The sequence below is a fragment of the Mesorhizobium huakuii genome, from assembly GCF_030160235.1.
GTDB classification, from domain to species: Bacteria; Pseudomonadota; Alphaproteobacteria; order Rhizobiales; family Rhizobiaceae; genus Mesorhizobium; species Mesorhizobium huakuii.
Window position 1 is genome coordinate 1 of sequence record NZ_BSNY01000071.1, and the last position, 111,446, is coordinate 111,446.

Genomic DNA, 111,446 nt, shown 5'->3' on the forward strand with positions numbered 1-111,446 from the left:
TCGGAATGACTGGCCGGCTTCAAATCGGAATCGATGGCCGGCTTCGTCGGAATACGCAATGCGCCCTCAGATCCCCGTAGTAAGCGGTCAAGAAGGCCCTTGAATCGATCGGTTCGATCTTCGCGCCGATCTTATGGCCGATGGTCTCGGCAACGGCCTTCATCGCAAAATAATCGTCGCGGCGCAGCACCTCTTCCAGCTTGTGCAATTCGGCGATGCCATAGGCGTCGAGCTGCGCCGGGCTGAAATGGAAGCGCTTGGCGACCGGGTCCTTTCGCTGCGAAAGGTCCTCGACCAGCTTGAATTTCGGCGTCTCCACCACCCAGGTTCCGGCAAGCAGGTCGCCAATGCGTAGCCTGTCGCGGTTGAACAATAGAAACAGCGAAAACAGCAGCGCCCACACCAGGCCGAAAATCGTCGACAGCGTGTCGGCGACGCCGGCGCCGCCGCGCGCGGCGATGATCGACAGCGGCAGGAAAACCTCGATCTCGCGCATCAGGTTGCGCGCGATGACTTGGTCGATGGTGAGGCCCGCGCCGCTGCGCGAGGCGACCCGCACGCCGACCATCCGCTTGCCGGGTGTCGCGGCCCGCCGCCCCGCCTCGAAGGCGATGAAATAGACGTTGCGCAGCAGGAAGATGAAGATGATCCAGACGATGAAGAGCGGCTCTGCCTCCTTCACGCCAAGGCCTCCGAGGCCGAAGATGACGACGAGGGTGACCGCGACAGCGGCAGCGACGATGATCACCACATCGAGCAGGAAGGCCGAAGCCCGGGTACCGGCGTCCGCCAGCTTGACCCTGAGATCGACACCCTCCGGCGTGATCAGCGGCCTTATCAGCTCGGCAGGGTTCCTAGCCGTGGCCATGCCGCACCATCCGGAACAGGTAGAAATAGGCGATCCATAACGCCAGCATGCCGCCGCCGATGGCGTAGCGCGTCGCATCGCTGGTGATCGTCTGCCGGCCGATGCCTTCGAGCAGCCCGGCAAACAGAAGCATCACCATGACGCCGACCATCGCGGTCGCCGTCACCCGCCCGGCCTGGGCGGCGGCGGCCATCCGGGTCAGTTCGCCGGGAAAGGCGATGCGCGTGCCAATGCGCATGCCTGCCGCACCAGCCAATGTGATGGCGAACAGCTCCGTCGTGCCATGGATGGAGAGCCAGCCGCCGAGCTCGAAACCCAGCCCCTTGGCCGCATAGACCTGGAACAGCGCGCCCAGCATGCAGCCGTTCATCAGGATGATCAGCACGCTCGGCACCGCGAAGGCGAAGCCGAGAGCAAAGGCCAGGATCGCCACCTGCGTGTTGTGGGTGAACAGATAAGCGGCGAAGCCGGACAGGAAGTGGCTGCTGCCGCCATCGTAGAGCACGCTGCGCAGCACCTCGGCAGATGAATCCGGGTTGCGCCCGCCGGCAAGGCTGGGCGCGATGATGGCGTCGAACCAGCGTTTGTCCGACGCCACCAGCCAATAGCCGGCAATGGCGCCGACGACAGTCAGTGTGACCGACACCCAGGTCTCGCGCCACAGATCGCGGATTGCCCCCGGCCAGTCGCGCAGGAAGAAATCGCCGACGCGCTGCCTCAAGCCTCGTCGCGCGCCATAGAGATAGAAGTAGCCACGCAGGCTGAGCGCCTCCAGATAGGCGATCAGCGCGCTGTCGAGCGACGTCGCGCGGGCCACCGAGAGCGAGGACAGCGCCGAACGGTAGAGCAGGGGCAGTGCCAGCAGCTCGTCTTCCGAAAGCGCGCGCGGCGCGCGTTTTTCGGCGCGCGCCAGCAGCGCCTCGAACGCTTTCCAGTCGGTCTCGCGCTCCTGGCGGAAACTTGCCAGCGACTGGCGTACGGCATCGGTGCCGGCGGGCAGCGTCATAGGAGGTTCTCCTCCTTGAGCTGGATATAGCGCTCGACCAGCGCCGGGCCGAGGCGCTGGTGGTCGGCCTCGATCACATGCGCACCGAGCAGCCGCAACCGCCCGATCACCACTTGCCGCTCCCGAAGCAGGCCGCCCGCGGTGACCGCGCGGGCCACATCCTCGGGCATCGTGGGCTGCATGTCGGCCAGCGTCTCCAGTTCGACATCCTTCATCAGCATGAACAGCACCAGATGCCGCTCGGTCAGCCGGCCGACAGTGCGCAGCATCAGTTCGGCGCTGATCGGGTCGACGAAATCGGTGAAGACGATGACCAGCGAGCGACGGTCGAGCTTGGCCGCCAACGTCGTCAGCGCCAGGGTGAAATTGGTCTCTTCGCTGGAATAGTCGATCTCGGCCGCGCGCTTCTGGATCATCGTGAAACTCGGTGAGCCACGCACCGCGCCGCTCGACACGCGAGGCATGGCATCGAAGGAGAACAGGCTGACAAGGTCGCCGCCCTTGAGCGCAATGAAGGCCGACAACAGCGCTGCCGTTACCGCCCGGTCGACTTTCGGCACGCCGTCGACCGGCTCGCACATCAGCCGGCCGCTGTCGATCGCCAGCACGATGTTGTTGTTCTCCTCGACCCTGAACTCGCGCGCCAGAAGCTTGCCGTGGCGGGCGCTGCGCTTCCAGTCGATCATCCGCCGGCCCATGCCTGGCTGGTAGTCCTTCAGCGCTTCGAACTCGCGGCCCTGGCCGGCCCGCCTCTGTGCATGGCCGTCGGCGAGCGCGGAGCGCTGCAGCAAGGTGATCGCCTCGTCGCGCGCGCTGCTGACGTCGGGCAGCACCGCCACCTTGCGGTCCATCGGCAGGACGACCTGGTTCCAGGTCAACCCGAACGGGCCGTTCCAGCGCAACCAGATCCGGTCGAAACTGGCAATACCGCGCCTGAGCGCCGTGAATTCGAGGTCGAGCGTGCCGCCGTTCGACGGCAACGCGCCGCCTGTGCGGCTGACCGGCTCCACACGCTGATCGTGGCCGACACGCGCTTGCAGCCTGCGCGCCCGCTGGCCGAGGCTGGCCGCGACATGCACGGTAAAGTGCCCGCCGACGCCGACCTGCGGCGGCGCCGAGAGACTGGCGCTGAGCGAGGCGCGCCCACGCCCGGCCGCCGCGTCGACCGCGAGAAATGCAAGCAGCGCGCAGATCCACAGCAGGCCCAGATACCAGACATGCGGCAGCGCAAGCGCGATCAGGAAGGCAGGGATTGCCCCGGCCGCCGCTGCCCACACCGCTCTGCCGGTCGGATAGATCAACGCGGCGCCTCCGTCTGGTCGACGAGGTCGGAAACGATCTGCTCCACCAGCCGCCCATCGATCTGCGCCGCCGGCGACAGGATGACACGGTGGCGCAGCGCCGGAACCGCCAGCGCCTTGACGTCGTCGGGGATGACATAGGCGCGGCCGTCGAGTGCCGCCCTGGCGCGTGCCGCGCGCGCCAGCATGGCGCCCGCCCGCGGACTGGCGCCGACCTCGAGGTCCGGGCTTTCGCGCGTGCGGCGCACCAGGGCCGCGATATAGCCGACGACATCGTCGACCAGCGTCACGTCGCCAACCGTGGCAAGGGCTGCTTCCAGCGTCTTGCGGTCGGTCTGCGCCTTGATGCCGTATTGCGCTATATCGTGCGAGGCGGTGCCACCGCCATGATGGACGATGATGGCGCGTTCCTCCTTGAGATCGGGATAGCTCACCCGGTGCTTGAACAGGAAGCGGTCGAGCTGTGCCTCGGGCAGGGGGTAGACACCCTGGTGCTCGATCGGGTTCTGCGTCGCGACCACCATGAAGTTCTGGCTGAGCGCATGCGTGGTGCCGTCGAAAGTGACGGCGTGTTCCTGCATGGCTTCAAGAAGGGCGGCCTGCGTCTTCGGCGGCGTGCGGTTGATCTCATCGGCAAGCAAAAGGTCGCAGAAGATCGGCCCGCGCGTCAGCGTGAACTGCCCGCTCTGGAAATTGTAGATGTTGGAGCCGACGATATCGCCAGGCATCAGGTCGGGGGTGAACTGGATACGGCCATAGGCGACGCCAAGTGCTTGCGCGAAGCATCTCGCGGTCATGGTCTTGGCGGTTCCCGGCGGGCCTTCCAGCAATATATGGCCGCCGGCGAACAATGCCGTCAGCATCAGATCGACCGTGTCGCGCTGCCCAGTGATCGCTTTCGCCACTTCTTCCCTGATCGCGTCCGCCAGGGCCTTCACATCATCGACGTTCACCGAGCCTCCTTGTCGTCCAGTCATGCAGCTCCTGGGCTGCTTCATGCATTTGCGCCAGGTTCCCAGCTTCGCTCGCGGCCTTGAAGCGACGGCTGAAGCCCTGCGTTTCGCCTCGGTCGCGGGAATCGAGCCAGCGGTCGAGTGCTTCGCCCGGCAAGCCTTGCGGCGCGCCGAGCAATGCGCCGGCACGCGCGCGCATCAGCGCCGCGTAACGGTCACCAAGCTCCCCGAGCCGTCCGGCGCGTTTCAGGAGCATCGCCGTGGTGTCGACCAGCGCCCGCTTGCCGAAGGCAATCGCCCGGGCCTCGGTGCGCGGCGGCCCGAACCTGCCGAGCCCATGCAGGAAGGCAAGGGCGGCCGCCGCCAGCACCGACAGCGTCAGTGCCAGGAAGGGCGGCTCGACCAGGAGCTTGGCGAGATCGTATTTCTGCCCGATGCCATGCAGCGTCAGGTCGAACATCACCGCACCCTTGGCCGGTTCGAGCATGGCGATCATGTCGAGGGCCGCCGCCGCCTTTTGCGGATCCTTCAGCGCCGCGTTGTTGATCAGATCGGGATCGGTCAGGATGTAGAACGGCTCGTCGTCGAGCTCGGTGAGAACGGCCTTGCCCTTGCCCGCAGCGATCAAGGGGTGGTCGTCCGCCACCCATTGCAGCTCTTCCGGCGCGGCGACCGTGCGGCCTGCGACGTCGATCTGCCCGACCGAACCCTTGCCTTCGCCGAGCTTGGCCTTGGCGATGCGGCCGAGCCAGTCGTTGACGACCGTATCGGGCAGCCGTTCGATCTTCGTCTCCCAGCCCTCATGGTCCTGCATGGGAAAGGTGAACCATTTGGGCAGTACGAACAGCGTGGCCTGGCCCGAGCGAAGCTTGACGATTCTTGCCAGCGCGGCCGGGTCGCTGTTTGGCGCGATGGTGACGATCAGCAGGAATTCGGACGCCAGGCCCGAGCTGAGAGCCTCCTCGCTGCGGGCCATGGGTGGCGCCTGGCCATTGGCGAGCTTCAGCCATTCGACGAGCCCGGCATAGCCGGAGCCACCCTTGGAGAGGGGTGTGCCGCCGCCTTCCGGCTGGCGAAAGTCCGGCGCGTAGGTCGACAGCAGGAAAAATCCCGCCGCGGCCAGCAAGCTGGCAAAAATGCCCCAGAACAGGGTTTTCCGGCTGAACGGCTCCTGCGCGGCCTCCGCCGCCGTCGCACTCATGTCCAGGCATCCCGGAAAGCGAAGCGCTCATAGGCGCCGCGCGCCTGCCGCCACCCCTCGGGACCGACCGGCCGGCGGGCGAACAGCGCCGCCTCGACGATGCGCGCGATCTCGCTGAAGGCACTGCGTGCCCGCGCCGGCAGCGATGTGGCGCTGGCGATGTCACGCGAGGTCAGCGACGGGCGCAGGAAGTCGGGCAGCCGCCCGGCAATGTCGGCGACGCTGCGGCGAAGCAGAAGATGCACCGCCTCGTCATAGTCGCCGCGCGCGGCGAGCGCGTCGGCCTCGGACAGCAGTATCTGCGCGGCGCCGGTATCCGGGCGCCATGCCTCGTCCGCCTCTGCCTGCTTGCGGGCGCGCCGCCACGGCAGGCGCCATGCCACGCCCTTGGCTTCGAGTGCGACGAGAAGCGCGATGACCGCGACGCCGGCGATCACCGCGCCCCAGAACAGGTAGATCATGTAGGGGCCGATCTTCGCCAATATTTCCAGAAAAGGCCTCAGCCATTCCGGCGGCTCGGGCTGCACCAGCGTCGGCAGGTCAAACTGGATGGAACCGTCCGCAAGCAACTGCTTGTGTATCTTTGCCAGCCATTCGGCGTCCTGCGGCTGTGCGACTGTCACCCGCTCGCCCCTCTGCACCTGCGGTTCGACCTCGACACTGGCAATACCCCTCGACAATTGCAAGTCCACTGGACGAAGCCTTTCAATCTTGGCAGATTTACTTTCGAGGTTAGCCGTTTGGATGTGGCGGCGGCTCTGGGGGAATATCATGACCACTGCGACACTGGGACAGCCCGGCCGGTTCGAGATCGGCAGGGTGTTCAACACCACCTTTGCCGTCATCGGCCGCAACATCGGGCTTTGCCTTGGCCTTGCCGCGCTGTTCGCCGGCGTGCCGACATTGCTTGTCCGGTTGTGGACCCAGCCGCAGATCGACGCGATGCTGCATGGCGATCCCGGCGCGATGGCGGATCCCCATGCAATGTTTCGCAATTCCTCCCTCAGCTTTGTCGCCGGGCTGGTTTCCTTCGTTTTCACGCTGCTGCTTCAGTCCTCATTGGTCCGGGCGACCATCGAGGACCTGAATGGCAGGCGGCCCTCCTTCGGCGACTGCATTCAGATTGCGGTCCGCTTCCTGCTGCCGACTCTGGCGATCGGCTTGCTGGTCGCCCTTGGCGCCGGCCTTGCCATGCTGGCCCTGATCGTGCCCGGCATCATCTTGTGGCTCGGATGGTCGATGTCGGTGCCGGTCCTGATCCAGGAGCGGCGGGGCGTGTTCGGTTCGATGTCGCGCAGCCGTGCCCTGACCAAGGGCAACCGCTGGTCGCTGTTTGGCCTGTTTCTCATCCTGATGATCATCGCGATGGTCATCCAGTGGGGGGTATTGCTGGTCTTCTTCCTGTTTGGCGGCATTCTGGCTCAGCTGGGCGCCGCGCTGGTGCAGACCGTGGTCTCCATGGTGCTGTCGATCGCCGCCGCTGTCAGCTATGTCGAGCTGCGCCAGGTCAAGGAAGGCGCAAGCATCGACGAACTGGCGAAGATATTCTCATAGCGGATGGCGCAGTTCGTCTGAGGGCGACCGCCCACTTCAACGACAGCATCAGGGATCTGATTGCAGGCTCGTCCGGCACAGGCGCGACGAACTGGATCAGGGCGGCGAGGCTTGAGGGTTGAGGATAGGCCTGCCGGGGCCGACCCCAATTATGGCAGCTTCATCAAAATGGATGGCGACTTTCGTCCGCGCCTGTGGTGGCATCCGGCCCAGGTGGAGAGCGGCCCCCGGAGCAACAGGTGTTTTCATCTTCCGGTGAGTGGGCCAATTCCCTCATTGAGCGGGCCTCTCTATAGGCCGACCGGGGAGAGTCTATATGCAAGATCCCGTTGAGAGGAACAAAAGACCACCTCGTGCCCAACCGGCCGAGGATGAGCGCCTGGCGCGGCTCGAGAAAACAGCCAGGCTCAAGCGGCTTCGGTCTTACGCATCATGGCTTGCGCCTGACGCATGCGCCCAATTTCATGATGAGATCGACTGCTCCGCGCTCATTGAGGAAAGCCGTTCATTGAGCCTGGCATGATCGGCTGATGCCGTTTTTCCTCACCTGATCAAGAATTGCGCGAAGCGTATTTCAGCGATCAATCGGGAGCTGTCCGCGCTGCGGCCATAAAGACCCAGTCTGTGCGGCGGCTCGGGCTCCCATCTCCTGAAGGTTGGGTTCGGATAGAAACATCCTCAGATCGGAATCTCAGTGACAGCAGCCGCGCTGCACGCTCGTCCGGCACAGGCATGACGAACTGATCGCCACATCCGCCTTGGCCAGCGCCACAGCGAGCTTGGCCTGCAGGGCCGGCAGCTCTTCGCTCTCACCGCGCCGCCGCAAACATTCGACCAGCCCGTGCAAGGCCCAGACATTGTCCGGGTGCCGGGCGCAGCGCTGCACCTTGCCGCTTAGACCGAGATCGTCGCGATAGACCTGCTCGGCCTCTTGCGCATGGCCCTGGTCGAGAAGCAGTGCCGCCAGCGCATGACGCGGCGGGTGCATCCACGCCCATGGCTCGGTGTAGGAGAGGTTGTCGTCCAGCTCGACCGCTTGCCGCAAATAGGCGTAGGCCTCCTCGTGCCAGCCCTGATGATAGGCAAGCTCGCCGTCGAGCAAGGCACCACCGACGGCAAGCGAGGCGCGGGTCGGGTTACTGAGGAAACGCCGCTCGGCCGGAATGCTCGCCACATGCCGATGGAACCGGTCGCGCTCGCGCTCGGCCTCGGCGAATTGCCTCAGTGTCGCATGTGCGACACCCTTGGCGTAGTGTTGCATGGCCGCCGTCAGCACATAGAGGCCGGGCTCTTCGACCGCAGGTTCGTCGATGATCTCCTGCCAGCGGCCGAAGCGCACCTGCACATGCGATTTCATCGCATGATAGCCTTCCACCGTTTGCGTCAGCTTGGGCCGGTCCTGGATGGCGACCACGTCTCGCGTCACCAGGCTGCGCACCTTGTCGGCGGCCCACAGTGCCGGCTTGTACTGGCCAAGGAACATGCAGGTGAACATCATCAGATGCAGATCGTGGCAGCAGCCGAGCAGGTAATAGGTCGGCTCATCGGCATAGGCGAGATAGAGGTCATTGGCGAGGACAGCCTTTTCGCTGGCGATCTTCGCCTTCTCATAGTCGCCGCACAGCACATGGATATGCCCCGGCATATGGTTCATGTGCCCGGCATCCGGGCACATTTCGCCAAGCAGATCGGCTGAGCGCATGCCGCGTTCCGGCATGGTGGACATTTCCAGGAGATGGATGTGCAGGTGCAGGATCGCCGGATGTTGCGCGATCCCGCCCTCGTCGGCGAGCCGGATAGATCGCTCGCAGACATCAAGGGCCTCAAGCACGTCCGAATTCGGCGCCGGCTCACCCGTCTTGAGGTTCCACAGACGCCGCACCGTGCGCATCATCAGCGCCTCGACCAGCAACGCCATCACATCATGGTCGTCGGGAAAATCCTGGTACACCCGCCGCATCGCGGCGGCATAGGCACCGTCCCATCGTTCGAATTCCTGCGGGCTCACCTTGTGCGGCTTCTGAAAGCGAGAGGCCAGCGCCTCGATCAACCGCCGTTCGACCTCGCTGGCGCCAGCCGCATGCGCGCGCCAGCTGGACATGCTCGTAGCAGCGCTTCGTCGCGCTGTTGGCCTCCGCCTCGCCATGCTCCTTCCAGGTCAGATTGTAGAAAGGTCCAGCGGCATAGGCGATGCCCCAATGCACGAAAGCACAGCCCGGATCCGTCTCCAGCGCCTTCTCGAAACACTTGATGCCTTCTTCGTGGTTGAAGCCGTAGCACCAGTTGAGCCCGATATCGAACCAGCGCTGGGTCTCAGTCGAGCCGGTGGAGATGGGGCGGCGGTAGGTGCCGAGGTTGAAGCGGTCCATGGGTTCTCATTCAAGATTGAGCGGTTGTTTCAGATACTACCGCCACCGTCAGTTGGTCCCTTAACTCGTGCTTCCTTTTGCCAGCCAGCCAGCTCCGGCAGGTCGTCAAGCCAGCTTTTCTCGCTCATCAAGGCATCGCTGGCCTGCGGTGCCGCCTCCGTGGCGTTTTGAATCAGCCAGTCCACCCACTTCCGATAGGCAACCGGATCCAGCTGAGGCGGCAGCACCTTGGCCTTGCCGAGCATGCGTTTGCGGAAACTGGTTTGCCTGCGCAGTTTGGTCGTCGTGAACTTGATGACCTTGCCTTGGTAGTCAACCGTCCAGCGGTCGCCGCCAAGACTGACAAGCCTGTCGATGGTGAAACCGGCATCGACCGGCCTATCCCGCCAAGGAAGCTCGATGGCGTTCTTCCTCAACGCGATGGCCCATCGCCTGTAGTCGCCCCCGGCCCGTTGCGGCGGCAGCACACCGGCCTGTTCGAGCATCTTTCTTCGGAAGGTCGGCTGCTTCTTGAGCTGGCCGGTTGTGAACTCGACGCGATGCCCACGAAACTCGACATGCCAGCGGACCCTTCCGTTGCCGACATACTTCACCAGCCTGTCGATGAGGAATTCGTCATCGGCAAGCGTCACGCAGCCTTGGCTGATGCTTTCGAGAATGAACTCGGTGTCAGTGACCATTACTCGGCCTCGTGGAGGAAACTTCTACGGAGCTTAGCCATTGGAACGCATCTGCGGCCAATCTTTTTTACCCTGCAAATCTCACCTGCTTCGGCCGCCTCGATGCCTCTCATCCTGACAAGAATGTGCAGACCGTCGTGTTACGGTCTGATGGTGTCACGTCATCGATCGGATTGCGATCGAAGCAAATAGGAGAGTTCGCCACGTCCAGGATCAACCGCCGCGCCCTGCTTTTCCACTCCGGCAGCGCGGTCGTCGCCTCGACGGCCGCGGCAACGGCACTCGGCACAGCGCCGCCGGGCCGGAACCAGGAACCGTCCGATGGACTGCGAGAGCTGATTGAGGCGCACAGGACGGCATACGCGGCATTCGGCGAAGCGCTGCATGACATAGGCGGCGACTCCGACAGAGCCAGCCGGGAGGAGGAGAGGGCGCTGCTCGCCATCTGCGGCCATGCCGCGGTCGAGGAATGCGATCGCCTGGCCAAGGCCCGATATCTCCTGGAGATAGATGCGCGCGGCGAACTCGACCTTCCGGAGCATATGCAGGCTGTTCTTCGATCGACGATGTGGAAGCGATGAGGCGACCGACGCCCAGCCACGACAATGTCACCGCACTGCAGTGCGTGGTGGTCGCGGGCTACATAGTCATGTCGCGGCAACAGCCTCGCGGCCCGACGCGAACCTTTTGGCCAGCAGGTTTGCAGCCTGCCTACGCCGGCTTGGCGTATTGCTCGGCGCTCATGACCTCGATGCAGACGAAGCGTTCGTTTCCTTCCACCCAGGCGTCGTGGCCGGGCGGGATCGTATAGGACGTACCCTTCGTGAAGGTTTTCTGAGTTCCGTCATTCATCTTGATGGTGATGGTTCCGGAAACGACATAGCCGACATGCGATACCTGACAGCTATCCGTCTTGACGACCGGCTTCACGCATTCGGACCATTTCCAGCCCGGCTCCATATTGAGCCGCCCGAGCGTAAAGCCTGGAAGCCGCACCACCTCGACCCGTGTCTTGGCGGGCGAGCGAACCTCATCCGGTTTGTCGTGAGATTTGGATTCAAATTTGGTGACATTCATTCCACCATCGGCCATGGCATCCTCCCATACGCGACGCGGAGCCCAATGCTGGCACTTTTCCAGTATATTAGCAATTGCTTTTATATCTTGCGAAAACCGATCACAGCCGCGATCACCACGTAAGCGGGTGACCTGGAATGGTCTGCATCAAGACGTAAAATTCTGTGTAAGCGGTTGATTCAAATGATGAATAGAGAGTGGCTGGGGAACCTGGATTCGAACCAGGACTAACGGAGTCAGAGTCCCCACTGTAGCTTTGATAATAAAGCTGATTTTCCCCGACTACGGGAAAACGGCCACATGCAAAATCAAAGGCTTATCGGCGAATTGCCGACCGGACCAACTGGCCTTTGTCACCAGTCGAGCGCCGCGATTGAGGTCGCGGCAGCATGGTATCGGGCGAACTCGGCCACTTGCGATCATCCGATCATACCGACCATCCGCTCGCGCTTTGGCTTGACGCCATTGCAAGCAATCGCCGCGCTGCGAGAGGCCGCTCGGTGAGTATCGATGTCATGACCAAGGTGATCCAGCGGGCGCCCGTCAGCGGCAGCAAGTTCACCTGCATGCTCGTCATGGCCAATTGGTGCAACGATGACGGTGACAGTCTATACCCTTCCATCGATCTGCTCGCTGAAGCCATGCGCGTCAGCCGATCGCAGGCAAAACGCATTCTCCGCTCGCTCATGCCGGCAGGACCGGCCGACGACGCGGCCGGCGATTGGTGGTTTCGGGTCATTGGGAACGACAAGGGCGGCGCTCCTGGCATGACCAGGCGCTATGAGATGAACGTGGCTCGGTTGGACACATTTCCGAAGCTGCCGGAATTCCAAAAAGCTGACGAGCGGCGTCAGAAAAAGGGCCTGACGGGGCGCACCCATGCGCCCCGTGCCACACGTTCGACGGGGCGCGCCCATGCGCCCCCTGTCACAGATGAGACGGGGCGCACCGATGCGCCCCCACGGGGCGCACCGATGCGCCCCGACTCGTTAGATCAACCATCAGATGAGAGAGAGCGCGCGATGGATCACTTCGATCAAGCACTGAAGCGTTGGCCTGTTGTCGATAGCCCCAAGTCCGCGCGTAAAGCATGGGATGCGCTGTCGATCGACGACCGCCTGGAGGCTGCGGGCGAGATCGACAGGTTCGTCGCGATCAACCGGTCGGCCGGCCGAAAGCTGGTCTGCTCCTTCGAACGGTATCTCTCCGAGAGGATGTGGAAAGCGCTGCCTGAACGGGCGAAGCCGGTGCAGCTGAGGCCAGCGGCGCCAGGCAAACCGGCGGGACCATCACCGTTTGAGCGCAAGACGGGGTGGCGACCGCCGTCGTCGGGGGTAGGGGGTTTAAAGCCCTAGGGCAGGATGGGGCCTCCAACCGCTTGGGGCTCATTCGCAGGTTTTTTTTCTTGTTTTTCATTTTCCAGGGGAAGTGTGGCTAGGTATCCGGACATGGCTATTGATAAAGCTTTGAAAAGATTAATGAAAAGGCATAGCATGCTTACGCAACCGGGCTCGCGGGACCATTTATTGACAACGGTCCCCCGGCGCCTGGTTACGATGAACTGCGCCATCTGCGACAGGCCCTTCGAGGCCGTCCAAGCTGGGAGGCGGAAGCCGTCAACGCGATGCAGCGAGGCATGCCGACAGGAGGGTCGCCGCCGATATACTGCGGCCTACAATGCCGCGGCCAAGGCGGAGCTGTTCGCACTGAGAGCGCGGGCGGCTGCGGGCGACCTCGAGCGCTTCGGTATCGGTCGCGACGGACGCGCCATCAAGGCCGAGGCCGAAGCCGATTCCGATGACTGACGGCAGCCGCCCCCCGCGTTCTGCCCCGACTTCAACGGCGAGCTGGGTCGCGTCGGTCGGGTGTCGCTACAAGCTTGAGACCAGCGACGTGGAGCGCCTGGTGCAGCTCGCGTTCGAAGCGGCGCCCCGATACCAACGCCGGCTGACCGCCAGAGAGGCACGAGACCAAGCCATCCGGGAATGCGTCGCCATCCACTTTGCAGCGCTTTCAAGCCGATCCGAGCAGGCCAAAGCGATGGCCAGGGAGATGCGACGTTACTCGTCGGTACGCGCGACCCAGCCGCCAGGCTCGCTCGGCGGCGACATCGTCGGCATTCTCGAAATGGACACCGGAAAGCCACTCGGAAAGCGGGCACTGATGACCATTTTGGCCCAGAATGCTTGATGTTCAGCGTGCAAAAATCTCTTAAGGAAACTTCACGCCGGATGACCGACCTTGCCCTCGAACAGATTTCGCGGGAGTCGTCACATGGTCAATCTTCGAGAGCTCATCCAGTCGCTGACGGGCAAAAAGCCGGCCGACACGATTTCTGAAATCCAGCGGCTTCAGGCGCTCGCCGCGGATATGGACCGCGAAGTTGCGGATTCGGAAACAGAACTCGCCCAGATCGCCGCCCGTCGCCAGCAACTCCTCTTGGATGATGCCGACGAAGCGTTGGCGGATGATGAGGCTCGCACCGGCGTCTTGCGCCGCAACATCGAACGCGCCGGCCTCGGGCGCCAACGCATCGCGGAAGAGTTGGTCGAAGCGAAGAAGGCCCATCGGGCCGCGCGTGTCACTGCCTTCAGGGCCGAACGCGATGACATCGTGCGTCGGCTCGATGGCGCGATGACGGCTGCCGTCGCTGTCAACGACCAGGCGCGGGCCTGGTATGATCGCGTCGAAGCCGAGCTTGGCCATCACGCCATCGGCAGCGAGTTCGGCGGCGCCATCGCCTTCCCATTTTTCGCCGGCGAGTTCGTCGATGCCTTCCGCCGCAATCTGAGCCAGATGGCCGGTCCGCGCCCCGTCGAGCCGCCGGCGGCTGCGGCCGTCAAGCAGCCGGCATCGCCGAAGTTCGCCTCTCGTCCTGGCCCCGGGGGCGTCGTCAGGCCCGCCGCGAAACCTCGCCCGGCACTGCCCAAGAAGCCGCCGGCAGGGCATTCGCGCGTCCAGGTGCTTCGCGCCGGCTACGAGAGCCCGTCAGGCGAGCAACTGCGTGCCGGCGACCAGGTCGACCTTCCTGAAGAAGTGGCACAGGCTGCGGCCCAGGCCGGCGCCGTCGAGCTTTGCGAGGTGGAGGCATGAGCGACGGGCGGCGCGGACCAATCACCAGCGAGGACAGCTTCCACTTCGGAAGTGGCTATTACCTCGGCTACCTCCAAGACACGATTTCGGACAGTTACACCTACGTCCATAAACTTGATCGGAAATGTGACGTGTTCGGCGATCGGCCGGTTCCGGGCGAGCAATGGGGCCGCATCAATCTCAACAGCTGCGGACGGTATGGCAAGACATGGTTCGACGCGAGCGACACCATGGGTATCGGCGTCTCAGACATTTGCACCCTTCCCGGTAATGTTGCCCGCGCGCTTGTGGGGACAAACATCCGTTCCATCAATCTCGACCATTTCGGCACATCCGACTTGATCATAACTCTGATTGAATGGGTGGATCCGCCTGCGCCGCCTGCGCCGCCGGACCCGCTGCATACGATTGGCACCGCCGGCGCCAGCACCGCGATTCGCATCGAGATCGGCGCACCGATCAATCCGGTCCTCACCGTCGGTGTCACGTTGACCGAAGACTATTCGCCGATCGGCGGGGCCTTTCCTCGCCCGGTCGCGACACCGGCACACGGGACAATCCCCAGCGGAACCACTGTGCAGTTTTTCGGGCCAGAAGCTGCGGCGCTCGTCGCAGCCAGCGCCGCCACTCTCGCTTGAAGGAAACGGACCGATGATCACGAAAGACTTCATGGGTAGCGGGCTGCAAACGCTCGCCGACAAGCGCCAGGTCCAGGTCATCTGCTCGAGCGGTGGCATCGATCGCGCTGGCGAGGTCGTCGACCAAGCCGGCATCGATGTCTCGGCCTTCATGGCGAACCCGATCATCCTCTGGAATCACAACCCGAACGTGCCGATCGCCCGCGCCATCGACATCGGCGTCATGGGGGGCAAGCTGCGCGCCACCTGTCAGTTTCCCGCCGTCGGCGTATCTGCCAAGGCGGATGAAATCTTGGGCCTCGTCCAGTCGGGCGTGATTAATTGCGTGTCGATCGGCTTTAACCCTGTGGAAAAGGTCGCAATGCCCGGCGCCAGTCCGAAAAACGGCCCGTTCCGCTACCTGAAATCCCAACTCTGGGAGTTTTCGTTCGTATCGGTGCCGGCCAATGGTGATGCACTAATCACCGGCCGTTCCGCGCCTCTTGCCGATATTGCGGCCGATCGAGCCGCGCGCATGCGGGCGGTTGAGGTTATGCGGCTTGCCGCCGAGCCGATCGACCAGGCTCAGGAGGCCCGCCACCGCCAAATCGAGGTGCTCGCCCTCGTTCATGGTCCCGATCTTGAAGCTCGGGCGGACCGCATGCGCGCGGTCCGCGCGCTGGTGAAGTAAGGTCACTCAAATGGCGGAATCGACAGCGCCCATGAACGCCTATGACCTCGGCAGGCGCGCCGGCACGATGCTTGCGGAGGCCGCCGCAGGCTGCAAGGTCTCGGCCGCCTACGAAGCCGAGTTTTCGGCATACGTCGAGGCCGTCGCGGCGAAAGCCATGAAAAAGGCCGCTGACGACCTGGCCAGCGAGGGGGCGAGCGCGTTCGAAATCGACATTTTCCAGCGCTCGGCCCAGCATTCATTTCGGCAAGGATTGGCTGCGGTAGGCGGATCTGCCGAATCGTCAGGAGCGACACATTGACCGCCGCCCGCGCGGATTGCTTGCCGCAGCGCATGGAGCACTCCAACAATGACTTTTCCGTTTCCATGTATGACGGGGTTCAGCGGTGCCAGCGCGCTTTCTATCGGCGGCACGCCTGTAACGTCGGCAACCCAGAACAGCGCCTATATCGGCTTCACCGCATCGGCCAGCGGCGGAACACCGAGCTACACCTATTCGCTCGTCGGTAGCTGGCCGACAGGGATCTCCATCAACTCATCGAGCGGTGTGGTTTCCGGTACTCCGACAGTTTCCGGCACCTTCGCCAGCCTTTCGGTGCGGGTCACCGATGGTGCCAGTGCCACCGCTGATCTGGCGTCGTTCACGCTTACTGTGGCGCCTTCAGCGGCGATCAGACAGGCGATGGCACCCGCAGTCTACGTCAACAGCAACGGCCCGCGTCAATCGATGACGCCTGGCGGTTTCATCAATGAGGCATAGGCCTAGCAAGAAGGGACCACGAATATGATGCTCGTCAATCCGTTTGTATTTTCAACGCCGCCAACGCCGCCGCCAGCGCTCAAGCAGGCCCAGGTAGTGCCCTCGGTCTACGTAAACAGTAACGGCCCTCGGCAATCGATATTGCCCGGCATTTTCATCTGTGAGGCTTAATCCATGACCGCACGCTATGTCAGATCCGGCGCCACAGGCTCCGCCAATGGCACCAGTTGGGCGAATGCCTACACAAAGCTCGCGACGGCCTTCGCTGCTGGTGCCGCCGGCGACACCTACTATATCTCGGAAGACCATGCGGAATCGACCGCTGGCACCGTAGCTCCGGACTCGAAAGGGACCTTGTCGAACCCGACGATTGTTCTTTGCGTCGACCACAACGGTTCGGTGCCGCCCGTTGCCGCCGACCTCCGCGCGACGGGGCAAGTCAGCGCCACTGGTGTTTCGAACGTCATACAGTTGAACGGGTCGACCTCGTATTGGGGCCTCATCTTCGGCGTGGACAACGACTCCTCAATCTCCCTGTCCAAGAATGTCACCGTCCATCAGAAATTCACTAACTGCTCTATCCGCCTTGCCGGAGCGGGCTCCAACGGGGGGATCAGCCCCGGCAATGGCTCTTCGGCTCCAGCGAGCCTGGTTGAGTTCATAAACACGACGTTTTCGTTCGGCAGCGTGTCGCATAAAATCAACGTGGATTGCGACATCGTGTGGCGTGACACGCCCTCCGCGCTGCTGGGCACTATCCCGACCGTACTGTTCCAATTCTCAACGGGTGTCGGGAGTAAATTGCGCTGCCAGGGCGTCGATTTCAGCGCAGCTGGCTCAGGCAAGACCCTCATCGGCAACACTTCGGCAAGCGCTACGGCATGCACTGCTGAGTTCATCGACTGCAAGATCAATGCGGCGGCCACGCTCGCAGCCGTGCCACAGTCGCCTGGGCAGTTGGAAATCGATGCCGTGCGCACGGGTTCGTCAGGGCTGAATTACAACCAGTATCGTGGCCGCTACGCCGGGTCGCTAATCGAGGAGACGACGATCGTCCGCACCGGTGGGGCCTCGAACGGCACGACGCCGATGTCATGGAAGATCGTTACCACAGCCAATGCGAACTGGCATTTCCCCTTCGAAGCGCCGCCGATCGCCATCTGGAACGACACGACCGGGTCGGCAGTAACGGCAACGGTTGAATGCCGCGCGGCCGCAATCCCGAATGACGATGAGCTCTGGCTCGATGTCGAATACCTTGGCGACGCCTCATCGCCGCAAGGCTCGTTTATCAGCGACACTAAGGCGACACCCTTGACGGCCACGGCGGCACAAACATCCAGTTCGGAATCGTGGGGCGGTTCGACCGCTTCGTTCAAGCTGGACGTCACCTTCACGCCGCAGCAAAAGGGCTGGATCCTGGCACGGGTGAAGGCGGGCAAGGCGTCATCGACCTTCTATGTCGACCCGAAGGTGACCATGAGCTAGCGGGCGGTGAGGGTATCCTAGTGCTTCGAGGCCTTCCCGCGCCCTACGCGCGAGGTTGCCTTGTCCACTAGATCGCGCCCAACGGCCAAGACTGCATCAGCATCCATGGGAACCTCTAGGCCTATGTTTCCAAGAACGAAAAGCGCCTTCTGGGTTTCAGGCGACCAACCGATGCGAACTCGAACCGGCGGCAAGTCTTTTCCGCCATAGCCCCGAATTACATGGAGGCCGGATTCCATACCGCTCGCCTTCCGTTTTCCGTCCATTTCTTGCGACATAAACCCAATCGCAAAGAGTAAATCTGCGAGAAGATTCTCGGTAAAAACCAATGGAAATGCCTGGCCTTTTTTGTCCTCGAAATCCAGCTTGACGGTCTGGCCGTCGTCACTGCTCACAGGTCGGATTGACTTGACTTGACAGGTGCCATTCGCATCTAGAGCGACACCTTCTGGAACTTTTCGCGCCATAATTCTCGATCCTCAACTATTTGCCAATTGGAAGCCCCCAATACTGAGCTGATGCAAGTCTTTTTTCACAGGAAACGGCCGCGGTTCGATGGACCATGGTCGCCAAGCCTACAAACGTCCACCTGGTTGCCGGCCAGTACAAAAACACCGGCTACAACTACAACATTCCTGACACTGGCGACACGCTGTCAATCGGCAGTCTGTTGGCCGTCGTGCTGGCGCTGGCTTGGCCCTTCTAGGAGTTGTCCCCCCCCTGGCTGCCGTCGCTGCCTGTACATCCGAGGTCAGCGACGGCATAGCAACGGCCCACTGGGCCGCCTCACCGGCGGACATTTGGGGTCAACCAATTACGTCGACGCCGGCTGCCGCAAACATACACCCAAGGCTATCGGAATGGCATCATTCAATTGGCGGGGCATGTGCAATTCATGCGCTTGGCTGTAAAAGATGGGCGGTTGCTTCGACGGCACAGGGACAGACAGAGGCCTGCGCGGGCCGACTCTGTTCTTCCGTATACGATGGTCAGGCAGCAATCCTATCGGTCTTCGGCCGAACACTCATAAATATGAACAGCTTTGGATTTTGCACTGTTCCGTTCAAGCGATAGATCGAGGCAGTCACTGCCCGATTATGAAGCCAATATCCCACGGTTTCAGCCTGGAGGCGGTTGACGTATCCGACGCACCTCTCTGAGAAGCAAACGCGAATTGCTGCGGGGTCAAATCGATTATCTGGCTCAGGCGATAGGCTCACTGGGTAGTCCGGCGCCATATCGAGCGTGGCCCCGGCGAGCAGGTGCCGAGTTCCGGCAACTTCCATTACCAAGTCTGCCTTGGCGGTGCTTCTGTCTAGGGGATCAACGATCGAAAAACCATCGCTGGGCAGCTTTGCTCCCGTGTACGCGAGCAAGGCAAAATCAGAAGGATTGGCGTCGGGTGCAAGGCCATACAATTGAAGAAAGGCGCCGAAGTCGGGGCGGCTGCGCGGCGGCAACCGTCGCATAAGCGTAGGAAGCACCTCCGATCGATGGATGGGCCTCTGCATGCCAAAAGCCGGGTATCCCAAAAATCCCAAGGCGATCAGGTCATCTTTGCTTCTGCCATTGAGTGTCCGGAACTCTGGATCTGACGTCACATATCTGAACGTGCATTCCGGGCCCGCAATGTCGATGACCCCGACGGCCCAGCGCTGCCGATCGCCCAGGTGATCTGGTGCTTGCCATGCGAGCAAGAGTTGCTTCGGCTCGGCGAGGTATTTGATGGACCGTGACATTTAGTACCCGACCACTTCTTCGAGCATCGCTTTTCGCGCCTTGATCAGGGAGTAGACAAAATCGACGCGTGCTGTGCTGAACGGAACGCCGACATCGAACAGCGAACAATCGTGGAGAATCTTTGCTATCTCCAGCATTTGGAATCGAACCACATTTGCGGCTTCGGCGCCAGCGTCGGGAGCGTGCGCCATCATCTTTTTGCAAAGGGTGATGTGGCTCGTGGGTTTGTCCGATTGCATATCCCAGCCGAGATGGTGACGGCCTTTCTCGATGTACGTGCGAAGCTTCACTCCTGAAAATGCGGGAAACGCATGATCATTTAGCTCGTATCCCAAGCTCGTGGCGTTGTCGAAAAGGGGCGCCAATTCATAGGTTGGCTGTCCATCAGCTCGGCGGCGCACGAGAAATCCCCAATTTTCCGTGTGCCGATCGGTATTACCGATAAGGGCGTCGAAAATCACTGCCTTCATCCACCAGGCCATGATCCCTGCTGCGCTGCCGCCCAACACGAAGCGGCAAATCCTTGCATTCTCTCGGATGTTGTGAGGTCTCCCGCTTTTGAGCCCACGGTGAAACCCGGAAATCATATCGGACCCGTGCACGAGGCGTGCTGGAGCGACCTCGCCGGGATAGCCATAGAAAAATTCAACAAGGGCCCCGCATTCACCGGTACGCGAATCCACCGCCAGAAAACACGGTGGCACCGGAAGGCCGAGCAAGCTGCCCAAGCGATACGCGATGAACTCCGACCACATCTGTCGGGATCGCCACCCGTAAGCCGTTTTGAATAGGTAGGGGTGGTTGGGGATCAACAGAGGGGTCTGCGCATCGTCCGGCGCGATAACCATTTGCTTTGGTTTAGTGCCGCCTGGGAAAATTCCGAAGCTTTCATCACGTCGCCAGTTAGCGATGTCGACTGCGGCTAATTGAGCCGGAACGGCGCGAGACAACCAAGTGGTTGTGGTGCCGGGGACTTCTTTGCTCAAGTGTCGGGAATCCTGATTTTTTCCACGTAGGGGTGGCACGACAAGGCAGCACTGTGCAAGCCGCCTCCCTTTTCGAAGAGCACAAGACCAGGTTAGCTCTGGAAGCGCATTCTCTGACCTTCAGGCGTCGCTTATCAGCGCAGCAACTGGTCGATGATTCCATCGGCCATCCCACCACCAGCGCGAATAGCCTGTGGGCCTATAGAATCGCCAAAGTTAGGCTTTCGTCCATTTTGTTCGGCTTGGAAAAGTGCAGATTCCACGGCTTCAAGAACTTGAACGACAGCTAAAATATCGTCATAGCTGAGAGAAGCAAAAATCCTTGATCGCTCTTCAGGTGGATGTGCTTGTGAGTGGGCAATAACCCTGTCCCTCATCGTTCTGCATTTACCCCAGAGGTCTTTAGCCTTCATAAGCTCCTCTGCAATGACTTCAATATCTTTCTCATCGAGCTCTTGTGCGTCCTTCATATACTTTTCTAGCCACTCAGAATGATTCGAGCTATTTGACTTCTTTCTCGCTGAAACAGCGTCGTTACTGAAATGAGCCAAACCAGCTTTCAAATCCTTGATCAAGCGGTCAACGCTATGAGCCTCTTTGTGCGTGTCGAAAATTCGCCCGAGGCCGACGATTACGGTGTTTAGCGCTAGGAACTCGTAGTCGTTCCAGAAATGGCCGTTTCTTGCGATTTGCTCCAAGACCTTTGGCTCGGCAGATGCACGCTCTTTTATCCTTAGCAAACAGCCCAACGTTCGGCCTATCAGGTCCGTGTCTCGACGAAATGAATGCAAGCTGTCTTCGAGAGCCATGACTGCGTTGATTCCCCCTTCCTCCCATGATTGATCCGAGGACGGGACGACCGCAAGCCTTCCCCGGGAAGCGTGGTTTTCCCGCTGTTTCAGTGCTATTCCCGTGAAACATTCAATAAATGTTCCAAACGAGAACATTTTCCCCGGGAAGGGGAATTGACGATGTCGGTGAACAAGAGCAGCGTCGCCGTGGGCTTGAGAACCCGGATCGCGATAGGCAAAACCAACGATTGGCGTCGTGGGTCTTGCTGAGGCGCTAGAAGCCTTGGCGGGCTTCGATGCGCGTGCAACGCCTTGGCGGGCGTTCGAACTGGCTGATATTGGCCGGGTGCGAACGCTATGTCCAGAGCGCAAGCTTAAAATCGTTCGGCCTGTCTCGCGACAGGTTCTCAACCCCGGCTTCGGCGCCGCCCGCCGAGATGGGATCAAAATTCCAGATAGGAACTTTGATCCGCCGGCCTTGAGAAGCCGGTTCTAGTCGCGAGGAAATCTTCACATGTCGTTGACCAAGAATTCAGCCGCCTGCGGTGCAGTTGCCGCTTATGCCCGTGATCCACAACGCCCTGGCCTCGTCGAGCGCCTCCTGATGCCCTGGAATGGGCGCGAGGAGGAGGTACCGATGCAAACAGGAGAGAGTTTCATGAACCAGCACGTGAATCGCCGCGCGGTAGTATCTGCGGCTTCGGCAATCGTGGCCGCGGCGGCGACGACGGCGGATGCCGAAACCGTCGCTGATATCCATTGGAATGGGATTGCTTCGGACGGGGATATCCTATGTCTTTTCGAAGAATGGCGCAGTGCGTACGAGGCTGCAACCGATGCCGGCGATGACGAACCTCGCACTTTGATCGGCTAAAATTGATCGAAAGGAATATTGCGAATCTTCCGGCGACCACCGTTGCCGGATTGAGCGCAAAGCTACTTGCGGTCACCAACTACGGCGAGTTCGATCTTGCCGAGGAATGGCTATTGCCGATCCTTACCGACGCTGATCGCCTCGCTGGTATATTTCCACCAGCTCCTCTTCTGGGATGGCGCGAAACTCTCGAAAATTTCACGGTGAACCGACTGTGACCATGTCAGCGGCCGCCGAGCCGGATCGCGCGCAAGGCACTTGCAGGTGGCGCTAATATGAGGAATATAATCCTCTGTTGCGGCGACCCCTCAAGCAGAGATCGCCATGCCCCACAAAACGCTTGCCGAAACCCTGGCCGCTCGTGAAACCGTCTACGTCAACTGCGCGCACCCGATGTGCGGCCGTTCGAAAGAGCTTGATATCCCTGCGACTGATCAGCCGGCTTGGTCCGGACCACGGCTCGATGCATGAGGACCTGGTCGGACTCTTCGGCTGCTCGGAATGCAAAGCCGCCGGCCGCGACCGCCGGCCTGTGTTCTTCACCTGCATCCCGGACTATGAAGGCCAAAATCGGCAGCGGAATCGCGACTGGAAAGCGACTTTCGAGCGCGGCAATGTTTCACGGGAAGAGCACTGAAACACAACCAGCCCGGCGAATGCTCAGATTTCTGTCCGAAGCCCGTCGGGGCTGGGCGGCGACATATCATTCTCGGGTAAAAAATCCGCCAGATCTTCGGGGTTGAAGTGGTAACGGTGATGTCCGTACAGCTTCTTTCGCTTATTCGAAGCCGGATCGAAATAGTGAAAGAGGAGTTTCGTCATCGAGTCGATGTTCCGAGATTTTGGCTTTTCAAATGGGAAATCAAGTTTAAAGGTGTAGTGGGCCTCGGGGTCTAGCTTGACTGAATCTCCGACGCGAAAGCTCATGTGTAGTGTCGAATCGCCGCCGGGTGAGATCATCAATTTGGCGTTGTCATTGACATAGCGGTAGACGTGCCGAACACTTAAACCGGGAAACGTCGCCGTACAGCCCTGCAAGGTAATCGGATATTTTCGCCGGTTCCAAAATTCGATCTTCATCGAAAGCACTAAGAACTTATCCGGATCCTCGTTCTTGTGGGTGCCTATCCCCCAACTGGTGACTAGGTAGATCGGTGCCGCACCGTAGGCGTTCCTGTAGGCAATTAGAGAACCGGCTGCTGCGATCACCGAGCCAATGACCAGGCCGGCGATGCTGATTGCGAGCTGTATCGACCAAAGCGGGACGCCAAACAGATCGATGATGGGCGGCGCGTTGATCGGCATCATTTCGCTTTCCGCAGCCGCACGCCTGGCCCTTCGCCATTCTCGGCGACGAAGATGACGCCGGCAGCCTCAAGGGCGGCGCGGATGTCGGCGAGGGTGCGATCGTAGGGCGTCCGGTTGCCGCGCTCGAAATCGGCCAGCGTCTTCGTCGCCACCTTGCTTGCTGCGGAAAGTTGAGCTTGTGACCAGTCCAAAAGTGCCCTGGCAGCCCGACATTGTGCCGGCGACAATTCCATTTAGAAGACACCTTACCGAAAATCGGTTGACTTTTGAAGCGTAACGTTACACAAAATCGGTTATCGCATAACGCGACGAAGGGAGCAAGAGCATGCCGAACACCTCTGTTCGGGCAGCCGCCGAAGGCTTGCCCGCTAATACCGAAATTCACATGTCCGAAACCATACCTGCAGCCACCATTGCCGCCACCGTCGGTTCTGCCCGCAATTCACAGCGCCCTAGCCTCGTCGAGCGGCTGCTGATGCCCTTTGCTGGGCGCGCGGAGGAGGCCACGATGCAAGAAGGATTGAGTTTCATGAACCAGACGGTCAATCGACGCGCCATCATGGCGGCGGCACCGACGGGCGTTGCGGGCATTGTCGCCGCCGGCATGGTTGGCGGAGCGGCCGAGGCCTTTGCCGCGCCGGCACAGGAGAACCCTGAACTGCTCCGCCTCGCCAGCGAGCTCGAGGCGGAATTGACCGCATTGCTCGAAGCGACCGTCGCCGCCCGCGAGATTGAAGCGGAATGGTCGCCGCTTTGGCCGCTGGCACCCGACGAAATCACTTTGCCGCGTGCCAACGACAACCCGGAACGCGATATTCGCGGCAGGGGATTTATCCGCAAGGGCGCGGACGAACCGTGCGGCCTTCGCGACATCGACAATATCGAGTCGCTGCTTGCCTTCTCCAAGAGGGGAGGTCTGCATGCGCGCACCAAGTCGTCGCCTCAAAGGCGAGAGCGGATGACGGCCCAGGTCAACATGTGGCGTGCGGCCCTGAAGATGGCCAAGGCATACTATGCCGAGATTGCGCGGATCCGGGACGTGTCTGCGATCGCCCTGGCCGAAGAAAAGATAACGCTCTGTCGAAAGCGTATCGACGCTGTGGTCGGCGCCATCATGGTCGAGGAGCCGTGGACCATGGACGGGCTGGCCATCAAGGCCAAGGCCATCAAAGGTTTTGGCGCAGGACTTGGTGTGGTCGCATCGCATGCTGGAAAAACGTTCCTTGTCCAGAACGCGCTTGCCGACTCCATCCTGCGCCTGGCCGACGTTTCACGGGGAACCGACGCTGTAACAGCCTGATTATGGTGGCTAATTTAGCCACCATAACCTTCGAACTGGGGAAATTCCCCAGTTCGCTGGTGGGGAAATTCCCCACCGTGTCGGAGGTGCGGAATTTCCGCACCGCGCCCGATTAATTGCGGAATTTCCGCAGTTCCGGGTCAGCAAATTTGCGTACCCAACTATCGGTCCGTTAGGTTTTTAGATTTGACATCGCGCCGATTCTCGGCGTAGTTTCTTAAATCCTAGAGGGCTTTTAGCATGCCAACGATCGGCGAGTTCAACGCGCGCTTTGCGGAAATCATCGAAATCCCCGAAGGCGCAATCATGAAAACGCAGCGCACGCTGCGTGACGCAGGATTGCTGACGACCGGGGCCAGGGGGGTGAACGCCCCGGATTTCGTTCCGCTCGATGCCGCGAGGATGCTGATTGCCGTTCTCGTCACCGACAGGCCCTCGCTTGCGCCGTCAGCCGTACGGGCCTTTGGGACCCTCAAAATATCGTTCCAGAATTGGCATCAGACAGAAGATTCTGAGCACAGCGCGTTGATCGAAAAGTTGAAGGCCGCCGAGACCTTCGAAGCAATGCTAGCGGCACTTATCGGATCGATCGCCGGCATGTCTCCAGACTTGCGGTCTCGATACACCCGGTCTGTTCAGGTCGCCTGCACCACCAGCGACATGAATGCGCGGCTGGAATGCCCGGCAGTGCAATCTTTCTTTTCGACAATTGGCCCTTGGCTGGATGTTTTAGGCGAGACGGACCCGAAGCGCCGCGCCGAAAAGGTCAAAGCGGTCGAGGACGAGCTACACCGCGCAAGCCGGCGCGCCTCCACCATCAATCCCAACGTCGGACGGATAACAACCAAACGGATGGTCAAAGGCGATGTGATCGCCGAAATCAGTGAACTTTTCCAAACCGCGCCGGCGGAAGCGGTGGGGTTGAGAAGGGCGGGTTGATCAAAATGGCCGGAACACCCGTTTCATTCAAAATCGCCGACGTGGCACGTGCCATCAAAGGCGCGCGTAAGGGCGGCATGGAGCCGGGCAGGGCTGAAATCGATCCGGCAACCGGCAAGATCGTGATCGTCGCGGCCGCCAAGGTCAGCGACCCCGAGAACGATGTCGACAAATGGATGAGGAATCATGCGCGTTCGTCTTAAGGGGCTGAACAGGCGCACGAAGACGCTCGCCGACGGCAGCGCCGTTACCTACTATTGGGCGTGGAAGGGCGGTCCGCGCCTGCCTGGTAAGCCGGGCGATCCGGAATTCATCGCTGCTTACAACGCCGCCGTAGCTCGCAAGATCAAACCACGCCAGGGCATGCTGCTGTCCGTCCTGAACGCATTTCAAGCGAGTTCGGATTGGGATGACTTGGCGCCGCGAACACAGGCCGACTACGCCAAGCTGATCAAAGTCATCGAAAAGAAGTTCGGCGAATTTCCGCTGTCCGGCATGAGCGATCGCCGCACGCGCGGGATCTTCATGGAATGGCGCGACGAGCGCGCCAAGGCTTCTCGCCGGCAGGCCGATTACGGCTGGCAGGTGCTCGCCCGCATACTGTCCTGGGCGCACGGTCGCGGTCTTGTGTCAGCCAATCCCTGCGAGAAGGGCGGGCGCCTCTATCGCGGCACGCGAGCTGCAAATGTCTGGACTGTCGCCGACGAGGCGGCATTCTATGCCGGCGCACCGCGGCATCTGCACTTACCGCTCACGCTTGCCTTATGGACCGGTCAGCGCCAGGGCGACCTGTTGCGCCTGACCTGGCAGCAGTATGACGGCAAGGTTATTCGCCTGCAGCAGTCGAAGACGGGGACGCGCGTCGTCATTCCAGTCGGCGCGCCGCTCAAAGCCGCGCTCGACGCCATGCGCGGCAAAGTCGGCCAGATCCTGCTAAACAGCGACGGCGTGCCTTGGACGGCTGATGGCTTTCGATCATCCTGGCGCAAGGCCTGCGCAGCTGCTGGCGTCGTCGACGTGACCTTCAATGACATTCGCGGAACGGCTGTGACGCGGCTGGCGATCGCCGGCGCGACCGTGCCGGAGATTGCGACGATCACCGGTCACAGCCTGCGCGACGTCAACGCGATCCTCGATTCCAACTATCTCAACCGCGATCCGGCGCTTGGGGAAAGCGCCATCCGCAAGCTCGAAACGGGAACGAAAATTCCCGACCGCGCGTCCGACTGACACGAAATGTTCTAACGATGAAACCGGAAAACCGCTTTAAAATCAATTGGCTGGGGAACCTGGATTCGAACCAGGACTAACGGAGTCAGAGTCCGTGGGTCTACCGTTAACCTATTCCCCAGCAGGCGTGGTCATGAACCGCGCGGGCCGAACGGCTGAGCCGCTTGAGCGCTGCCTTGTAGCCGCCAGCGGAAAATAGTCAAGCCTGCTCTGTGGTTCAATCGACACGTTTTGACAGCTGGTTTCATACGCCGGGGTTCAGGTGCGGGCGGGCGCGGGCACAATATCCGATCCGCCCTTCAGCTCTCCGTCCGGCTGAATTGCGAACGCTCGAAGAACAGCACCACGCCCAGGCCCAGAATCAGCGGGATGATCAGGTAAAACAGCCGGAACACCAGCAGCGCTGCCAGCACGCCGACCGGCTCCATGTCGGAAAGCCCGGCCAGGAACACCACCTCGAACACGCCCAGCCCACCCGGCGCATGCGAGATCTGGGCGACCGAGAAGGAGACGAGGAAGACACCGAGAATGACGAAATAGCCCGGATTGTGCGCCTCGGGCAGCGCGAAGAAGATGATCGCCGCGGCGGCAAGCAGTTCGATCGGGCCGATCAGCAACTGCCTGGCGACGATCGGCAGTGCCGGATAGTGCAGCTGGAAGCTGGCGATCTTCAGCGGGCGCAGATGCAGCGCGCTGCCGAATATGTAGGCGGCGACGAGAACCAGCATCACGATGCCTGCCGCTTCCGACAGGCCATGATGGGCAATACCCGAAAAGCGATCGATGATCTGAGATTCGAACACCAGCACAAGGCCGGAGGCAAGAATCGTCGACAGCACGAAGGTGATCCAGCAGATCGCCACCAGCACGCCGACATCCTGGCCGGTCAGGCCCCTGGTGCCATAGGCGCGGTAGCGGATGACGGCACCGGAGAAAACCGAGCCGCCGATATTGTGCGACAGCGCGTAGGTGGTGAAGGAGCACAGGGTCACGAACAGCCACGACACGCGCTTGCCGATATGCAGCAGTGCGATGTGGTCGTAGCCGGCGAGCGCTGCATAGGCGATGACGGAACTCAGCGCCGCCAGCACCCAGCCACGGGTTGGGATGGCGGCGAGCCCGTCCCAGACATCGTCGAGCGAAATACCCCGCAGTTCATGCCAGAGCAGCAGCAGCGAGAAGATCACCGCGGCGATGCCGACGACCGGCCAGAAATAGCGTTTCCAGTTCATTGCCTGACTGCCATGCGCTGCGTGCCCGCTTCCTTTTCGTTGGATGGTGGGAGGCCGGCTGCCCGGTGACTTCCATTTATTTCAGAAATGCCTCATTGAAGCCGGCTATTCAACCGTGAACACTTGTCGCGCCGGCCGCCGACAGGATCCGCCGGCGGCGAAAGCGGCGCAAACGGCAGGCGATAAGGCATCGGCTCCGACGCGACTTGTCTCCGCCGCGTCCGCGCTACCAATCCAGCCTTGCGGGTACATTACGTCACTCCGCGAAAAGGCGGTTCGCTCCCAGCCGGCAAAATTCGGCGTGCGGCTCTTGGTGATCGGCCACGGCACTGTTAGTCTGGCAGCAACTTGAAACATGCCAAAGCGCCTGCTGCGTCCTTCACCGGTTCGCGCGGCGCCGGAAGGAACGACAGTGGAAGACCGCGACACCGGCGCAGGCGCGTCGGAGGTGGGCGCGTCCAGCGCTTCCCCAGGGCCATCGGGCTCGGGGACAGCCGGTTGGCAGCAACGCCGCCCGACGGAGCCGCGCTCCGCCGAAGGGCAGGCGGGCGACGCGACCCATCACCAGAAGGGCAAGCCCAAGAAGCGGCGCAAGCGAAGGCGCGGGCGCAAGGTTTTTGCGCGTGACCAGGCGCACCCGCAGGGCAATAGATCGCCGGTGCCAGGCCAGGCCGCCGTTCCGGCTTTGGAAGCGAAGCAGCCGACGGCGCCGGCAATTTCCCCCACCGCTACAGCGCCGCGCCCAGAACAGGGCACGCGCCGGCCGCCGGTGCACGAGCTACCGGTCTTCGCGGCCCTTGACCTCGGTACGAACAATTGCCGGCTGCTGGTCGCCGTTCCCACGCGGCATGGCCAGTTCCGCGTCATCGACGCCTTCTCGCGCATCGTCAGACTTGGCGAGGGGCTCACCGCCAATGGTCGCCTCGGCCAGCCGGCGATGGACCGCGCCGTCGAGGCGCTGAAGATCTGCGGCGACAAATTACGCAGCCGCAAGATCAGGAAGGCCAGGCTGATCGCCACCGAAGCCTGCCGCTCTGCGGAGAACGGCGTCGAATTCCTCGAACGCGTCGAGCGCGAGGCCGGCCTGAAGCTCGAGATCATCGACCGCCAGACCGAGGCGCGGCTGGCGGTGTCCGGCTGCGGCTCGCTGGTCGAGCGCGACACGCAGGGCGTCGTTCTGTTCGACATCGGCGGCGGTTCTTCCGAAATCGCGTTGATCGACCTCACCGGCCGCCGTTCGCCACGGCTCGCAAACCACATCGTCTCGTGGACGTCGCTGCCGGTCGGCGTCGTCTCACTGGCCGAGCGCTTTGGTGGCCGCACCGTGACGCGCGAGATTTTCAACGCCATGGTCGACGACGTCGCCGGCCGTCTGGCGAGTTTCGACGGCCGCGACCGGCTGAGCCACCTCAAGGCCAGCCCGAATTTTCATCTGCTGGGCACGTCCGGCACGGTGACGACGCTGGCCGGCGTCCACCTCGATCTCGAGCGTTACGACCGGCGTCGGGTCGACGGGCTGTGGATGGACCGCGACAGCGTCGACCGCATGGTGGAGCGACTGGTCGGCTGGGATTTCCAGCAGCGCTGCGCCAACCCGTGCATCGGCGCCGACCGCGCCGATCTTGTGCTGGCCGGCTGTGCTATCCTCGAAGCGATCCGCGCGGTCTGGCCCTCGGAGCGGCTGCGCGTCGCCGACCGTGGCCTGCGCGAAGGCATATTGAGCGAGCTGATGGCCGATGACGGCGTCTGGCGCAACGATGGGCGTGGCCGTTAATGACGAAGAAACCGGAAAACCCAGGATCGGCCGGCATTCGCGTGCTGAAGACGCGGATCAAGAAGAAAAGCGGCCTGAAGGAATCGTCGCGCCGCTGGCTGCAACGCCACATCAACGATCCCTATGTCCAGCGCTCGAAGGCTGACGGCTATCGTTCGCGTGCGGCCTACAAGCTGATCGAGATCGACGACAAGCACCATTTGCTGAAGCCCGGCATGAAGGTGATCGATCTCGGCGCCGCCCCCGGCGGCTGGTGCCAGGTCGCGGCCGCGCGCACGAAATCGACGGCGCAAGATCCGCATGTCGTCGGCATCGATTACCTGGAAATGGACGCCGTGCCCGGCGCGCCGGTGCTGTTGATGGATTTCCTCGATCCGGATGCACCGCGAAAGCTCGCCGAGGCGCTGGGTGGGGACCCGGATGTCGTGCTGTCCGATATGGCCGCACCAACCACCGGCCACAAGCGGACCGACCATATCCGCACCATGCATCTGTGCGAGGTAGCGGCGGATTTCGCGCTGTCGGTCCTGAAGCCGGGAGGGCATTTCCTCGCTAAAACCTTCCAGGGCGGCGCCGAAAACGAACTGCTCTCCATGCTCAAGAAGAATTTCCGTTCAGTCCATCACGTCAAGCCGCCGGCTTCGCGCGATGAATCGGTCGAGCTTTATCTCCTGGCAAAAGACTTCAAGGGGCGAGAATCCGGTCCGGCCTCAGGCGGATCGGAACGTCCAGTGGACGTTCCGAAGGGCTCGAGCGCCCGGAGCCATAGCGAAGGGCCGGGGGACGCTGAAGTCTAAATCGGCCTTACTCGCCCGGCGACCTCGCCGGTTCCAGCGTCTTGGGCGTCGTCAGCCGGCCATGGCCGGAGACGGCGTTGCCGGCATCGGGCGCCAGCCGCATGAACGACAGTGATGCCGCCGCCGATACCGCCGCCACGATGAAGAAGGCGATGTGGAAATCGCCCAGCGTCAGCGGGCCACCATGGATCGAGGTCGAGACTTCCAGGATGCCGCCGGCGAGCGCCACGCCGAGCGCGATGGACAATTGCTGGAACACCGCCGTGATCGGCGTTGCCTTGCTGGTGTCCTCGGCCGAGACCTCAGCATAGGAGAGCGCGTTGACGCCGGTGAAGAACATCGAGCGGATGAAGCCGCCGACCAGCAATATGGCCAGCATCAGCACATAGGGCGTTTCGGGGGTGAAGAGGCCGTAGATGGCAATCGACGCTGCGGCGACCAGCGAGCCGATGATCAACACGCGGCGAAAGCCGGCAACGCGAAAAATCAGCGCGGTGGCAAATTTCATGCCGATGGCGCCGACCGCCGAGACGAAGGTGATCATGCCCGACTGGAACGGCGTCAGCCCGAAGCCGATCTGGAACATCAGCGGCAGCAGGAACGGCACCGCCCCGATGCCGATGCGAAACAGCGAGCCGCCAAGCACCGACGAACGGAACACCTGGTTGCGGAACAGTTCGAGCGCCAGCAGCGGATTTTTGGCGCGCCTCGCGTGCACCAGGTAGAGCGCGCCAGACAGCAGCCCGACCCCCACGGTGATGAAGCCGGTCGCCGGCGGCAGATAGGGCAGGCTGACCACCGACAGGCCGAACACCACGCCGGATGCCGCCACACCGCTCAGCACGAAGCCGATGAAATCGAGCGGCGGCGTCTCCATCGATTCGGTTTCCGGCAGGAAGCGCGTCGCCAGCCAGATGCCGACCAGGCCGATCGGCACATTGATCAGGAAGATCCAGTGCCAGGTGAAATAGGTGGTGATGAAGCCGCCGATCGGCGGGCCGACCAGCGGCCCGACCAGTGCGGGAACGGTCAGCCAGGACATGGCGGCGACCAGGTCGCTCTTGGGCGTGGCACGCACCAGCACCAGGCGCCCGACCGGCGTCATCATGGCGCCGCCAATGCCTTGCAGGAAGCGCGAAACCACGAAGGCCGGCAGCGAACCGGACAAGGCGCAGGCGACCGAGCCGACGATGAACACCGCGATCGCGGCGCGAAAAACGGTCTTGGCGCCGAAGCGGTCGGCCATCCAGCCGCTGATTGGAATGAAGATTGCCAGCGACACCAGATAGGCCGTCAGCGCCAGCTTGAGCGCGATCGGGCTGGTGTGGATGTCGATGGCGATCGCCGGCAGCGATGTCGCAATGACGGTCGAATCCATGTTTTCCATGAAAAGAGCGACCGCCAGGATCAGCGGAATGGTGCGGTTCACGAGCGTGGCCGTTTCAAATCTTCTTTTCGGCCGGGAGCGAGCCGATACAGGGGGCGGTTATCATGGCCGGCCACCGATGTCGTGTTAATTTGCTGTCACTTTTGTGCGACCGCAACCACGGGTGGCACAATCAAATGGTCGAAGACGCTGTTGTGCAATGCAACGATCGGCTTTTCATCCGCGTCGCGACGTGTTACCAGCCAGCGCCAATCCTGAAAGGGAAGATGAGAGTCGGCGCTGTCCATCCTGGTCCAGCGCTTTTTCCGCATTCTAAAGGGCTGGCCATGGCAAAAATCATCGAAACGTCCACAGGCGCACTGGCGCTGACCTTTGACGACGTGCTTTTGCAGCCGGGTCACTCCGAGGTCATGCCTGGCGAAACCGATGTCCGCACCCGCATCGCCGGCGACATCGATCTCAATGTGCCGATTCTCTCCGCCGCGATGGACACCGTCACCGAGGCGCGTCTTGCCATCGCCATGGCCCAGGCCGGCGGCATCGGCGTCATCCACCGCAATTTCTCGCCGGCCGAACAGGCCGAGCAGGTGCGGCAGGTGAAGAAATTCGAATCCGGCATGGTGGTCAATCCGGTCACGATCGGTCCCGACGCCACGCTCGCCGACGCGCTGTCGCTGATGCGCACCTATTCGATCTCGGGCATTCCGGTGGTCGAGAATGGCGGCACCGGCGGCCACAAGACCGGCCGGCTGGTCGGCATCCTGACCAACCGTGACGTGCGCTTTGCCTCCGACCCGGCGCAGAAGGTCTATGAGTTGATGACCCGTGAGAACCTGATCACGGTCAAGGAAAATGTCGACCAGGACGAGGCCAAGCGGCTTCTGCACCAGCACCGCATCGAAAAGCTTGTCGTCGTCGACAAGCAGGGCAATTGCGTCGGGCTGATCACCGTCAAGGACATCGAGAAGTCGCAGCTCAACCCGCACGCCAGCAAGGATGCGCAGGGACGACTGCGCGCTGCGGCCGCCACCAGCGTCGGCGACGACGGCTTCGAGCGCGCCGAGCGCCTGATCGAGGCCGGCGTCGACCTTCTGGTCATCGATACCGCGCACGGCCACTCGCAGCGCGTGCTCGACGCTGTCACGCGCGCCAAGAAGCTTTCGAACTCGGTTCGCATCCTGGCTGGCAACGTCGCCACCGCCGAAGGCACGCAGGCGCTGATCGACGCCGGCGCCGACGCCGTCAAGGTCGGCATCGGCCCAGGCTCCATCTGCACCACCCGCATCGTCGCCGGTGTCGGCGTGCCGCAACTTTCAGCCATCATGTCGGCCGTCGAGACGGCGCATAGATCGGGCGTGTCGGTGATTGCCGATGGCGGCATCAAATATTCCGGCGACCTCGCCAAGGCGCTCGCCGCCGGCGCCAGTGCCGCCATGATCGGTTCGCTGCTGGCCGGAACCGATGAAAGCCCGGGCGAGGTCTATCTGCACCAGGGCCGCTCCTTCAAGGCCTATCGCGGCATGGGTTCGGTCGGCGCCATGGCGCGCGGCTCGGCGGATCGCTACTTCCAGGCCGAGGTGCGCGATACCCTCAAACTGGTCCCGGAAGGCATTGAGGGCCAGGTTCCATACAAAGGACCTGTGTCTGGCGTGCTGCACCAGCTTGCGGGCGGGCTAAAAGCCGCTATGGGTTATGTCGGCGGCCGCGACCTTGCCGATTTCCGCGAGCGCGCCACTTTTGTGCGCATATCCAACGCCGGACTTCGTGAAAGCCACGCCCATGACGTCACGATTACCCGCGAAAGCCCGAACTATCCCGGCGGAGCCTGAACAATACGGGCTCGGGCGGAGCCTGACCGCGACGATCCTGCGGCTGCCACGCCACGCGGCCGCACTGTGCTTCCTGTCGGCGGCGGTCTTCATCGCCATGACGGTGATGGAATTCTTCTATTTCCGTCAGTTGAGCGGCGGCCTGCCGTCGCTCGACATGCGCTATCTCGGCTTCACACCCGACGAAGGCATGGCCTGGCTGACGGCGCTCGGCCGGCGCGGCGGCGAGACCATTCTGGTCTGGCACTATCTGACCTTCGATCTGCTGTTCCCGGCGCTGCTGTCGCTGACCTTGATGAGCCTGGTCCTGGCCACCGGCCGGCGCCTGCGGAACTTCCGCGAGCTTCCCGGGCAGGTGCAGTCGATCTTCGCGCTGGTGCTGGTGCTGCCCTACACGCTCGCCGACTATGCCCAGAATATCGTCGTGGCGCGGCTTCTGTCCGATTTCCTGTCGGCCAATCCGGATTCGCTGTCGTTTGCTTCGGCTCTGATCGTCACAAAATTCGCGCTTCTTGCCATCCCGGCGGTCGTCATCGCCGCTTTCTGGCTGGTGGGCCAAAGACGCTAGAGCAATTCCAGGAAAAGTGTGAAGCGGTTTTCCGTTCGCAATTGCGTCAAAACAAAGAGTTAGAGTGGTTCGCCGTTTCCGTGAACCGGTGAAACGCTCTAAGCTTGATGCCGGACAGGGCAGGGGAAAATTCATGAACCAGACGACGATCTTCTGGCCGGTTCTGGCGCATGTGGCTCTGATCTACATCGTCTATGTCGTGATGGGCAGGCGCAGATACTTCGCCGTCAAGTCGGGCGAGGCCAAGGTCGGCCAATACAAGATACGCTCAACCGAGCCGGCGTCCAGTATCACGGTCGCCAACAACCTGATCAACCAGTTCGAATTGCCGGTGCTTTTCTACGTGCTGTGCCTGACGCTCCACGTGACCAACGGCGTCAACTATCTGACCTTGGCGCTGGCGTGGATTTTCGTCCTGACGCGCTATTTCCACGCCTGGGTACACCTGACCAGCAACAATCTGCGGCTGCGCAGCCGTTCTTTCTTCGCAGGCGCGGTGGTGCTGGCGCTGGCCTGGATCTGGTTTGCGCTGCATCTGCTCGGCATCGTCTGAGGCAGGGTCACGCGGGGGTGGCAGCCCTCGACATCAAGCGCGCCGCATAGATTTCGATCCTCTGTCGAAACCTATGCTCGACCGCCCATGCGACGAATGCTGCAATGGCGACCACGGTGCAGAACGCTATGCCGATCCGAAGATACGGGGAGCCGATCCATGGAGCCAACCATCGTATGATCGCGACACCGACATTCTGGTGCAGAAGATACAGAGGATAGCTGATCAAGCCGATGTAACTCACGCTTCGCCAGATCTTGATATCGCGCAGCTGGACCCCGATCACCCCAAGAATTGAAAGCGCGATGACCCATGCACTGAATGCTGAGCCGCCCCACAGTTTGACAACAACCACCAGGCATCCGGCTGTCACGACCGTCTGCACAGTTCGGGTCGATCGCCTCGCCGCGATGCCCATCAAAAAGAAAAGGCTGTAGGGGAACAGAAAATACGGCATGGCGATGCCCTTGAAGGGAAAAATCAGAGCCTGATGGTCGCTCCACAACCCTGAAAACTGTGCAATAGCGCCCAGAACGGTAAAGCTGGTGAAAAGGACGAGAACGCGATTTGGCCAGAGATAGAAGATGAGGCCGAACACAAAGTAGAATTTTGCTTCCGCAAGCAGTGACCAGTAGGCGCCGTCGACAAGCGGCGTTGGAGCAAACAGGGTTGTCCAGCTTGCGTTTTTCAGGCCGTCGAGCGCCGAAACCTCTCTGCCCGGAAGACCTAGAGCCGCAACCACAATAAGCGTGATCGCGATACAGGCGATGAGCGCGGGCTCCAGCCGCGTAAATCTCTGCAGCCAGAACATCCACACGGTTTCAGACCGCTCGGCTGTCATCGCGATGCAGTAGCCACTGATAATGAAAAAGAGAAAGACGCCAACTATCCCTTGCCATGGCAGCGTCATCTGGTGGTCGAACCCGATGTAGTCGGCGGGAAAGCGGGACGTATAGTGGAAGATCAGAACCAGCATCACGGCGATCGCACGCAATGCGTCGATCGCCTCGTATCGCCGGTTCTCGTCCTGATCCGAACGCATCGGCTAGAAAGCCTCTAGAGGTCGAACACCGCTATTTTACGCTTGTCGAACTTTATGCCGATCTCGCCGCGCACCAGCTTCAGCGCCGCTTCGCCGAACACGGCGCGCCGCCAGCCCTGCAGCGCCGGCACGTCTGCATCCTCGCCCTCGGCCGCGATGCGGTCGATATCGTCGCTGGAGGCCAGCACTTTCGAGGCCACGCCCTGCTTTTCGGCGACGATCCTGAGCAGCACTTTCAACAGTTCCGCCGCGGCACTCGAGCCTTCCGGCGGCTGAAAATTCTTCGGCAGTTTCGGCATCTGCTCCTTGGGCAAGGCCAGCGCGGTGTTGACCGCCCCAAGCAGGGCCGTCGCCGTCGAGGAGCGCTCCCAGCCCTTGGGCGTGGTGCGCAGCTTGGCAAGGGCCGCCGCGTCGCGCGGTGCCTGTTGGGCGACCTCGTAGATCGCGTCGTCCTTGAGCACGCGACCACGCGGCACGTCGCGCTCGCGCGCCTCGCGCTCGCGCCATGCCGCCACGGTTTGCACGATCGCCAGTTCCTGCGGCTTGCGCAGCCGCATCTTCAGCCGCTTCCAGGCGTCTTCCGGATGCGGATCGTAGGTTTCGCGTGAGGTCAGCACGTCCATCTCTTCGTTCAGCCAGTGGGCGCGGTTCTCCCGCGCCAGTTCGGCGCTCAAATGCTGATAGACCTCGATCAGATGGGTGACGTCGGCCAGCGCGTAATCGAGCTGCTTGTCGGACAGCGGCCGGTGGCGCCAGTCGGTGAAGCGCGACGACTTGTCGAGCCGCGCACCGGTGATGCGCTGCACGAGCTGGTCGTAGGAAACGCTGTCGCCGAAGCCGCAGACCATGGCCGCGACCTGCGTGTCGAATACCGGATGCGGCACGAGATCGCCGAGATGGACGATGATTTCGATGTCCTGGCGTGCCGCGTGGAAGACCTTGACCACGGCTTCGTTGGCCATCAGCCGGAAGAACGGGGCAAGGTTGATGTCTGGCGACAGCGGGTCGATCAGCGCGGTGACGCCGGGCGCCGCCATCTGGATGAGGCACAGGATCGGCCAGAAGGTCGTTTCGCGGATGAACTCGGTGTCGACGGTGACGAAATCCGACTTTTCGAAAGCGGCGAGAACGGTCTCGAGTTCTTTCTGGGTGGTGATGACGTGCATCAAATCGCTTTTGGCAGGAGTAAGGTCTTCCTAGATTTCAGCCGGGAAGGCTTTCGTCAAGCTTTGGCGCCGCCATCATGCGCTTCCGGGGCCATCGGAATCGCCATTGCGCCTGGCCAGCCGCGCGAAAACGGTCGATGTGCGCAACAGCGCGATGAAGCGGCCGCGCTTGCCCACGGGCACGCCGGAGCGTGCCTGCATGCGATAGAGGATGACGGCGATGAAGATCGCATAGACGGTGGCGCTGAACACGAACAGCGCGCTCGGCCCGAAATACTGCATCACTGTCGAGGCGGCGAAAGGGCCGCCAATGGCGCCGAAGGAGTAGAACAGCATCAGCGCCGCATTGATCAGCACGAACTCGCCCGTGTCGGCGCGGTCGTTGGAATGCGCCGCCGACAGCGAATAGAGCGGCATGGCGAAACAGCCGAAGATGAAGATGATGATGAAGTTGAGCAGCGGATTGCTGCCGGCGATGAACACCAGGGCCAAGGCGGAAAGCATCGCGCAGCAGGTCGTCAGCAACAGCACCCGGCGCCGGTCCCATCGGTCGGAGAGATAGCCAAGCGGATACTGGATGATGGCGCCGCCGAAGATGCCGACGCTGACGAAGGTGACGACATCGGCGACCGACATGCCGATCTGCTCGGCATAGACCGGCGACAACGTGCGAAAGGCGCTGTTGGTGACGCCGACGGCGATGCAGCCGAAGCAGCCGAGCGGCGAAATGCGCCAGACGCGCGCCAGGTCGAGCTTGACCTCCTCCGGTGGCGTCGGGTTGGAGCGGTCGCCGAGCGAGACCGGCACCAGCGACAGCGTGATCATGATCGACATGATGGCGAAGATGGTGAAGCCGCCGGCGCCGAAGACCGGAATCAGGAACTGGGCCGATGTCACCGAGCCGGTATCGACCATCCGGTAGACCGCCAGCACGCGGGCGCGGTCCTTGTTGGTGACGCCGGAATTCAGCCAGCTTTCGACAATGGTGAACAGCCCGGCGAAACAGAAGCCGCCGGCAAAGCGCACCGCGCACCACATCACCGGATCAAGGACCAGCACCAGGAGCAGGGTGCCGACCGAGGCGATGGCGGCCAGTGCCGAAAACGCCCTGATATGGCCGACCGCCTTCATGATGCGGGTAATGGCCAGGCAGCCGAGCAGGAAGCCGGCGAAATAGAAGGTGCCCATCAGGCCGATGTCGGAAGCGGAAAATCCCTCCTGCGCGCTGCGCAGCGCAATCAGCGTGCTCTGCAGCCCATTGCCGCCGAGCAGGATGCCTGCGGCGAGAAGAAGCGGGATCAGCGGGCGGATGGAGGACATGAAAGGCGATCACGTATCGGTGATCCCTTCTTGAACCATTGCCTGGGTCAACGCCAGCGGCAATTGCCGCTGGCGGGATCAATCGCGGTTCTGCGTGGGGGCGACGCGATCTTAATTGACCGGCCGCCCCGTCCGCAGCGAGGGAAGCTTCACTCACCCCTTGCTGCCCCCGCCAAAAGTTTGTCCCGCGTCGGTTCGAGCGGCTCGTCCACCGGCGCGGCCGGCCGCCGGCCAAGCGATCCCGCGGTCAGCAGGCTGAGGATAATGAACGGAATGCCGATGCCAAAGGCCGAGCGAATGCCCCAATGGTCCGAGACGAAGCCGAGCAGCGGTGGTCCGAGCAGGAAGGCGACGAAGGAGATCTGCGACAGTGCCGCGACATTGATCGCAGCCGGCCGGTCCGTCCGCTGGGCGGCAGCCGAGATCGCCAGCGGGAAGAGGGCGCTGGTGCCGATCCCCAGAAGCGCAAAGCCCAGCATGGAGAACAACGGCGCGGGCGAGAAAAACACAATCACCACGCCGGTCGCCATCATTGCCAGCAGCACCCGCGCCACGCCGCTTGGCGAATAGCGGTCGACGAAACTGTCGGCGAAGAAGCGCGTGGTTGCCTGGGAAAAGGCGAACAGCGCCACGGTGAAACCGGCGACGAAGGGGCCGGACTCGAACACGGTACGCATATAGATCGCCGACCAGTCGATGCTGGCGCCTTCCATCAGCATCGCCGAGAGTGTCACCGCGACGAGAACAAGGATCGGCAGGGTCGGTCGCGCCAGCATGGGTGCCTTCTTGCCGGTGCCGACGAAGCGACTCGGCGCCGGCTGATAGCCGCCGAGGAACAGCGCCATCGAGATCGCGACGATCGGCACGATCAGCGCCAGATGCAGTTGCGGCGATATGCCGAGATGCGCAAGAGCCCCGCCGAACAGGCCGGCGCCGAAAAAGCCCATGCTCCAGAACGAATGCGCGCGGTTCATGATGCGACGCTTGACCAGGAATTCGGTCCGGTCGGCCTCGACATTGAGCATGATCTCGACGCTGCCGATCATCAGGCCGACTGGAAAGAGCATGAGGAAAAGCGCGAGCGGCCCCGGCGCATGCACCGCAATGGCATAGGCAAGCGCCAGCAGTGGCACCAGGATGAGCAGCGCGCGGCGGAAGCCGACGCGCTCGAGCAGCGGCGTCGCCAGCGTCAGCGCCGTCAACGTGCCGATCGGCGTTCCGATCAGGCTGAGGCCAAGCGTGCCGTCCCCAACGCCCATGGCGTGCTTGATGTCGGGCAGCCGCGGAAAAATGTTGCCCATGGCGAAGGAATAGATCGCGAATCCGGCATAGACGCGGTGCTGCGGGGCAAGGTTGAGACCAAAGGTCATTGCGGCGCTTTCAAAGGAAGGGAGGCTGGCTTGTGCGACAGCCCGGCCAGCCACTCCTTGCATAAACGTGCAGAACATGCAAGAACGTGCACAGGGAAATAAGATCAGGCGAAACAGGCAATGCTGACCGATCAACGTCACCAGCTTATCCGCGACCGCCTCGCGGCGGAGGGGAGTGTGCTGGCGGGCGAACTGGCGAGCCGCTTCGGCGTTTCGGAGGACACGGTGCGCCGCGACCTGAGGGAACTGGCGAAAGCCGGGCACTGTCGTCGGGTCTATGGCGGCGCGGTTGCAGCGGCACCCTTTGCCGCGACCCCCATCGGTCTGCGCGGCGGCCATGCGGTCGAGGAAAAGGCGCGGCTGGCAAGCACGGCCGTGGCGTTGCTCGCCAGCGGACAGACCCTGTTCATCGACGGCGGCAGCACCAACACCGCCATCGCCAAGGCCATTCCCCGCGACCTCGAACTGACCATCGCCACCAATTCGCTCGGTGTCGCCTCGGCACTGTCGGATCATCCCCTGGTCGAACTGACCGTGCTTGGCGGCAGGTTCGTCCGCGATCTCGGAACCTGCGTCGGCGCCGACACGCTTGCCGCCATTGCGCAGCTTGGCGCCGACCTGTTTTTCCTTGGCTCGTGCGGCCTGGATGCCTCACGCGGTGTGACGGCATTCGATTCGGCCGAGGCCGAGGTGAAGCGGGCCATGGCCAGGAACAGCGCCGGCATCGTCATCGCCGTCACCAACGACAAGCTGGCCACCGCGGCGCCCTATCGCGTCGCCGGCGCCGAAGCGATCCGCCATCTGGTGGTCGAGAAGACCGCGCCGGCCGCTATCCTCGCCGATTTCGAAAGTCGGGGCGCCGAAATCCACTTTGCTTGAAGGCGGCGAGCTACTTCCGCGACGCCGCATGTGCGATGAACACTTCGATATCTTGCTTCGAGTAACCGAGAAGGGTTCCTTCAAGCCTGGCCAGATCATTCGATGTGAAGATGTCGAAGGCCTCTCCGCTGCGGCACATTCTGGAGATCAACAAGCTCAGCTTGCAGCGCCATTCCTCTGTCGGCAGGCAGTAGCGGCGCTCCTCCACCAAGGTTCCAGGATCAGTGTGGGTGAACTTCAGAACACGACCTGTTTCTACAAACGGCTCAAAGCCCGCGTCACCAATATCTTCGGCGTCCATACCCGGTTCGGCCGAGAACAAGGCCATTGGCTTGTCCCCCTGAAGCATCAGTTCCATCTCGCGGCCATTGTGCGGGCCTATTCCCGGCGGGAGAGTGCGTTTTGGCACGTGGGGTCTCCAGATCGCTTGACTAGTGCGTTGTCTCAGGAAGCACGTCTGGCGGCAATGCGTTAAGGCCGGCAAAGACTTAAACCCTGGCGGTCGAACCTGGATACGGCCCGACGTCTCCTTGCCTTGACAAATCCGGCCTCCCATGCGCTTTTCGCGCAAATTTTGGGCCGGGCTTTGATGCTTTGGCCTGCCACCCAGCACCCCGGACTTTACCAATGACAATGCACCGTTACCGCAGCCATACCTGTGCCCAGTTGAGAAAGAGCGACGTCGGCTCTTCCGTTCGCCTGTCGGGCTGGGTGCATCGGGTACGCGACCATGGCGGCCTGCTGTTCATCGACCTGCGCGACCATTACGGCCTGACCCAGATCGTCGCCGACCCGGATTCGCCGGCCTTCAAGGTCGCCGAGACCGTGCGCGGCGAATGGGTCATCCGTGTCGATGGCGAGGTCAAGGCGCGCCTGCCGGAGACGGTCAACGCCAATTTGCCGACCGGCGAGATCGAGATTTTCGCCCGCGAGATCGAGGTGCTGTCGGCGGCCAAGGAATTGCCGCTGCCGGTGTTCGGCGAGCCGGACTATCCCGAGGACATCAGGCTGAAGTACCGCTTCCTCGACCTGCGCCGCGACACGCTGCACAAGAACATCGTGGCGCGCACCAAGATCATCGCCGAGATGCGCAGGCGCATGGGGGAGGTCGGCTTCACCGAATTCTCGACGCCGATCCTGACGGCTTCGTCGCCTGAGGGCGCGCGTGACTTCCTGGTGCCGTCGCGCATCCATCCCGGCACTTTCTACGCGCTGCCGCAGGCGCCGCAGCAGTACAAGCAGCTGATCATGGTGTCGGGCTTCGACCGCTATTTCCAGATCGCGCCCTGCTTCCGCGACGAGGATCCGCGCGCCGACCGCCTGCCTGGCGAGTTCTACCAGCTCGATCTCGAAATGAGCTTCGTCGAGCAGGATGACGTGCTGTCGACCATGGAACCGGTGATGCGAGGCGTCTTCGAGACCTTCGCCAACGGCAAGCCGGTGACGCAGAAGTTCCAGCGCATCCCCTATGATGTCGCCATGCGCAAATACGGCTCCGACAAGCCCGACCTGCGCAACCCGATCGAAATGCAGGCCGTGTCCGACCATTTTCGCGATTCCGGCTTCAAGGTGTTCGCCAACATCCTGGCCAACGATGCGAAGGCCGAGGTGTGGGGCATTCCGGCCAAGACCGGCGGCAGCCGCGCCTTCTGCGACCGCATGAACTCCTGGGCGCAGGGCGAGGGCCAGCCGGGGCTGGGCTACATCTTCTGGCGCAAGGAGGGCGACAAGCTCGAAGGCGCCGGCCCGCTCGCCAAGAACATCGGCGAGGAGCGCACCGAGGCGATTCGCCAGCAGCTTGGCCTTGCCGACGGCGATGCCGCCTTCTTCGTTGCCGGCGATCCGAAGAAATTCGTTTCCTTCGCCGGGGCGGCCCGCACGCGCGCCGGTGAGGAACTGAACCTCGTCGATCGCGAGCGCTTCGAATTGTGCTGGATCGTCGACTTCCCGTTCTTCGAATGGAACGAGGAGGAGAAGAAGATCGACTTCGCCCACAACCCGTTCTCGATGCCGCAGGGCGGCATCGATGCACTGAACGGTGAAGATCTGCTCGGCATCAAGGCCTTCCAGTACGATATGGTCTGCAACGGTTTCGAGATTGCCTCAGGCGGCATCCGCAACCATCTGCCGGAAACCATGGTCAAGGCGTTCGAGACGGTCGGACTGGACCGTGCGACCGTCGAGGAGCGCTTTGGCGGCCTCTACCGCGCCTTCCAGTATGGCGCGCCGCCGCATGGCGGCATGGCAGCCGGCGTCGACCGAGTCGTCATGCTGCTGGTTGGCGCCAAGAACCTGCGCGAGATCACCATGTTCCCGATGAACCAGCAGGCCTACGACCTGTTGATGAACGCGCCGTCGGAAGCTTCGCCGCAGCAGCTTCGCGAACTGGCATTGCGCGTCGCGCCGACCAAGAAGGATGCTTGATAGCAGCTTCGGGCGGTACTTTAAAAACCCGCCCGAACCGATTCTTTCGACTCGATAATCCCACAAAAAAGCCCGGCATCGCTGCCGGGCTTTTTTTGATCCTGAGGCCGTTAGAGCGGTTCACCGTTTCATCGAAACGGCGAACCGCACTAACTCTTTGTTTTGACGCAATTCCGGGCGGAAAACCGCTGACACTTTTGCTGGAACTGCTCTAGATCAGTCCTCGTTCGCCTTGACGCTGACGCCGAGCGTCTTCGGCAGGTCGAGCGGGTTGGACATGGCGCCCGCCATGATCAGCGCGAACGGCACCGATGCCGGCGGCTCGGCCGAGATTTCGAGGCTCTTCGGATCGTCGAGATATTTGCTGACCGCCGCAGTCACCTGCGCCGTCAGTTCCGGATTGTTGAGCTGCGCCATGCCGAACGGCACGATCGCCTTGGCCTGGTTGGCGATGTCCTTGGCCGACATGCCCTGCTGCTTGCCGACATATTCCAGCACCTTGCCGGTCAGCGAATCGTCGTCGAAGCGGATCGAGGCGCTGTTGAACGAGAGCTGCTGCAACAGGCCGAGCATGGCCATGCCTTGTGCCGAATTGTCGGCGCCTTGAGGCTGCGCGGCCATCTTCTTCTGCATTTCCTGCAGCGACTTGATGAAGTCGATCGTGTAGCCGCCGAGGTCGAAGGTCATGCCGAGCGTGCCGGCATTCTCGACGGAGATGTCGTATTTCGACAGTTCCATCTTGCCGTCCGAGGGCTGCCAGGTGCCGGCCATCTCGAGATTGCCGGAGATGTTCTGATAGCCGAGCGCGTTGATGACTTCCTTGGACTTGGGATCGTCGACCAGTGTCAGGTCGGCGTTGAACTTTTCCGTGTTGGCGGTGAATTCCATCGCTTTGCCGTCCGCCGGCGGCGTGATCTCGACGGCAAGCCCGTCCATCGAGAAGGCGGTCTTGTCCGCGACCTTGACCGTCATGTTGGAGAGTTCGGCGGATTTGTACATCATCAGCGAGCCCAGCGGGCCGGTGGCGCCATCGGCCGGAACCGTCATGTCATGGATGACGAAGGGGCTGAGGTTGAGGGTGACGCCGTCCTTGCTGTGTTCGAAGGCCGAGGTCGAGACGGTGCCGATGTCGAAGCCGCCGTTGGCCGCGGTCACGTTCTCGAGCTTGACGTCGCCGATGGTGAGGGCTTCCTTTTCCGCCGCCGGCTTGATGGCAACGCCCTGCAGCACCATGCTGGTGTTGTCGCCGGTCACGCCGGTCCAGGAGATGTCGACGCCCTGGGCCGCCAGCGCCGCCTTCAGCCGGTCGGCAACCGCGGCATCCTGGGCAAGGGCCGCGTTCAGCGGCAGTGTGAACAAGAAGGTCGAAAGAGCGAATTTCCGGAGAGTTGAGCGTTTGATTGTCATCGCAAGGTCCCTGAGAGTGTCCTGAAATTGTTTTTCAATTCTTCGCGCCATCACCATTCCGTGACGAACTGGACGGGAAGAAGGCGTATCCCGGTACCATGGTCGAAAATCACAGTGAAAGGCAAACTCGATCCCAACGTCTTGGCGCAAATCGGTGAATTTGTCATGAAGAGCCGATTGCCCGATATCATCACGCTTGGCCATAGAGGCCTGATGTAACAGGCTGATGTTGGTCGACATCCCCAGGCGCACAGTTTCATGTTGCAGAACAGCGGGTATGTCTGTCGGCCTCTTGCCGCGAATCACCCGCTCGGCTAGTCCCAGCCCATGGGAAAAAGGCTTTTGCCGCCTCAAGATGGCGGCGGCGATCACATTGAACCGGTCGATCTGAAGAAGGCGCTGGAAGAGCGCTACCTCGCCTATGCGCTGTCGACCATCATGCACCGGGCGCTGCCCGACGTCCGCGACGGACTGAAGCCGGTCCATCGCCGCATCATGCACGCCATGCGGCTGCTCAGGCTCAACCCCGACCAGGGTTTTGCCAAATGCGCCCGCATCGTCGGCGAGGTCATGGGCAAGTTTCACCCGCATGGCGACCAGTCGATCTACGACGCTCTGGTGCGGTTGGCGCAGGATTTTTCCATGCGCTATCCGCTGGTCGACGGGCAGGGCAATTTCGGCAACATCGACGGCGATAACGCCGCCGCCATGCGCTACACCGAAGCGCGCATGACCGACGTGGCGACCGAACTGCTTGCCGGCATCACCGAGGACGCTGTCGACTACCGGCCGACCTACAATGAAGAGGACGAAGAGCCGGTGGTGCTCCCCGGCGCCTTCCCGAACCTCCTTGCCAACGGCTCGTCCGGCATCGCGGTCGGCATGGCGACATCGATCCCGCCGCACAACGCTGCCGAGCTTTGCGACGCGGCACTGCACCTGATCGAGCACCGGGATGCGCCGGTGTCGAAGCTGATGGATTTCGTCCAGGGCCCGGATTTCCCGACCGGCGGCATCATCGTCGACAGCCGCGCCTCCATCCTCGAAGCCTACGAGACGGGGCGCGGCGGCTTCCGTGTCCGGTCGAAATGGACCCAGGAGGACCAGGGCAGGGGCACCTGGAGCATCGTCGTCACCGAAATTCCCTATGGCGTGCAGAAAGCACGGCTGATCGAGAAGATCGCCGAGCTGCTGATGGCCCGCAAACTGCCGCTGCTCGAGGACATCCGGGACGAAAGTGCCGAGGACATCCGCGTCGTGCTGGTGCCCAAGAGCCGTTCCGTCGATCCGGGCATCCTGATGGAATCGCTGTTCAAGCTCACCGAGCTTGAAAGCCGGTTTCCCCTCAACATGAACGTGCTGTCACGCGGCAAGGTGCCCAACGTCCTGTCGCTGAAGGGCGTGCTGCAGGAGTGGCTCGACCACCGCCGCGACGTCCTGATCCGCCGCTCGAAACATCGCCTGGGCGAAATCGAAAGACGGCTGGAGATCCTCGCCGGCTACCTGATCGCCTATCTCAACATCGACGAGGTGATCAAGATCATCCGCGAGGAGGACGAGCCCAAGCAGGTGATGATGGCCCGCTGGTCGCTCACCGACAACCAGGCCGAGGCCATCCTCAACATGCGCCTGCGCGCCTTGCGCAAGCTGGAAGAATTCGAGATCCGCAAGGAATTCGACGGCCTGAGCGCGGAGAAGAAGCAGATCGAGGCGTTGCTGGCGTCCGATGCCAAGCAATGGTCGACGATCAAGTGGGAAGTCACCAACATCCGCGACAAGTTCGGCCCGGAGACCGAAGTCGGCAAGCGCCGCACCCAGTTCGCCGATGCGCCCGAGCACGACCTGACCGACATCGCGCACGCCATGATCGAGCGCGAGCCGGTCACCGTGGTGGTTTCGGAAAAGGGCTGGCTGCGGGCGATGAAGGGGCATCTGGCCGATCTTTCGACGCTGACCTTCAAGGAAGGCGACAGCCTCAAGCTCGCCTTCCATGCGCAGACCACCGACAAGGTGCTGGTCTTCACCACCGGCGGCAAGTTCTACACAATCGGCGCCGACCGGCTGCCGGGCGGGCGCGGCCATGGCGAGCCGATCCGCATCATCGTCGACATGGACAATGACCAGGACATCGTCACCGCTTTCGTCCACGATCCGAAGCGTAAGCTTTTGCTGGCCTCGCATGACGCCAATGGCTTCATCGTGGCGGAGGAGGAAGTGGTCGCCAACACCCGCAAGGGCAAGCAGGTGATGAACGTCAAGGCGCCGGACGAGGCCAAGCGCTGCGTACCGGTCACCGGCGATCACCTGGCCATCGTCGGCGAGAACCGCAAAATGCTGGTGTTCGCGCTTTCCGAAATTCCCGAGATGGGCCGCGGCAAGGGCGTGCGGCTGCAGAAATACAAGGATGGCGGCCTGCTCGATCTCAAGCCGTTCACCTTGGAAACGGGTCTGTCCTGGCAGGACTCGGCCGACCGTACCTTCACAAGGTCGCGCGAGGAACTGGCCGAATGGATCGGCGCCCGGGCGTCGGCCGGCCGCATGGTGCCGAAGGGTTTCCCCAGGACGGGCAAGTTCGGGTAGTTAAGCGCTTCTTCCCTTCTCCCCCCTGTGGGGCCTAAGGGCGGGGGAGACCGTTGGTTCGCCCCGGAGGTGGCCGAGCGAAGCTCGGTCGGATGAAGGGTGTTCCAGGAAACGCCGACGCCTTACTCCGCTGGAGCACCCTCATCCGTCTCGGCGCGCCAATCATTTGGAGTATCGTCACGATTGCTGCACTATATCGGTGCATAACGGGGAAAGGTGTTTGGGAGAGACGGGCGTTTGAAAGAATCCAGGATCCAGAAACCGGAAGGGCAGCAGCGCCTGTTCGGCCTGTCGACGCCGCTGCGGTCGGCTGTCATTCCGCCGCTGTCGGCGGCGCGCTGGCTGCTGGTGCTGATCGTCGCCGCCAGCGTCTATTTCTTCCACGGCTTCCTGTTCCCGGTGCTGGCCGCACTGGTCATCGCTTTCGCCAGCTGGCCGCTTTACCAGCGGCTGCTGGCCGGCGTCGGTGGCAACCGCACCATCGCCGCCACTCTGGCCATCCTGTTCATCCTCGCCTTCCTGGTGATACCGATCGCCCTTGCCGGCACCTACGCCATCAATGAAGTGCGTGAGTGGGTCGGCTGGGCGATCGAGACCAACCGGCACGGGGCCGTGACGCCGCATTGGATCGCGACCATGCCTGTCATAGGCGATTGGCTGAACGAGCAATGGACGACCAATTTTGGTCATCCCGGCGGCATTGGTGAACTGATCCAGCTGATCAGCGGCGCCAATATCGGCAGCATCTATCGTGGCGCGCTCGCCGCCGGCGGCAGCGCCTTTGGGCTGCTGTTGACGCTGCTGTTCATGATGATCGCCCTATTCTTCGCCTATCGTGACGGCGAGCATTTTGCCGGCCAGGTCGACCGCCTCGGCGAGCGCATCCTGCCGACGCGGTGGGAGCGGATTTCGCGCGTCGTCCCGGCGACCATTTCCTCGACGGTGACTGGCATGACAGTCATCGCCATCGGCGAGGGGCTGGTGCTGGGCATTGCCTACTGGCTGGCCGGCGTGCCGTCGCCGGTGACGCTTGGCGCCCTGACCGGCGTCATGGCGCTCATCCCCGGCGGGGCACCATTGTCCTTCACCCTCGTCTCGATTTATCTCGCCGCCAGCGGCTCGCCCATGGCCGGTCTGGCGCTGTTCCTGTGGGGCGCGGTCGAACTGTTCATCGTCGACAAGACACTGCGCCCGAAGCTCGTCGGCGGGCCGATTAAACTGCCCTTCCTGCCGACCTTTTTCGGCCTGATCGGCGGCGTCAAGACGATGGGCTTTCTCGGCCTGTTCATCGGCCCGGTGCTGATGGCGCTGCTGGTCGCCATCTGGCGCGAGTGGCTGCGCGAGGTGGAACTGGTCGACGAGTTGGCCGCCGGCTCGGCGGCCGAAATCGAAGGCGGGCCGCAGCAGATCGAGATCCTGCCGGAACCTGGCGTGGCGAAGAAGGCCAGCGCCTGATCCCGAAACGCAACTTGCGCTGGGCCTATCAATTACCAATTAGACCGGATGGTGCACCGCGAAGTCACTGCGGCGCTTGCGGCCATCATGCAGCTGCCAGAGCGAATGGGCGACCAGCGTCACGATCAGGATCGCGCCACCGATCAGGCTGTTGCGGGTCGGCGTCTCGGCAAAGATCATCCACACCCAGACCGGCGCCAGCACGGTTTCGAGCAGATAGAACATCGCCACTTCCGGCCCCGAAATGTATTTCGGCCCGGCGGCGAGGCAGAAGAACGAGATAGGCATGATGACGGCGCCGTTGAAGATGATCCACCAGGGTGCGTTCACGTGAAAGCCTTCGCCTGACACCATGAAGGCGGCCAGGGCCATCGGCAGAAGGACGCCGACGAGCGAGGTGAAGCCCATGTCCTTGCCGCTGGCGCGCGAGATGGTGATGGCGACCGCGATGAAGAAGGCCGAGCAAAGCGCCATGAAATCGCCGAACAGCTTGCCGGTGCCGACCGATCCGCCGACGATGACCAGCACGCCGAGGATCATGATCGCCATCGCCGCGATGGTCACCAGCCGGGGTCTTTCCCGCAGGAATATCCAGGACAATAGCCCTGCGAACACCGTATTGAAGGCCAGGATGAACACCAGATCGGCGGTCGAGGTGTGATAGACGGCGGTGACGAAGGTGATCCCGGTCATTCCATAGCAGGTCGCCACGATCAGGCCGGACCAGCCGGGGATGAGCGGCGGGGCGTTTCGGCTGAGTGCCCGCCAGACCGACCAGATGACCATGGCGGCGGCGAACGTGGTGCAGGTGCGCAGCAGCATGATGGTCCATGCGCCGCCGTCGGCAAGGCGGATCAACGGTATGTCGACAGTCAGCGTCAGCCCGCCGATAGCGGTTATCAAAAGGCCCTTCTGGTGATCATGGTGAGGGGACATGCAGGAACTTTCGCAATGAAATGCAAGCCGAGGGCTGACCGGTGCAATGGCGTACTCTCTCCAGCCAACCGGCTGAAAGACCAGCATCCCCTGCCTTGAAACTGTTAAGCGCGGATCGTGGAAAAACTCAGCGTGAAACCGCTTCGTTGGTGTAGCGCTCCCAGCCCTTGGGGCCGAGATGCTCCTGCGGCATGAAGCGCATCTTATAATTCATCTTGCGCGAGCCGTTGACCCAGTAGCCGAGGTAGACATGGGGCAGCCCCATCGCCCTGGCGCGGGCGATGTGATCGAGGATCATGAACGTGCCGAGCGAACGCTCCTCGAAATCGGGATTGAAGTAGGAATAGACCATCGACAGGCCGTCAGCCATCTTGTCGGTGAGCGCCACCGCGATGAGCTCACCCTGACCCTTGCCGGTGATGAAGGTATCGGGCCCACGCCGCCGGTATTCGATCACCTTGGTGTCGACATGGGTGTCCTCGACCATCATGGCGTAGTCGAGCACCGTCATGTCGGACATGCCGCCGCGGCGGTGGCGGGCATCGAGATAGCTGCGGAACAGCGAATATTGTTCGGTCGACGGCTCGGCATTGTGCATGGCGCCTACGAGGTCGGAATTGTGCTGCAGCACGCGCTTCATGTTGCGGCTGGCGCTGAATTCCTGGGCGAGGATGCGCACGGAAACGCAGGCGCGGCAGGTCTCGCAGGCCGGCCGGTAGGCAATGTTCTGCGAGCGCCTGAAGCCACCTTGCGTCAAGAGGTCGTTCATCTCCGACGCCTTGTCGCCGACCAGATGCGTGAACACCTTGCGCTCGAACTGGCCATCGAGATAGGGGCACGGCGACGGCGCGGTGAGGAAGAACTGCGGCGACTGGGTCGGATGCTGCGTCATCTAAGTCTTGGAAACGCTCCTTCGAGTCGCTCTACCTTTGGCGCGGAAAGCAAAAAATTCAACAGGATTGTGAAGGTGCGGGCAAGCGGATGCCTTCACATTTGCACCGACAAGGCGGGAAAGCTCCCCGAAACATCTTTAGCGGCCGGTGCGGCTGACCACCGTGCCAAGCAGAAGATCGTGCAGCGTGCGCTTGCGGTCGGAGAACAAGGTCACCAGCAGGACCAGCGGCGACAGGATGACGTTGCCCGCCCAGAACAGCACGGAATGGACCACCGCGGTCAGGCCGTCGATCGGACGCCCGTCGAGACGATCCAGGCGGATACCCATCATCTTCATGCCCGTGGTCGCCTGGTCGGCGCTGCCCAGCGTGTTCCAGATGTAGAGAATGGCGACGGCCGGCACCAGGACGCCGAATAGCATCCAACCGAGACCGAGGGTTAACAGCCCGAGAAAGAACACCAGTATGGCGAAGGGAATGGAGAGCAGGGCGACGATGATGTAGTCGAGCACAAAGGCCAGGATTCGCCGTGTGCGCACGCCTTCATAGGCTCTGACATCGTCAAGCCTTGTGTTGATGATTTCGCCGTCGAGAACGCGCGCGTTCATGTCATTTCCTCGTAACAGGGCCCGACATAGGGTGCGGGCCGCTGGTAAATGAAATGGTAAAGGCCTGTATCGGAATCAAGGTCGGGGTTCTCTCCGGGGCGCAAGGCAAGATCGACGCGGGACACAATCCGAAACGGTTGAATTTGCCACGCGGATGGCATTAGCTTGCTGCGGCGCAACAAAAGCGCTCAGGGGCAGAGGGACGGGGCACTATGGACTATGACATGCTGGTCATCGGCAGCGGCCCCTCCGGCCGCCGCGCCGCGGTGCAGTCGGCCAAGCTCGGCAAATCGGTGCTGGTGGTCGACCGCGGCCGGCGCCTGGGGGGCGTCTCCGTGCACACCGGCACCATCCCCTCGAAGACGCTGCGCGAAACCGTGCTCAATCTCTCGGGCTGGCGCGAGCGCGGCTTTTACGGGCGCGGCTACAGGGTCAAGCAGGATATTTCCGTCGGCGACCTGATCGAGCGCCTGCACAAAACGCTCGACCACGAGGTCGAGGTGCTGCAGCACCAGTTCATGCGCAATACGGTCAAGAGCGCCCGCGCGGCGGTAAAATTTCTCGGCCCCAACAAGGTCAGCCTGACGGCCGACAATGGCGACTACAGCGAGGTCGGCTTCGCCAACGCGCTGATCGCGGTCGGCACCAGGCCGCACCGGCCAAGCGATGTGCCTTTCGACAAGACTCGAATCTTCGACAGCGACGAGATGCTGGAGCTCGACCGCCTGCCGCGCACGCTGACGGTTATCGGCGGCGGTGTCATCGGCGTCGAATACGCGACGATCTTTTCAGCACTCGACGTGCCGGTGACGTTGGTCGAGCCGCGCCACTCCATCCTAGATTTCGTCGACCGCGAGATCGTCGACGATTTCATCCACCAGATGCGCGATCGCGGCATGACGATCCGACTGGGCAGCGCGGTGAAGGAAATCCGCTCCAAGCCCGAGGCGGCCGAAGTGGAACTGGCCGATGGCCGCACCATCCGCTCGGAGGTCGTGCTCTATGCTGCCGGCCGCACCGGCAATGTCGGCAGCCTCGGCCTCGACGTGGTTGGCATCGAGGCAGACTCCCGGGGCCGCATCAAGGTCGATCCGCAGACGTTCCAGACCAGCGTCCCCAACATCTACGCCGCCGGCGACGTCATCGGCTTTCCGAGCCTTGCCTCGACCTCGATGGAGCAGGGCCGGGTGGCCGCCTGCCACGCCTTCGGCGTGACCTTGCCGCCGCCCCCGGAAACGTTTCCCTATGGCATCTATGCGGTGCCGGAGATCTCGACCGTCGGCCAGTCGGAAGAACAGGTGCGTGAGAGTGGGGCCGCCTATGAGGTCGGCGTGGCGCGTTTTCGCGAGACCTCGCGTGGCCACATCATGGGCGTCAACACCGGCTTCCTGAAGCTGTTGTTTTCGATCGAAACGCGCCGCCTGCTTGGCGCGCACATCGTCGGCGAGGGCGCCACCGAACTCATCCACATCGGCCAGGCCGTCATCAATCTCGGCGGCACCGTCGACTTCTTCGTCAACAACACCTTCAACTACCCGACGCTGGCGGAAGCCTACAAGATCGCGGGGCTCGATGCCTGGAACAGGATGGGGCGGTAGGTTTTGGCGTCCTCGATGCGCAGCCTATGCTACTTCGCGGCTTCCTGCCGTGGTTCGGCTCGCCGCGCGCCGAAGAGCAGAGGCAGGCACAGGACATAAAGCGCCGCGCCCGCGATCCACACCGTTCCTGGAAAGACTGTCCGCGTGCGAAAGTAAAGCGTGGCGATGACGAAGGGTCCGAACACCGAGACCAGGCTGGTCATGCTGGTGAGCACGCCTTGCAGCCGCCCCTGGTGGTCGGCGCCGATGCGAGACGTCAGGAGCGACTGCAGCGCAGGTGCCCCAATGCCCCCGAGACAGAACAGCGGCAGTAGAGCGAAGGCCATCCAGCCTTGCCAGGCCAGCGCGATCGATAGATAGGCCGCGCTGTCGGCGAGGATGGCGGTGACCAGCGCTGCTTTTTCGCCCCAGCGTTCGGCGATCGGCCCGGCGACAAAACCCTGGGCGCCGGCATGGAAGAGGCCGAATAGCGCCAGCGAAATGCCGACGGTGAAAAGATCCCAGGCGAATTTATCCTGCATGTAGAGCACCCAGATGGTGCCGCCGACTTCGCCGACCAGAGCGAGGACAGCAAAGGCGCCAAGCAGCGACAAAAGGGCCGGGAAGGTCAGCGCCCAGCGCAGCGGCGCCAGCGGGTTGAAAGACGGCGTTTCTCCGGTGCCGCGTGTGCGCTCCGGTTCCGGCAGCAGGAAGAAGGCCAGCGCCAGATTGATGCCATTGAGCACCGCCGCCGCCAGGAAGGGCGCGCGCAGCCAGACATCGCCGAGCAGCCCACCGAGCACCGGACCGGCAATGAAGCCAATGCCGAAGGCGGCGTTGAGGTGGCCAAAGCCGCGAGCGCGGCGGTCTTCGCTGCTGATGTCGGCCATATAAGCTGAGGCTACCGCCATGCTGGCGCCGGTGATGCCGGCGATCAGCCGGCCGGCGAACAGCAGCGGCAACGATGGTGCGAAGGCCATGAACAAATAGTCCGCCGCCGATCCCGCAAGCGAGACAAGCAGCACTGGCCGGCGGCCATAACGATCCGACAGGGCGCCGAGCAGTGGCGAGAAAAGCACCTGCATGGCGGCATAGACTGACAGAAAGGCGCCGAAGATCCAGCCGATGTCATCGACATGGCCGACTTCGCGCAACAGGCCGGGCAATACCGGCATGATCAGCCCGACGCCCACCGCATCGAGCGCTACCGCCATCAGGACGACGAGATAGGCTTTTCTCATGGCTGTGCTCTCAAAATTTATCGTTGATAAGGGGCGTTTATCACTGATAAATTGACCGCGCAAGCCGGAGGGATTCGCATGAAACTGGACCAGCCGCTGATCGTCGATGAAGCGCTGAAGCTGCTCAACGAAGTCGGTATCGATGCCCTTTCGACCCGCCTGCTGGCGCAACGGCTCAAGGTCCAGCAGCCGGCGCTCTACTGGCATTTCAGGAACAAGCGGGCCTTGCTTGATGCGATGAACGAGGAAATCCTGCGGCGTGGTCACAGGCATCGGACGCCGCGGCCCGGCGAGGCCTGGCAGGATTTCGTGCGCAAGAATGCCCGCAGTTTCCGCGGTGCACTGATTGCCTATCGCGATGGCGCCCGTGTCCACGCCGGTACGGAAGCAGATCCAGAGGAACTAGGGCATTTCGAGCGCCTGCTGGAGTTTCTCAGCGGCGAAGGCCTGTCCGCGATCGCCGCGATGGAGCTGCTGATGACGATCGGGCGCTACACGGTCGGCTGCGTGATGGAGGAGCAGGCCGAATATCCGACCGGCCCAGGGCGGGGCGAAGCGCTGGACGCCGCGGCACAGGATTATCCGCTTTTGCGTCAGGCGCTGGTTCATTATCGTGCCGGTGGCCACGAAGCGCTGTTCGAAAGCGGGCTTGCTCTGCTGATTGCCGGAGCGGAAGCGCGGATCGTGGCCGAGCGCTGATCTTGCCAGCGCCCGCCCGGCCAGCCTGTCAGCTCAAATGCGCAGTCGCCGATCCCGCCAGCCATTGCCTGACGATGGCGGCATCCGGATCACCGATTTCATGGCCCGACGGAATGATCCGGGCGTCGACCTCGGCGCCGCGCCGGCTGAGCAGCGTCACCAGCGCCGGCGCGAACGGTCCGTAGGTCTCGTCGGCGGCTCCGGCGATGATCAGCGTCCGTATTCCGGCGAGATCCGTCGCCGGCACGTGGTCGAGCACCGGCATAGGCCTCAGCAGCGCCGCCTTGCGGACGATGCCCGGGTGAAGCAGCATCAGGCTGGAAACCAGATTGGCGCCGTTCGAATAGCCGAGGAACGTTGCGCGATCGAGTTTGAGCCCATGGCGTTTGACGGCCTCGCTTGCGAATGAGGCGAAGGCAGCCGTTTCGGCGAGAATGCTCTTCTGTTCGAAGCGCGTCGGGTCTATCCGCCCGAACCAGCGAAAACCATCTTCCTGGGGGATGCGGCCACGCGCCGCGACCAGCGTGGCGGCGGGCGCGATCCGTCTTGCCAGCGGCACCAAAGTGGTCTCGTCCACACCCGATCCATGCAGCAGGAACAGGCACTCACGGCTATCCTTGCCAGCGCCCAGCAGGCGATAGGGAAAAGCCAGATCCGTGAGCAGGGGGGCGTTTTCGATGCTGTCGCCGATCATCCCGCATGCCCTTGATTATATGAGGTTCCGCTCAATTTGCCGGCTTCAAAACGCAATATTTTCATGCTCCGCGAAAGTTGATTGAACCAGGCGCATTCCGGCCCGTTTATGCGCCGATATACTCCGCATGGGAGGAATCGAAGCGGTGCGCCGGGGGTCGCATTGCTGGACATGAACAACCAGCTTTGAGGCCTTTTGTCGATGACTACCCCTGTTTCGCCCGAACGCGATACGCGTATCGATGTGCTGCGCGCGCTGGCACTGATCGTCATTTTCATCGACCATGTGCCCGGCACGGCCTTCGAGACCCTGACGTATAAGAATTTCGGCTTCTCGGACGCGGCCGAGGCTTTCGTGCTGATTTCCGGCATCTCGGTCGCGCTCGCCTATGGCACCAGGTTCCAGCCGGGTGGCCGGCTTCTGGCCACGTTGAAGATGTGGCGGCGGGCAGGCGTGCTCTATGTCGCCCACATCGTCACGACGATGGTGGTGATCGCCCTGTTTTGCACGGTGGCCGTGTTCACCAGGCGGCCGGAACTGCTGAAGCTGATCAACATCGAGCCATTGATGAAGAACACGCCGGAAGCGCTGGTCGGCATCGTTACGCTCGGCCATCAGCTCGGCTACAACAACATATTGCCGGTCTATGCCGCGCTGCTCCTGATGGCGCCCGCCTTCGTCCTGTTCATCAGCTACCGGCCCGCCGCGGCACTTGCCGCGTCCGGTGCGCTGTGGTTCGTCGCCGGCATCTGGCAGATCGCCCCGCCCAATTATCCCGAGCCTGGCTTCTGGTTCCTGAACCCTCTCTCCTGGCAGTTCCTGTTCAACATCGGTCTTGCCGCCATGCTGTATGTCAGACGCGGCGGCGTCATTCCGGTCAACCGCTGGCTGGTCGGCGCGGCCGCGGCCTATGTGGCGACGGCGCTGGTCTGGGTGCACAGTCCGCTCTGGGGGCAGATAACCTGGTTCAAGCTTCCCGTCGTGATCGGCGGCTTCGACAAAACCTTCCTGTCGCTGCCGCGTCTGTTGCATATACTGGCGGTCAGCTATCTCGTCGTCGCTTTGCCGGCGCTGTCGAACCTGTTCCGCACCAGCCCGGACCATCCGCTGGCGGTACTCGGCAAACGCTCGTTGCCGGTCTTCATCGCCGGCACGGTAATCGCCATGGTCGCGCAGGTGATGAAACTGATCAATCCGGGCGGGCTTGTCTATGACACCCTGCTGCTTTCAGCCGGCATCGCCATGCAGTTCGCGCTGGCCTTCTATCTCGAATGGCTGTCGACCATCGGCGGCTCGGGCAAGGTTCGCGCGCCGCAAAAGGATGTCATGCCGGTGCGTGCGTCTTTCGGCATCTCGGCGGTGGCAAGGGTCAATCGCTGAGGGACGGCTCAGCCGCGCGGCGGAGCCGATGAGGCGCGCACGATCAGTTCGACCGGCAGTTGCCTGCGATTTGTCGTGCCGTCGTTCTCCAGGATCGCCTTGACGGCGAGACGGCCGATTTCGGCAATCGGTTGGGCGACGGTGGTCAAGGGCGGCTCGGATACCGCAGATTCCGGAACGCCATCGAACCCGACGACCGAAACATCGTTGGGGACGTTGAGCTTGCGCGCGCTCAGCCATTCGAGCGCCACCAGGGCCATCCTGTCCGACATCGCCAGGATCGCCGTGGGCGGTTCGGCGACGCCGAAGATAGCCTCGAGTGCCGCGATCGTGCTGGCCACATCGTTGGCGGTCTCGTAGACGGGAACTTTGGATGTGTCGACGCCAACCCGCGACAGCTCCTGGAAATAGCCGGTGAGCCGGTCTCGCGTTCCCGCATAAACCGCGGTCTGCACCTGCTCGGGGGAAACGGGGCCTGTCCTGCCGTCGACAAACTGCAGCGCGAGCACGGCAAAGCGGCGGTGCCCAAGGTCGGTGAGATGGCGCGCCGCCATGGCCGCGCCAGCGACATTGTCAATGCCGATTGTCGCGACCGACCCATCCTCGGAAGCGAGGTCGAGCGCCACGAAAGGCAATTTGCGCTCGCGTGCCAACTGGACGAGGCGCGAACCGCCTTCGATACAAAAGACGATGAAGCCGTCGACCAGAGCGCTCTGGATGTTCCAGGCAAGCTGCTCGTTGTTGCCGGCCGAGACCAGCGAGATGCCGGCCCCTGTCGCGTCGCAGGCCTGCGAGATGCCCGCCATCATCACGCGCGCGAAGGGGTCGTCGAAGAAGTAGGAGAGGGGTTCTGCCGTTGCGACGCCAATGGCGTTGACCTTGCCCGCCCGCAACAGGCGGCCCTTGGGATCCGGTCCGCCATAGCCCATCGCCTCGGCCGCCGCCTTGACCCGTTCGCGGACTTCCTCGCGCACGATCTCCGGGCGGCTGAAGACATTGGATGCGGTGCCGTGCGAAACACCGGCGGCCTTGGCGATGTCGGCCAGACGGACGGGTCTTCGATTGCCTGCGGTGAGTGACGCCATTGTGCGTGCCTCCTGACATGCATTTAGCACGTTCAGGATTTGCATCTAGCACTTTCGTTGGATCGATTCAAATTTTGCTTGACCGGAAATGCCTGCAGGTGTATCTTTGAATCGATCCAAGCAGCCGATTTACCCTGCAGAATGACAAGGGGAGGTGCGCCATGCATCCCGTCAATTATCTGTTCGAAGACGTCTATCGCAACGACTGGAGCATCAGATCTGGCGCCAACAGTTCCAGGCGCCGGGGCAGGATCGGCCCATGGATTCGCGACTTTCGCTTCCTTGTGGACCGCAAGCGAAGCTGAGCGCCGCATTTATTTGCTCGTCGATTGGATCGATTCAATTCAAGGGAGAAAACCATGCATCCCATCAAGCATCTGTTCGAGGACATCTACCGCAACTACTGGGGCATTACGCCGGCAGCCGAGCGGCCGAAGATGCGGCGCCTGACGAATCCGGCCGTGCGCAATCGAGACCTTTGGGTCCGCACCGAACGTCCCAAGGATTGATCCTATTTGGGCTCAGGAACGCGGCGTACCAGCGCGGAAATCGCTATCCCCAGCCAGCCGACGATGAGCAGGGTGCCTCCGATCGGCGCCGACATCGGAAACAGTCTCGATCCGAGGACATCGCGGGCGAGGAGATCGCCCGCGAAAAGCAGGAGCCCGACGAGCAGGACGAGGCTCGCGATCCGCAGGCAGCGATTCGCGCCGATGAGGCCGACGGCGAGGAAGACCGGTGCGTGCATCAAGAGGAACGACGCAGCTGTGCCGGTGAAGGCGCCGCCGCGATGCGCGGCCGCCGCCGACAGCGCTACGCCCGCCGCGCCGACGAGACCGCCGGCAAGCACAAGCAGACGGCTGGCGTTTGATTCGGCGGAATTCATGTCGGCCAGCTCCTCTAAAGCCTCTCAGGACTCACTTGCTTCCAGCGCCATATGCCGTGCGCGCCGCGACTGGACAATCCAGTTGTAGACGGCGCCACCGGCCATCAGCGCCGATGTGCCGAGAAACACCGCCCGCATGCCGAAGTGACCGCCGACGAAGCCGCCGGTCAATGGTCCCGCAACCTGCCCGACATACTGCGCCGAGATCGCCAGGCCAAGCACATTGCCGCCGACGCCGTCCGGTATGTTGTGGCGGATGACGCTGGTGATGCAGGGCAGCAAGCCGCCGAGCGCCAGACCCATCAGGAAGCGAAGGCCGATCAGTTGCCAGCCATTGGTGACGAAGGCTTGCGGAATGAGCAGCAGGGCCGAGACGGCCAGCGCCCCGACGACGACGTTCCAGTGGCCGACGCGGTCAGCGAGCTTGCCGAGCCAGGACGCCGACAGGATGGTGCCCAGCGCCGCCGCCGACATGACCACGCCGGCGACCATCGTCACGCGGCTCGGATCCTCGATGAGCTGCTGCACATAGACGGTGATGATCGGCTCGATCGACATGTTGGCGAAGGCCAGCAGCATGCCTGTTATCAGCATGGCCACGACCGGGCGCTTGTCTGGAATCCGTGACCAGCCGCTTTTCGGCCTGGCGCCCGATTCCGCCTTTACCGGCTTCAGGCGCGGTGTCTCCTTGATGAGGAAGGTCGTTGCCAGGAAGGCAAGGAAGATGACGCCGCCGGACAGGAGGAAGGTGGCGCGAATGCCGATCACTGGCGGCAGCGCACCGCCAAGCAGGGGGCCGACCAGCGAGCCCGCCGTTATCCCCGCCGACAGGACGCCCAGCGCCCAGCCGGAACGGTCCTTGGGCGTCTGCATGGCCACCAATATGGTCGACCCCGAGGAATAGCCGCCGGCAAAGCCGATCAGCAGGCGCAGCAGCACCAGTTGCCAGACCGTCTCGACCATGCCCGTCAGCGACATGCAGATCGCCATGCCGAAGCTGGCGCGCACCAGCATCACCTTGCGCCCGTAGCGGTCGCCCAGCCGTCCCCACAACGGCGCGACCAAGGCCGCAGCGAAGAAGGTGGCGCCATAGGCGATGCCGGACCACTGTACGACGGCGGCATGGCCCTGCGCGCCGAGCTGTTCCACATAAAGCGGCAGGAAGGGCAACAGCAGGGTCATGGCGATAAGCGTGCTGAACGAGCCAGCGAAACAGACGGCGAGATTGCGCCGCCAGTGGATGTTGTAACCGCTTTGTTGGGTGTCTTCCTGTGTCATGTCCTGCCTGCTCGGCATCAGCGCTTGTTGCGGATACCGTTTTGGGATACCAAACTGGTATCCGTCATGAACGCCAACCCAGCCGCTGTCAATGCGGCTTCGGAACAAGGAAGCGCTATGTCGCAGATGCAGAATGTCGAACGGCAGTTGCGCGAGATGATCCTGGGGCTCGAGATCGGTCCGGGCGAGAAATTGACCGAGCGTTGGATCGAAGGCCGCTTCGGCGCCTCGCGCACGCCGGTCAGGGCGGCACTTCTGCGGCTGGAGACAGAGGGGCTGGTGGGCAGGGATGGCCGCGGCTGGACGGTATCGCCCATCAACCTTGCCGAGCTCGAGCAGATCGCGGTCTATCGCGAAGCGGTCGAGGTCGCGGCTGTGCGGCTGACATGCATGCACGCCGAAAGCAGCGCCATCGACGTCATCGAGGCGATGCTCGATTCCTGCGACGACAATACGCCGCGCGAGGAGTGGCATCGTGTCGGCATGGATTTTCATATCGAACTGGCGCGCCTGTCAGGCAACGAATTCCTGTTCAGGGCCGTGCGTGATGCCATGACGCGCCTGTCGCGCGCCCGCTGGCTGGAAGTGCGTGACGAAGCGGCCCTTGGCCGCGCCTGGGCCGAACACCGCGCCATTCTGGCCGCGGCACGCCTTGGCGATGCCGATGAAGCGGCCCGCCTGCTTTCCACCCACATCGTCGGCAGCCGCGACCGGCTGGTGACGTCGCTCGCCAATGACCGGCGCGGCCTTCGCGCCAGGGGATTTGCCGTCGTGGCTGCTTAGCACCACTGTAGGGCAGGGCGCTCGCCGGCAAAAACAGGCGACGCCTGACGCCAACCGCACTTTCGGCCTCGCTTCACGGACGCCGATGGCGTAAGAGCGGCAATGGAAAACAACCGATTTGAAACACCCGTGACCGTCAAGTCCGTCACGGCGGGAAGCACCCAGCTCTTGCGCACGGCCCGCGAGGCATCCGAATACCTGCTCAACAGCTGGCCCGGCAAGCGCAGTCCCAAGCATCGCGCGGCGCTGCAGGCCTGCCACGACGCGCTGGCCGGTGACAAGCCGGCCATGAACGCGCGGCGCGCCTTTATCGCCGCGGCGCGCGAAGTGGACGTTTTTGTCAGCGACAAGGCGCCCGCCTGACGCAGCGCGACATCCTGAGTTGAGGAAAGGCCCGCATATGCGGGCCTTTTGCCGTCATTCCGCCGTTTCGTTTTCGATCTCGGCCTCGGGCTTGGAACGTTCGCGCGCGGCAACCTTGGCCGCCAGCTTTTCGGCCTTCTTCGCCGCCTTCTGCCGGTCGCGTTCCTTGCGTTCCTGATCGTAGTTTGGTGCTCGCGCCATATCGGCTCCTTTTGACCTGCCTTGCGGCTCTGACCCTGCCTAGGAGCATTAGCCGTCAAACACAACAGCTGAAACGACAGTGCGCGGGCGCGGCCCCGGAGATCGGGGGGCTTGCCAGATCGGTGCCATAATGATGTAGGAAACGCGGGGCGCCAGCGTATTTGAGAGCTGCCCGTTTGTTTTGACCAAGTGAATCATGGCTACAATTGCGCGCACGTCGGCACGGGTTTTCTACTATGCGCGAAACGTCGTGCGCGATGTCATTCCACAAGCCCTGTTCCGCCGCAGACTGGCTGCTCGCCTGGAACAGGCCATGCTTTCCGACGAGGCGGCGCGGCGGCGGTTGAATTACTACAACAAGCTGCAGGATGGTTTCGCGCCAAGCGCCAATGCGGTGCGCATCAGCAAACTGCCCTTCACGCCGACCATGTACTATTATGACCTGAAGGAATTCGCCCGCTATTTCGATCCCGGATTGCTCATCGACATCGAATTCGGCGACGTCAGGAATGTGCCGAAGGTGCCGGCGATCGTGAAGGATCGGCCGATCCGTGACGACGACCAGAACGCGGTCATCATGAAGCTCGACAAGTTCCGTCACTTCCAGATGCCGGCTGACGCCATCTCGTTCGCCGACAAGTTGCCTATGGTGGTCTGGCGCGGTGATCTCAACAATCCGATCAGGACGCGGTTTCTGAAAGCGGTGTGCGACCTGCCATTCTGCGATGCCGGTTCGCACAAGCCGAACGCACCGGCCGAATACGCCAAGCCCTTTCTCAGCATCGGCCAGCACCAGCGCTACCGCTACATCGTCTCGCTCGAGGGCAATGACGTGGCGACCAACCTCAAATGGATCATGAGCTCGAAGTCGCTTTGCCTGATGCCGCCGCCGACATACGAGACATGGTTCGCGGAGCGGCAGCTCAAGGCCAATGTCCACTATGTACCGCTCGATCCGGATTTCGCCGATCTCGGCGAAAAGGTGCGCTATTTCGAACGGCATCCGGCGCAGGCCGAGCGCATCATCGCCGCGGCCAACGCCTATTGCCGGACATTTGCCAATGAGCGGGACGAGCAGGCGATATCGCTGCTCGTGCTCTACAAATATTTCGTGCTCAGCGGCCAGGTCGCACCCGATCCAGCACTCTGGCGCTTCATCGAGGGCTAGCGTGCCTCCGCCGGCTGGTCAGATGACGCTGCGATCGAGAACCATGTCGGCCGGGCCGAAGCGATCCTTTGCCGTCAATTGCTGGTGCCAATAGGGGTAGAGCACGGGCGGCCGGCTGACCGTGTCGAGGCGCTGGCGTTCCTCAAGGCTGAGCGCCAGGCTTGCGGCCGCGAGATTGTCCTTGAGCTGGGCATCGTTGCGGGCGCCGATCACCAGCGACGAGACTGCGGGGCGGCCGAGCAGCCAGGCAAGTGCCACCTGTGCGGCCGATACGCCGCGAGCCTTGCCGATCTCGACCAGCACTTCGACGATCCGCCAGAGCCGGTCCTCGTCGCGGATCGGCGGCTCGGACCAGCCGGCGAGTTGCCGCGCGGTCGGGCTGTCGCGGTGGTATTTGCCGGACAGCAGGCCGCCGGCAAGCGGGCTCCAGACCAGCACGCCCAGTCCCTGGTCGACCGAGATCGGCAGCAGTTCATATTCCGCCTCTCGCGCCTCCAGCGTGTAGTGGATTTGCTGGGTGACGAAGCGCTGCTGGTGACGGCTGTCGCTGACGGACAGCGCCTTCATCACCTGCCAGCCGGACCAGTTGGAGCAGCCGATATAGCGCACCTTGCCCTGGTTGACCAAAGTGTCGAGCGCCGCGACCGTTTCCTCGACCGGGGTAAGTCCGTCCCACTGGTGGACGAAATAGATGTCGATGACGTCGGTCTTCAGCCGCTTCAGGCTCTTCTCGCATTCGCGGATCAGGTGATGGCGCGACAAGCCTTCGTCGTTCGGTCCGCTGCCGATCCGCATGCGGGCCTTCGAGGCGATCAGCACGTCGTTCCTGCGCTTGCCGCCGAGCGCCTCGCCGATGATCTCCTCCGACAGGCCGTTCGAATAGACATTGGCGGTGTCGATGAGGTTGATGCCGGCGTCGATGCACATGTCGATCATGCGCTTGGCTTCGGCAAGATCGCTATTGCCGACCGCGGCGAAAGGCCCGGTGCCGCCGAAGGTCATGGTGCCCAAAGTCAGTGTCGAAACCTTCAGGCCGGAACGGCCAAGGGTGCGGTATTCCATATCAGTCCTCGCGATTGCGTTGAATTGGGGCAGGGCCAAAGGGCAGCCCGGAATGCGACGGGGATTTGTAGGACAATTCAGCCGGCTTGTCGCCATGCCATGGCGATGGATCGCTTGGACGTGGCGGCCGCTATCGCGCCCGGGCTGCAATAAAACCGTCACTGCCGGTCTATATTGAAGTCGGCTCAGGTGTTTCCCTTCCAGGCTGCCGGCCAGCAATTTGAGGCGCCGTACGGGAACCGACAGAGCTTGCAAGCGGAGCAGTGCAAATGACTGAGCTAAGACAGAATTCTCCCGCCAAGGACTGGCTCGAAGCCGAGCTCGCCGACACGCTCGACGAAGACTATGAGCTCGAAATGTCGGAACCGGCGCTGTCGATGGAGATCGCCAAGATCTACAAGAACGCGCATCCACCTTCGATCGACCGCATGCAATATTTCCGCGACCTGATCACCCTGCAGTCCGAATTGATAAAGCTGCAGTCCTGGGTCGCCTACCACAAGAAGAAGCTCGTTGTGATTTTCGAGGGCCGTGACTCCGCCGGCAAGGGCGGTGTCATCAAGCGCATAACCCAGCGGCTCAACCCGCGCATCTGCCGTGTCGTGGCGCTGCCCGCGCCGACCGAACGGGAGAAGTCGCAGTGGTACTTCCAGCGCTATGTCCCGCATCTGCCGGCAGGCGGCGAGATCGTGCTGTTCGACCGCTCCTGGTACAACCGCTCCGGCGTCGAGCGGGTGATGGGCTTTGCCGATGCCGGCCAGGTTGAGGAATTTTTCCGCGACGTTCCCGAGTTCGAGCGGATGCTGGTGCGCTCGGGCATCACCGTGGTCAAATACTGGTTCTCGATCACCGACGAGGAGCAGCAGATGCGCTTCCTGATGCGCATCCATGACCCGATGAAGCAGTGGAAACTGTCGCCGATGGATCTGCAGTCGCGCGTGCGCTGGGAGCAGTACACCAAGGCCAAGGAAGAGACCTTCGCCCGTACCAACATTCCCGAGGCGCCGTGGTTCATCGTCGAGGGCAACGACAAGAAGCGGGCGCGGCTGAACTGCATCGATCATCTGCTCAAGCAGATGCCGTATGAAGAGGTGCCGCACGAGGAGATCACGCTGCCGGAACGCGTCTTCAATCCCGAATACGAGCGCCAGACGCTGCCGCGCGAGCTTTACGTGCCGGAGAAGTATTGAGGGGTTCTTCCTTCTCCCCGTTTCACGGGGAGGTGAGGAGTGGTCTGCGCAGCAGGCGAAAAACCAACTGCTTGGCCTTTCGAACGCCGAACGCCGAAGGGCGGATGAGGGGCGGCGCTGGCGTTGATGAATTTATTGCCATCGGATGCTCTAACCTCCAAACGTCGGCGCCGCCCCTCATTGCCCTGCCGGGCATTTCTCCCGGTAGAACGGGGAGAAAGAGGCTAACCCCGCTTGATCACCACATGCGTGGCAAGCGCCGTCGCCACCTGCTCGGTGCATTGATAGCCGAGCTTCAGCATGTCCAGGCCGGCAAAGAGATGCTCACCCTTGCCAAGCAACACCGGCGAGATTGCCAGATGCATCTCGTCGATCAATCTCTCCTGCAGATATTGCCGGATGGTGGAGACGCCGCCGCCGACCCGCACATCCTTGCCGCCGGCCGCCGCCTTCGCCTGCTCGAGCGCCGAACGAATGCCGTCGGTCACAAAATAAAAGGTCGTGCCGCCTTCCATCGTGATCGGCGCCCGCGCGTGGTGCGTCAGCACGAAAACGGGCACATGGTAGGGAGGGTTTGCGCCCCACCAGCCCTTCCAGCTGTCGTCAGGCCATTCGCCGCGGATCGGCCCGAACATGTTGCGGCCGAGGATCCAGGCGCCCAGATTTTCGAAACTGCGCGCCGCGAACGCCTCGTTGACATCGGTGGTGCCGCCATCTTGTCCGCGCACCATCTTGCGGAAGGTTGGGGTATCAACAAACCACTTGTGCAAGGATTCCCCGCCGACGCCGAGCGGATTTTGCAGATCCTGATCGGGACCGGCGCCGTAGCCGTCGAGCGACAGGGTGAATGCGTTGACACGCAGCATGGACATGAAAGCCTCCTCGATAACCGGTTGTGTTTCGCAAGCGGTTGTTTTGTAGCAAACCGATTGCGAATTGCAAGTGCTATTTTCCAGGGCGAGAAGGCAGATAGGTGAACCTCGCCTCCAAACGAGATCCGCATTGTTCGTGACGAGCGGTTTGAATGGCAACCGGCGGTCGCCGGAACGGCCGCCGCATCGGCTCATTCGCCAGTGAGTTCCATGAAGCGGATATGGTTGCTGAAGGGGGCGATGACCTCGACAGTCTTCGCCGACAGGATATTCCAGGTCGCCAATCCGAACTGGCGCGCGACGATCTCCAGCGCCTCGCTGTGGCTGATCGTCAGATCGCGGGCGGCAAGCGCCTGCCGCATGGCTTTCGCCATGGTCCTGGCATCGCCATAGGCAAGCATGTCCGTTTCCTCCGGTCACGGCGAAGTCAACGTCAGTGCCCGCATTGCCGCCGCCTTCGCCCGACGGTGAAACGGGTCAGGAAGCATCCTCTGGAGGCGTTCGCCATACCTCGTGGCGAGGTGCGGGCTGCCGGCCGCCTCCGGCCGTGCCCATATACTAGCCGCGCTCCACACCGCTTGTCAGCGGAAAATGGCGATGCCTGTGCCGCGCCATTCAACTCACGATCGAGGCGTTCGGTCTTGGCCCTGCGTATTCTGGCTAGTGATCAAACGAGCACGCAAAAGAGCGAGCATCGCACCGGCGAGATCATAAGGAATCTTGCAATGCGCAGACACCCGATAGTAGCGCTCGGCGGAAAAGCCCAGGCCAATAGCCAACAGTTCGATGTCGCCGGCTGCTTCAAGTTCTCCAATCACCTGCAAAAGATGGTCGTGCAGATAGTGTGTCCCGTTTGCCAGAAGCGTCGCGTCGTCGACAGGTGCTCCGTCGGAAACAACGAGTAGAATTTTGCGAGCTTCAGGACGCTCCCGCAGGCGTCCGCTGGCCCATTCGATGGCTTCGCCATCGATGTTCTCCTTGGGTAGATCGGGTCTCAGCATCGGCTGAAGCGCAACACCCATGCTGCTCTGGCGGTTGTCCGTAGCATCCCTGTAGATGACATGAAGCAGATCGTTCAGCCTTCCAGGATTGGGCGGGCGGCCGTCATCATTCCAGATGCGCCTCGATTGACCGCCCCGCCAGCCGCAAGTCGTGAAGCCCAAGAGTTCGACCTTGATGCCGAGTGTGCTCAAGAACTCCTGCACGATGTCGGCGGATGCCGCGGCGTACAGCATTTTTTGGCCGCGCATGGAACCAGACTGATCGAAGAGAATGGAAATAGCCGTATCGCGGAGGCCCGATTCCGGTACGCGGTCACGGATTTCTGCGGCCATGTCTGCAGCCAAGATCAGGTTCTTCGTCTTCCAGCCCGTGAGGCCGCTTAGCAACTCTGCCCAGGCGCTATCCAGGGCCGATTTGTCCTTGTCCGAAAGGCGACCGATCGCGCTGGACAGCTTGGTGCTGGGGACAGTCCAGTCATGGAGCGTAACGTAAGCATGATACCCGGGCGTGTGGATGTCGCCACGTGGTTTGGGGTTGAACATCGATCTGAAGTGCTTGCCCAGCCTCCGGAGCAATGCCTGCTATCCCTTCAGCATTTCAGCCACTTCGGGCGCGAAATAGGTCAGGATACCGTCGCAGCCGGCGCGCTTGAAGGCGAGAAGCGATTCCAGCATCGCCTTCTCGCCGTCGATCCAGCCATTGGCGCCGGCCGCCTTGATCATTGAATATTCGCCCGACACCTGGTAGGCGAAGGTCGGCATCTGAAATTCGTCCTTCAGCCGGCGGATGATGTCGAGATAGGGCAGCCCGGGCTTGACCATCAGCATGTCCGCGCCCTCGGCGATGTCCTGCTCGGCCTCGCGCACCGCCTCGTCCGAATTGGCGTGGTCGATGTAATAGGTCTTCTTGTCGCCCTTGAGCAGGCCGGCGGTGCCGACCGCCTCGCGATAGGGGCCGTAGAAAGCCGAGGCGAACTTCGTCGCATAGGACATGATCGCGACGTCCTGAAAGCCGTTGGCGTCGAGCGCGTCACGGATGGCGCCGATGCGGCCGTCCATCATGTCGGACGGCGCGATGATGTCGGCGCCGGCCGCTGCCTGGATTACGGCCGCCGCCGCGACCTGTTCGACTGTTTCGTCGTTGACGATGATGCCGTCGCGCAGGATGCCGTCATGGCCGTGGCTGGTGAACGGGTCCAGCGCCGCGTCGGTGATGATGCCGATCCCGGGCACCGCGTCCTTGATCGCGCGGGTGGCGCGGTTGATGATGTTTGCCGGGTCGAGGATGTGCGAGCCGGTCTGGTCGCGCAGGGCCAGTTCGACATTGGGGAAGGTGGCGAGTGCCGGAATACCGAGCTTGGCCGCGCGTTCGGCCTCCTTGACGGCAAGATCGACCGACAGGCGGAAGACGCCAGGCATCGCGGCGATCGGCTCGCGCACATTCCTGCCCTCGACGACGAAGATCGGCCAGATCAGGTCGTCGACCGAAAGCCGGTTCTCCCGCACCAGACGGCGCGACCAGTCTGCCTTGCGCATGCGGCGCAAGCGGCGGCTGCCGGTGACGTCATCGACGCTGCGCGCGCCGGCTGGCTTTGTCGGGGTGAATTTGTTCATGGCCAATACTCCGGATCAGCGGGTTTTATCACGAGCCCCTGCCGCTGACCAATGCGACACGATTGTGCCAGGCCGAAGCCGCCAGTCTCCCCCTCTTGGAGTAGCGCGCAAAGTCGTTGGCACCTCTGCGCAACTTCACTGGGCAGTAGATTGCGCGGCTTGAACCACCCTTCAAATGTGATTTGCACAGCCGCCGCGTAGCCCCCCGTAGGCTTTGGCATGGCCGCCCAGCGATATGACCTCAGGAGAAGCGCGGGACTGATCGAGGCGGCATTCGGTAGGCCGATGCTCGGGTTCTCACCGATATTTTCGCGTCGTTTGCCGACACCGCTGCCGATCGTGTAAACGGCTTGTGGATCGCAAAATGGCCAACCTTGGGGGAATTTCTCTTGGCTGCCGAGGCAGTACTTATAACGAGCCATAAAAGGCTCGCACAGGTGACGCTCGTCCGTCGACCGGAAATCGACGGGCTTCGGGCCGTAGCTATCGTACCTGTGCTGCTCTTTCATGCGGGCTTCGATGGCTTCGCGAACGGCTATCTCGGCGTTGATATCTTCTTCGTCATCAGTGGTTACCTGATAACTGGGCTGCTGCTGGATGAGCGCCGCCGGACCGGCTCCATTTCTATTGTCAGTTTTTATGAGCGTCGGGTGCGCCGGATCGTGCCCGCATTGGTGATCGTCGTCGCCTCGTCTGCCCTCGGCGCATGGTTTATATTGACGCCTATTCGGATGGAGGAATTCGCGGGGTCGGTGATCGCCGCCTTTACCTTCAGCGCCAACTTTTGGTTTCTGGCGCAGACGCACTACTTTTCCACCTCGGCAGACCAGCAGCCTCTGCTCCATCTCTGGAGCTTGGGCGTCGAAGAACAATTTTACGTGCTGTTTCCGCTGCTCTTTGTGTTCGCCACAGAAGCGGCGGACAGGGTGCTCATCATCGCAATCGTGGGATTTGCCCTGGCTTCGCTTGCGGGAGGCCAGATGGTTTCGACGACATCGCCTGACGCCGCATTCTTTCGCCCGGACACCCGAACATGGGAACTGCTCATAGGCTCGGCCTGTGCGTTCGTGACAGCAAAGCATGTCCCCTATCGAGAAACTGTGGCGATCATCGGCAGCAGCCTGATCGGACTTTCCCTCTTTGTGCTTCCAGGCCCCGTGGCTCCAAATTTTCTAGCGGTTCCTGTGTGCGCCGGAACGGCTATGGTGCTTGTGTCGGCCACGGCCACCAGCGGCGTTGGAAGGGCGCTCGCTGCACCGGGGATCGCCCATTTAGGGCTGATTTCCTACTCACTGTACCTTTGGCACCAACCCCTTTTGGCTCTGGCCAGAATCCAACAGATGGGCGCACTTTCGCCCGCAATTACGTGTGCGATCCTGCTGCTTAGTTTCGCCTTGGCCACCGTCACCTGGCTTTTCGTTGAGACCCCCTTCCGCGACCGGAAGCGGTTCACTCGACCTACCATATTTGCAGCTGGCAGCGCGGCTGCTATTGCACTGATCAGTTTCGGAATTGGTGGCAACGCGACGGCCGGATATTCTTTCCGCTATGGCGAACTGGCCGGCAGGTATTTCGAAGCCCTCGGCAAGCTCGACGACGAAGTCAGCACGCGGAGTAGGGCGATCGGCATGGGCGTGTGCCACTTCCGTGCCGACATGAGCCCGCCGATCGACCAATTCCTCCGCGATTGGAAATGCATAGGCTCGGGCAACGGCGCATCGATACTCGTGATCGGCGACAGTCATGCCGCCGACAAGGCCGCGGCATTCAAACTCAACGGCGTTGAAGTTGCCCAGATGACAGTGGCCGGCTGCTCTTCAGTTCCTAGCCTCATGACTGCGGATTGCCGCCAGATATTCGATTGGGTCAAGGAATACGCTAGAATTCACAAATTCCGCGATCTCGTTATCGCGAACAAGCAGTATCCGAACGTCTACACCCCAGAGCAGATCGATGGAGCGTTGCGATTCTGGCAGCCGCTGGGGGCCCGAATATTCTGGTTCAGCGACATGCCGCAATTTGTCGACATCGAAGACTGGAAGGCGAAAAACCTAGTTGCCAATGGCGACGCATCGAAGGGCGCCATACCTGTGACCCTCGCCGAGGCAAAGGCCAGTTTTGAGACCATGCACAGTCAGGAGAACGGACGCTTCACGACGGTCGATTCCAGTCGGCTGTTTTGCGCCATATCGTGGCAAAGCGACTGCGCACCCTACGTCGATGGTCAGGGCTGGGTAGCAGCGGCCGGTGGCCATCTAACGGCGGTAGGCGCCTACTTCTTCGGTCGCCAAATTCTAAACGATCCTGATTTCAGCCTGGAGCTTCGGAGCCGCTAGGGCCGTTCACCATTTCACGGAAACGGCAAACGTCTCTAACTCTTTGTTTTGACGCAATTCTCTAGGGAAAGCGCTACGCGCTTTTCCCGGGAAAACCGCTGACACTTTTCCTGGAATTGCTCGAGGGCCAGTATGCGTCGTCTCTGAAGTCGGCCGGGATAGGGTTCATGTCCTTGGGAATGCGGGCTGCGAAGATGTGGCGGCTCGCCGAGCTTGTCCCGCCCCGCCCATCCGGTCAAGGCTGGCCATTGCCGGAAAGAATCCGTGCCGCGCCTCCGATTGCCACACGGAACGCATCGTCGAAGCTGACGCCGCGTACCTGCCAGCGATAGGTCTTGCCGTGATCGGCCAGTCGCCAGTCGGCGATCCAGCCGAGCTCCTTGTCGCTCCATACGATGCTGCCGGCGAGCGCTTGTGCGCCACCGGCCCGTTTGGCCAGCAGATCCAGCCTTGCCATGTCGTTGGTGCGCAGCCCTTTTTCGCCCAGCTCGGCCAGTTGTGCCGCCTTCGGAAACACGACATGCATCAACAGCGGATCGGTGGCATTGGCGAAAGACTCGCGCATCGTCTTGCCACGCTCTTCCTCGGCGCTGAGCGCGAAATGCCTCGCGCCCTGTTCGACGGTGAGAAAGACGGCAAGCGTTGGCCGCTCGCCAAGCCAGGGCTTGCCGCCGAGCTGCGCGAGCAGCTTGTTGACCGTGGCGGGCTTGTAGAGACAGGTCAGATCATGCGGCCGGTCATGCGTGCCTTGCTCGTCATGGATCGGAATGCCCTCCAGCCGGTCGTGGTAGCGGAAGGTCTCGACGAAATCGCCAGCCTTGTCCCGCAGAGCCGCCATTTCGGGTTTCTCAAGCAGGCGTTGATCGCCTGAAACCCTGACCAGGACCCGGTCCAGGCAATCCTTGAAGCCTATCTGGCGGTTCACCTCGCCCTGGCCGGTGACGATGGTCCGCGATTGGTAGAGATCGTCGGTCGTGATGGCGAATGCAGCACAAGGCGCCAGGCCAGCGATCACGACCCCGATCGTCAAAAACACCGCACGAAGAAATCCGGGCATGGCCAACTGTTCCCCGACGCCGTCTGTGCGCGATATCGGCGCATCGCTGGCAACGGCGGCGATCTTCGTAGCATCGGCCGCCGCCGGTCGCCAAGACCACGGCGCGGAGGCCGCTGCCATTGACGCACCCATGCGCCGCCTTTAGCACTTCAGTCCCGCAGGCGCGGGGGAGGGATTCTCTGGCGATGGATTTTGATGGAGGCGACGAAATTCGCTTCGAGCGCTTGGGCAGGGCCGGTGTCGTCACGCTGACGCGGCCGCAGGCGCTCAATGCCGTCACCCATCGCATGGTCAAGGCGCTGGGCAAGGCCCTGCATGCCTGGGAGCGTGACGACGGCGTGGACCTTGTCCTGGTCAAGGCGGAGGGCAGGGCGTTTTCGGCCGGAGGCGACATCCTGCACATCTATCAGGCCGGCCGGGCTGGAAAAGCGCCGGTCGAGTTCTTCGCCGACGAGTATAGGCTCAACGCCCATATCAACAGCTTCAAGAAGCCGTATGTGGCGCTCATCGACGGCATCGTCATGGGCGGCGGCGTCGGTATTTCCTTTCACGGCTCGCACCGGGTGATGACCGAGAATGCCCAGTTCGCCATGCCGGAGGTCGGCATCGGCTTTTTCCCTGATGTCGGCGCCAGCCATCTGCTGCCCGACCTTGGCGGCTCCTTCGGCATGTATCTGGCCTTGACCGGCAACCGCATCCGCCATGGCGATGCGCTGTGGTCGGGGCTGGCCACCCACACCATCAAGGCCGAAGACCAGGCCAGCTTTCTTGATCGGCTGGTGCTGACCGGCGATCCGGAATCTGTGCTGCGTGGTTTCTTCGTCCCGGCAAAGCGGGAGACCGACAGGGCGGCGCTGGAAGCAATCTCCCGCCATTTCGCTCAGCCGTCGCTCCAGGATGTCATCGACAGCCTGGACCGCGCGGCGGGCGCCGACGAATTCGCGGCAAGGACGCTGGCGACGATGCGCACGCGCTCGCCGACCAGCCTTCACGTCGCCTGGCGGCAGATCTGCGCCGGGCAGACCTTGTCGATGGACGAGTGCATGAAGATGGAGTTCCGAATCCTCAACCGCATGCTTGCCGGCCACGATTTCTATGAAGGCATCCGCGCCGCCATCATCGACAAGGGATCTAAGCCGCAATGGCGGCCGGCAAGCCTCGACGCGGTCGGCGAGGCGGATGTCGAGGCCTATTTCGCCCCGCTAGGCGAACGGGAACTCGAGCTATGAGCGAGGTGACGTCGAGACGCGTCGTGCTGCAGCCCTCGACGGTCGAGGTGATCTTTGCCTGGTTCCAGCGCGTCATCGCGGGCTACTGCCTGCTGTTCGGCATCCTCTACTGGATCAAGCTGATCGGCTTCTATCCTGGCCCGCTGTGGCGCTTCGACCTGATGCCGGTGCACTGGCAGGTGGCGGCGGTGGTGCTCGCCGTGTTTTTCCCCTTTGCCGCGGCGGGGTTGTGGATGCTGGCCTCGTGGGGCCCCGTGATCTGGTTCATCTGCGCGATCACCGAGACCGTCATGTATGCCGGTTTCCCCGAGCTTTTCGGCCATCGGCTGCTGATAGTCATCTCGCATGCGGCGGTGGCGCTGCTCTATATCGTCTTTCGCGTCGTCATCTGGCTGCAGAAACGCCCCATCAGGCACTAAGCCGTTGAGGGCATTGACGACTTGGCAAACGCTCGGATTGAGCCCTGCGATGACTGCCTAAGCCTTTAGGTTAATTATCCTTACTCGGGTGACCGTTCGTTAAGCCTCTTCCGAAACCTCTTACCGGTAAGCTCTTGTTAGCCCTAGCGTTTAAGTCGAATTTTATGAGTATTCGATAGTGTCGCGATCAAGGTGAAAAACAAAAAATCACCAGGGCGACAAACGAGAGGCAAAGACAATGATCAATTCGCGTCCGGCGGCGAAGACCGCCAACGTTTCCGACGACCGCCGCGAGGCTATCCGCTCGCTGTACATGGAATCGCTGCAACTCGTCGAGCGGCTGCACCGCCGTCTGCTTGATGTGATCAAGGACGAATTCGACCGCAATGGCCGTTCCGACATCAACGCCATCCAGGCGCTGCTGCTCTTCAACATCGGCAATTCCGAGCTGACCGCCGGCGAGCTGCGCTCGCGTGGCTACTATCTCGGCTCGAACGTCTCCTACAACCTGAAGAAGCTGGTCGATCTCGGCTTCATCAACCACCAGCGCTCGCGCATCGACCGTCGTTCGGTCCGCGTCTCGCTGACCCCGAAGGGCAACGAGGTGGCCGAGGTCGTCGCCGGTCTCTATGAGCGCCATGTCGGCTCGATCGAGCAGGTCGGCGGCATCAACACCGACGAGTTCAAGCAGATGAATCGTGCCTTGCAGCGGCTCGACCGCTTCTGGAACGACACCATCGCCTACCGGATGTAAGCCATCCACGAACGGCAGCCGCGCCGCAGAAGCACGGCCCGAACAGCGACCTTCAGTCAGGGGCCGGTGCCGAAAAGCACCGGCTCTTTTTCTTGTCGTGGACAGCCGGCAGTTCGGGTGGCCCGTCGCTTGACCGATGCAGCACCTGAAGCCGGCAAGCGGCGGCTTCCGCTGCACGCTTTGTTTTCGCCTTCACAATGCCTAATGTCGCCAAGAAAGGGGCCATGATGGGTCGGAGGAGCTGCTGCAAAATCTGTTCGGTTGCCGCGGTGCTCATGCTGGCACCGGGAATGGCCTCCGCGCAGGAGTGGTGGAAAGATTCCTTCGCCATCGAAGGCAGCAGCCCCTGCGACAACAATGATTCCAGGGTGACCTTCACCGACAAGTCGGTGGACATGTGGGAAGTTGGATGCACCCTCGACAGGGTCCAGAAGCTCAGGGGCCTGGACGCCGTCATCCTGGACATGACCTGCTCGGATGATGAGCAGAGTGTCGAGAAGAGACGCGCGCTGTTGCTCAAGCTCGATGACAACAAGATATTGCGGTATCCCGAGTACCAGGTGCTGCAACGGTGTTCGGAGCTGGAGGCCAAGACCGGGTCAAAGCCCTGATCCTGCCGATAGAACAGTGCGGCTCCCGGGCGCTGCATTCCCACTATGACGCCGCGGCGATGACGCGGCTCATGGTCAGGTACCGAAAAAGCACGCACATTTCTTTTCGTGCGGGCGGCCGAAGCAAATTGCGGGCCAAGGCCACGTTGCCGCCATATTCCAATGGAACCGAGGATGCCGGTGATGCTGTGGTCAAGGCCGTGCGTTCACCCGGAACTTGTATCGTGCGTCGCGCGTTTGTAGCCGAACCGATGCGGACATGGTTGGCTAATTGTTAAGATTGCCAACTCTAGAGTGCGGGCAAAATCGCCCCTTGATCGAATGCTACAGGAATGTCTGGAACGTCCATGAGAACCAGCCGCCGTTTTTTCCTTTCCGGAGCCTCGTTGCTCGCCGCCGCCATGGTGGCCGGCCGTGCGAGCGCGCAGGATGTGATCGGGGATATCCTGAAATCCTCGGCCCGCGGCAATTGGGACGACCAGTTTGACGCCCGCGCCAGCGAAGGCGGCAAGGTGGCCTCGACGCTGCCGATCTTCAGCCCGCAGACCGTTGCGTTCACCGAGCAGGCGGTCGCGCAGTATCAGAATATTGTCGGGCAGGGCGGCTGGGTAGAAGTTCCCGCGACAAAGAAACTGGAACTCGGCGTCGATGACCCGGACGTGGTGCCGTTGCGCAAGCGCCTGATGGTCGCGGGCGATCTGTCGCAGAGCGCCGGCATTTCGACGGCCTTCGATTCCTATGTCGACTCGGCGGTCAAGCGGTTCCAGTTGCGCCATGGCTTGCCTGCTGACGGCTCCATGGGCAAATACACCTATGCGGCGATGAATGTTTCGGCGCAGGTTCGGCTCGGCCAGTTGCAGACCAATCTGCAGCGGCTGAAGGAGAAGGCCGGCACGCTGGGCAGCCGTTACGTGCTGGTCGACATTCCGGCCGCCCAGATCGAGGCGGTCGAGAATGACCGTGTCGTGCTGCGCCACACCGCTATCGTCGGCAAGATCGATCGCCAGACGCCTATCGTCAATTCCAAGATCAACGAGATCATCGTCAATCCGTACTGGAACGCGCCGGTCTCGATCGTGCGCAAGGACATCATTCCGTTGATGCGGAAGGATCCCAACTATCTGAAGAACAGCCATATCCGCCTGTTCGCGCCGGATGGCAGCGAGGTCGATCCGATGAATGTCGACTGGTCGACGGATGATGCGGCCAAGTACAGGTTCCGCCAGGATCCCGGTTCGGAAAACGCCATGGCGTCGGTCAAGATCAACTTCCCGAGCCCGGACGGCGTCTACATGCACGACACGCCGCAGCAGAGCCTGTTCGGCAAGATGATGCGCTTCGATTCCTCGGGCTGCGTGCGCGTCCAGAACGTGCGCGATCTCGTCACATGGATCCTGCGCGACACGCCCGGCTGGGACCGCCAGCATTTCGAGGCCGCGATCAAGACCGGCCAGAACACGCCGATCCAGGTCACCAACCCGGTACCGGTGCACTTCCTCTATCTCTCGGCCTGGTCGACCGGACCCGGCGTCGTCCAGTTCCGCGACGACGTATACGCGCTGGACGGCGCCAGCGAACTGCAGATCACATCTTCGCTCTAAACGATTGATAATCTTGATGAAAGGCCGCTCGAAGGGGCGGCCTTTTGTTTGCGGGGAGCGTTAGATCAGCCGCTGGTTGACCAGCCGCGCCACCGCTTGCGCGCGGTTGACGGCACCGAGTTTGCGCCTGGCATTGTCGACATGGAAGCGCACCGTCGCTTCGGCAATGCCGAGAATGACCGAGATTTCCCAATCCGTCTTGCCTTCGGCGACAAGCGCCAGGTTGTCGCGCTCGCGCACCGTCAACCGCACGGTGGCGGTGGGCGGGGGCGTCGTCAGGCTCATCAGCCGTTCCGTCAGCACGAGGCCGGCCATCTGGATGGCAAAGCTCTCTTCATCCGTGAAGTCGCGTTTTTGGAAGCCGAGATGCAGCGAGGCTATGGCGCCGTCTGCGCCATAGGAGGTGGAACACAGGGCGTCGTTGATCGCGGCTTCGCCGAGCGCCTCCCAGTAGGTACCAAACTGCGCGCTGCCGCGCGGGGCAAAGTCGGAGAAGCGGTAGCGCGTGCGGCTTTCGCGGATAGCGCCCAGCAGCGGATTGCACTCGAAGCAGACATAGTCGAATGCCGGGCTGCCCGGCCAGTCCGCCGGCGCCAGTCGCGTGATGAAGCCGCCGGCCGCCCAATGGCTGGCCGATGTCAGCGTCGCTGTCGGTCTTCGGTAGAGGCGGGTCTGCAGATAGGAAGCGCCGAAGCTTTCCATTGCCGCGAAATAAGCGGTGCTCGCTTCCTCGGCCGTTTCCGACGCCAGCGCCGGTTCGGCATGTGCCATGATCCGTGACAGCATCGATCGAACCCCCGTTCGCCAGCCGTGATGCAGCGTGGCACAGCCGTATGTCAGCCGCAAGGCAGCAGCCCGGTGCAAGCCGTCAGTCAACCCCGCTTTGCGCTGGCGCCAGGTGCCGGCCTTTTTTCTGCTATCCGCTTGATGCGGCCATCCGGGCTGCTGCCTGTCGGCCATAGCCGTCCCGGCGTTGTCTGGACGCGAGGCCGACGATTGCGCATGGTTCGCCAAACAGCCGGAATCGTGCCATGCAAGCCGCCATCTTTGTCCTCGTCGTGCTCGTCTTCGTCGCCGTTTCCGGCGCGCTGGTGCGGCTTGTGCGGGTGCCGCTGCCGGTTCTGCAGATCGCGATAGGGGCTGTCCTTGCCTGGCCGGTGCGCGGCATTCATGTCGAGATCGATCCGGAACTGTTCCTGCTGGTGTTCATTCCGCCGCTGCTGTTCAGCGACGCCTTCGGCGCGCCCAAGCGCGAGCTGATGGCATTGCGCGGACCGATCCTCGACCTTGCCATCGGCCTCGTCTTCTTCACCATTGTCGGTTTCGGCTATGCCTTGCACTGGCTGGTGCCGAGCATTCCGCTGGTCGTAGCCTTCGCGCTCGCGGCAGTGCTGTCTCCGACCGATGCGGTGGCCGTCTCCTCGATCGTCGACAGGAACGTCGTTCCGGCGCGGTTGATGCATATTCTGGAAGGTGAGTCCCTGCTCAACGATGCGTCGGGTCTGGTCATGTTCCGTTTTGCCGTCGCGGCGGCATTGACCGGCAGTTTTTCCTTTGCCGCCGCTTCGCTGAGTTTTCTCTATGCCGTGGCGGTCGGTATCCTGGCCGGCGTGGCGGCCCTGTTCGTCGCCGCCAAGGCGCTGCGGCTCTTGAATCGCATCGGTGGCGTGCCGGCCGAGGCGCAGGTGCTGATCACCATCCTGCTTCCTTTCGTCGCCTATCTCGGCGCCGAGCACTTCGGGGCCTCGGGCATCCTCGCCGCTGTGGCCGCCGGTCTCTTGACCGGGAGCACTGGCATATTCCGCTTTCTCGGCGTCTCGGCGCGCATGCAGACGATCTCGCTCTGGACGACGTTTTCCTTCGTTTTCAACGGCGCGCTGTTCATCGTGCTTGGCCTGCAGCTTCCCGAAATCATCCGCAAGGTGCCGCCCGAGCTGTCCAGCCGCCATTGGCTTCTGGAGCCGGTCTTGACGGTTCTGCTGCTGACCCTTTGCCTGATCGCGCTCCGCTTCGTCTGGATCTGGATTGGCGACATCACGGCCGGTTTTGCCGCGCGGCTCGGCAAGCGGAAGGCCGAACCGTTCGGCCTGCGCGTGCGGCTGGCCGGTTCGGTGGCGGGCGTACGCGGCGCCATCACGCTGGCCGGCATATTGTCGCTGCCGCTGGCCTTGCAGGACGGTTCGCCGTTCCCGGCGCGGGACCTGGTCATCTTCCTCGCCGCCGGTGTCATCATCTGCTCGCTGGTGATCGCCAGCCTGGCCTTGCCGGTGATCGCGCGCGGGCTGGTCGAGCCCGGCGAAGACGCCGGCGCCGCCGAGGAACGCATGGCGCGCGTTGGCGCGGCGAAGGCGGCGATCGCCCACCTCGAAAGCATCGCACAGACGGATGAAGAGGAGGGCGATGTGCCCGGCCTCAAGCTCGCCGCCGCCAACGGCATTGTCGCTGCCTACCAGCGCCGCATCGCGGCATCCGACGAGGCCGACGAGGCGCGCGCCGAGATGCGCGAGGCGGGAAGGCTGGAGATCGATCTGAGGCTCTCCGGTATCGCCGCCGAGCGCGACGCCTTGCGCGCCATGCTTCGCCGCGGCGAGATCAACGACCACACCGCGCGGGCGCTGTTCACCGAGATCACCCTCACGGAAGCTCTTTTGAGCGGCAGGCAGACACGGAAATAGGACCGGCGATGCTCAGGGGCTGCGGATTTGCAGTCTCTGCCGCAAACCGGCCAGCAAATTTCGCGCCGCAAACGTGGCGGGTCGAAAACAACTGTGTTAATGGCGCGGCAATGCGTGTCGCCCAAAAGTGTGCAGCGGTTTTGGGGCAACGATAAGCATAAACAAATTGCCCCGAACCGGAGGATTTCAGGCCATGGCAACAGCAGCGGCAGCGTCGAACAAATTCGAATCCTTCTTCGAAACCACGCTGGAAGACGCCGATCCGGAGATTTTCGGCGCCATCCGCAACGAGCTTGGCCGCCAGCGCCACGAGATCGAGCTGATCGCCTCGGAAAACATCGTTTCCCGCGCGGTGCTCGAGGCGCAGGGGTCGATCATGACCAACAAATACGCCGAGGGCTATCCGGGCAAGCGCTACTATGGCGGCTGCCAGTTCGTCGACGTGGCCGAGGAACTGGCCATCGAACGGGCGAAGAAGCTGTTCGGCTGCAATTTCGCCAACGTCCAGCCGAACTCCGGCAGCCAGATGAACCAGGCGGTGTTCCTGGCGCTGCTGCAGCCCGGCGACACCTTCATGGGCCTCGACCTCAACTCCGGTGGCCATCTCACCCATGGCTCGCCGGTCAACATGAGCGGCAAGTGGTTCAAGGTCGTCTCCTACGGCGTGCGCAAGGAAGACCATCTGCTCGACATGGACGCGATCGAAAAGACCGCGCATGAGACCAAGCCGAAGCTGATCCTGGCCGGCGGCACCGCCTATTCGCGCATCTGGGACTGGAAGCGCTTTCGCGAGATCGCGGATGCGGTCGGCGCCTATCTGATGGTCGATATGGCGCATATTGCGGGCCTCGTCGCCGGCGGCGTGCATCCCTCGCCATTGCCGCACGCCCATGTGGTGACGACCACCACGCACAAGTCGCTGCGCGGCCCGCGCGGCGGCATGATCCTGTGCAACGATGAGGACATTGCCAAGAAGATGAACTCGGCGGTGTTCCCCGGCCTGCAGGGCGGCCCGCTGATGCATGTCATCGCAGCCAAGGCCGTGGCCTTCGGCGAGGCGTTGAAGCCGAGCTTCAAGGTCTATGCCGAAAGCGTGGCCGCCAACGCCAAGGCGCTGGCTTCGAGCCTCAAGGAGACAGGCCTCGATATCGTCTCAGGCGGCACGGACAACCATCTGATGCTGGTCGATTTGCGCCCCAAGAACGCCACCGGCAAGCGCGCCGAGGCAGCCCTTGGCCGCGCCAACATCACCTGCAACAAGAACGGCATTCCCTTCGACCCGGAAAAGCCCTTCGTCACCTCGGGCGTGCGCCTCGGCACGCCGGCCGGCACCACGCGCGGCTTCGGCCAGGCCGAATTCCGCGAGATCGGCAAGCTGATCGCCGAAGTGCTGGATGGCCTCAAGGTCGCCAATTCGGACGAGGGCAATGCCTCGGTCGAGGCGGCGGTCAAGGCCAAGGTCGTGGCGCTGACCGATCGTTTTCCGCTCTATCCCTATCTCGGCTGACCGTCCTTATCGATTGACCAGGCGCGAAGCGTCATCTTTTATCCGCCGGCGGTGCGCCACCCCTGATCGGGTGGCGCATGGAACTGGAGAAACGATGATGCGCAATTTTCGTATCGCCTTACTCGGCGCTGTCGGCTGGCTGGCTGTTTATGGGCCTGCTTCGGCCCAGACACAGCCCGCTCCGGACATGCCTGTCACAAGCACCTTCGGCCGATGGACAACCATGGTCGACACGCTCGATACCGGCCAGGATGCGCACAAGACCTGCGCGGCTTCGACGGCGTTCTTCGATGCGAGCGGCAATTCGGGCACGCTGACCTTGTCGATCTCGACTGGCGATGCGCTGCCGCCCGATGCCTATCCGGCCATCATGCTCACCGTCGACAACAAGCAACTGCCGACCGGCAAGAAGATCGCGGCGACGTTCGGCGATCCCGGCGTCAAGGTTTCGGCAACGGTCTATTCCAACGATGCCGGCATCGGCCGTCCGAGCTGGAGTGTGGACAATCAGGCCAAGACCAGTCTCGCGCTGTTGCGAGCCATGCGTCAGGTCGTCTCGCTCGACGTGACTTTCGGCAAGCAGGCCTTCGCCAGCATCCCGATGGACGGCTTCACCAAGGCCTACCGCAACCTTGGAACGTCTTGCGGCTTCCCGACCAAGGACGTCGCGCCGTGACGGCCCGGTCGCAGTAGGAATCGCGGATGGATATTGTCTGGAAGGGCGTGGTCGGCGGGCTGGTGACGGCGCTGATCGTCTGGGCGTCCAAGCGCGGCAATGTCCTGCCGGGTATCTTGCCGCTGGCGCCGACCTTTGCCGTCATTGCCTTGCTCGCCGTCGGCGCCAAGGGCGATCCAGGCGGTTTCCGCGATGCCTGCCTTGCTGGAATGAAGACAATTCCCGCCTATCTTGCCTTCCTCGGCGCCTGCTGGTTGTTCATCGACAAAGTCGACTATCGACTGGCCGTTGCCGGCGGCATCGCCGTCTGGCTGGTTGCCGCGCTGGCAATCTTCCTCGCGCCTCGCTATCTCTGATGCTGCAGTCCGTTGAAGAGACGGAACGGCTTCAATCACGGTCGGAAAGGCTCTAAGCCTTTCGCCTCACCAGATTCGCGAACCCAAGGCTCTCCATGCGCTGTCCCTATTGCCAGTCCGAAGATACGCAGGTGAAGGATTCGCGCCCCGCCGAGGATGGCGCGGCGATCCGCAGGCGGCGTGTCTGCCCAGATTGCGGCGGCCGGTTCACCACCTTCGAACGCGTCCAGTTGCGCGACCTTGTCGTGGTCAAGAAGTCGGGCCGGAAAGTGCCGTTCGACCGCGACAAGCTGCTGCGCTCGGTTGAGATCGCGGTGCGCAAGCGCAATGTCGATCCCGAACGCATCGACCGCGCGGTGACCGGCATCGTGCGCCAGCTCGAAAGCTCTGGTGAGACGGAAGTGGCCTCCGGCGAGGTCGGCCGGCTGGTCATGGAGGCGCTGAAGTCGCTCGATGACGTCGCCTATGTGCGTTTTGCCTCGGTCTATCGCAATTTCCGCGAGGCCAAGGATTTCCACGAATTGCTGGGCGAGCTGAAGGGCGACGAAGACAAGAGTGAAGAGGACGCCGGCTGAGCATGGCAGCATCGCAACTGAGCGAGGCCGAACAAGCGGCCCTTGATCGTCGTTTCATGGCCGCCGCCTTGCGGCTTTCGTGCAGGAATGCCGGCCGCACCTCCACCAATCCTTCCGTCGGCACGATCATCGTGCGCGATGACGGCGAGGGGCCGATGATCGTCGGCACCGGTGTCACCGCCATTGGCGGCCGGCCGCATGCCGAGACCGAGGCCTTGGCCGAGGCTGGCGAACTGGCACGTGGCGCCACGGCTTACGTCACTTTGGAGCCTTGCGCCCATCACGGCCGCACGCCCCCTTGCGCCAACGCGCTGGTCAATGCCGGCATTGCGCGCGTCGTGGGGGCCGCCAGCGATCCGGATCCGCGCGTCTCCGGCAAGGGCTATGCGATCCTGCGCGCCGCCGGCATCGAGGTGGTCGAGAAGGTGCTGGCCACGGAAGCCGCCGAGCAGATGGCGGGCTATTTGATTCGATCTCTGCGAAAACGCCCGGAAGTGACGCTGAAGCTTGCGCTTTCGAGCGACGGCAAGATCGGCAGGAAAGGCGCCGGCCAGGTTGCGATCACCGGCGAGATCGCGCGCCGCGACGTCTATCTGATGCGCGCGGAGTCCGATGCCATCCTGATCGGCATCGGCACGGCGCTGGAGGACGATCCGGCGCTGACCGTGCGCTTGCCGGGGCTGGAAAACCGTTCGCCGGCGCGCATCATCCTCGATCGCCAGATCCGGCTCCCGGAAGCCTCGAAGCTGGTTTCCGGTGTCGACCGCGTGCCGCTCTATGTCGCTGCCTGTCTCGAAGCCGACCCGCATCGTCGCGCCGCACTCGAACGCGCCGGCGTACGCTTCATCGGCACCGAAACCCATGACGGCGTCGTCGCCTTGCCGGAACTGCTCGAAGACCTGGCGGCGCTCGGCATGGCAAGCGTGCTGGTCGAGGGCGGCGCCCAGGTCGCCAAGGCATTCCTCGACGAAGATCTGGTCGACCGCATCGTGTTGTTCCAGGGGCCGGAAGCGATCGGCGAGGATGGCATTGCATCGCCGGTCGACGCTGACCATATCCCGGCAGGCTTCCGCAAACTGCGCGAGATGCGCTTCGGCGAGGACAGCTACGCCGAGTGGGTAAGAGACCTCTAGAGCCGGATGATTTCAGGTCGAGTCGACCTGAAATCTGAATCCGGCTCTAAATCAAAGTGATAGAGCATGATGTCGTCCGAAAACCGCTTCACACTTTTCGGCATCATGCTCTAGGGATCAGCATCGATGTTCACCGGAATTGTCACCGATATCGGCACCGTCGCGGCCGTCAAGCCGCTCAGCGAAGGCGTCGGCTTGCGCATCGATACCGCCTATGACCCCGAGACCATCGCCATCGGCGCCTCGATCTCATGTGGCGGCGTCTGCCTGACGGTCACGGCGCTGCCCGAACATGGCTCGAACGCGCGCTGGTTCGAGGTCGAGGCCTGGGAAGAGGCCTTGCGGCTGACCACGGCCTCGAGCTGGAAATCCGGCAGCAAGGTCAATCTCGAGCGGGCGCTGAAGATCGGCGACGAACTCGGCGGCCACATCGTGTCTGGCCATGTCGACGGTACCGCCGAGATCGTCGAGCGCAAGGACGAGGGCGACGCGGTGCGCTTCACGCTGGAGGCGCCACGCCATCTGGCCAAATTCATCGCCCCAAAGGGCTCCGTCGCGCTCGACGGCACCTCGCTCACCGTCAACAAGGTCGAGGCCACCCGCTTCGACGTGCTGTTGATCCACCACTCGCTGACCGTGACCACCTGGGGCGACCGCAAGGTCGGCGACCGCGTCAATCTCGAGATCGATACCATGGCCCGCTACGCCGCTCGGCTGGCGGAGGCGGCGAAAGAGGGGCTCTAGCAAGTTTGCCGGACCAGCCTGTCCGACCCGCTTGACACCCTCCAGCAATCTTCCGCTTGCGATCAATCCGGCTTCGGCCTAAGTCACCGGCAACCCCCCGGAGACTTTTATGGCTGGTACATCCCAACACGGCAAAGCCTTCATTCGTCCGAAGGCGAAGGCGCATCTGCTGATTGTCGAAGCGCGCTTTCACGACGACCTTGCCGACGCGCTGCTCGACGGCGCGACGAGCGCGCTCGATGAAGCGGGCGCAACTTACGACGTCGTCACCGTTCCAGGTTCGCTCGAAATTCCCGCAGTGATCACCTTCGCGCTGGACGGCGCGGCGGAAGGCGGCACAAATTACGACGGCTTCGTTGCGCTCGGCACCATTATCCGTGGCGACACCTATCATTTCGACATCGTCGCCAATGAATCCAGCCGCGCGCTGATGGACCTGTCCGTGCAGGACTCGGTCTGCATCGGCAACGGCATCCTGACCACCGAGAATGATGCACAGGCATGGACACGGGCCAAGCGCTCGGAAGGCGACAAGGGCGGCTTTGCCGCGCGCGCGGCGCTGACCATGATCGCGCTCAAGGAACAACTGGGAGCGCGATCGTGAGCGAACCCGCTTCGCCCGGACAGCCGGCTGTGCGCCATGCCAACAAGCGCGGCGCCGCCCGTCTGGCCGCCGTGCAGGCGCTCTATCAGATGGATGTCGCCGGCAGCGGCGTCTTCGAGATCACCGCCGAATATGAGGCATTCCGGCTCGGCAAGGAAGTCGATGGCGCGCTCTATCGCGAGGCGGATGCTCAATGGTTCCGCGCCATCCTGACTGGCGTCGTCGAGGACCAGAAGACAATCGATCCGGTCATCCGCCAGGCGCTGACCGATGACTGGCCGCTGTCGAGGCTCGATTCGACGCTGCGCGCAATCCTGCGCGCCGGCGTCTACGAATTGATGAAGCGCGAAGACGTGCCGGTGGCGGTCATCGTTTCGGAATATGTCGACATCGCCAAGGCCTTCTATGAGGAAGACGAGCCGAAACTCGTCAATGCCGTGCTCGACCGCGTTTCACGCTGGGTGCGCGGCGAGGGGCGCGGCAAGGACGCCTCGTGACGGCCATCGCCATCGAGACGGGCAGGGAGGCGCGGCGCACCGCGCTGATCCTCGCCGCCTCGCAGGCAATCATCGGCTCGGCGGCGCCCATCGCGATTTCGATGGGGGCGCTGGCCGGGCAATACCTGCTCGGTGCCGACAAATCGCTGGCGACGGCGCCCATCACCGGCTTCAACATCGGTGTCGCGCTCGGCGCCTTGCCTGCGGCGGCCATCATCCGCTGGCTGGGCCAGCGCGGCGGCTTCATGACCGGAACCGTCGTCACCGCGTTTGGCGGCCTGATTGCCACACTGGCGCTTTTCCACGGCAGTTTCTGGCTGTTCGCGTTCGCGCTGCTGGTGATCGGCATCGGTGGCGCCTTCGTCCAGCAATTCCGCTTCGCCGCCGCCGACAACGCGCCGCCGCAGTTCAAGGCGCGCGCCATCTCCTTCGTGCTGGCGGGCGGCATCATCACCGCCATCCTCGGGCCGCAGATCGTCATCTTCACCCGGGAACTGTTCGCGCCGGTGATGTTTGCCGGATCGTTCGCCTCGATCCTGCCGCTGGCGGCCGTGGGCGCGATTATCCTGTCGTTTCTGCGCCTGCCAGCGAAGGCGGCGAGCAAGGTTGACGTTTCCGGCGGCGATGCCCGGCCCCTGTCTGAAATCGTCACCAAGCCGCGCTTCGTCGCCGCGCTGTTCTGCGCCGTCGGCAGTTATGCGCTGATGAGCTTCGTAATGACCGGTGCGCCGCTGGCCATGGTCGGCTGCGGCCTGTCGGAGGACGATGCGACGCTGGGGATTTCCTGGCACGTCATGGCGATGTTCGCGCCGAGCTTCTTCACCGGCTCGCTGATCCACCGCTTCGGCGCCGAGCGCATCGTCGCCATTGGCCTGGTCCTGCTCATCGGCTGTGCCGCCGTTGCCTTGTCGGGCTTGGCGCTGTGGCAATTCTGGACGTCCCTGATCCTGCTCGGCCTCGGCTGGAATTTCGGCTTCATCGGCGCCACCGCCATGGTCGCGGCCAGCTACCGGCCGTCGGAAAAGGGCAAGGTGCAGGGTTTCCACGACTTCGTCCTGTTCGGTTCGGTCGCCTGCGCGTCGCTACTGTCTGGCATGGTCTACAACGCCTGGGGCTGGGAGATGCTGAACTGGATGATCTTTCCGGTCACCGTTCTGTGCTTCGTGGCCCTCGGCGCGCTCAAGTTGACGAGCCCGCGCAACGCGCGCACCTGATCCCCGAACTGCTGTCGAGCTGGCATGATGCTGTCAGGATTGCTTCGGTTGAATTTGCCGATCTGAAACAAAATTATTGCGTCTGTACCTAATGTTATGAAACCGTGTGCCCCGACTGGCCGTTGAAGCCATGCTCATATGCGGCCGCCGCATTCCGGTTCACAGCAAGGGGTTTTCACGATGTTTTCAGTCAAGGTTTTCGCCGGCGCGGCATTGGCGCTGGCCATCACTGCAGCTTCCGCCAGTGCCCAGGTGGTCGTCTCCTCGAAGATCGACACCGAGGGTGGCGTGCTCGGCAACATCATCCAGCTCGTTCTCAACGCCAACAACATCAAGACATCAGACCGCATCCAGCTCGGCGGCACGCCAGTGGTGCGCAAGGCGATCACCGCTGGCGAGATCGACATCTATCCCGAATACACCGGCAACGCCGCCTTCTTCTTCGAGAAGGCCGACGACCCCGTCTGGAAGGACGCCGCCAAGGCCTATGAGACGGCCAAGAAGCTCGACTATGACGCCAACAAGATCGTCTGGCTGTCGCCGGCGCCGGCCAACAACACCTGGGCGATCGCGCTACGCAAGGAAGTGACGGACCAGAACAAGCTCGTCACGCTGTCGGACTTCGGCAAATACGTCGCCGGCGGCGGCAAGGTGGTGCTCGCGGCTTCCGCCGAGTTCGTCAATTCGGCCGCCGCCCTTCCGGCCTTCCAGACCACCTACGGCTTTACGCTGAAGCCGGACCAGCTGATCACGCTTTCGGGCGGTGACACGGCCGCGACCATCGCCGCGGCCGCCAACCAGACCAGTGGCGCCAACGCCGCCATGGTCTACGGCACCGATGGCGGCATCGCGCCATCAGGCCTCGTCGTGCTCGAGGACGACAAGGGCGTGCAGCCGGTCTACCAGCCGGCGCCCATCATCCGCGAATCCGTGCTCAAGCAGCATCCCGAGATCGAGACGCTGCTGAAGCCGGTCTTCGCCAAGCTCGACCTGGTCACGCTGCAGGAACTGAACGGCCGCGTGCAGGTTGGCGGCGAACCGGTCAAGGGCGTCGCCGAGGACTTCCTGAAGAAGAACGGCTTTCTGAAGTAGGACGATTCCGGCGCGCCGCTCGCGTGGCGCGCCGGAACGACCGACGGGGGAGGGCGTGAACATCCGTTTCGACAAGCTCGGCGTGGTCATTGCCGCGATCGCTGCCTATGCGGCATTCCTCGCTCCCTTCGCCACGTTCCGCGCCAACCGGATCGTTCCGGGCCAGGCGCGCTCGATTCTCGAGGCGCTGCCGGCAACGGCAGGGCCGTTGCTTTTGGCTATCGTGGTCGTGGCGGCGCTCGTAGCACTGTTCAGGACAGCGCTTGTGTTGCGCCTTGCCGCCAGCGTGGTCGCTCTTGCCGCGCTTGCGCTGCTCGTCGGCGTCGCCGGTACATTCTTGACGTCAGCCGGCAACACCTTCGCCAGGGTATCGCCGGCCTCCGGTTTCTGGATACTCATCTTCGTCTTCACGCTTTTGCTGGCGGATGTGCTGACGCGCCTGAACCTGTCGCCATGGGCCCGTGTCGGCGTGCTGGCCGCGGTCGCCGCGGCCATCGGGCTGCTTTTGGTGTCGGGGGCCTGGAACGACCTTTCCATTCTCAAGGAATACGCCAACCGCGCCGACAGTTTCTGGGCCGAAGGCTCCAAGCATGTGACGTTGGCGCTTGGCTCGCTGCTCGCGGCGGTCGTCGTTGGCCTGCCGCTCGGCATACTCTGCCATCGTGTCGAAAGGCTGCGGGCCGGCGTGCTCAACGTGCTCAACATCATCCAGACCATCCCTTCGATCGCGCTGTTCGGCCTGTTGATCGCGCCGCTGGGCTGGATCGCCGCGCACGTGCCGGGGGCGGCCGCGCTCGGCATTCGTGGCATCGGCACCGCCCCCGCCTTCGTCGCCCTGTTCCTCTATTCGCTGCTGCCGGTGGTGGCCAACACCGTGGTCGGGCTTGCTGGTGTACCTCGCGCGGCCAACGACGCGGCGCGCGGCATGGGCATGACCGATCGCCAACGCCTGTTCGGCGTCGAGTTCCCGCTGGCCTTTCCGGTGATCCTCACCGGCATCCGCATCGTGCTGGTGCAGAACATCGGCCTTGCCACCATCGCCGCGCTCATCGGCGGCGGCGGCTTTGGCGTGTTCGTCTTCCAGGGCGTTGGCCAGACGGCGATGGACCTGGTGCTGCTCGGCGCCGTGCCGACCGTGGCGCTCGCCTTCGCCGCCGCCATCATCCTCGACGCAGTGATCGAAATGACCGCCACCAAGCGCAGGGTTGAAACGGCATGATCGAGATCGAAGGCATCACCAAGCGCTATGACGCGACCACCGTCGTCGACGACGTCTCGATGATCATCGAACCACGCACCATCGCCGTCATTGTCGGTACCTCGGGTTCGGGCAAGACGACACTGCTGCGCATGATCAACCGGCTGGTCGAGCCGACATCAGGCATCATCAAGCTCGACGGCGCCGACAATCGCTCGGTGCCCGGCTACGAACTGCGCCGCAGCATCGGCTATGCCATCCAGGGCCACGGCCTGTTTCCGCATCGCACCGTGGCGCAGAACATCGCCACCGTGCCGGTGCTGCTTGGCTGGGACAAGGACCGCATCAAGGCGCGCGTCGATGAGTTGATGACGCTCTACCAGCTCGACCCCCGGGAATTCGGGCCGCGTTACCCGCACGAACTGTCCGGCGGCCAGCAACAGCGCGTCGGTGTGGCCCGCGCGCTCGCCGCCGAACCCAACGTGCTGTTGATGGACGAGCCGTTCGGCGCGCTCGATCCGATCATCCGCACCAAGGCGCAGGAAGATCTGCTGGCGATCCAGAAGCGGTTCGGCACCACCATCATCCTCGTCACTCACGACATGGAAGAGGCCGTGCACATGGGCGACAAGATCGCCGTCATGGATGCCGGCAAGCTCGTGCAATACGCCAAACCAGCCGAGATCCTGGCAAACCCGGCCAGCAGCTTCGTCGAGACCCTGGTCGGCGCCAGCGAAAGGCCATTCAGGCTGCTGTCGCTCGGACGGGTGCGGGACGCAGTGGAGAACGGCGCGGCCGAGGGCGAAGCCATCCCCGGCGACGCCAGCCAGCGCGATGCACTGGCTGAACTCCTGTGGTCGGGCCGGCCGGCGCTGCCGGTTAAGGGCGCCGACGGCAAGCCGCTCGGCCGCGTCACGGTGGACGGGCTGGTCAAGCGGGCGGCGAGGCCGGCATGAAAGCCTGGCTGCCTTTGCTGCTCAGGCTTGCGTTGGTGGTGTTGCTCGTGGCGTTCGTCACCAGTCCGGGCTGGTTTGAGCCGCTGCTCAAGCCGCTGACCGAGAACAATGCGCCGGTGATCTACAATCAGGGCAGCCTGCTGACGCTGACCTTGCTGCATCTGCGCACCGTGCTGATCGCCACCGTCGCCGCGACCATCGTTGCGGTGGCCCTGGCCATCCTTGTCACCAGGCCGGCGGGCGCCGAATTCCTGCCGCTGTCGCGCAGCCTGGTCAACATCGGCCAGACTTTCCCGCCGGTGGCGGTGCTGGCGCTCGCCGTGCCGGCTGTCGGCTTCGGTGAGAAGCCGACGCTGATCGCGCTGTTTCTCTATGGCCTGCTGCCGATCTTCGAGAATGCGCTGACAGGGCTGACGACACTGCCGGCCAATGTCGTCGAGGCGGCGCGCGGCGCCGGCATGACCGGCTGGCAAAGGCTCACCAAGGTCGAGCTGCCGCTCAGTGCGCCGATCATCCTTGGCGGCATCAGGCTCTCGGTGGTGATCAGCCTGGCCACCGCCACCATAGGCTCGACGGTTGCCGCCAAGACGCTGGGCGAGGTGATCATTGCCGGTCTTCTGTCCAACAATCTGGCTTTCATCCTGCAGGGCGGCCTGATCGTGGCGGCCCTTGCCGTGCTCATCTATGACGGATTGTCGGCGGTCGAGCGCTATGCGGCGCGGCGCATGGGGCGTGAGGCGGAGTAGCCTTCAATTCTGGATATCGTGGCGCCCATCTGGTGTTGAGGCCCAACAGGCCGCGCAGCGAAGCCCGCCATGGCGCGGGGGCTCGCCAAGGGCTATGCAATGGAACTGGGTGGAAGTAAGCCGGATGACGGTACAACGCGGGGCATTGGGACATGGACTGGCTATCACGCCTTGGCTTCAGGGTTGGACGCTCTGAACAGACAGGGCCGGCGCGTCCAGTCGGGTTTCCGATCGCCATACTGTCGTTCAACAGGCCCGACTATCTGCGCCAGGTGCTCGCCAGCCTCCGTCCGCAAGTCTGCGAGCAGGATCGGATCTTGCTGTTTCAGGATGGCGGCTGGAATCGGTGGAGCGGCCGCCAGAAGGGCCGCGCCGAGCTCATAGCGCAATGCGTTTCGATCTTTCGCAGAGCCATACTATGGGGAGATGTGGCCGAGGCGCCGGAGAACCTCGGCATAGCGCTGAATTACGAGCGCGCCGAGCGTTATCTGTTCGAGGATATCCAGGCAGAAAAGGCGCTGTTTCTCGAGGATGACCTGATTCTTTCGCGCAACTATCTTGGCGTCATCGGCCAGCTCCTCGATATTGCCGAACGCGACCAGCGCATCGCCTATGTCTCAGCCTATGGTGACTTCTGGGCTAGCCGCCGTGATCAGCGACGCCGGGCAGGCGATCTCATCGCGATGCACGAGAATTGGGGCGCCGCACTCACCCGGCGCGCCTGGCTGGCCGAGCGGCCGTTCCGCAAGCAATATCTCGAACTGCTTGGCGACTGCGACTACTCCAGGCGGAACCACAAGGCGATAGACGCTTTCTACGCCGCACGCGGCTGGGACAAAGTGGTCAGCAGCCAGGATGGCGCGCGCTGGATAAGCTGCGTTGAACGCAACCAAGTTCGTGTGACGACCTTCGCCTGTCATGCCCGCTACATCGGCAAACGAGGCGAACACTCCACGCCCAAGCTCTTTAAGGAATCGAAATTCAGCAAGACGGCGATGTTCAGGGGCATTCCACCTGATCTGACTGGGCCGACGGACGAACAGGTCGCGCGGTGGCTCGACGCCGAGCGTCTGCGCTTTCAGGGTGGCGGCAAGCCCTGCGATGCCGGGCACGGTCCAGCCCAAATGTGATTCAATCGGTTTGCACGAAAGCACTACGGCAAAAGCCGGGCAAAAACCGAACAATATCTTGACGTTCCGAGCCCTGTTTCGCATACACCGATGCGAAGAGGTGGATTCCGTGCGCGGATTCCGGTCTTTGTCTCAACGGCCCAGGGAGGGGTTCATTTGGGCCAACAATCGAGGAAAATTTGGCAATGACCATACTTTACGCCGTCATCGCCTGCGGCCTGCTTTCTGTCCTTTACGCAATCTGGGCGACACGTTCGGTCCTTGCGTCCGATCAGGGCAATGCACGCATGCAGGAAATCTCCGCCGCCATCCGCGAAGGCGCGCAAGCCTACCTGGCGCGCCAGTACACCACCATCGCCCTTGTCGGCGTGGTCGTGCTTTTGCTCGCCTGGTGGCTGCTTTCGATCACCGCCGCGCTCGGCTTCCTGATCGGTGCCGTCCTGTCGGGCGCTGCCGGCTTCATCGGCATGCATGTTTCGGTGCGTGCCAACGTGCGCACGGCACAGGCGGCCTCCAACAGTCTGGCCGCCGGTCTTGACATCGCATTCAAGTCGGGCGCCATCACCGGCATGCTGGTGGCGGGCCTGGCGCTGCTCGGCGTCTCGATCTACTACCTCATCCTGACCGGTCCCATGGGCCTGCAGCCCAATGACCGCATCGTCATCGACTCGCTGGTCTCGCTCGGCTTCGGCGCCTCGCTGATCTCCATCTTCGCTCGTCTCGGCGGCGGCATCTTCACCAAGGGCGCCGATGTCGGCGGCGATCTGGTCGGCAAGGTCGAAGCCGGTATTCCCGAAGACGATCCGCGCAACCCGGCCACCATCGCCGACAATGTCGGCGACAATGTCGGCGACTGCGCCGGCATGGCCGCCGACCTGTTCGAGACCTATGCGGTGACGGTTGTCGCCACCATGGTTCTCGGTGCCATCTTCTTTGGCGGTACCGCCGTTCTCGGCGCCGCGATGCTTTATCCGCTGGCCATCTGCGGCGCCTGCATCCTGACCTCGATCGTCGGCACCTTCTTCGTCAAGCTTGGGGCCAACGGCTCGATCATGGGCGCGCTGTACAAGGGCCTGATCGTCACCGGCCTGCTGTCGATCGTCGGCCTCGGCGTCGCCACCTCGGTATGCTTTGGCTGGGGCGAAATCGGCACCGTCGCCGGCATGGTCATCACCGGCAAGAACCTGTTCATCTGCGGCCTGATCGGACTTGCGGTGACGGGTTTGATCGTGGTGATCACCGAGTACTATACCGGCACCAACAAGCGCCCTGTCAACTCGATCGCCCAGGCATCGGTCACCGGCCACGGCACCAACGTCATCCAGGGCCTCGCGGTCTCGCTGGAGGCGACGGCGCTGCCGGCAATCGTCATCGTCGGCGGCATCATCTCCACCTACCAGCTCGCCGGCCTCTACGGCACGGCGATCGCGGTAACGACGATGCTTGGCCTTGCCGGCATGATCGTTGCGCTCGATGCCTTCGGCCCGGTCACCGACAATGCCGGCGGCATTGCCGAAATGGCCGGCCTGCCCAAGGAAGTGCGCCATTCCACCGACGCGCTCGACGCGGTCGGCAACACCACGAAAGCCGTGACCAAGGGCTATGCCATCGGTTCGGCCGGTCTCGGCGCATTGGTGCTGTTCGCCGCCTATTCGAACGACCTGAAGTTCTTTGCCGCCAACGGCGACAAATACCCCTACTTCAAGGGCATGGGCGAGATCTCCTTCGATCTCTCCAACCCTTACGTCGTCGCCGGCCTGATCTTCGGCGGCCTGATCCCGTATCTGTTCGGCGGCATCGCCATGACGGCTGTCGGCCGCGCGGCGGGCGCCATCGTCGAGGAGGTGCGCAAGCAGTTCCGCGAGGATCCCGGCATCATGGCCGGGACCTCCAAGCCGAACTATGCGCGTGCCGTCGACCTTCTGACCAAGGCGGCGATCCGGGAAATGATCATCCCGTCGCTGCTGCCGGTGCTGGCTCCGCTCGTCGTCTATTTCGGCGTGCTCTTGATCTCGGGTTCGAAGGCCTCGGCCTTCGCCGCCCTCGGCGCCTCGCTGCTCGGTGTCATCGTCAACGGCCTGTTCGTCGCCATCTCGATGACTTCGGGCGGTGGCGCCTGGGATAACGCGAAAAAGTCGTTCGAGGACGGTTTCGTCGACAAGGACGGCGTCAAGCACCTCAAGGGCTCCGAGGCGCACAAGGCCTCGGTGACCGGCGATACGGTCGGTGATCCCTACAAGGACACTGCTGGCCCAGCCGTCAATCCGGCGATCAAGATCACCAACATCGTCGCGCTCCTGCTGCTGGCCGTGCTCGCGCACGGCTGAACGGAGCCTGGCCGCTAGCTAGAAACCCGCGGGGAGCGATCCCCGCGGGTTTTTGTTTGGCACGGATCAGGCCCATTGCTTACGTCAAAACCCGAAGACCCGCTGGATTTGGCACGGGCTTGCCCCCGTGCTGGCAAGCTGGGCTCGCATTGGCCAAACAAAAACCCGTGGGATCGCTCCCACGGGCTTTTGGTCGCCTGAGATGATGCTGCATTCCCGATGGGGAAGCAAGGGTCTGATGATCAGGGAGTGCCGCCGCCGGGGATGCTGGGCGCCAGCTTGCTGGCGCCGTTGATTATCTGGCTGAGGAAGTTCTGGTCCTTGCCGCCAGTCGGCGTGGTGCGCGATATGAAGTCGAAAATCTTGCCGTCCTTCATGCTGTAGTTGGCGATCTGGGTGACGCGGCCATCGGCGCCGAAATAGACCGCCAGCACTTTCTGGTCGACCAGCCTGGGCTTGTCGAAGGCGACATAGCGCTTGCGCGTCTGCGAAATGTAATAAAACGCCTCGTTGTCGAAAGTCGCCGTGGTCGACGGCGTGCCAAGCGCCAGAAGCACCTGCTCACGGCTGGAGCCGACGGGAACCGAATCGACGGCCTGCTGGTCGTAGACATAACCTTGCGTGAACGTCTCGCTCGGATTGAGGTCGCCGATCATCTTGTTGGTGTGACACGCCGAAAGCGCCGAAACGACGAGCAGCAGCGAGATCGCGCCGGCAGGCCTGGACGAGAAGGTCGACTTGAAATTCAGCGCGCGCAACAACAATTCTCCATTATATCGCCGCAACTTGCGCTGGGCCGCAAAACCGGTAAACCAGCTTGCCTGCCGATGCAACAAGGCCAATTCAACAAACGGTCCCCGGGAGACCATCCCCATGTTCCAGCGCCTTTTTGGTCGCGAACGCCACGCCAACCGCGCCATCACGGACGCGCTTTACGCACAAATCGTGGCGGCGGCGCGGCAGACTGTATTTTATTCCCACTGGAATGTGCCGGACACGCCGCTCGGCCGTTTCGAGATGATTTCGCTGCATATGTTCCTGTTCCAGCATCGTTTGCGTGGCGAGGGCGGCGGGGCGCAGGAGATCGCCCAGGTGCTGATCGACGAGTTCTTTCTCGACGTCGATCATTCGCTGCGGGAGCTGGGCATTGGCGATGTCGGCGTGCCCAAACGCATGAAGAAGCTGGCGAAGATGTTCTATGGCCGCACCGCCGCCTATGATGATGCGTTGGAAAGAAACGATCGCGACGGACTGACCGCGGCGCTTGCCCGCAATGTCCGGCCCGATGCCGGCACATGGGCGGAGGCATCGCAATTGGCCGACTATGTCGCCGACGCCTGCCGGCAGTTGGCCGCGCAGCCGTCCGAATCGATCGTTTCCGGCACGGCGGTGTTTCCGCTCGCCAAGGGAGGTGCTTGATGAAACATGCTGATCCGCATAGCCCGGTTTCCTTTTTCGCGAATGTCGCCCGGCTGCCGCAGAAGGGCCTGCCGGTGGTGATCGAGGCCGACGCCGCCCAGCGTGCCGCGCTCGCCGAGGAGCACGGGCTGCTGTCGGTCGAGGCCTATCGCGCCGAACTCCTGGTGGCCTCCTGGAAGCGCAATGGCGTCAAGGTCAGCGGTCGTGTCGAGGCCGATATCACACAGGCCTGCATCGTCACGCTCGATCCCGTCGAAGCGCATATCGACGAGCCGGTCGAGGCGCTGCTGCTGCCGGAGGATTCCAAGCTTGGGCGGCAGGGGTTCGAGGGCGGCGGCGAGATCCTGCTCGATGCGGATGGTCCTGACAGCCCCGAAACATTCTCCGGCGACACGATCGATGTCGGCGCTCTCGCCGAGCAGTTCTTCGGACTGGCGATCAACCCCTATCCGCGCAAGTCGGGCGCGTCGCTGGATGCCGGCGGAGAGACCGAAGCGGTGGAGAATGAATTTCAGCAAAAACTGCGATCCTTGCTGGGAAAATCCTGAAAACCTCGCCCGCGATGGAAAAGTCGGTTGTGTGAAAACCCAAAACCGCTATTTTCGCCGAACCTTCGCGATCACTAAAGCGACCTGCCGCATAACCGTGAGATGAATACCGCGTGATCAGGATTTCCATCGATGCCATGGGCGGCGATCACGGACCAGCCGTGGTTATTCCGGCGCTCGTGACGGTCGCGACTCGCCGTCCCGACATCCGCTTCGTCATCTACGGGCGTGAGGAGCTTGTGCGCCCGGAACTCGCCAAGTTCCCCAAATTGGCCGAGGTGAGCGAATTCTTCCATTGCGAGATCGCGGTCAGGATGGACGACAAGCCCAGCCAGGCGTTGCGCCATGGCCGCTGGAAGTCGTCGATGTGGAAGGCGGTCGAAGCTGTCAAGTCAGGCGCCGCGGACGCCTGTATCTCCGCCGGCAACACCGGCGCGCTGATGGCGATGTCGAAATTCTGCCTGCGCACCATGGCCACCATCGATCGCCCGGCGATCGCTGCATTGTGGCCGACATTGCGCGGCGAAAGCGTGGTTCTTGACGTCGGCGCCACCATTGGCGCGGATGCGCACCAGCTGATTGATTTTGCCATTCTGGGCACCGGCATGGCACGCTCCGTATTCGGCGTGGCGCGGCCCACCGTCGGCCTGCTCAATGTCGGCGTGGAAGAGATCAAGGGCCAGGAAGAGGTCAAGGAGGCAGGGCGCATGCTGCGCGAGGCCAACATGGCCTCGATGAACTATCATGGCTTTGTCGAAGGCGACGATATCGGCAAGGGCACGGTCGACGTGGTGGTGACGGAGGGTTTTGCCGGCAACATCGCGTTGAAAACCGCGGAAGGCACCGCGCGCCAGATCGCGGGCTATCTGCGCGCCGCCATGAGCCGCACGCTGATGGCCAAGATCGGCTATGTCTTCGCCAAGGGCGCCTTTGACCGCCTGCGCGAAAAGATGGATGTCGGCCGCTCCAATGGTGGCGTCTTCCTGGGGCTGAACGGGATTGTCGTCAAAAGCCATGGCGGTGCCGATTCGGATGGTTTTGCCGCTGCGATCGAGCTCGGCTATGACATGGTGCGCAACAATCTGCTCGACCGCATCGAAGCCGACCTGGACCTGTTTCATGCGCGCAATCCGCATGCCCTGTCATCCCGGAAATCCGACGTCGTTGTCGACGCGAAGGAATAGGAAAGAACTTTGATCAGATCAGTCGTGCGCGGCACGGGCGCCGCGCTGCCCCGCCGCATCATGAAGAATGCCGATTTCGAGGGCATGGTTGAAACATCGGATGAGTGGATCGCCCAGCGTACCGGCATCCGCCAGCGTCATATCGCGGCCGACGACGAGACGACGGCTTCGCTCGGAGAGGCCGCGGCACGAGCCGCCCTTGCCAATGCCGGGCTGACGCCGGACGATATCGACCTGATCGTGCTGGCGACATCGACGCCCAACAACACATTCCCGGCCACCGCGGTCGAGATCCAGAACCGGCTCGGCATGCATCACGGCTTCGCCTTCGACATGCAGGCGGTGTGTTCAGGCTTCGTCTATGCGGTGACGACAGCCGACCTCTACATCCGTGGGGGGCTTGCCAAACGTGTGCTGGTGATCGGCTCGGAAACGTTCTCGCGCATCCTCGACTGGAGCGACCGCTCGACCTGTGTGCTGTTCGGCGATGGCGCCGGCGCACTTGTCCTGGAGGCGGGCGAGGGGGCCGGCACGATTGCCGACCACGGTGTCCTGGCGGCCAGCCTGCGCTCCGACGGCGTGCACAAGGACAAGCTTTTCGTCGACGGCGGACCGTCGACCACGGGAACGGTCGGTCATCTCAGGATGGAAGGCCGCGAAGTCTTCAAGCATGCGGTCGGCATGATCACCGATGTCATCGAGGCAACCTTCTCGGCCGCCGGCATAACGGCCGACGACCTCGACTGGTTCGTGCCGCACCAGGCCAATAAACGAATTATTGACGCATCCGCCAAGAAGCTCGGGATAGCAGAGCAAAAGGTGGTGGTTACGGTCGATTTGCACGGTAACACCTCGGCCGCTTCCGTGCCGCTGGCGCTGTCGGTGGCCGTTGCCGATGGCCGCATCAAGAAGGGCGACCTCGTCCTCCTGGAAGCGATGGGCGGCGGCTTCACCTGGGGCGCCGTTCTGGTTCGCTGGTAAGTGCCGAACGGCTCGGTTTCGGTCCTTGACCTTGCCGGATCAATTACTTAGGCTCTGCCGTTGTTGTGCCGATTTTACGTTTTGAACTGATGGGACGGTCGCATGGGGGGAAAGACACTTACGCGTGCCGACCTGGCGGAGGCCGTCTACCGAAAGGTCGGCCTGTCGCGCACTGAATCCGCCGAATTGGTCGAAGCCGTGCTGGATGAAATCTGCGAGGCCATCGTGCGTGGCGAGACGGTCAAGCTGTCGTCCTTCGCGACGTTCCATGTCCGCTCCAAGAACGAGCGCATCGGGCGCAATCCCAAGACCGGCGAAGAGGTGCCGATCCTGCCGCGCCGGGTGATGACCTTCAAATCGTCCAATGTGCTGAAGAACCGCATCTTGCGCTCTCACCAGAACAGCAAGGCCAAAGGCGGCAAATAGCCTCCATTGTACGGTTGAAAACCAGCCCCGCGATCACGCCGGGCTTGAATATTGCTTCACAAACCGCTGAAATAAGGCCCGATTCGGCAGCATGGCCGGATTGGTGTTCCGCGTATGATCCATTCCGCGCAAATGGAATGAGCTTCTCTTTGTTGAGCGTGATCTCGCTGAAGACCGTTCCGGATCACGCTCCAGCGTGAGGATTTCGCCCATGGACAAGAGCCCTGACGCCTTCCGCACCATCAGCGAGGTCGCCGAAGATCTCGACCTGCCGCAGCATGTGCTGCGCTTCTGGGAGACACGGTTCAACCAGATCAAGCCGATGAAGCGCGGCGGCGGCCGCCGCTATTACCGGCCGCAGGACGTCGAACTGATCAAGGGCATCCGCCACATGCTCTACGACCAGGGCTACACCATCAAGGGCGTGCAGAAGCTGCTGCGCGAGAACGGCAATCACTTCCTGGTTGCCATCGGCAATGGCGACATGGCCGCCGTCGAGGCGATCTCGCAGCGAAAGCAGGCCGACCAGGTGCCGCTGACGCCGGCGGCGCAGCCGCGCGGCGGCGACGATGAATTGGTTGGCCAGCCAAGGGTCAAGCCCAGTCGTCGCTTTTTCGGCCTGGGCAAGAGCGACGAGGAAGGTCCGGTTCAGCCGGACTCATCGAAACTCTCGCGCGACAATCGCGCGCTGCTGCAGGAGGCGCTATTCGACCTCCTGGAATGCAAGCGTCTGCTTGATCAGGTGCGCTGACATCAGCGCGAAGCGCTTTGGAGCCTCGAGACCGGAACCCGCAATGGGGTGAGGCGTTACGTTTCCTTCTGCAAGATTAAGGAAACGTACGATGGCATCATTTTCGACCCTTTCGGACATCGATCTCGAAAAGCAGGTCGCGGCCCTCTCCAGGGAACTCGCGGCGCTGCGCAAGGCGGTGTCAAAGCGCGGTGGCGCTTACTATGAAGACGGCCGCGATGCCGCTCTCGACACGTATTCGGATCTTGCGGGGCGTCTGCGCGATGCGATGCCGGCAATCCGCAAACAAGGCAGGGTGATTGAGAAATCGGCGCGTGACCATCCGGCTGCGGCCGCCGCGGTTGGGCTTGTCGTGCTCGGCCTGTTCGCTAGCCTGCTGTTCAGCCGGCGCTGAGATAGCCACTGTCCTTGGATGAAGGTGACCTGGCCCTGTTCGCGAACGCCTCACGTCGGACTGGCACTCCACACCGGGAGAAGACCTGCCTTGAACAGGGAGCCAAGGCGGGTCTTCTCCTTGGAAGTCCTTATTTAGTAGGTCTTCTTCATGTGGTGGTGGCGGTGATGAACATGGTGGTGAACGCGGTGATGACGAACATGACGATGATGAACGCGGTGATGACGATGATGCTTTGCCATCGGGGCCGCATCGGCGCTCGTCGCACCGATGACCGGCGCCGTGAAAGCGAGTGCAACTGCAAGCCCGAGGGCCGAGAGGAGGGACTTCTTCATGGATCGTTTCCTTCTTTCGCCGGCGGATCTTAAAATCGGGTCGATGGCCCGATCGCCGTGAGTGGAATTACGCTCCTGATTTTTATCGTCAGTATTTCCCGATTGTAGAATTTTGTTTCCGGCGTGTTTCTGGGAACCGGCTTCCCGACACTTTATTGTGAGGGCCGAAAAGCCGGCTCTGGCCGCCAATTTTGGCTACATCGGCGGGATCACGCCATTGTTACCCACCACGACGCGGCTGGAGCTCAGCGTCCCGTCTGCCTCGCGCTGGGCAGTGACGAAGACCGTCGCGCCCGGCTTGAGATCGGCCGGCGTGGCCGAGGCGAAGGTCACGACGGGCGTGCTGTCGGGGATCGAGATCTTCTTGGTCTGCCCATTGTCGTAGGTCAGGGTCACGGCGCGCCCGCTTATGTCGGTCACGTCGGCCACCGTGCCGTTGGTCATGCGGCTGTTCGGCTGCAGGTCCCAGGGGCGGTCGCCTTCGCCAGTGCCTTTCAGGGCGGCTGGGAAAATCACCACCTCCAGCGCGCCGCTGCCGCCATCCGCCTTCGAAACGGAAGCAATGCCGAGGAAATCGCCTTGCTTGATGTCCTCTTGCGAGGCGCTGGCGACGCCGGAGATCTTCCAGCCGGTGTTGAGCTTGACCGCGGAGGTGTCGCCTTGTCGGGTTTTGACGGTGAGCAGCGACGGCTCGAAACTGACCACCGTGCCGCGCACGCGCAGCGTGTCCGCCGCCTGGGCGGTCGCCGCTCCGGCGATGAAAAGGCTGGAAATCGTACCGAGCACGAGGAGGGACGTCTTGAAGTTCATTTCGGAGATCCTTCTGGGGACGGGCCGGCTGGAACCGGATGGTTTCACGCGGCGCATCAGAACAACGAACAGGTGGGCCTAAATCTCTGGGCAAAAAGGTGCCGGGCCGTTCAAAAGAACTTGATGGCGCTATGTGCGTGCACCTGCTCGCGGGGGGCGGTTCACGATAGCGTGACGGCCTGTTTGGCCCTTGGCAAATTGCTGGCGAGCGGGCATGTTCCTGCTCGTCTCAGGCAACACTCCATTTTGATCAAACTCTTTCAGCCACCGGAGTTGCCAATGCCCAACAATGCAAAAAGCCATGCCCTCTCCGAACCGTTAGCCAGTGAGATCGGGCCGAATTACACCACCCTCAGGGCCATGCGGGAATCCCGCGGATACAGTGTGGAAGAGCTTTCCCTGACCTGCGGCCTCTCGGTCGGCGAGATCGAGGACATAGAGAACGGCCGGGCGGCCGATCCGTCGAAGCTGCGCCGTATTGCGTCCGCGCTTCGCATGTCCCAGGACGCCCTTATCGCTTCCGCCGCGCCGGCGACAGCCGCACAAGGCAGACCGCTGGCATAGACCTGCACGAGGCATGCAAAAGAACCCGCCGAGGCCCGCCTGGCGGGTTTCTTGTTGATGTGACGGTGTTCTCCAGCGGGCCGGGCTTGCCGATTTACAGATCGCGCGTGCTTATACCTGCGGCATCCAAATCCGTGCCAATCGCGCCTGCCGTGTATCGAGGTTGAACCGTGGTTTTTTCGATATGAGCCTGGAAACCGTTCGTGCCTTTTTCGCCGCTCATGCACCCGACATCGAGGTCATCGTCACGCAGGCGAGTTCGGCGACGGTGACGCTGGCGGCTGAAGCGCATGGCGTGCTTCCGGCGCAGATCGCCAAGACCATCTGCCTGCGCGTCGGCGAGCGCACCATGCTGGTCGTGACCAGCGGCATCGCCAGGCTGGACAACCGCAAGTTCAAGGACCGGTTCGGCGGCAAGCCGCGTATGCTGGACGCCGACGAAGTCGTCGCCGCCACGAGCCATCCGGTCGGCGGTGTCTGCCCGTTCGGCCTGCCGTCGCCGCTGCCGGTCTACTGCGACGTCTCGCTGCGCGAATTCGACCAGGTTGTCCCCGCCGCGGGCGCCACCAACGCGGCGGTGCGGATCGCGCCGCAGCGCATGACGGATCTTGTCGGTTCTGAGTGGGTGGACGTGTGCCAGGGGTGAATGCCGGATCCAATTCGAGCTGAAATCCGCAAGGCATTCGAAAATTGGCCGATTTGGCCAAGGCGGACTTCGGGGGCGAGTCCTGCTTCGAAATGGTCGGAGTGGCCATGGACCAGACCGGCTCAGGCAGACGGCCAGGACGCTGCCAGGGAGCACGAGATCGAGACGTCGAACGCACGAAGTGCTGCTGAAGACGGGTCAAGGACATCACCCGACGACGATGCGCCGTTCTTTCGACGGAAATGGGACAGGACCGGGCGGGGCCGTCCGCGGTTGAGCAGCCCAACAGGACGGCGGCCCAGCAGCTTGTTGCGAGAGGGGACTGGCAGCGGCGGCCGCTGGGCCTGACCGGACAGGGCCTTGAGGACGGGCGGCGCCGGCTGGCTGGAATGCATGCGCTCATGCTAATATTGTCGCAACATGCGAATGAACGAGCGCATGGGTCGAGCGATGACCGACAAGCCTGCAACCACCTATGTTGTCAGCGTCTTCGAGAAGCCGCACTGGCGGACCGTGCTGACCACCAAGAACAAGCAGAAGGCGCTCGATACGGCCAGGGAGATCGGCGACAAAGTGCGGGTCGAGGAGATCACGCCGAAGCCGGAGAAGGGGCAAACCTGAGCGCCTCGCAGCCCTTTACAAATCTGTAAGTAGTGCGCATGAGTGTTTTCTAATATAATCCGGCCGGGCAGCGTTTCATTCAGGTCCCGCTGCCCCATGGGTTCCCACACCCAACAGCCCGCTGCTCCCCCCAAGTCCGGCAGCGGGCTGATCTCGCGACCCCTTGTTTTCGATGATGTCGACTTCGCCGTCGGGATGGCGTCCGGCGCTTGGAGGGTTGCTCGGAGCGCGACGTGATGACTATGGGTCAGCCGCTGGCGTCGGCCTGACCGCTCCACATCACATGGACAAGGGCCCGCTTGGGCGGGCCGTTTGTTGCGCTACCTCGGCGGCCGACTTCTCGGAAAAGGTACGATCGTCAGCGGCGACTTCTGAAATTCCGCGGCCGCTATTTCTTCGATCATCACATCGAGCCTGGCGCGGATCTTTTGGCTTGTTTCATCCTCTCCGCACAGGCGGTTTTGTGCGCATTCCAACAGCTCGCGCGCCGCTGCAAAGTCGCTTTGCATCGCAACACCCACTAGCCACCCAACAAGGAACATGGTCGGCTCACTTAGTTGAGGGATTGCTAATGGAAGTGTCGGCAATTTAGGGAATGGCAGCGATGGCCCTATTGGGCGGAACCGCCTGAGGCTGGCTATAATGTAGCTAGAGATTTTGTAGCCCCCTCTGCGGGAAGGGCGTGGCGCGCTACGCTTCAGATGCCGGCTTCACGGTGCCGATCTGCGGCCTTACCGAGGCCCTGACGGAAAAAGGGCCGGCGCGCCGGCCCTTTCTAGGCCGACAGCCAGTGATGGTCGCTAACCTCCAAGAAAGGAAGCCGGCCCACTATCGAAAGCCTAGCAAGTCCCGCCGGCAGTGCCTGTTGCGGAAATGCCCTTGGTGTTCAGCTTCGTGCAGAGCCCGGTGAACTGGCTACCGACCAGCCGCCAATAGCAATCACGGCAACGATCGATGCAGCAGCGACGATGCCGATGAGGATCGAGTATTCCACCATCGCGGCGCCGTTTTCGTCGTCGCGAAACTGTTTCATCATATTACGCATGTAAACACCCCTTTTGTTGACTTCGAACCCCGGAGTTGCCGGCATATCTGCCCCCAAAGCCACCCCGTCGAGGATCATTAGAGACGGCAAGAGGACCGTGGTCTATGGCTATCGATATACCCCGTTATCCAACCTGCTCGTGAGGGGCGGCAAGGAACTGTCATGCGCCTCGTCAATCCCTGGCGCTACCCGCCTTCAGGGACACACAAGCATGTGCTAATAAGATGCGAGTTGGTTCTGTGGAGAAATCAGGTGAGCTTTCTTCGCCCACGGCCGAAGCCGAAGAAGGCTTACCCGAATAGCGATCGGTTCGGAGAGGACGGAAAGCGCATTTACAGCGCCTACACTGCTGCGGACACGAAGAGGCCAGTCAATCGTCGCAAACGTCAGCGCCGCCTCATGTTCATCGCTGGAGCGTCAATCGCCGCAGTTGTGAGCGCGTTGGTCTACCTGATCGGTGCCGGCTAAGCGGCCTTTCCTATAAGTCACGACCTATGCAATGTCCGCCGCATCCCAAACGATGAAGCGCGACGTGCGCGATAGCGAACTGACAGAGCGTCCAGGCCGCGATTAGACCCCTTGGAAGGAAGGCATCGTAGACCTCGAAATCGATCACGTCTGGTGAGTTGCGCTACCGGTTTGCTGCGGAGGAGCGCGCGCTGGCTGGTCGCTACAGAGGACCGACCGCGCCTTCCATTAGAAAGGCACTCAGGGCGCTCATCAGAGCCTCGGCGCTGTCCTCCTCGAGATGGAGTTGTATCTCGTCGGTGATCAGCAGCAGCTTACCTGCAGCGGGTTGCGCGAAATGATCACCACATCGTTATCCTGATGATCGGCTTCCTCGAGCGGCACTTATTATGCATGCGCAGCTATCGCGGCATGAGCACGCGCGGCATGCAAAAAGGCCCCGGCGCAGGGTGAATTGCCGGGGCCTTAGCCATGTACGAACTACTCAGCATGTCCGCTTATTACGATGCGCCAACGTGCTCAAGAATCCGTAAATTCGCTACACAACCTGTAGCTGGTGGCAAGCGAGGGAAGGGCAGGAATATAGTCCTCACTGTTGCGGCGAACCCCTCAAAACGGAGATCGCCAATGGCCAGGACTAAACCTTCCAAGCAGTTATCGCAGGCTGAAATCGAACGCTTCCTGGTAGCAGTGGAAGCGCTGCACAAGAGCATCGTGAAGCCGCTCATATCGCCACACTGCGACCACTACCGAACAACGCGTGTCCTGCATGATGCGCTGTTGAAGGCCGTGCGAGAAGTCACCGGGAAGGAAGTCGAGTTCATTCGCTGGTTTGGCGGCGGTTCCGCCTAGCGATTCGGATCACAATCGGCCCGGCATCCTCCGGGTGCGCTGCACGAAGGAAACCGGGCCTCGCCGGTGCTCGGAAACATGCCGGCTGCCAGCTAAGGCAGCTATAGCGATCCGCTAGTCCGAATAAACCCTGCGAATGAAGGAAGCCAGTAGCGCCACCAAAGTGTGCACGGTACTGAATGGCCGATATCACGTTTGGCTAAAGTAATGGAACGTCCAAAGGGCATTCGCGGAACTAAAGCGGTAACGTCAGACCTACGCTGTCAGCGTCCAAGACTTTAGTCCTACAGGCTTATGACTGCTGCTCCGGACGCCTTCAATCTACCGTTGGACGATTTTCGTGCGCACGGCTAAAGCGGAATCCCGCGGTTGGCTAGCCCAACAAAAGCCTCGCCAGCTTCATCAAGAGGGGCGTGTACGGGACTTCAGTCGCAGTTGCGCAGTTGCTAATATTCTCCTAGTTTTTTAGGCAGTGCGGGGAACGCCTAAGTGCTCTCAACTGTATTGCGAGAAAAGCTCATTTGCGAATGCGGTCGCACCGGGTATTTGAAACTGCGAGAAGACGATCAGCCCCTCAGCGGCACTTGGGAATCTTACAGCTTGGAGGGGTTCAACGGCGGTAGCCTGACTATCACCAGTTCCGGGAATATTCCGGGCGACAAGTTGGCCTATCTCCGTCCCTTGTGTCCTCAATGCAGACAGTGGGGCAAGGTGAAGTATGCAAGCCGGACCTGAGTCCGCAAGGACCTGGGGCCGGAGCCTTTGCCAAAAGCGTTAGTGATCTCGGCGCTCTATTTTCCAGACTTTTTGCCGGCGATAAATGATATCGAGCAGGCGTCCAGGCAATATGCAGCCTGGATTACACAGACCGGCCAGCGGCGTCTGGCAGGTGAATCCGTCTACACCGGGTTCAATGAAGCCTACCAACCCTACTGGGCGAAGTTCGTGTCAGTTTCGGAACCAAATTACAAAGTACGCTGTGGATCGACGCGGGCAAATCTGAGGGCCAAACATGCGCGCCTCATCGTGCCCTACGGTGACGTCTGACTTACCCGACAATCAACAAATTCGATGTCGCGGTCGACACTAGCGATTGCCTTTTCATAGGCCGTCTGTCCCGAGCCAACGTTAGACAGCATAGCTTTGCCGACATCGGCGGCTTTTTTGCAAGTCCAAGGTCCCACATGGGACACCATGCCGAGCCCGGCAACCCGCGCACTTGCCGTAATGACGACTGCTGGTGTCGATTTGACCACAAACCTATCTGGCTTAGGATAATATGCGCGAGCGAGCCCGCTGCCTCACGGTGGCGGGCCGTCACTTTTAATGGTTGTGGGACTGCTGGAATCCGGCCACGTCGTATTGAGAAACGCTCTTTGGATTGTTTGAATTCTGCGGCTGGGTGCCTGCGTATTTTCCGTCAGCAACGCCACCCGGGTTGAAGGCTGAGCCTGGAGCGGAACTGGCATGGCCAGGCGTGGCGTTTCCTGTGTCGGCGGTTCCGATCGTTTGGCTGGGCTGACCCGGCGCGCCTGTTACGGTGTGGACATTGCCGGCCAAGGCCGTGCCGGCGGATGCTGCGAACAAGCCAGCCGCCATCAGCGCGAGAAGACGTTTCATGGTTTCCTCCTAGAGCATGCGTTTCAGGAGGGCGCTCGGGTTGCGAGCGCCCGGCATGAAGTACAAACGCTGTTCGGACCACCATTCATCCCGAGAATCGCTTCCGGGTCCCGCTGCGCCGGTGGCGGGCTTTTCACAGTCTCACATTTGTTGCAGCAGCGTGCTGACTCGCCTCCCGGGCCGGGAGTTATCCCTGGCGTTACCCTGGAACAAAAATACAATGAAAGCTTGAGGCGGACTCGTGGGGGCAAGTCCTTGTTTTTATTAATGGTCGGAGTGGCCGGATTCGAACCGACGACCCCTTGACCCCCAGTCAAGTGCGCTACCGGGCTGCGCTACACTCCGGACCGGTCGCGATGTATCGTGATAACCCCGCCCGGGTCAACCGAAATTCGGCGTTTATCGTACCGGTGTGGATGCGATCGCCGGTGCGCCCAAAAATGCCGGCCGCAACAACAGCTGATGGCGGTATTCGAGCGCGATGGCACCCCACACCAGCCCGAGCAGCAGATACATATGGCGCCAGTGGTCGATGTCGATGAAGGTGCCGAGGCCGATATTGCCGATGAAGGCGACATACGCGCACAACAGATAGGGCTGCCACGGCCGGTCGCGCAGCAGGATGCGGAACCCGGCCACCATGGTCCAGACGACCAGCGTCAGGAACGACACGAAGCCGAGCCAGCCATAGTCCATCAGCATTTTCAGCCAGATGTCGTGCGTGTCCTCGCCGAACATCTTGCCGAAGACCAGCGGCCCGATGCCGAACGGACGCTCCATCGCCATCTGGAAGCCGATTCCGTAGCGGGCGAAGCGGCCGAGGCGGGCGGTGTCATAGCTCTGTTCGAGATGCGCGCGGCTGGAAAACATCTCCGACACGCCGGGCAGTTGCAGGATGACGATGATGGCGATCGTCAGCAGTGACAGCGCGGCGATGGTCATGATCACCACGCGCAGCCGGAACTTGCCGCTGGCGCTCTGCAGGAACAGGCAGCCGGTGAGCAGGACCGCCGATACGGCGAACATGCCCCAGGCGCCGCGCGAGAAGGAGAAGAAGATGCCCAATGTGATGATCAGCAGCGGCACCGCCAGCAACGGCATGCGCGCGATCGAACCTGTCAGGATCAGATAGAGCAGATAGGTGCCGGGCAGCACCAGGAACGGCCCGAAAACGTTCGGGTCCTGGAAGGCGCCTGCGGCACGGTCGTATTTGGTGAACATCTCGGCGCCGGGGAAGGCATGGAAATAGCCTGCTATGCCAAGCAGCGAGGTCGCCACCGCCGAGACGACATAGGCATTGAAGATCAGCCGGTAGAGGCTTGGCTGCGTGGCCGTCACTGAGGCGAAGAACACCGCGCTGAAGGCCAGAAACAGCGATACGGATAGATAGAGCGGCGTGAAGGCGAGGTCCGCCATCTGCGTCATGGAGATCATGCCGCCGATGTTCATCGTCACCAGCAGCACCAGCAGCGGCATGGCCGCACGCGAAATCCGCAGGCCGAAGAGCGCCCAGATGGCGATCAGTCCGGCCATGTAGATTTCGTAAGGCGCCGGCTCGCTGATGACGAAGCCGGACAGAAGGATGCCGACCACCACCGCACTGGAAGAAATCAGGGCGATCAGCTTGGCGTTGACCGCGGCCTGAGGCAGCTCATGGGAAATCGCGCTCAATAGGCGTTTTCCGTGTTGAGCAATCGGATCGGCGTCAGGAACAGGATCCTGAGATCGAACAGCAGCGACCAGTTCTCGATGTAGTAGAGATCGTACTCCGTCCGCATGCGGATCTTCTCATTGGTGTCCATCTCGCCGCGCCAGCCGTTGATCTGCGCCCAGCCGGTAACGCCGGGCTTGACCTTGTGGCGAGCGAAATAGCCGTCGACCACCTCGTTGTAGAGCAGGTTGTGCGATTGCGCGGCGATGGCATGCGGGCGCGGACCGATCAGCGACAGGGAGCCCAGCAGGGAATTGACGAACTGCGGCAGTTCGTCGATCGAGGTCTTGCGGATGAAGCGGCCGACGCGGGTGACGCGCGGATCGTTCTTGGTCACAGTCTGCTTGGCGGTCGGGTCCGACCGGTCCGTGTACATCGAGCGGAACTTGTAGACCTCGATGATCTCGTTGTTGAAGCCGTGGCGCTTCTGCTTGAACAGCACCGGTCCCTTGCTGTCGAGCTTGATGGCGATGGCGGTCGCCAGCATCACCGGCGAGAAGACGATGATGCCGATCAGCGAGAAAACGATGTCGAAGGTGCGCTTGGCGACCGAATCCCAGTCGTTGATCGGCTTGTCGAAGATGTCGAGCATCGGCACCGAGCCGATGAAGGAATAGGCGCGCGGACGGAACTGCAGCGCGTTGGAATGCGCCGAAAGCCGGATGTCGACGGGCAGCACCCACAGCTTCTTCAACAGCTGCAGCACGCGCGTTTCGGCGGTCAGCGGCAGCGACACGATCAGCATGTCGATACGGGCGATGCGGGCGAACTCGATCAGTTCCGAAATGGTGCCGAGCTTGGGATAGCCGGCGACGATCGGCGGCGAGCGCTTGTCGGAACGGTCATCGAAGATGCCGCAGATGCGGATGTCGTTGTAAGGCTGCTTTTCGACCGAGCGGATCAGGATTTCCGCCGCCTTGCCGCCGCCGACGATGACGGCGCGCCGCTCCATGCGGCCATCGCGCGCCCAGCGCCGGATCAGTCTCGACATCACCAGCCTGAGGCCGAAGAGCAGGACGAAGCCGACGACGAACCAGGTGCCGAACAAAAGCCGCGAATAGTCTTGCGACATCTTCATGACGAAGGCTGTCAACGCCATCAGCGCGAAGGCGCCGGCCCAGACCAGCAGGATGCGGCCGAAATTGGCGATCGGCCGCATCAGCGAAACCACCTGGTAGCAGTCGGTGACATCGAGGAGCACCACGGCGAGGAACGACGCGGCGGCGATCGTCACAGGATATTGCCAGGCGAGATAGTTGAAGAAACCGACAAAGTAGAAATAGACGCAGAGCCCCGAAAGGAACAGCACTCCGAATTCGACCATGCGCAGGACGCCGCTGACCATGATCGGCGACATCGTATCGCGCCGGTACTGCGACGCGACCTGCCGGGCGACGTCGTTCATGCCGCCGGGCGCATCGCCATCGGTCGGGCCGTCGAATTTACGCACCGCTTCGGGTGAAAAGCGGTGCGCGGGGTCGATCTCATTCATGGAACAGTCCGCAAGCTTCCCCAGGGTGATTAGCAAAAGAGAGCTAAGAAACCCTTGAAACAACGTGTGGCTTTGGAAAGGCCCGGACGTTACCTGCCGAGCGCGGCAAAATAGGCCTTCTCGATTTCAGCGGCCATGACGTCGGCGCCGAAGCGCGCCCTGAGGCCGGCGCCATCGGGCATCAGGGCGCCATAAGCGGCAAGGTCGGCCAGTGCCTCGCTCATCTTGTCAGCGAGTTCGGCCGCATCGGGGCGGATCAGGGCAGGGGAGCCGGAACCGAAGATCTCCGGTATGCCGCCCACGGAGGTGGCGATCATTGGTCTTGCCGCGGCAAGTGTCTCCAGCACGATATAGGGCATGGCTTCCGCACGGGAGGGAACGACCACCAGCCCGGCAAGAGCGAAGGCCTCCCTGGCCGGCATCGGCGACAGGAAGCGGACATGGCCTTGCAGTCCCAGGCGCTGCACCTGCGCGTGGTAGCGCGGCAGGTCGTCGCCGTCGCCGACCATCACCGCGCTCAGCGCACGGCCGAGCCTGGGACCGGCGGCCGCCAGGGCATCGATGAAGATGTCGGGCCCCTTCAGGTCCCGCATCATGCCGATATAGAGCAGATCCGCCGCGTCGGGTGCGATGAGCACCGGTTCGAATTCGGCTGCGCGCAGTCCGTTATAGACCAGCATGTTCGGGATCGGCGGCTCGCCCACCTTCCTGCGGTAGGTTCGCCGCTCGTAGTCCGAGACGAACAGCAGGCAATCGGTGAAGCGCGCCATGGAGCGCTCCAGCGCAAAGAACAGCTTCCCCGTGGCTGTCGTTTCGTCATAGTGGAGGGAGCCGCCATGCGGCGAATAAAGGCGGGCTACGCGAGACCTTGATACCCGCAACAATGAGCCGAACAGACGGGCATAGGCGCCACCCTTGGCACCGTGCCCATGCAACACGTCCGGCCGCAATTCCTTGATGATCCCGTAGGTGCGCCGGGCAGAGGCGAGATCGCCCGGGCCGACATGGCGCTGCATCGGCGTGCGATGGATGCCGAGCGCCAGCATGTCCTTCATCTGCTCGAACAGGCGTTCCTCGAACTCGCCGCCAGTGGTCGAATCGCAGACGATGCCGACCACATGGCCTGCGGCGACCTGCGCTTCGGTCAGGTCGCGCACATGCCGGAAAATTCCTCCGACCGGTGAGCGAAAGCAGTGGACGATCCTGAGCTTGTCCGCCACGTGGTGTCTGTCAGAACAGGCGTTCGCGGACGTAGACGGTATCTCCGGGCAGCAGCGGATCGGATGTCACCACACGGCCGGTCATCACCTTGCCGTTGATGTCGCGGGTGATGTCGACGCTTTCTTGGTTGGCGCGTGGCGAGAAGCCGCCGGCAATGGCGATGGCCTTCTGCACGGTCAGGCCAGGCACGTAGGAATACTGGCCGGCAGCGCCCACTTCGCCCATGACGAAGATCGGCCGGTAGCGATCGATCTCGACCGAGACGTCGGGGTCGCGCAGATAGCCCTGCCGCAGTTTGTCGGCGATTTCCTTTTCCATCTGCTGCGCGGTGTGGCCACGCGCCGGAATGGCGCCGACGAGCGGGAAGGAGAGGTAGCCGGACTGGTCGACACTGTACGTGTTGGTCAGGCCTTCCTGCTCGAACACGGTGACGCGGATGCGGTCGCCGGCGCCGAGACGGTAAGGTTGGTCGAGGACCTCGTGGAAGGCAGCCGGCGTCGGACGGTAGCTGGAGCAGCCGGCGAGCATCGATACGGCAAGCAGAGCGTGAAAGAGGGAAGCAGTGCTTTTCATGACCGGATACGTACCTTCGACTGGCCGCTGCGGCGTCGCAGCAAACATCTGGGATCGGGTTCGTTATCATCCTGTTAGGGTTAATGGCCGGTAAAGGAGCCAGCCGATAGCGCTGCACGAAGCAGGGGTTTTGCCGTTTTTATCGTTTTTCTTGGGCGCTGCCAGTAATCCCTAATGGGGTATTACCGTGATCTTAACGGCTGAGTTA

At 62.4% G+C, this 111,446-nt stretch carries 114 protein-coding genes, 2 tRNA genes and 2 pseudogenes; 68 read left to right on the top strand and 50 right to left on the bottom strand.

Translation table 11 applies throughout. The features are described from left to right. Positions 1–19 precede the first annotated feature (19 nt). From QQK95_RS32170 to QQK95_RS32195, 6 genes are read right to left on the bottom strand one after another with little or no spacing between them, the layout of a single operon-like run. Complete coding sequence (locus QQK95_RS32170) at positions 20–868, bottom strand: RDD family protein (RefSeq protein WP_284278537.1); 849 nt, start codon at positions 866–868, stop codon at positions 20–22. Next, positions 855–1,874, bottom strand: a complete 1,020-nt coding sequence (locus tag QQK95_RS32175) for a stage II sporulation protein M (protein ID WP_284278538.1) — start codon at positions 1,872–1,874, stop codon at positions 855–857. The genes QQK95_RS32170 and QQK95_RS32175 overlap by 14 nt, the downstream gene beginning before the upstream one ends. Then, entirely contained in the window at positions 1,871–3,175 is a 1,305-nt protein-coding gene (locus QQK95_RS32180) for a DUF58 domain-containing protein (RefSeq protein WP_284278539.1), read from the bottom strand. Before QQK95_RS32180 ends, QQK95_RS32175 begins: the two co-directional genes overlap by 4 nt. Then, complete coding sequence (locus QQK95_RS32185; protein WP_284278540.1) at positions 3,172–4,128, bottom strand: AAA family ATPase; 957 nt, start codon at positions 4,126–4,128, stop codon at positions 3,172–3,174. Before QQK95_RS32185 ends, QQK95_RS32180 begins: the two co-directional genes overlap by 4 nt. Continuing rightward, positions 4,115–5,329, bottom strand: coding sequence for a DUF4350 domain-containing protein (locus QQK95_RS32190; protein WP_284278541.1), 1,215 nt, complete (start codon positions 5,327–5,329; stop codon positions 4,115–4,117). Before QQK95_RS32190 ends, QQK95_RS32185 begins: the two co-directional genes overlap by 14 nt. After that, complete coding sequence (locus tag QQK95_RS32195; RefSeq protein ID WP_284278542.1) at positions 5,326–6,009, bottom strand: DUF4129 domain-containing protein; 684 nt, start codon at positions 6,007–6,009, stop codon at positions 5,326–5,328. The genes QQK95_RS32190 and QQK95_RS32195 overlap by 4 nt, the downstream gene beginning before the upstream one ends. A 91-nt stretch (positions 6,010–6,100) precedes the next feature. Here QQK95_RS32195 and QQK95_RS32200 point away from each other — a divergent pair, with 91 nt between their 5' ends. Next, positions 6,101–6,883 carry a hypothetical protein gene (locus tag QQK95_RS32200; RefSeq protein ID WP_284278543.1) on the top strand — a complete coding sequence of 261 codons (783 nt, stop codon included), beginning with the start codon at positions 6,101–6,103 and terminating at the stop codon, positions 6,881–6,883. A gap of 691 nt (positions 6,884–7,574) precedes the next feature. On the opposite strand, the pseudogene QQK95_RS32205 reads toward QQK95_RS32200, so the two are convergent. Both QQK95_RS32205 and QQK95_RS32210 read right to left on the bottom strand, forming a co-directional pair. Next, positions 7,575–9,252: pseudogene (locus tag QQK95_RS32205) on the bottom strand (hypothetical protein). 29 nt (positions 9,253–9,281) lie between these two features. Continuing rightward, positions 9,282–9,932 carry a hypothetical protein gene (locus QQK95_RS32210; RefSeq protein ID WP_284278544.1) on the bottom strand — a complete coding sequence of 217 codons (651 nt, stop codon included), beginning with the start codon at positions 9,930–9,932 and terminating at the stop codon, positions 9,282–9,284. Between the two features lie 137 nt (positions 9,933–10,069). On the opposite strand from QQK95_RS32210, the gene QQK95_RS32215 reads away from it, so the two are divergent. Next, entirely contained in the window at positions 10,070–10,513 is a 444-nt protein-coding gene (locus QQK95_RS32215; protein ID WP_284278546.1) for a hypothetical protein, read from the top strand. A gap of 130 nt (positions 10,514–10,643) precedes the next feature. Here QQK95_RS32215 and QQK95_RS32220 read toward each other — a convergent pair whose 3' ends face one another. Further along, on the bottom strand, positions 10,644–11,024 hold the full coding sequence (locus tag QQK95_RS32220; RefSeq protein ID WP_284278548.1) for a cupin domain-containing protein: 381 nt from the start codon (positions 11,022–11,024) through the stop codon (positions 10,644–10,646). Between the two features lie 500 nt (positions 11,025–11,524). Between QQK95_RS32220 and QQK95_RS32225 the strand changes: the two genes are divergently transcribed. The 8 genes from QQK95_RS32225 to QQK95_RS32260 all read left to right on the top strand — a co-directional run bounded on the left by QQK95_RS32225 (position 11,525) and on the right by QQK95_RS32260 (position 17,658). Then, on the top strand, positions 11,525–12,364 hold the full coding sequence (locus QQK95_RS32225; RefSeq protein ID WP_284278551.1) for a hypothetical protein: 840 nt from the start codon (positions 11,525–11,527) through the stop codon (positions 12,362–12,364). A gap of 442 nt (positions 12,365–12,806) precedes the next feature. Beyond that, on the top strand, positions 12,807–13,199 hold the full coding sequence (locus QQK95_RS32230) for an FAD-binding oxidoreductase/lyase (RefSeq protein ID WP_284278552.1): 393 nt from the start codon (positions 12,807–12,809) through the stop codon (positions 13,197–13,199). A gap of 84 nt (positions 13,200–13,283) precedes the next feature. Beyond that, a complete protein-coding gene (locus tag QQK95_RS32235; RefSeq protein ID WP_284278553.1) occupies positions 13,284–14,102 on the top strand; it encodes a hypothetical protein in 819 nt (272 codons plus the stop codon). Further along, positions 14,099–14,740, top strand: coding sequence for a hypothetical protein (locus tag QQK95_RS32240; protein ID WP_284278554.1), 642 nt, complete (start codon positions 14,099–14,101; stop codon positions 14,738–14,740). The genes QQK95_RS32235 and QQK95_RS32240 overlap by 4 nt, the downstream gene beginning before the upstream one ends. 13 nt (positions 14,741–14,753) lie before the next feature. After that, on the top strand, positions 14,754–15,410 hold the full coding sequence (locus QQK95_RS32245) for an HK97 family phage prohead protease (protein ID WP_284278556.1): 657 nt from the start codon (positions 14,754–14,756) through the stop codon (positions 15,408–15,410). Between the two features lie 31 nt (positions 15,411–15,441). Further along, positions 15,442–15,711: a hypothetical protein gene (locus QQK95_RS32250; protein WP_284278558.1), complete on the top strand. Its 270-nt coding sequence runs from the start codon at positions 15,442–15,444 to the stop codon at positions 15,709–15,711. A gap of 48 nt (positions 15,712–15,759) precedes the next feature. Further along, complete coding sequence (locus QQK95_RS32255) at positions 15,760–16,170, top strand: putative Ig domain-containing protein (RefSeq protein WP_284278560.1); 411 nt, start codon at positions 15,760–15,762, stop codon at positions 16,168–16,170. 174 nt (positions 16,171–16,344) lie between these two features. Continuing rightward, the gene (locus tag QQK95_RS32260; RefSeq protein WP_284278561.1) at positions 16,345–17,658 is read left to right on the top strand and encodes a hypothetical protein; all 1,314 of its coding nucleotides are present in this window, start codon (positions 16,345–16,347) and stop codon (positions 17,656–17,658) included. Between the two features lie 17 nt (positions 17,659–17,675). On the opposite strand, the gene QQK95_RS32265 is transcribed toward QQK95_RS32260, so the two are convergent. Beyond that, positions 17,676–18,125, bottom strand: coding sequence for a hypothetical protein (locus QQK95_RS32265; protein WP_284278562.1), 450 nt, complete (start codon positions 18,123–18,125; stop codon positions 17,676–17,678). A gap of 95 nt (positions 18,126–18,220) precedes the next feature. Here QQK95_RS32265 and QQK95_RS32270 point away from each other — a divergent pair, with 95 nt between their 5' ends. Then, positions 18,221–18,364, top strand: a complete 144-nt coding sequence (locus QQK95_RS32270) for a hypothetical protein (protein WP_284278563.1) — start codon at positions 18,221–18,223, stop codon at positions 18,362–18,364. A gap of 283 nt (positions 18,365–18,647) precedes the next feature. Here the strand turns inward: QQK95_RS32270 and QQK95_RS32275 are convergent, their stop codons facing one another. The 3 genes from QQK95_RS32275 to QQK95_RS32285 form a co-directional block, all read right to left on the bottom strand. Then, positions 18,648–19,397 (bottom strand): HIRAN domain-containing protein, encoded by a 750-nt coding sequence (locus tag QQK95_RS32275; RefSeq protein WP_284278566.1) that lies wholly within the window; start codon positions 19,395–19,397, stop codon positions 18,648–18,650. After that, on the bottom strand, positions 19,398–20,384 hold the full coding sequence (locus QQK95_RS32280) for a HipA domain-containing protein (protein ID WP_284278567.1): 987 nt from the start codon (positions 20,382–20,384) through the stop codon (positions 19,398–19,400). It lies immediately after the preceding gene. 134 nt (positions 20,385–20,518) lie between these two features. Next, a complete protein-coding gene (locus QQK95_RS32285) occupies positions 20,519–21,193 on the bottom strand; it encodes an AbiU2 domain-containing protein (RefSeq protein ID WP_284278569.1) in 675 nt (224 codons plus the stop codon). Between the two features lie 496 nt (positions 21,194–21,689). Between QQK95_RS32285 and QQK95_RS32290 the strand changes: the two genes are divergently transcribed. From QQK95_RS32290 to QQK95_RS32300, 3 genes are all read left to right on the top strand, one after another. Further along, positions 21,690–22,049 carry a hypothetical protein gene (locus QQK95_RS32290; RefSeq protein WP_284278570.1) on the top strand — a complete coding sequence of 120 codons (360 nt, stop codon included), beginning with the start codon at positions 21,690–21,692 and terminating at the stop codon, positions 22,047–22,049. Between the two features lie 2 nt (positions 22,050–22,051). Next, positions 22,052–22,267, top strand: coding sequence for a hypothetical protein (locus QQK95_RS32295; RefSeq protein ID WP_284278571.1), 216 nt, complete (start codon positions 22,052–22,054; stop codon positions 22,265–22,267). A gap of 245 nt (positions 22,268–22,512) precedes the next feature. Beyond that, a complete protein-coding gene (locus tag QQK95_RS32300) occupies positions 22,513–22,686 on the top strand; it encodes a hypothetical protein (protein ID WP_284278572.1) in 174 nt (57 codons plus the stop codon). 23 nt (positions 22,687–22,709) lie between these two features. Here the strand turns inward: QQK95_RS32300 and QQK95_RS32305 are convergent, their stop codons facing one another. Next, positions 22,710–23,357 carry a hypothetical protein gene (locus QQK95_RS32305; RefSeq protein ID WP_284278574.1) on the bottom strand — a complete coding sequence of 216 codons (648 nt, stop codon included), beginning with the start codon at positions 23,355–23,357 and terminating at the stop codon, positions 22,710–22,712. Continuing rightward, entirely contained in the window at positions 23,354–23,590 is a 237-nt protein-coding gene (locus tag QQK95_RS32310; protein WP_284278576.1) for a helix-turn-helix domain-containing protein, read from the bottom strand. Before QQK95_RS32310 ends, QQK95_RS32305 begins: the two co-directional genes overlap by 4 nt. 92 nt (positions 23,591–23,682) lie before the next feature. On the opposite strand from QQK95_RS32310, the gene QQK95_RS32315 reads away from it, so the two are divergent. From QQK95_RS32315 to QQK95_RS32330, 4 genes are all read left to right on the top strand, one after another. Next, positions 23,683–24,657: a hypothetical protein gene (locus QQK95_RS32315; protein ID WP_284278577.1), complete on the top strand. Its 975-nt coding sequence runs from the start codon at positions 23,683–23,685 to the stop codon at positions 24,655–24,657. Between the two features lie 240 nt (positions 24,658–24,897). Continuing rightward, a complete protein-coding gene (locus tag QQK95_RS32320; protein ID WP_284278579.1) occupies positions 24,898–25,596 on the top strand; it encodes a hypothetical protein in 699 nt (232 codons plus the stop codon). Further along, a complete protein-coding gene (locus QQK95_RS32325; protein ID WP_284278581.1) occupies positions 25,593–25,799 on the top strand; it encodes a hypothetical protein in 207 nt (68 codons plus the stop codon). Before QQK95_RS32320 ends, QQK95_RS32325 begins: the two co-directional genes overlap by 4 nt. Next, the gene (locus tag QQK95_RS32330; protein WP_284278583.1) at positions 25,783–26,826 is read left to right on the top strand and encodes a tyrosine-type recombinase/integrase; all 1,044 of its coding nucleotides are present in this window, start codon (positions 25,783–25,785) and stop codon (positions 26,824–26,826) included. Before QQK95_RS32325 ends, QQK95_RS32330 begins: the two co-directional genes overlap by 17 nt. Positions 26,827–26,873: 47 nt before the next feature. On the opposite strand, the gene QQK95_RS32335 is transcribed toward QQK95_RS32330, so the two are convergent. Further along, a tRNA-Gln gene (locus tag QQK95_RS32335) sits at positions 26,874–26,947 on the bottom strand. A gap of 178 nt (positions 26,948–27,125) precedes the next feature. Beyond that, a complete protein-coding gene (locus QQK95_RS32340) occupies positions 27,126–28,058 on the bottom strand; it encodes a lysylphosphatidylglycerol synthase domain-containing protein (RefSeq protein WP_284278584.1) in 933 nt (310 codons plus the stop codon). A 355-nt stretch (positions 28,059–28,413) separates the two neighbouring features. Here QQK95_RS32340 and QQK95_RS32345 point away from each other — a divergent pair, with 355 nt between their 5' ends. Together QQK95_RS32345 and QQK95_RS32350 are read left to right on the top strand one after the other, a co-directional pair. Then, complete coding sequence (locus tag QQK95_RS32345; RefSeq protein WP_409371724.1) at positions 28,414–29,832, top strand: Ppx/GppA phosphatase family protein; 1,419 nt, start codon at positions 28,414–28,416, stop codon at positions 29,830–29,832. After that, positions 29,832–30,629, top strand: coding sequence for an RlmE family RNA methyltransferase (locus QQK95_RS32350; protein WP_284278587.1), 798 nt, complete (start codon positions 29,832–29,834; stop codon positions 30,627–30,629). Before QQK95_RS32345 ends, QQK95_RS32350 begins: the two co-directional genes overlap by 1 nt. A gap of 7 nt (positions 30,630–30,636) precedes the next feature. Here the strand turns inward: QQK95_RS32350 and QQK95_RS32355 are convergent, their stop codons facing one another. Both QQK95_RS32355 and QQK95_RS32360 read right to left on the bottom strand, forming a co-directional pair. Beyond that, the gene (locus QQK95_RS32355) at positions 30,637–32,058 is read right to left on the bottom strand and encodes an MFS transporter (protein WP_284278588.1); all 1,422 of its coding nucleotides are present in this window, start codon (positions 32,056–32,058) and stop codon (positions 30,637–30,639) included. 95 nt (positions 32,059–32,153) lie between these two features. After that, entirely contained in the window at positions 32,154–32,303 is a 150-nt protein-coding gene (locus QQK95_RS32360) for a hypothetical protein (protein ID WP_284278590.1), read from the bottom strand. 39 nt (positions 32,304–32,342) lie between these two features. Between QQK95_RS32360 and guaB the strand changes: the two genes are divergently transcribed. The 3 genes from guaB (at position 32,343) to QQK95_RS32375 (ending at position 34,966) form a co-directional block, all read left to right on the top strand. After that, a complete protein-coding gene (gene guaB / locus QQK95_RS32365) occupies positions 32,343–33,845 on the top strand; it encodes an IMP dehydrogenase (protein ID WP_284278591.1) in 1,503 nt (500 codons plus the stop codon). Then, positions 33,796–34,413 (top strand): hypothetical protein, encoded by a 618-nt coding sequence (locus QQK95_RS32370; protein ID WP_284278592.1) that lies wholly within the window; start codon positions 33,796–33,798, stop codon positions 34,411–34,413. The genes guaB and QQK95_RS32370 overlap by 50 nt, the downstream gene beginning before the upstream one ends. A gap of 133 nt (positions 34,414–34,546) precedes the next feature. Then, positions 34,547–34,966, top strand: coding sequence for an MAPEG family protein (locus tag QQK95_RS32375; RefSeq protein WP_284278593.1), 420 nt, complete (start codon positions 34,547–34,549; stop codon positions 34,964–34,966). A gap of 7 nt (positions 34,967–34,973) precedes the next feature. Here the strand turns inward: QQK95_RS32375 and QQK95_RS32380 are convergent, their stop codons facing one another. From QQK95_RS32380 to QQK95_RS32395, 4 genes are all read right to left on the bottom strand, one after another. Then, positions 34,974–36,008, bottom strand: a complete 1,035-nt coding sequence (locus QQK95_RS32380; protein WP_284278594.1) for an acyltransferase family protein — start codon at positions 36,006–36,008, stop codon at positions 34,974–34,976. Between the two features lie 14 nt (positions 36,009–36,022). Next, on the bottom strand, positions 36,023–37,174 hold the full coding sequence (rnd, locus tag QQK95_RS32385; protein ID WP_284278596.1) for a ribonuclease D: 1,152 nt from the start codon (positions 37,172–37,174) through the stop codon (positions 36,023–36,025). Positions 37,175–37,249: 75 nt separating this feature from the next. After that, a complete protein-coding gene (locus QQK95_RS32390) occupies positions 37,250–38,494 on the bottom strand; it encodes an MFS transporter (protein WP_284278597.1) in 1,245 nt (414 codons plus the stop codon). A 149-nt stretch (positions 38,495–38,643) separates the two neighbouring features. Further along, positions 38,644–39,864 (bottom strand): MFS transporter, encoded by a 1,221-nt coding sequence (locus QQK95_RS32395; protein WP_284278599.1) that lies wholly within the window; start codon positions 39,862–39,864, stop codon positions 38,644–38,646. Positions 39,865–39,984: 120 nt separating this feature from the next. On the opposite strand from QQK95_RS32395, the gene QQK95_RS32400 reads away from it, so the two are divergent. Further along, positions 39,985–40,743: a DeoR/GlpR family DNA-binding transcription regulator gene (locus QQK95_RS32400; protein ID WP_284278600.1), complete on the top strand. Its 759-nt coding sequence runs from the start codon at positions 39,985–39,987 to the stop codon at positions 40,741–40,743. Between the two features lie 10 nt (positions 40,744–40,753). On the opposite strand, the gene QQK95_RS32405 is transcribed toward QQK95_RS32400, so the two are convergent. Then, positions 40,754–41,152 carry a hemin receptor gene (locus QQK95_RS32405; RefSeq protein WP_284278601.1) on the bottom strand — a complete coding sequence of 133 codons (399 nt, stop codon included), beginning with the start codon at positions 41,150–41,152 and terminating at the stop codon, positions 40,754–40,756. A gap of 224 nt (positions 41,153–41,376) precedes the next feature. On the opposite strand from QQK95_RS32405, the gene aspS reads away from it, so the two are divergent. After that, the gene (gene aspS / locus QQK95_RS32410; protein ID WP_284278809.1) at positions 41,377–43,167 is read left to right on the top strand and encodes an aspartate--tRNA ligase; all 1,791 of its coding nucleotides are present in this window, start codon (positions 41,377–41,379) and stop codon (positions 43,165–43,167) included. Positions 43,168–43,383: 216 nt separating this feature from the next. On the opposite strand, the gene QQK95_RS32415 is transcribed toward aspS, so the two are convergent. Beyond that, entirely contained in the window at positions 43,384–44,574 is a 1,191-nt protein-coding gene (locus QQK95_RS32415) for a hypothetical protein (protein WP_284278602.1), read from the bottom strand. Positions 44,575–44,901: 327 nt separating this feature from the next. On the opposite strand from QQK95_RS32415, the gene parC reads away from it, so the two are divergent. Together parC and QQK95_RS32425 are read left to right on the top strand one after the other, a co-directional pair. Beyond that, on the top strand, positions 44,902–47,154 hold the full coding sequence (parC, locus tag QQK95_RS32420; RefSeq protein ID WP_284278603.1) for a DNA topoisomerase IV subunit A: 2,253 nt from the start codon (positions 44,902–44,904) through the stop codon (positions 47,152–47,154). 237 nt (positions 47,155–47,391) lie between these two features. Beyond that, entirely contained in the window at positions 47,392–48,609 is a 1,218-nt protein-coding gene (locus QQK95_RS32425; RefSeq protein ID WP_284278605.1) for an AI-2E family transporter, read from the top strand. Between the two features lie 39 nt (positions 48,610–48,648). On the opposite strand, the gene QQK95_RS32430 is transcribed toward QQK95_RS32425, so the two are convergent. The 3 genes from QQK95_RS32430 to QQK95_RS32440 all read right to left on the bottom strand — a co-directional run bounded on the left by QQK95_RS32430 (position 48,649) and on the right by QQK95_RS32440 (position 51,046). Next, a complete protein-coding gene (locus QQK95_RS32430; RefSeq protein ID WP_284278606.1) occupies positions 48,649–49,545 on the bottom strand; it encodes a DMT family transporter in 897 nt (298 codons plus the stop codon). A gap of 127 nt (positions 49,546–49,672) precedes the next feature. Then, the gene (locus QQK95_RS32435; RefSeq protein WP_284278607.1) at positions 49,673–50,437 is read right to left on the bottom strand and encodes an arginyltransferase; all 765 of its coding nucleotides are present in this window, start codon (positions 50,435–50,437) and stop codon (positions 49,673–49,675) included. A gap of 138 nt (positions 50,438–50,575) precedes the next feature. Further along, entirely contained in the window at positions 50,576–51,046 is a 471-nt protein-coding gene (locus tag QQK95_RS32440) for an RDD family protein (RefSeq protein WP_284278608.1), read from the bottom strand. Between the two features lie 212 nt (positions 51,047–51,258). Between QQK95_RS32440 and sthA the strand changes: the two genes are divergently transcribed. Next, positions 51,259–52,644 carry a Si-specific NAD(P)(+) transhydrogenase gene (gene sthA / locus QQK95_RS32445; RefSeq protein WP_284278610.1) on the top strand — a complete coding sequence of 462 codons (1,386 nt, stop codon included), beginning with the start codon at positions 51,259–51,261 and terminating at the stop codon, positions 52,642–52,644. A 29-nt stretch (positions 52,645–52,673) separates the two neighbouring features. Here the strand turns inward: sthA and tet are convergent, their stop codons facing one another. Continuing rightward, positions 52,674–53,864: a Tet(A)/Tet(B)/Tet(C) family tetracycline efflux MFS transporter gene (tet, locus tag QQK95_RS32450; protein ID WP_284278611.1), complete on the bottom strand. Its 1,191-nt coding sequence runs from the start codon at positions 53,862–53,864 to the stop codon at positions 52,674–52,676. A 51-nt stretch (positions 53,865–53,915) separates the two neighbouring features. On the opposite strand from tet, the gene QQK95_RS32455 reads away from it, so the two are divergent. Beyond that, entirely contained in the window at positions 53,916–54,563 is a 648-nt protein-coding gene (locus tag QQK95_RS32455) for a TetR/AcrR family transcriptional regulator C-terminal domain-containing protein (protein ID WP_284278612.1), read from the top strand. Between the two features lie 28 nt (positions 54,564–54,591). On the opposite strand, the gene QQK95_RS32460 is transcribed toward QQK95_RS32455, so the two are convergent. Continuing rightward, complete coding sequence (locus QQK95_RS32460; RefSeq protein ID WP_284278613.1) at positions 54,592–55,257, bottom strand: alpha/beta hydrolase; 666 nt, start codon at positions 55,255–55,257, stop codon at positions 54,592–54,594. 201 nt (positions 55,258–55,458) lie between these two features. On the opposite strand from QQK95_RS32460, the gene QQK95_RS32465 reads away from it, so the two are divergent. Next, a complete protein-coding gene (locus tag QQK95_RS32465; RefSeq protein ID WP_284278614.1) occupies positions 55,459–56,637 on the top strand; it encodes an OpgC family protein in 1,179 nt (392 codons plus the stop codon). Positions 56,638–56,645: 8 nt separating this feature from the next. Here the strand turns inward: QQK95_RS32465 and QQK95_RS32470 are convergent, their stop codons facing one another. Then, a complete protein-coding gene (locus QQK95_RS32470) occupies positions 56,646–57,722 on the bottom strand; it encodes a LacI family DNA-binding transcriptional regulator (protein WP_284278615.1) in 1,077 nt (358 codons plus the stop codon). A gap of 359 nt (positions 57,723–58,081) precedes the next feature. Between QQK95_RS32470 and QQK95_RS32475 the strand changes: the two genes are divergently transcribed. Further along, positions 58,082–58,231 (top strand): hypothetical protein, encoded by a 150-nt coding sequence (locus QQK95_RS32475; protein WP_284278616.1) that lies wholly within the window; start codon positions 58,082–58,084, stop codon positions 58,229–58,231. A 2-nt stretch (positions 58,232–58,233) separates the two neighbouring features. On the opposite strand, the gene QQK95_RS32480 is transcribed toward QQK95_RS32475, so the two are convergent. Continuing rightward, on the bottom strand, positions 58,234–58,608 hold the full coding sequence (locus QQK95_RS32480; protein ID WP_284278617.1) for a DUF423 domain-containing protein: 375 nt from the start codon (positions 58,606–58,608) through the stop codon (positions 58,234–58,236). A 24-nt stretch (positions 58,609–58,632) separates the two neighbouring features. Then, entirely contained in the window at positions 58,633–59,886 is a 1,254-nt protein-coding gene (locus QQK95_RS32485) for a multidrug efflux MFS transporter (protein ID WP_284278619.1), read from the bottom strand. Positions 59,887–60,003: 117 nt separating this feature from the next. Between QQK95_RS32485 and QQK95_RS32490 the strand changes: the two genes are divergently transcribed. Next, positions 60,004–60,669 (top strand): GntR family transcriptional regulator, encoded by a 666-nt coding sequence (locus QQK95_RS32490; RefSeq protein WP_284278622.1) that lies wholly within the window; start codon positions 60,004–60,006, stop codon positions 60,667–60,669. 102 nt (positions 60,670–60,771) lie between these two features. Continuing rightward, positions 60,772–61,032, top strand: coding sequence for a DUF982 domain-containing protein (locus QQK95_RS32495; RefSeq protein ID WP_010915577.1), 261 nt, complete (start codon positions 60,772–60,774; stop codon positions 61,030–61,032). 54 nt (positions 61,033–61,086) lie between these two features. Here QQK95_RS32495 and QQK95_RS32500 read toward each other — a convergent pair whose 3' ends face one another. Then, a complete protein-coding gene (locus tag QQK95_RS32500) occupies positions 61,087–61,233 on the bottom strand; it encodes a hypothetical protein (protein ID WP_019857598.1) in 147 nt (48 codons plus the stop codon). A 196-nt stretch (positions 61,234–61,429) separates the two neighbouring features. Here QQK95_RS32500 and QQK95_RS32505 point away from each other — a divergent pair, with 196 nt between their 5' ends. Next, positions 61,430–62,401: a glycosyl transferase family 90 gene (locus tag QQK95_RS32505; protein WP_284278626.1), complete on the top strand. Its 972-nt coding sequence runs from the start codon at positions 61,430–61,432 to the stop codon at positions 62,399–62,401. An 18-nt stretch (positions 62,402–62,419) separates the two neighbouring features. Here the strand turns inward: QQK95_RS32505 and QQK95_RS32510 are convergent, their stop codons facing one another. Then, positions 62,420–63,463, bottom strand: coding sequence for an aldo/keto reductase (locus tag QQK95_RS32510; RefSeq protein WP_284278627.1), 1,044 nt, complete (start codon positions 63,461–63,463; stop codon positions 62,420–62,422). Between the two features lie 269 nt (positions 63,464–63,732). Here QQK95_RS32510 and ppk2 point away from each other — a divergent pair, with 269 nt between their 5' ends. After that, the gene (ppk2, locus tag QQK95_RS32515) at positions 63,733–64,653 is read left to right on the top strand and encodes a polyphosphate kinase 2 (protein WP_044550210.1); all 921 of its coding nucleotides are present in this window, start codon (positions 63,733–63,735) and stop codon (positions 64,651–64,653) included. Positions 64,654–64,877: 224 nt separating this feature from the next. Here the strand turns inward: ppk2 and QQK95_RS32520 are convergent, their stop codons facing one another. The 4 genes and pseudogenes from QQK95_RS32520 to hemB form a co-directional block, all read right to left on the bottom strand. Continuing rightward, a complete protein-coding gene (locus tag QQK95_RS32520; RefSeq protein WP_284278810.1) occupies positions 64,878–65,525 on the bottom strand; it encodes a dihydrofolate reductase family protein in 648 nt (215 codons plus the stop codon). Positions 65,526–65,779: 254 nt separating this feature from the next. Further along, a pseudogene (locus QQK95_RS32525) lies at positions 65,780–65,926 on the bottom strand (glyoxalase superfamily protein); the annotation flags it as partial. Between the two features lie 219 nt (positions 65,927–66,145). Beyond that, positions 66,146–67,069, bottom strand: coding sequence for a cobaltochelatase CobT-related protein (locus tag QQK95_RS32530; RefSeq protein ID WP_284278630.1), 924 nt, complete (start codon positions 67,067–67,069; stop codon positions 66,146–66,148). A gap of 39 nt (positions 67,070–67,108) precedes the next feature. Continuing rightward, a complete protein-coding gene (hemB, locus tag QQK95_RS32535) occupies positions 67,109–68,140 on the bottom strand; it encodes a porphobilinogen synthase (protein WP_284278632.1) in 1,032 nt (343 codons plus the stop codon). A 389-nt stretch (positions 68,141–68,529) separates the two neighbouring features. On the opposite strand from hemB, the gene QQK95_RS32540 reads away from it, so the two are divergent. Beyond that, a complete protein-coding gene (locus QQK95_RS32540; protein WP_284278633.1) occupies positions 68,530–70,476 on the top strand; it encodes an acyltransferase family protein in 1,947 nt (648 codons plus the stop codon). Between the two features lie 235 nt (positions 70,477–70,711). Here QQK95_RS32540 and QQK95_RS32545 read toward each other — a convergent pair whose 3' ends face one another. After that, entirely contained in the window at positions 70,712–71,533 is an 822-nt protein-coding gene (locus tag QQK95_RS32545; RefSeq protein ID WP_284278635.1) for a DUF2066 domain-containing protein, read from the bottom strand. 185 nt (positions 71,534–71,718) lie between these two features. Between QQK95_RS32545 and QQK95_RS32550 the strand changes: the two genes are divergently transcribed. The 5 genes from QQK95_RS32550 (at position 71,719) to QQK95_RS32570 (ending at position 76,147) form a co-directional block, all read left to right on the top strand. After that, on the top strand, positions 71,719–72,762 hold the full coding sequence (locus QQK95_RS32550) for an enoyl-CoA hydratase/isomerase family protein (protein ID WP_284278636.1): 1,044 nt from the start codon (positions 71,719–71,721) through the stop codon (positions 72,760–72,762). Further along, positions 72,759–73,181 carry a DUF6163 family protein gene (locus QQK95_RS32555; RefSeq protein WP_284278637.1) on the top strand — a complete coding sequence of 141 codons (423 nt, stop codon included), beginning with the start codon at positions 72,759–72,761 and terminating at the stop codon, positions 73,179–73,181. The genes QQK95_RS32550 and QQK95_RS32555 overlap by 4 nt, the downstream gene beginning before the upstream one ends. Before the next feature lie 238 nt (positions 73,182–73,419). Further along, a complete protein-coding gene (gene ldtR, locus QQK95_RS32560) occupies positions 73,420–73,935 on the top strand; it encodes a transcriptional regulator LdtR (protein ID WP_008875359.1) in 516 nt (171 codons plus the stop codon). Between the two features lie 290 nt (positions 73,936–74,225). Then, positions 74,226–74,546 carry a hypothetical protein gene (locus QQK95_RS32565; RefSeq protein ID WP_284278646.1) on the top strand — a complete coding sequence of 107 codons (321 nt, stop codon included), beginning with the start codon at positions 74,226–74,228 and terminating at the stop codon, positions 74,544–74,546. A 347-nt stretch (positions 74,547–74,893) separates the two neighbouring features. Beyond that, on the top strand, positions 74,894–76,147 hold the full coding sequence (locus QQK95_RS32570) for a L,D-transpeptidase family protein (RefSeq protein WP_284278648.1): 1,254 nt from the start codon (positions 74,894–74,896) through the stop codon (positions 76,145–76,147). A gap of 60 nt (positions 76,148–76,207) precedes the next feature. On the opposite strand, the gene QQK95_RS32575 is transcribed toward QQK95_RS32570, so the two are convergent. Then, positions 76,208–76,933 (bottom strand): helix-turn-helix transcriptional regulator, encoded by a 726-nt coding sequence (locus QQK95_RS32575; RefSeq protein ID WP_284278649.1) that lies wholly within the window; start codon positions 76,931–76,933, stop codon positions 76,208–76,210. A gap of 245 nt (positions 76,934–77,178) precedes the next feature. Between QQK95_RS32575 and QQK95_RS32580 the strand changes: the two genes are divergently transcribed. The 16 genes from QQK95_RS32580 (at position 77,179) to QQK95_RS32655 (ending at position 93,577) form a co-directional block, all read left to right on the top strand. Next, positions 77,179–78,822 (top strand): Na+/H+ antiporter, encoded by a 1,644-nt coding sequence (locus QQK95_RS32580; RefSeq protein WP_284278650.1) that lies wholly within the window; start codon positions 77,179–77,181, stop codon positions 78,820–78,822. Between the two features lie 193 nt (positions 78,823–79,015). Beyond that, the gene (glyA, locus tag QQK95_RS32585) at positions 79,016–80,329 is read left to right on the top strand and encodes a serine hydroxymethyltransferase (RefSeq protein ID WP_284278651.1); all 1,314 of its coding nucleotides are present in this window, start codon (positions 79,016–79,018) and stop codon (positions 80,327–80,329) included. Between the two features lie 97 nt (positions 80,330–80,426). Next, positions 80,427–81,005: a hypothetical protein gene (locus QQK95_RS32590; RefSeq protein WP_284278652.1), complete on the top strand. Its 579-nt coding sequence runs from the start codon at positions 80,427–80,429 to the stop codon at positions 81,003–81,005. Between the two features lie 26 nt (positions 81,006–81,031). Then, positions 81,032–81,361, top strand: coding sequence for a GlpM family protein (locus QQK95_RS32595; protein ID WP_019857610.1), 330 nt, complete (start codon positions 81,032–81,034; stop codon positions 81,359–81,361). Positions 81,362–81,456: 95 nt separating this feature from the next. Beyond that, a complete protein-coding gene (gene nrdR / locus QQK95_RS32600) occupies positions 81,457–81,936 on the top strand; it encodes a transcriptional regulator NrdR (RefSeq protein WP_010915593.1) in 480 nt (159 codons plus the stop codon). 2 nt (positions 81,937–81,938) lie between these two features. After that, positions 81,939–83,069: a bifunctional diaminohydroxyphosphoribosylaminopyrimidine deaminase/5-amino-6-(5-phosphoribosylamino)uracil reductase RibD gene (gene ribD / locus QQK95_RS32605; protein ID WP_284278654.1), complete on the top strand. Its 1,131-nt coding sequence runs from the start codon at positions 81,939–81,941 to the stop codon at positions 83,067–83,069. A gap of 126 nt (positions 83,070–83,195) precedes the next feature. Continuing rightward, the gene (locus tag QQK95_RS32610) at positions 83,196–83,813 is read left to right on the top strand and encodes a riboflavin synthase (protein WP_284278655.1); all 618 of its coding nucleotides are present in this window, start codon (positions 83,196–83,198) and stop codon (positions 83,811–83,813) included. 109 nt (positions 83,814–83,922) lie between these two features. Beyond that, complete coding sequence (gene ribH / locus QQK95_RS32615; RefSeq protein WP_284278656.1) at positions 83,923–84,417, top strand: 6,7-dimethyl-8-ribityllumazine synthase; 495 nt, start codon at positions 83,923–83,925, stop codon at positions 84,415–84,417. Then, positions 84,414–84,914, top strand: a complete 501-nt coding sequence (nusB, locus tag QQK95_RS32620; RefSeq protein WP_284278659.1) for a transcription antitermination factor NusB — start codon at positions 84,414–84,416, stop codon at positions 84,912–84,914. The genes ribH and nusB overlap by 4 nt, the downstream gene beginning before the upstream one ends. After that, entirely contained in the window at positions 84,911–86,128 is a 1,218-nt protein-coding gene (locus QQK95_RS32625; protein WP_284278661.1) for an MFS transporter, read from the top strand. Before nusB ends, QQK95_RS32625 begins: the two co-directional genes overlap by 4 nt. 180 nt (positions 86,129–86,308) lie before the next feature. Continuing rightward, a complete protein-coding gene (gene osmF / locus QQK95_RS32630) occupies positions 86,309–87,220 on the top strand; it encodes a glycine betaine ABC transporter substrate-binding protein OsmF (RefSeq protein ID WP_284278663.1) in 912 nt (303 codons plus the stop codon). 55 nt (positions 87,221–87,275) lie between these two features. Beyond that, a complete protein-coding gene (locus tag QQK95_RS32635; RefSeq protein WP_284278665.1) occupies positions 87,276–88,439 on the top strand; it encodes an ABC transporter permease in 1,164 nt (387 codons plus the stop codon). Continuing rightward, on the top strand, positions 88,436–89,374 hold the full coding sequence (locus QQK95_RS32640) for an ABC transporter ATP-binding protein (RefSeq protein ID WP_284278667.1): 939 nt from the start codon (positions 88,436–88,438) through the stop codon (positions 89,372–89,374). Before QQK95_RS32635 ends, QQK95_RS32640 begins: the two co-directional genes overlap by 4 nt. Next, on the top strand, positions 89,371–90,120 hold the full coding sequence (locus QQK95_RS32645) for an ABC transporter permease (RefSeq protein ID WP_032929898.1): 750 nt from the start codon (positions 89,371–89,373) through the stop codon (positions 90,118–90,120). Before QQK95_RS32640 ends, QQK95_RS32645 begins: the two co-directional genes overlap by 4 nt. A 428-nt stretch (positions 90,121–90,548) precedes the next feature. Further along, entirely contained in the window at positions 90,549–91,250 is a 702-nt protein-coding gene (locus QQK95_RS32650) for a hypothetical protein (RefSeq protein WP_284278669.1), read from the top strand. A 185-nt stretch (positions 91,251–91,435) separates the two neighbouring features. Next, a complete protein-coding gene (locus QQK95_RS32655) occupies positions 91,436–93,577 on the top strand; it encodes a sodium-translocating pyrophosphatase (protein ID WP_284278670.1) in 2,142 nt (713 codons plus the stop codon). A 242-nt stretch (positions 93,578–93,819) separates the two neighbouring features. On the opposite strand, the gene QQK95_RS32660 is transcribed toward QQK95_RS32655, so the two are convergent. After that, a complete protein-coding gene (locus QQK95_RS32660) occupies positions 93,820–94,335 on the bottom strand; it encodes an outer membrane protein assembly factor BamE (RefSeq protein WP_284278671.1) in 516 nt (171 codons plus the stop codon). A gap of 115 nt (positions 94,336–94,450) precedes the next feature. On the opposite strand from QQK95_RS32660, the gene QQK95_RS32665 reads away from it, so the two are divergent. The 7 genes from QQK95_RS32665 to QQK95_RS32695 all read left to right on the top strand — a co-directional run bounded on the left by QQK95_RS32665 (position 94,451) and on the right by QQK95_RS32695 (position 99,280). Further along, on the top strand, positions 94,451–94,996 hold the full coding sequence (locus tag QQK95_RS32665) for a ubiquinol-cytochrome C chaperone family protein (RefSeq protein ID WP_284278672.1): 546 nt from the start codon (positions 94,451–94,453) through the stop codon (positions 94,994–94,996). After that, positions 94,996–95,544 (top strand): YceD family protein, encoded by a 549-nt coding sequence (locus QQK95_RS32670; RefSeq protein ID WP_284278673.1) that lies wholly within the window; start codon positions 94,996–94,998, stop codon positions 95,542–95,544. The genes QQK95_RS32665 and QQK95_RS32670 overlap by 1 nt, the downstream gene beginning before the upstream one ends. A gap of 113 nt (positions 95,545–95,657) precedes the next feature. Then, positions 95,658–96,728, top strand: coding sequence for a phosphate acyltransferase PlsX (gene plsX / locus QQK95_RS32675; RefSeq protein WP_284278674.1), 1,071 nt, complete (start codon positions 95,658–95,660; stop codon positions 96,726–96,728). 9 nt (positions 96,729–96,737) lie between these two features. After that, positions 96,738–97,709 carry a beta-ketoacyl-ACP synthase III gene (locus QQK95_RS32680; RefSeq protein ID WP_202354762.1) on the top strand — a complete coding sequence of 324 codons (972 nt, stop codon included), beginning with the start codon at positions 96,738–96,740 and terminating at the stop codon, positions 97,707–97,709. Between the two features lie 102 nt (positions 97,710–97,811). Further along, positions 97,812–98,135 (top strand): integration host factor subunit alpha, encoded by a 324-nt coding sequence (locus QQK95_RS32685; RefSeq protein WP_010915609.1) that lies wholly within the window; start codon positions 97,812–97,814, stop codon positions 98,133–98,135. 211 nt (positions 98,136–98,346) lie between these two features. Then, positions 98,347–98,886 carry a MerR family transcriptional regulator gene (locus QQK95_RS32690; protein ID WP_027046741.1) on the top strand — a complete coding sequence of 180 codons (540 nt, stop codon included), beginning with the start codon at positions 98,347–98,349 and terminating at the stop codon, positions 98,884–98,886. Between the two features lie 91 nt (positions 98,887–98,977). After that, a complete protein-coding gene (locus QQK95_RS32695; RefSeq protein ID WP_284278683.1) occupies positions 98,978–99,280 on the top strand; it encodes a hypothetical protein in 303 nt (100 codons plus the stop codon). 530 nt (positions 99,281–99,810) lie between these two features. On the opposite strand, the gene QQK95_RS32700 is transcribed toward QQK95_RS32695, so the two are convergent. Next, entirely contained in the window at positions 99,811–100,425 is a 615-nt protein-coding gene (locus tag QQK95_RS32700; protein ID WP_284278684.1) for a hypothetical protein, read from the bottom strand. Positions 100,426–100,704: 279 nt separating this feature from the next. On the opposite strand from QQK95_RS32700, the gene QQK95_RS32705 reads away from it, so the two are divergent. The 3 genes from QQK95_RS32705 to QQK95_RS32715 all read left to right on the top strand — a co-directional run bounded on the left by QQK95_RS32705 (position 100,705) and on the right by QQK95_RS32715 (position 102,256). Next, positions 100,705–100,989, top strand: coding sequence for a helix-turn-helix domain-containing protein (locus QQK95_RS32705; RefSeq protein WP_284278685.1), 285 nt, complete (start codon positions 100,705–100,707; stop codon positions 100,987–100,989). A 184-nt stretch (positions 100,990–101,173) separates the two neighbouring features. After that, positions 101,174–101,635 (top strand): YbaK/EbsC family protein, encoded by a 462-nt coding sequence (locus tag QQK95_RS32710; RefSeq protein WP_284278686.1) that lies wholly within the window; start codon positions 101,174–101,176, stop codon positions 101,633–101,635. A 450-nt stretch (positions 101,636–102,085) separates the two neighbouring features. Further along, on the top strand, positions 102,086–102,256 hold the full coding sequence (locus QQK95_RS32715; RefSeq protein ID WP_284278688.1) for a hypothetical protein: 171 nt from the start codon (positions 102,086–102,088) through the stop codon (positions 102,254–102,256). Positions 102,257–103,142: 886 nt separating this feature from the next. On the opposite strand, the gene QQK95_RS32720 is transcribed toward QQK95_RS32715, so the two are convergent. Then, positions 103,143–103,301 (bottom strand): Flp family type IVb pilin, encoded by a 159-nt coding sequence (locus tag QQK95_RS32720; protein ID WP_284278689.1) that lies wholly within the window; start codon positions 103,299–103,301, stop codon positions 103,143–103,145. Positions 103,302–104,396: 1,095 nt separating this feature from the next. Here QQK95_RS32720 and QQK95_RS32725 point away from each other — a divergent pair. Next, positions 104,397–104,621 carry a hypothetical protein gene (locus QQK95_RS32725; RefSeq protein ID WP_284278691.1) on the top strand — a complete coding sequence of 75 codons (225 nt, stop codon included), beginning with the start codon at positions 104,397–104,399 and terminating at the stop codon, positions 104,619–104,621. Positions 104,622–105,944: 1,323 nt separating this feature from the next. Here QQK95_RS32725 and QQK95_RS32730 read toward each other — a convergent pair. From QQK95_RS32730 to QQK95_RS32755, 6 genes are all read right to left on the bottom strand, one after another. After that, entirely contained in the window at positions 105,945–106,241 is a 297-nt protein-coding gene (locus QQK95_RS32730; protein ID WP_284278693.1) for an adenylate cyclase, read from the bottom strand. Between the two features lie 268 nt (positions 106,242–106,509). Then, positions 106,510–106,586: transfer RNA gene (locus QQK95_RS32735), tRNA-Pro, on the bottom strand. A gap of 54 nt (positions 106,587–106,640) precedes the next feature. Continuing rightward, the gene (locus QQK95_RS32740) at positions 106,641–107,912 is read right to left on the bottom strand and encodes an O-antigen ligase family protein (RefSeq protein ID WP_284278694.1); all 1,272 of its coding nucleotides are present in this window, start codon (positions 107,910–107,912) and stop codon (positions 106,641–106,643) included. Continuing rightward, positions 107,909–109,444, bottom strand: a complete 1,536-nt coding sequence (locus QQK95_RS32745; RefSeq protein ID WP_284278695.1) for an undecaprenyl-phosphate glucose phosphotransferase — start codon at positions 109,442–109,444, stop codon at positions 107,909–107,911. The genes QQK95_RS32740 and QQK95_RS32745 overlap by 4 nt, the downstream gene beginning before the upstream one ends. 89 nt (positions 109,445–109,533) lie before the next feature. Beyond that, the gene (locus QQK95_RS32750) at positions 109,534–110,664 is read right to left on the bottom strand and encodes a glycosyltransferase family 4 protein (protein ID WP_284278697.1); all 1,131 of its coding nucleotides are present in this window, start codon (positions 110,662–110,664) and stop codon (positions 109,534–109,536) included. Positions 110,665–110,674: 10 nt separating this feature from the next. Then, positions 110,675–111,238 carry a polysaccharide biosynthesis/export family protein gene (locus QQK95_RS32755; RefSeq protein ID WP_202354753.1) on the bottom strand — a complete coding sequence of 188 codons (564 nt, stop codon included), beginning with the start codon at positions 111,236–111,238 and terminating at the stop codon, positions 110,675–110,677. Positions 111,239–111,446 lie beyond the last annotated feature (208 nt).

What these genes read in the sequence shown, in the direction of transcription:
- QQK95_RS32170 (WP_284278537.1), bottom strand. Translation starts at nt 868, where the DNA reads ATGGCCACGGCTAGGAACCCTGCCGAGCTGATAAGGCCGCTGATCACG.
- QQK95_RS32175 (WP_284278538.1), bottom strand. Translation starts at nt 1,874, where the DNA reads ATGACGCTGCCCGCCGGCACCGATGCCGTACGCCAGTCGCTGGCAAGT.
- QQK95_RS32190 (WP_284278541.1), bottom strand. Translation starts at nt 5,329, where the DNA reads ATGAGTGCGACGGCGGCGGAGGCCGCGCAGGAGCCGTTCAGCCGGAAA.
- QQK95_RS32200 (WP_284278543.1), top strand. Translation starts at nt 6,101, where the DNA reads ATGACCACTGCGACACTGGGACAGCCCGGCCGGTTCGAGATCGGCAGG.
- QQK95_RS32210 (WP_284278544.1), bottom strand. Translation starts at nt 9,932, where the DNA reads ATGGTCACTGACACCGAGTTCATTCTCGAAAGCATCAGCCAAGGCTGC.
- QQK95_RS32220 (WP_284278548.1), bottom strand. Translation starts at nt 11,024, where the DNA reads ATGGCCGATGGTGGAATGAATGTCACCAAATTTGAATCCAAATCTCAC.
- QQK95_RS32225 (WP_284278551.1), top strand. Translation starts at nt 11,525, where the DNA reads ATGACCAAGGTGATCCAGCGGGCGCCCGTCAGCGGCAGCAAGTTCACC.
- QQK95_RS32230 (WP_284278552.1), top strand. Translation starts at nt 12,807, where the DNA reads ATGACTGACGGCAGCCGCCCCCCGCGTTCTGCCCCGACTTCAACGGCG.
- QQK95_RS32235 (WP_284278553.1), top strand. Translation starts at nt 13,284, where the DNA reads ATGGTCAATCTTCGAGAGCTCATCCAGTCGCTGACGGGCAAAAAGCCG.
- QQK95_RS32240 (WP_284278554.1), top strand. Translation starts at nt 14,099, where the DNA reads ATGAGCGACGGGCGGCGCGGACCAATCACCAGCGAGGACAGCTTCCAC.
- QQK95_RS32245 (WP_284278556.1), top strand. Translation starts at nt 14,754, where the DNA reads ATGATCACGAAAGACTTCATGGGTAGCGGGCTGCAAACGCTCGCCGAC.
- QQK95_RS32250 (WP_284278558.1), top strand. Translation starts at nt 15,442, where the DNA reads ATGAACGCCTATGACCTCGGCAGGCGCGCCGGCACGATGCTTGCGGAG.
- QQK95_RS32255 (WP_284278560.1), top strand. Translation starts at nt 15,760, where the DNA reads ATGACTTTTCCGTTTCCATGTATGACGGGGTTCAGCGGTGCCAGCGCG.
- QQK95_RS32260 (WP_284278561.1), top strand. Translation starts at nt 16,345, where the DNA reads ATGACCGCACGCTATGTCAGATCCGGCGCCACAGGCTCCGCCAATGGC.
- QQK95_RS32265 (WP_284278562.1), bottom strand. Translation starts at nt 18,125, where the DNA reads ATGGCGCGAAAAGTTCCAGAAGGTGTCGCTCTAGATGCGAATGGCACC.
- QQK95_RS32270 (WP_284278563.1), top strand. Translation starts at nt 18,221, where the DNA reads ATGGTCGCCAAGCCTACAAACGTCCACCTGGTTGCCGGCCAGTACAAA.
- QQK95_RS32275 (WP_284278566.1), bottom strand. Translation starts at nt 19,397, where the DNA reads ATGTCACGGTCCATCAAATACCTCGCCGAGCCGAAGCAACTCTTGCTC.
- QQK95_RS32285 (WP_284278569.1), bottom strand. Translation starts at nt 21,193, where the DNA reads ATGGCTCTCGAAGACAGCTTGCATTCATTTCGTCGAGACACGGACCTG.
- QQK95_RS32290 (WP_284278570.1), top strand. Translation starts at nt 21,690, where the DNA reads ATGTCGTTGACCAAGAATTCAGCCGCCTGCGGTGCAGTTGCCGCTTAT.
- QQK95_RS32300 (WP_284278572.1), top strand. Translation starts at nt 22,513, where the DNA reads ATGCATGAGGACCTGGTCGGACTCTTCGGCTGCTCGGAATGCAAAGCC.
- QQK95_RS32305 (WP_284278574.1), bottom strand. Translation starts at nt 23,357, where the DNA reads ATGATGCCGATCAACGCGCCGCCCATCATCGATCTGTTTGGCGTCCCG.
- QQK95_RS32310 (WP_284278576.1), bottom strand. Translation starts at nt 23,590, where the DNA reads ATGGAATTGTCGCCGGCACAATGTCGGGCTGCCAGGGCACTTTTGGAC.
- QQK95_RS32315 (WP_284278577.1), top strand. Translation starts at nt 23,683, where the DNA reads ATGCCGAACACCTCTGTTCGGGCAGCCGCCGAAGGCTTGCCCGCTAAT.
- QQK95_RS32320 (WP_284278579.1), top strand. Translation starts at nt 24,898, where the DNA reads ATGCCAACGATCGGCGAGTTCAACGCGCGCTTTGCGGAAATCATCGAA.
- QQK95_RS32330 (WP_284278583.1), top strand. Translation starts at nt 25,783, where the DNA reads ATGCGCGTTCGTCTTAAGGGGCTGAACAGGCGCACGAAGACGCTCGCC.
- QQK95_RS32340 (WP_284278584.1), bottom strand. Translation starts at nt 28,058, where the DNA reads ATGAACTGGAAACGCTATTTCTGGCCGGTCGTCGGCATCGCCGCGGTG.
- QQK95_RS32345 (WP_409371724.1), top strand. Translation starts at nt 28,414, where the DNA reads ATGCCAAAGCGCCTGCTGCGTCCTTCACCGGTTCGCGCGGCGCCGGAA.
- QQK95_RS32350 (WP_284278587.1), top strand. Translation starts at nt 29,832, where the DNA reads ATGACGAAGAAACCGGAAAACCCAGGATCGGCCGGCATTCGCGTGCTG.
- QQK95_RS32360 (WP_284278590.1), bottom strand. Translation starts at nt 32,303, where the DNA reads ATGGACAGCGCCGACTCTCATCTTCCCTTTCAGGATTGGCGCTGGCTG.
- guaB (WP_284278591.1), top strand. Translation starts at nt 32,343, where the DNA reads ATGGCAAAAATCATCGAAACGTCCACAGGCGCACTGGCGCTGACCTTT.
- QQK95_RS32370 (WP_284278592.1), top strand. Translation starts at nt 33,796, where the DNA reads ATGACGTCACGATTACCCGCGAAAGCCCGAACTATCCCGGCGGAGCCT.
- QQK95_RS32375 (WP_284278593.1), top strand. Translation starts at nt 34,547, where the DNA reads ATGAACCAGACGACGATCTTCTGGCCGGTTCTGGCGCATGTGGCTCTG.
- QQK95_RS32380 (WP_284278594.1), bottom strand. Translation starts at nt 36,008, where the DNA reads ATGCGTTCGGATCAGGACGAGAACCGGCGATACGAGGCGATCGACGCA.
- rnd (WP_284278596.1), bottom strand. Translation starts at nt 37,174, where the DNA reads ATGCACGTCATCACCACCCAGAAAGAACTCGAGACCGTTCTCGCCGCT.
- QQK95_RS32390 (WP_284278597.1), bottom strand. Translation starts at nt 38,494, where the DNA reads ATGTCCTCCATCCGCCCGCTGATCCCGCTTCTTCTCGCCGCAGGCATC.
- QQK95_RS32395 (WP_284278599.1), bottom strand. Translation starts at nt 39,864, where the DNA reads ATGACCTTTGGTCTCAACCTTGCCCCGCAGCACCGCGTCTATGCCGGA.
- QQK95_RS32400 (WP_284278600.1), top strand. Translation starts at nt 39,985, where the DNA reads ATGCTGACCGATCAACGTCACCAGCTTATCCGCGACCGCCTCGCGGCG.
- aspS (WP_284278809.1), top strand. Translation starts at nt 41,377, where the DNA reads ATGCACCGTTACCGCAGCCATACCTGTGCCCAGTTGAGAAAGAGCGAC.
- QQK95_RS32415 (WP_284278602.1), bottom strand. Translation starts at nt 44,574, where the DNA reads ATGACAATCAAACGCTCAACTCTCCGGAAATTCGCTCTTTCGACCTTC.
- parC (WP_284278603.1), top strand. Translation starts at nt 44,902, where the DNA reads ATGGGAAAAAGGCTTTTGCCGCCTCAAGATGGCGGCGGCGATCACATT.
- QQK95_RS32430 (WP_284278606.1), bottom strand. Translation starts at nt 49,545, where the DNA reads ATGTCCCCTCACCATGATCACCAGAAGGGCCTTTTGATAACCGCTATC.
- QQK95_RS32435 (WP_284278607.1), bottom strand. Translation starts at nt 50,437, where the DNA reads ATGACGCAGCATCCGACCCAGTCGCCGCAGTTCTTCCTCACCGCGCCG.
- QQK95_RS32440 (WP_284278608.1), bottom strand. Translation starts at nt 51,046, where the DNA reads ATGAACGCGCGCGTTCTCGACGGCGAAATCATCAACACAAGGCTTGAC.
- sthA (WP_284278610.1), top strand. Translation starts at nt 51,259, where the DNA reads ATGGACTATGACATGCTGGTCATCGGCAGCGGCCCCTCCGGCCGCCGC.
- tet (WP_284278611.1), bottom strand. Translation starts at nt 53,864, where the DNA reads ATGAGAAAAGCCTATCTCGTCGTCCTGATGGCGGTAGCGCTCGATGCG.
- QQK95_RS32460 (WP_284278613.1), bottom strand. Translation starts at nt 55,257, where the DNA reads ATGATCGGCGACAGCATCGAAAACGCCCCCCTGCTCACGGATCTGGCT.
- QQK95_RS32465 (WP_284278614.1), top strand. Translation starts at nt 55,459, where the DNA reads ATGACTACCCCTGTTTCGCCCGAACGCGATACGCGTATCGATGTGCTG.
- QQK95_RS32470 (WP_284278615.1), bottom strand. Translation starts at nt 57,722, where the DNA reads ATGGCGTCACTCACCGCAGGCAATCGAAGACCCGTCCGTCTGGCCGAC.
- QQK95_RS32475 (WP_284278616.1), top strand. Translation starts at nt 58,082, where the DNA reads ATGCATCCCATCAAGCATCTGTTCGAGGACATCTACCGCAACTACTGG.
- QQK95_RS32480 (WP_284278617.1), bottom strand. Translation starts at nt 58,608, where the DNA reads ATGAATTCCGCCGAATCAAACGCCAGCCGTCTGCTTGTGCTTGCCGGC.
- QQK95_RS32485 (WP_284278619.1), bottom strand. Translation starts at nt 59,886, where the DNA reads ATGACACAGGAAGACACCCAACAAAGCGGTTACAACATCCACTGGCGG.
- QQK95_RS32490 (WP_284278622.1), top strand. Translation starts at nt 60,004, where the DNA reads ATGTCGCAGATGCAGAATGTCGAACGGCAGTTGCGCGAGATGATCCTG.
- QQK95_RS32495 (WP_010915577.1), top strand. Translation starts at nt 60,772, where the DNA reads ATGGAAAACAACCGATTTGAAACACCCGTGACCGTCAAGTCCGTCACG.
- QQK95_RS32500 (WP_019857598.1), bottom strand. Translation starts at nt 61,233, where the DNA reads ATGGCGCGAGCACCAAACTACGATCAGGAACGCAAGGAACGCGACCGG.
- QQK95_RS32505 (WP_284278626.1), top strand. Translation starts at nt 61,430, where the DNA reads ATGGCTACAATTGCGCGCACGTCGGCACGGGTTTTCTACTATGCGCGA.
- QQK95_RS32510 (WP_284278627.1), bottom strand. Translation starts at nt 63,463, where the DNA reads ATGGAATACCGCACCCTTGGCCGTTCCGGCCTGAAGGTTTCGACACTG.
- ppk2 (WP_044550210.1), top strand. Translation starts at nt 63,733, where the DNA reads ATGACTGAGCTAAGACAGAATTCTCCCGCCAAGGACTGGCTCGAAGCC.
- QQK95_RS32520 (WP_284278810.1), bottom strand. Translation starts at nt 65,525, where the DNA reads ATGTCCATGCTGCGTGTCAACGCATTCACCCTGTCGCTCGACGGCTAC.
- QQK95_RS32530 (WP_284278630.1), bottom strand. Translation starts at nt 67,069, where the DNA reads ATGTTCAACCCCAAACCACGTGGCGACATCCACACGCCCGGGTATCAT.
- hemB (WP_284278632.1), bottom strand. Translation starts at nt 68,140, where the DNA reads ATGAACAAATTCACCCCGACAAAGCCAGCCGGCGCGCGCAGCGTCGAT.
- QQK95_RS32545 (WP_284278635.1), bottom strand. Translation starts at nt 71,533, where the DNA reads ATGCCCGGATTTCTTCGTGCGGTGTTTTTGACGATCGGGGTCGTGATC.
- QQK95_RS32550 (WP_284278636.1), top strand. Translation starts at nt 71,719, where the DNA reads ATGGATTTTGATGGAGGCGACGAAATTCGCTTCGAGCGCTTGGGCAGG.
- QQK95_RS32555 (WP_284278637.1), top strand. Translation starts at nt 72,759, where the DNA reads ATGAGCGAGGTGACGTCGAGACGCGTCGTGCTGCAGCCCTCGACGGTC.
- ldtR (WP_008875359.1), top strand. Translation starts at nt 73,420, where the DNA reads ATGATCAATTCGCGTCCGGCGGCGAAGACCGCCAACGTTTCCGACGAC.
- QQK95_RS32565 (WP_284278646.1), top strand. Translation starts at nt 74,226, where the DNA reads ATGGCCTCCGCGCAGGAGTGGTGGAAAGATTCCTTCGCCATCGAAGGC.
- QQK95_RS32570 (WP_284278648.1), top strand. Translation starts at nt 74,894, where the DNA reads ATGAGAACCAGCCGCCGTTTTTTCCTTTCCGGAGCCTCGTTGCTCGCC.
- QQK95_RS32575 (WP_284278649.1), bottom strand. Translation starts at nt 76,933, where the DNA reads ATGCTGTCACGGATCATGGCACATGCCGAACCGGCGCTGGCGTCGGAA.
- QQK95_RS32580 (WP_284278650.1), top strand. Translation starts at nt 77,179, where the DNA reads ATGCAAGCCGCCATCTTTGTCCTCGTCGTGCTCGTCTTCGTCGCCGTT.
- glyA (WP_284278651.1), top strand. Translation starts at nt 79,016, where the DNA reads ATGGCAACAGCAGCGGCAGCGTCGAACAAATTCGAATCCTTCTTCGAA.
- QQK95_RS32590 (WP_284278652.1), top strand. Translation starts at nt 80,427, where the DNA reads ATGCGCAATTTTCGTATCGCCTTACTCGGCGCTGTCGGCTGGCTGGCT.
- QQK95_RS32595 (WP_019857610.1), top strand. Translation starts at nt 81,032, where the DNA reads ATGGATATTGTCTGGAAGGGCGTGGTCGGCGGGCTGGTGACGGCGCTG.
- nrdR (WP_010915593.1), top strand. Translation starts at nt 81,457, where the DNA reads ATGCGCTGTCCCTATTGCCAGTCCGAAGATACGCAGGTGAAGGATTCG.
- ribD (WP_284278654.1), top strand. Translation starts at nt 81,939, where the DNA reads ATGGCAGCATCGCAACTGAGCGAGGCCGAACAAGCGGCCCTTGATCGT.
- QQK95_RS32610 (WP_284278655.1), top strand. Translation starts at nt 83,196, where the DNA reads ATGTTCACCGGAATTGTCACCGATATCGGCACCGTCGCGGCCGTCAAG.
- ribH (WP_284278656.1), top strand. Translation starts at nt 83,923, where the DNA reads ATGGCTGGTACATCCCAACACGGCAAAGCCTTCATTCGTCCGAAGGCG.
- osmF (WP_284278663.1), top strand. Translation starts at nt 86,309, where the DNA reads ATGTTTTCAGTCAAGGTTTTCGCCGGCGCGGCATTGGCGCTGGCCATC.
- QQK95_RS32640 (WP_284278667.1), top strand. Translation starts at nt 88,436, where the DNA reads ATGATCGAGATCGAAGGCATCACCAAGCGCTATGACGCGACCACCGTC.
- QQK95_RS32645 (WP_032929898.1), top strand. Translation starts at nt 89,371, where the DNA reads ATGAAAGCCTGGCTGCCTTTGCTGCTCAGGCTTGCGTTGGTGGTGTTG.
- QQK95_RS32655 (WP_284278670.1), top strand. Translation starts at nt 91,436, where the DNA reads ATGACCATACTTTACGCCGTCATCGCCTGCGGCCTGCTTTCTGTCCTT.
- QQK95_RS32665 (WP_284278672.1), top strand. Translation starts at nt 94,451, where the DNA reads ATGTTCCAGCGCCTTTTTGGTCGCGAACGCCACGCCAACCGCGCCATC.
- QQK95_RS32670 (WP_284278673.1), top strand. Translation starts at nt 94,996, where the DNA reads ATGAAACATGCTGATCCGCATAGCCCGGTTTCCTTTTTCGCGAATGTC.
- QQK95_RS32685 (WP_010915609.1), top strand. Translation starts at nt 97,812, where the DNA reads ATGGGGGGAAAGACACTTACGCGTGCCGACCTGGCGGAGGCCGTCTAC.
- QQK95_RS32690 (WP_027046741.1), top strand. Translation starts at nt 98,347, where the DNA reads ATGGACAAGAGCCCTGACGCCTTCCGCACCATCAGCGAGGTCGCCGAA.
- QQK95_RS32695 (WP_284278683.1), top strand. Translation starts at nt 98,978, where the DNA reads ATGGCATCATTTTCGACCCTTTCGGACATCGATCTCGAAAAGCAGGTC.
- QQK95_RS32700 (WP_284278684.1), bottom strand. Translation starts at nt 100,425, where the DNA reads ATGAACTTCAAGACGTCCCTCCTCGTGCTCGGTACGATTTCCAGCCTT.
- QQK95_RS32705 (WP_284278685.1), top strand. Translation starts at nt 100,705, where the DNA reads ATGCCCAACAATGCAAAAAGCCATGCCCTCTCCGAACCGTTAGCCAGT.
- QQK95_RS32710 (WP_284278686.1), top strand. Translation starts at nt 101,174, where the DNA reads ATGAGCCTGGAAACCGTTCGTGCCTTTTTCGCCGCTCATGCACCCGAC.
- QQK95_RS32715 (WP_284278688.1), top strand. Translation starts at nt 102,086, where the DNA reads ATGACCGACAAGCCTGCAACCACCTATGTTGTCAGCGTCTTCGAGAAG.
- QQK95_RS32720 (WP_284278689.1), bottom strand. Translation starts at nt 103,301, where the DNA reads ATGCGTAATATGATGAAACAGTTTCGCGACGACGAAAACGGCGCCGCG.
- QQK95_RS32725 (WP_284278691.1), top strand. Translation starts at nt 104,397, where the DNA reads ATGGCCAGGACTAAACCTTCCAAGCAGTTATCGCAGGCTGAAATCGAA.
- QQK95_RS32730 (WP_284278693.1), bottom strand. Translation starts at nt 106,241, where the DNA reads ATGAAACGTCTTCTCGCGCTGATGGCGGCTGGCTTGTTCGCAGCATCC.
- QQK95_RS32745 (WP_284278695.1), bottom strand. Translation starts at nt 109,444, where the DNA reads ATGAATGAGATCGACCCCGCGCACCGCTTTTCACCCGAAGCGGTGCGT.
- QQK95_RS32755 (WP_202354753.1), bottom strand. Translation starts at nt 111,238, where the DNA reads ATGAAAAGCACTGCTTCCCTCTTTCACGCTCTGCTTGCCGTATCGATG.